Here is a 113,808-nt window from a genome sequence, read left to right as displayed (position 1 = left end):
TGGGCGATCCCGTGAGGTTGGCGTTCGAATAGTCGTCCTCGTCGACCACCAGCGAGTAGTTGCCCAGCACGGCGTCGCTGTCGTTGTAGAACAGATCGTAGCTGCCGTCGACCCCGCGACCGAACTGCAAGTAGGGACACGGCTCGCCGCCGACCCGCCCGCCGGTCACGTCGATCTGGACGTGCTGGCGCGGGCCGACGGTACAGCTACCGACGGTGGTCCCGGACTCTCGAACGGTGACAGTGAAGTCGCCGCTGCTCTCCGTGACCATCATCCGCCAGCGGTCCGTCCCGCTAGTCTCGACGAGCGTGACCGCGAAGCCACTCGCAGTGCTGAGGTTCATCTCGAACGCGCGCGTTCGATCGACGCTCTCGACGACCGCCCAGTCTGGCTGTGGCGTGCCGCCGGTCGAGGCGTTCTCGAACGTCGAGCCGCCACCACTGGCGTTGTCCCTGATCCGCGTCCCGTTGACGAACGCCGTCGGGCTGTCGATCCCGACAATCTTTCCGGTTGCCGCCTGCTGGCCCGCGACCGAGGCATCGATCGTGGCGACACTCTCGGTCACGTTGTGGGCCTGTCTCGCGTCCGAACTCGTGTTGTAGGTGTTGGCGTACCTGATGGTCTCGCCGACCGATTGCTGGACCTCGTGGCGGACGACGAGCGCGTCGTCGCTGCCTGCGGTTTCGCCCCTGCTGGCGAGGTTCTCGGTGAAGATAGCGGAGTTGACCACCAGCGCCAGCGAGACGAAGGTCACCGCCATCACGAACGCGGCGATCAGGATGATCTGGCCGCGCTCCCTCCTCAGATCCGCCACGCGACCACCTCCACGCGGACGACGTTGTAGACGGCCCCACCGGTGTCGCCCATGTAGAACGACGAGGCGTTATCGAGGCGCGATCCCGGAATCGGCTCGGCCGCGGCCGAATACAACGGCTCGTCGTCGGTCAGTGTCACCGTCCGGGCGGCGACGACGGCGTTGTCGCTTGGGACCCCGCGATAGATCATCCGCTTTCGCTTCTGGTCGCCGGCCGGCGTCTCGAAGGCCAGATACACGTTGTACGAGATGCCACGCTGGTCGAAGGTCCGGTCGAGCATCCGACCAAAGGTGGTGTTCGGTGGCTCGTTCGTGTAGTAATCCACGCTCGACAGACCGTGAAACTCCCCGGCCGTGTCGTTCCAGTACAGGGCAGACGACGCGAGCGCGTCCTGCTCTGCCGCCGCCGCCAGCACACCACGGGCGACGGACCGCTGCTGATTCTCGATGTGCTGACTGGAGGTGCTCGCCGACAGCGGCGTCACGGCCGTCATCTGTAACGCGAAGATGACGCTACTGAGGAGTAACAACCCCGCGACGACGGCTTCGAGCGTGTGGGCCTGCCCGCGATCTACCACATCACCACCTCCACGGTCACGTCCCCACCGAACAGCGACGCGACCCGCGTCGCCGTCACCGAGTCGTCGTTTCGCTGCGGTGGCGTCCGACCGTCACGCAAGAGCACGTCCTGACTACTCGCCCCGACGACACAGGCACTATCGGCCTGCTCGACCAGCCGATCGCCGTCCTCGTCCCAGCACAGCACGTCGCGACCGTCGCCACTCGCCGACTGATTGCCGTAGACGCTGACGTTGACGTTCTGGTTCGGGTCGATCCCGATGCGCTCGGGCAGTGTCCCCGTCCCGTAATACCGGCAGCCACTGACCGCCACCCCGTCGAAGAATCCGACCGTACACGTCCGATTCAGCACCTTCGGCCTCTCGGGCGATCCGAGCAAGCCGTGCGTGAGTTCGTCCGCCACCCGGTTCGTCGTCACTGTCTCCTCTTGCACGCCCGCGGTAAACGGTTCGAGGATTCCGGGAACGAACAAGAAGATGAACAACACCACGGCGATGAAGAGACTCATGCCGAACGCGAAATCGAGCGTCGTCTGCCCGCGCCTGTTGTGACCCCGCATGTATCTCCCGTGCCTGACCCAGTGACCGCACACCGAAACTGAGTGTGCCGGAGCGATGCTCTCTCCCCTCTTAGCTATTGTGGCCGATTCGATGCGCTCATCGGGGGACGACACTGTGGCACACAGCCCAACCGCTTCGATGGGTTTAAGAAAACCCACCCGGTACGAAACGATGCGAGGGCTCGTAGATCAGTGGTAGATCATCCCCCTGGCACGGGGAAGGCCCCGGGTTCAAATCCCGGCGAGTCCACTTCCTTCGCTCACTACGTTCACTCAGTCGTGGACTCACCGAACATCGCAAACGCTTCGTGTTTGCTCAATCCCGGCGAGTCCACTACATTTTGCCGCGAGCAAACGCGCGAGCGGCAATTGTCGCCCGACGACGCCCGGATTTGAACCCCTGGAAGTCGCAGCGTCGAGCGAAGCGAGGCGACCGTCTTCCTCTGGTTCAAATCCCGGTGATACCGTTTCTGCCCTCGCTTCGCTCCGGGAGCCAACGGCATCACCGACTTCTCGTTCGCTCCGCTCACGAGAATCCCGGCGAGTCCACTTCCTTCGCTCTCTACGTTCACTCAGTCGTGGACTCACCGAACATCGCAAACGCTTCGCGGTTGCTCAATCCCGGCAAGTCCACAACGTGGATGGCTGTGTTTCGACGTAGGCGGAGTGGGTTCGCGAGCGAACACGAGCGCACGAGCTGATCGAGTTCGACGACGACGAGCAGTCGACTGAATCCACAGCTGGTGCGTACCTCGGCAAGTACCTGAGCGCGACATTCGGCTCGCTGCTCGACGCTACCGAGTCGTTCGAGGAACCGGACGACGACGAGCGTGAGGCCTTTGCTGACAAAGCGGCGACGTGGAAGCTCGCCCTCTACTGGGTGACGAACCGGCGCTTCTGGTCCTGCTCGAAGCCTATCACCGAGGGTATCGATCCGAACGACCACACGCAAGATCCCGACGTTCGGCAGACTGTTCGGTGGTGTTCACTCGACTCCGTGCAGGCTGCCAGTGAGCGAGAGATTCGGGACGATCTCGCCCGCCGGCAGTGGGACGACCTCGACGATCTCGAAGCCGCCGTTGAGCGGGCGATTTCTGATGTCGAACAGCCGCAGGTGCGTTCAACGCTGCCCGAGGAAGTGACATTTCAGTGTGTGGTTGACTATATTGGCGCGTATTCATATTGGGATATACCAGTAAAAGCCGGACATTCTCACAATGAAATTTTTTAATTTATATTTAGTGTATGTCCACTAGAGGCTACCTTGCACTTAGTATGTGTTCCCCATATCCACTGAACTATCTTAGGGGCCACCGCTGGTTTTCCATAGTGGTGTCTTCCAAACTCATTGAGTAGGAGAATTCACAACATCCATATCTTCAATATCATTGATGAATTCCTCAAGATCTGACTGATCATAATCTTGGTGCATGAATACCCCAACATAATATTGATATGTTAGCCTTTGTCTTGCACTATCTGAACTACTGAAGCGGTCTATTACCTCTTCTAACGCAGATCCACAAGTATCGCTATGATCCTGTACTGTTCTTAGTTTTTCTTCTGTTCGAACCACCGATCTTGTACTTTCACTGAATCCGTGTGCCACCAATATCAAAACCTCAATATAATACACCACGAAATCCTCCTGATCATTATCGGATGCTGTTTTAATCAACTCAATTAATCCATCAAGGGCGGTTTCGGCAATCTTTGAGAATCCGACCATAGGTAGCTGGAGTGACCTTTCGGCAGATGTTACATGGAGCATTATTGAAGTAAATGAATCCTCGAAATAATTGTGGTTCTTGTTAAACTCTCCGGGCTCCATATATTTTCCATCCTTGTATAGAATATCATCAACAGTGATGTCCTCCAAGTGATTCTCTGCATGCTCATTCCATACGTCCATGAATTGGGATAGGAATACACGAAGAACTAATGAATACCTAGATTTTTCCACATCTAACTCTTCATGCTCTTCAGCAACAATCCCAACAAGATCGCCGATAGCAATCGTACCTTCTTGAATAGGCTTCTCTTGATTTCTCTCAGCAGCTGGTAGCAGAGGCTTCTTATAGCCATGCCATACGCCGGTTGCAACAGAAGTTGGTCGATCAGCGGGCACTAATTCGTGATGGATATCGGAAACTGCTCGAATAGATTTAGCTCCAATTTCTGGTGCTGGAACTTTGCAAAATCTCTCACCTTCTTTATTTAACCATTTGATCACAGGTACTACCAGTTCAATGTAATCATTTTCAACTGCGACGATCCCAATCTCTTTAAATTCGGTTATAATTTTGTTATACCCCTCCGTAAGATCGTCACTTAGCTCGGTCTGGCTCTCGACATCAGATTCGATGTTGGTTGACAGTTCGGTGGTGACCTTCTGGAATATTTCATATGCTGCCTGTCGGTCATCGTTTCTAATAGCAGATCTTGTAGTCTCAAAAAACTGGTAGAATGGTATACCGACTTCTTTTGTAACCTCTTTTCTCCAGTCTACCTCATTCACACCTTCTTCAACATTTTCAGGAATATCGTCTACATTAATATTGCTTAAAAAGGAATCCCTCATATAATATAATAAGGCGAAGCTAGACAGTCCTAAACCCAATGTCAACGACACTGCAACAACACGCACGATGAGATTTGAATGAATGTCAGCAATCAGTCCGACAGAAATAATATCGATAAATATTGATATAGAAAAAATAGAAACTGTGACTTTGTATTCAGATACATTTTGAAAAGTCGTTAGTGCATGAAGAGTGTATTCTGATGCAGCCAGTTGACGGCTTAAGATGTAGATGGCTGCGATTATACCAAATATCGAACCCTGTACAGTAGCCAACGTGGAAAAGTAAAGGGTCGGCACCTGTGATTGGAGATTTACATATATCCCACACAATATCCCAGTGAAGATGCCCGCGATCGCGGCTTTGAACTTGTTATTATGTAGAATCTCATCTGAGGATAGATCCACTGATGGTAACAGAGTACTAAGACTGCCTATCCGGTTCATGATTTTAGACACTTTGGCAGGTTTATAGTCTTTGACACTCGAAACTTCCTTTGTCGACATCTGTATTTCACCGATGTCTTATCACTTTCACTCTGGCTGACGGACCCTTCTAGTAACACTTCGCGAACTCTCTCCTGTATGGCAACCCAAGAGACGCCATCCTTCGACGATCTCGAACCGGTCGACACGAACACGCAGGACGACGAGTACGACAGTGAATGGATCGAACTCGACGCGGGCGAGGACGTGGTCGGCGAGATTCGCGACCGCACGCCCAACTGCGGCAAGTACGACACCACGGTGATCGAGCTGGCCTGCGGCATCGGCGACGTGGTGGCGATGTGGTCGAACTCCCAGATCGACCGCCAGCTCGACGAGAACGATCTCGGTGAGGGAGACGTGGTCGGCATCCGCCACACCTACGACCGCTGCGAGATGTGCTTCCCGGACGGCAAGATCCCGGAGCACGCCACACACCTACTTTTCACTCGCTAGAGGAAACTGCAATGCTTCGTCGAGCAAGGCAGATCCACCGACGATGTGCAGACCCGTGAGCCTTCGGAGAACAGCGGTGTCACCGAAAACGACGAGCCGACGCGGGATTCCGAACGTCGAGTGAGGTGCACGTGGAACAACACGAGGAATTGGGCAATCCAAGCGCCACCTAGAATATCAATGGAGCAACAAGTATAACAGTGGCGCGCTCCTCTCAATAGAGTGACACACATGAATATCTCCGAGATCCTCTCCCCGAAGTTCACCGAGTTCGACATCGGCACGCCGCTCTCGAAGGTCGGCGGGGCGTTCGAGAATCAAGAACTCGATGCCGTCGTCATCACAGACGGCGACGAGTATCGCGGCGTCGTTAGTCGCCGACAGATAGCGTCCTCGTCCAATCAGCCGTCCGCGAAGGTCGGTTCACAGGTACAGCACGTCCCGACTGTCGACCGCACGGAAGACGTTCGCGAGGTCGCGCGACTTATGATCGGCAGCGACGCCAAGACCCTCCCCGTACTCGACGGGGACGACCGTGTCGTAGGCGTGGTGACTGGCGATGCCGTCCTCGAAGCTGTGCGTCCGTTTCTCGACGCGGCGACCGTCGACGACGCTTACACAGCTGAGTTGATCAGTGCGTCTCCTGAGACCACGATCGGGAAAGCACTCAACATGCTTCGAGAAGCCGGTATCGCCCATCTCCCAGTCGTCGACGGCGACGACCTCGTCGGAATGTTGAGTCTGTACGACGTCATCGAGTTCACTACGCGGGGCGGCACCAAGAGCCAAGGTGGGTCGTCGAGTGGCTTCGGTGGCCGCAGTGGCGGCGGGCAGAATCGTGGTGGGTTCGGTGCGCGCGAGGGCGACATCGACAGAATGCTCGATCTTCCGGTCCAGGATCTGATGTCCGATGCAGTCGTGACGGTCGAGCAGAGCACACCACTAGACGAGGTCGTCGAGACGATGTTCAAGCAGGCAATCTCCTCGCTCGTCGTCACGACCGAAGACACTGACGCCCCAGTCGGAATCATCACGAAAACCGACGTCATCGAGGCGCTCACCTGGGAGCGCGACGAGCAAAATACCGTACAGATATTCGGGGACGACCTGCTGGAGGGGATGAGCTACGACGACGTCTCGGCGTTGATCGAGCGCATGACTTCGAAGTACGGTGAGATGAGCGTGATCAAGGCCAGTGTCGAACTGCAAGAGCACACGGAACAGACCCGGGGTGTGCCGCTGGTGCTGGCCCGGATTCGACTGGTCACCGACCGCGGGTACTTCACTGCTGACGGGGAGGGATACGGTGCGTCCCACGCGCTTCGACTCGCCGCGAACGCTGTCGAACGCCAACTCCTCAAGGGGAAAACCTACGGCCAGTCGAAGAAGCATCCTGACGTTGACGAGCAGGAACAACTCTACGGCTGGTGGCTCGGTGGGTGAATCGAGGAGTGGCTATCAAAACGACCGCGGTGATCTGTACACTAGATGTTTGCCGTTCGGTCCCGAAGGTACACCGATGGTCCATCCCACGTCGACAAACGACCTCTCTGCCACGCTAGCGAACGGAGGCGTTGCGCTCGGACTGCTTGACAACACGTACAGTCCCACACTCGTGGAGTTCTACGGCGAACTCGACTTGGACTTCGTCTGGATCGATCTCGAACATGGGGGACCGGATCCGTGGGACGCGAATCTTATCGAGGACCTCCTACGCGCAGCCGAACGGACGGGCCTCGAACTGCTCGTTCGACTCCCCGACACGGATCCAACGTTGGTCCGGAAAGCTCTCGATCTCGGGGTCAGGAACGTCTTTCTGCCCCGCGTGGAAACGGCGACGGAGGTCCGTGAGGCGGTCAAATCCGCTCGATTCCGCTACGACGGGAGTCCGGGCGATCGGGGACTCGGGTCGCCCCGGGCCCGACGCTGGGGGCTCGCCGATGAGTACATTGCCACCGAGGACCGGGAGACGACCGTCGGCGTGACCATTGAAACCGAAGCGTCCGTCGAGAATCTCGACGCGATCCTGGACGTCCCGGAACTGGGCTTCGTCTTCATCGGCCCGCTCGACCTCTCCGTATCACTGGGCTGTCCCGGCGAGATCGATCATCCAGATGTGCAGGGAGCCGTCGAGACCATTCGTTCGACCGCTGTCGATGCAGGTGTTCCCGTCGGCGGTCTCGGATTCGGGATGGACGATGTCAACGAGAAGGCGACGAACGGGTATCAACTGCTCAACCTCGGGAGCACGACCGGGGCGCTCCAGCAGATCGTCACTGACTGGTTCGACGCCTACGAGGGAGAACGAGCGCTGAGCCAATGATCTGGGCAATCAATCACACTGCGTTTTTCGGACGAACTCGTCGAGTTTTGCTCCGATGAGTGTCGCCACACGCTCACTGTAGTTCCAGAGTGCAGCGTTGAGCCGCTCTTCGGTTTCGTCGTCGAGATCGTCGGCTCCGCGAAGGACGGAGTCTTTGGTGATCTGGGGGTGGTACACGCAGACCACTCCGAGTGAAGTCTCCGAACCAGAGGGCCCCGCCGTGTGGATTCCGTACTGATCGGTCCCCCAGATACCGTCGCCGCCTTCTCGTTCCAGTTCGGAGTCAAGCATATCGAGTAGTTGCTCCTCTTTGGAGGAGAGAATGGGATCGTCTCCTTCGAACAGTTCAGCGTACGCCTCCATTCGGGCAGTTCTCGTCCACTGGTCTAACTGGGAACGCGCCCGAAGTACGGTCTGTCGTTCGTCTGTCAACTCCACCATACCTGTAGTTCGACCCCCAGGTGAATCAAGGTTCGTGCGACACTTCCAGTCGGCGGTGGTGACAGTGGGGCACTGTATCGGGCGGATCGGTCCGTCTCACACGTGAATCGCCCAGAAGAACGCGATCGCGAGGTAGAAAACCCACAGGACGCTAATCGGTGGCTGAAACACCGATGTCGCAGCGACGACACCGCCGGCAGCGCCACAGCACCCGTCTACTGCAGGTCGATACCAAGCGGGATAACGCCGGCAAGAAGGAAGAGTACTGACCACTTTCACTTCCACTCTGGACGTGACGACCGCCTATGTACCATCTTATCTTTGCCTCGAATATGCCAGATAGCAACCGAGAAGCGTATCGTGAGATCCGATCGAAGGCAGTCAGTCGCTACGAGAGCCTCTGTCGATACGGTCTGATTGTACGCGACGGCAGTACGGTCGACATGTGATACCGGGCGCTTTGTTGACCGTCTGGCTTACTTCATTTCTCAGCAGAATAGAAAACTCTCGACTTACCACTTCCGTTCATTCTGAGAAGGTTTCGATCCCACCTCCAACTGTACCCTATCCATCACATTACCGAGGGTTTGACAGTTCCTCACCAAGTTCCTGACGTACGTCTTCTGGCCCCTGTTCCAGTACGTCTTGAGCCTGAATTGCTCGTTCATCAGACGCTGATTCCGCGATGTTCTCCAAGGTATCTTTTCCAGTAGCTGTCCCTAAGCTCCCGAGTGCTTGGATCGCTCTTCTATAAATTCGCGAGGGTTCTTCATCATCCTGTGCAACCTTACTCAAGTCCTCTTCGGCAGCGGGATTGGCAATCCTCCCAAGAGCCCATAAACATGCAATCCGGAGGTCCTGTGCAATTTCTTTATCACAGGCTAGCTCTGATAATTTCTCGGTAGCATCCGAAACCTGAAGTTCACCCAGAGCGATCGCTACGACTCGGCGGACGCGGACAGTGGTATCTTCTTCTAACACCGAAATTAACGTTGCAATGACTCGGGGATGCTCATGATCCATAAGTTGCTGAGCAGCCATTGCACGTACACCGATAGGGTAGTGCTCAGTTGTGACTACTTCTGTTAATTCGTTTATTGCTTTTTCACCCCCTATCTGTGATACTGCCTGAATGGCAGCCCGTTGCACTTCAACTGAAGGATCATCAATTAATTCAGCAACAGCATCTATGGCCTCAACTTGCTCAAGTTCTCCAAGTGACACAGCAGCAGCGTGCCGGATATCAGCTGGCGTATCCTCTGAATTGATAAGTTGTATTAGCCCATCAATTGTCTGTGGTGATTCGATATTGGCTAAGGCACCAGTTGCAGCTCTTCTGACACCAATTGCAGGATCATTTTGTGCTGCATCAATGAGTGCTTCAACTGATCGAGGTTGGCTCATTTCATTGATTGCATCAGCAGATACACCTCTGATCTCTTCAGCATATTTATCCCGTTCAACAAGTTGAGCCTCTAATTCATCCAAAGCTTTGATCCCCTTCATCCCAGTTTCTCCAATGGCTGAAGTCACTCCTACTTTCAATTGAGGAGACTCCGTCGATCGAAGTGCTTCAATAAGAATATCGATAACATCAGGAGAACTAATTTGAGCTAATGCTTTCGCAGAGGTCGATCTGACACTTTCGGATGCTTCCTCATCAAGGAGTATTCGTTCAAGATCTGAAATCGCCTTTAATTCTCCAAGTCCACCCAAAAGTGAAATTACCGCTTCTTGGACCTCCTCATTAGGATCCTTCATAGCGTCACTTAGGGAATCATACACATCGGGGTTTTCTATACCCGAAATCGCCTCAACCGCTGCGACACGGAGTGAGCTTGGATTGTTTTCTGTGTCCAAGAAGATATCTGTGAGGGGATCCACGGCTCTGTCCTCTCCAGACTGTCCTAACGCCCTAATGGCAGCTTCTCTTATACCATCTGTATGTTCATCTCTATTTTTTGCAACAGATTGGAGAATTTCGATAGCTTCGAGAGACAGATTATTAGAGAGTCGTTGTAGGGACACAAGTGAAGTGTGAACAACAAGGTTGTCTGGATCATTTTCTACTGCTTTCAAAAGGGACTCTACCGTCACAATATCTTCGAAATTGTTCAGATTTTTTGCGGCTTCTGCCCTAACACCCGCAATGTGTTCATCTTCGGCCTGCAATGTCTCGGTAAGGGCTTCTAATGCTGCTTGATCTCCACGAGAGCCGAGAATCTGTATTGCATCCCGTTTTAATTTAGGATCGGTACCGTCCAAGAAGGAAATAACCGCTTCCGATTCACTGGGGTCACCTTTCTCTCCAGATTGGCTTATTTTTTCGGTAATTTCTTCAGGCCTGATTTCTCGGTGGTTAGGACGTCTTACATTATACAATTGTTCACTTCCCCACCCCTTTGCTAATTCCTGCTCATGGAGCTGATCAAATGCTATCGTGCCCCCTTCAATGTCAGGGGGAAGACTATCTTTGAAGCGCTGTGTCCCAAATATATGATCTGCTGGAACAATAGGCTCAATCCGAGCTGTCAAGTTAATATCGGTCCCGACTGCCCCTTCTGTTTCTCTAATCGGATTGTAGCCAAGGAACCCGGTCGCACTATGGAGCGCAAGACGTATTGAAAGATTAGGCATTCTCATCTCTGCCCAGTTAGTATTCCTAAATCTATCTTGAATCTCAAAAGCAGCTTCTGCTGCACTAACTGGGCTATCAAAGAATGCAATAATGCCATCACCCCACGAATTCATTTCTCGAGCACTGTTTTGTTCGAGAGCATCTGCTACATCAACCAAGATGTTCGAAAAGAATGATTTCAATTCGTATTCGTCCAGCGTGCTATAATCTTCAACATCACCGATTAAAACACTAAATTGCTCTTGGGTTATTTCATCGACATCTGGCTTTCCATCAGACATACACATGTATATTCACTGTACATTCTTATTCGCTTGGGTGGCTCATCACTCCCGTTTATGGACCGGTTGGCGCCACCACTCGGAGGAGCGAGGGTGTCACACAAGCGGTTATAGGTCCTTCGGATAGCCCCGTATCGATCTTGGTAGTGTACTGGCGACCTAATCATATTGACTCCGTCATGGCTGGTGTATTCGGAATCTACACATTCGATACGGCACCTGAATCGGAGATTCTGTTTGTCCAGCATTCGCGCTGTGCATTCAGCACTGCTTCCGAAGCCAATACCCAACTGAGGAATTTGACAGAGCCAGTTCGTTCACTGTTCGCCCATCTTTTGATTGCTGGTCTCAGACACGCAATCATCTGGTATCGTAACTTTGACCGAAAGTATGATTCATTCAGTCACGCGCCCGCTCCAGTGATCTTACCATTCGTCTAGTCGATCCAGATATGTCGCGCACTCAGAAACCAGACAAGACGGCCCGGAAGCGAATCGGGGAAGTCGTCTCCGACCGGTCGAACGCGACGGTGGATGTCCTCAAACAGCACTACGACGAGCGAAGCGAGGGCGCCGAGCGCCGACGGGACTTTCTCGACGATGCTAGCAGTAGAGCTACTAAAATGACCGATTCCGACACTCACGAAACCATGACCGACTACACACAGACGCGGAGAGCGAAAAGTACAGTCAATCAAATGCGGCTGACGGCGAAATGGAAAAAGCGGTTCTCCCGGCGAGTCCACTACCTTTTGCCAGAACACGTTCACGGGCGGAGGACCTAGATTGGCGAGTCGCTACGGGTACGCCCCAGTGGCTCCCGACTTTGTGTATCATCTTCACCGAAAAGATTTTGCCACTCGATTATCTAGTATAGCTGTGAAATAAAATGGGGGCTGGGGGAGACCACAGAGGGCTGTCCAGCGTGCTCGGGGTCGTCTTGCTGCTCGCCATCGTCATTCTGGTGTCGGGATCGGTCGTCGTCATCGGCAGCAGTGCGATCGAGGACGTGCAGTCGTCGACCGTCGACCAGAGCGCCGTCGCGACGATGGAGGAGCTTCAGTCGTCGGTCGAGAGCGTCGGTGTCGGCGACGGAACGAAGCGAGTGACGTTCGCGCAGGGGAGTGCAACCACAGGCCCGGGGAGCACAGACAACGACATCGTCGCCGTCGACGAGACAGCGGGGATGGTCACGGTCGCGGTAGACGACGCCAGCGCGGGCACCACCGAGTCGAAGACGGAACTCGGTGCCGTCGTCTACGAGGGAGCGAACAGCCAGCTATTGTATCAGGGTGGAGGCATCTTCCGGCTGAGTGGCGACGGCAGTACCGTGGTCTCGCCGCCGGACTTCCAGTACCAGTACCGCGACGGCGCGCCGACGCTCAGGCTCTCGCTGCCCCGTGTCGTCGCAGCGGGGTCGAACAGTCGCGGCTCGTTCGGTGACGACATCGCGGTGCGCCAGACCGGCGCTCGGGCACAGCACTTCCCGACGAATAGTCTCCCGAACCCACTCGAACACGGAGACACGGTCGAGATCACGGTCGAGAGTCGCGCCGCCGATGCCTGGGCGACGCTCTTTCGCGAGCGGACCGAGGGGACGGTGACGACCGGCGACTTCGACGGCGACGGCACGCCGGAGGCGCGGGTCACGCTGTCTGGACCGCCGGACCCGTCGCCGATGGCTCCCGGTGCAGTGGTTACGAGTGATGTCGGGGAATTGTCTTTTTCGAACCATGCGTTCGTGGATAGCTACGACTCGTCGACTGGCGTCGCTGGCCCACCGGGTAGTGGCACGAACGCACCGGTCTACATCGACGGTGAGTACAAGCCGTCGAATCACGTCTACATCGACGGTGATCTGACCGCCACAGAGGGTGCTGATTTCAGTTCTGGCAATAGTGGAAATACGCAAGAACGTGTCGCTGGGAAAACAATAATCGGGGGAACCCCTGGTGCAGGCGATCCGACAGAGCTTTCAGATACGAACATGAGATTCGGCGATATCTTCTCGACGACGGACGATTTGGACGCCTCAGGGGATAACTCAAATAAGCGCGCGCTCTTCGAGGACGACGTGTATGTCGGTGGCGACGTGACGAGGTTCGAGAATGTCAAAGTCGAGGGATCGCTCTACGTGCAGGGCGATGTCGAGCTTGGGATGCACACCACGGTGACGGGTGACGTGGTCGCCGGTGGCTCGATCACCGAGACGGGTTCACCTGTGCAGGTAGATGGTCAGAAGAAAGATTCCGCATCGCCACCTGCCCCGAAATCACCATCGCTGCCGTCAGTGACCGATAGAGATGCCGAAATTAATGCGAAAGAAAGCGCACTGTCGAGCGATAACGACAACCCCGGTGATGGGACGATCGACGATATCGAAGGGTCTGGTTGTTCGCCTGCCTGTGCTCTCAACGGTTCAAGCGATACGAGCGAGTTTTACATCCCTGCTGGGATCTCTCTGCAGTCTGGCGAGAAGCTCATTTTCAACACAACGGAAGGTCCTATCGAACTGTATGCCGGATACAAGCCATATCCACCAACACACGATCACCTCGAACAAAGTATCTACCTAAACAGCGGGCAGATTGAGGTTCACGGAGACAATCCAGTCCGAATTTACGGCGGCGGCCACTTCGTGATGGGGGATGGCGACCAGATCATCACGAAGGACCGAAGCGGGAGTCGAACCTACCGCGCTCCGAACGTCCAGATCTTCATGAAATCATCGAGAACAGTCGATTTCAACAAAGATGTATCATTTACCGGCGTTATTTACGGTTCTGATGGGACCAGCATCTCGATCGCGAACAAAGCAACCATCTATGGTTCCCTCATCGGAGAACCCGGTACAATACCTAACCACGTAGAGATCCACTTCGACGAGGCACTCCTGAACCCACCGGGCGGTCCGGGGGCGGCCGACGGTGGCCCGAACAGCGTCTCGTATCTCGACGTGACGACGAGAGAAGTGACGGTCGCAGACGAGTAGGGCCACCGAGCGAGGAGATATTTCGTTCGCCAGGGGTTCGATAGCTGGACGCGGTCAGCTAGAGAAGGCGTAGCTCACGCGAAACTCGCGGACGAGGACGGTTGCGTCGGCGTTCGTCGTGAGCGAGCAGGAGACCGTCGTCGACGAGACACGGGTACAGGAGCCACTCGGCGGGAGCATCGCCGTGAGCGTCTCCTGCCAGATCGCCGCCCGTCGGGGCTGAGTCTCGATCGTGACGTCGACCGTGTGTGAGCCAGTCAGGAGCGTCGCCTGTGTCTTGTTGCGTCGGATCGTCGTCGTCACGGCGCGTGCGCTGGTACTCCCACGCTGGATCGGCGTGGTCGTGGTCGGCGTCACGAGGACGGTGTCGTCCTCGAACACGAACGGCGGTCGGTCGACCATGACGCCGCTGTCGCCGGTCGTCTGGGCCAGGCCGCCGGCTTCGTAGACGATCTGCTGGTCCTCGTATCGGTAGCGGATCGGGCGGAACGTGGTCTGCAGGGTCTGGGAGCCGTCGATATCGACCGTCAGTGTCGTCTCTGCGCCGCTTTCGAGCGTGCCGGGACCGGTCCGAAGACGGATGTCGCGGGCGGTCGTGTTCGACGCTCTGAGTTCTTCGATCGCCGTCGCCAGCGACTGCATCGACGTGCGGGCGTTCTCCTGTACCGTGCTATCGCGGGCGTGGGTCAGCGCATCCAGACCGAAGGTGAACGTCGCCGTGATCGAGAGTAAGATGACCGCGAAGATAAGCACGTAGCCAAGCACCGAACTGACCGCGCGATCCTCACGCACGTTCGATCACCAGTTGGCCCCCGGATGTCGTGACCACGATGTCGCCGCCGTTGACGGCCGTCGGCGTGACCGCGGTTTCGGTGTCGAACTCGACGCGGGCCGAACGATCCACGGCCCCGGAGGTGATCAGGACGGCCGACGGCGTGACTTCGATCGTGTATCTGGCGTTGACGAGCCGTTTGGGCAGGTCGTGTTCGACGACGAGTGTCGACGTGGTACTTGCAGTCGCGAGCAGCCGATCTGCCGACTCGATGCTGCCGGCGACGTGCTGACCGACGATGTGCATCTGTTCTTCGGTTCCGGCGGCCTGCTGGCGTTCGGCCATGTTCGTCGCGCCGACGATCAGCGCGCCCATCAGAGCGGTCGCAAGCGTCAGCGTGAGGACGAACTCGACCGTCGAGGAGACGCCGCGGTCGTTCATCCGATCTCACCCGGTGCCGTCCTGACGGTGCCGTCGTACTCGACTGTGGCCGTGCGATACGAAACGGAGATCTCGGCCGCGTACACCCGCTGTGTCGTCGTCGACCCGCGTGCGCTGTCCTCGGTCGTCAAGTGATAGGAGCCGGTGATCGCATCGCCGTTTCGAACGTGGACCTCGTAGGGCGCTTCGAGCGCGCTACCAAACGCCAGCGCGCCACAGTGATCCCCACTGACCGAGGCGTTGGAGATGTTGACCCGGACGGGGAGACTCCCGCTGGACTGGCACACGGTCGTCCCGCTGGGCCAGACGACGGCGACGCGGCCGGTATCGTCGAGTTGGATCGTGTACTGGTCGGTGCCGTCGTCGAAGACGAGTTCGGTCGTGCCGCCAGACCCACCGTCGACCGTGACCGAGGCGTTTCTGACCCGCTGTTGGCCGTCCGTGATCGACCAGTCCTCTGTGTCGCGTGCGCCGTCACCGTTGCTATCATAGGCGAACGGGCCACTCGCCTGTGTGACGACGGTGCCGCGTTCGATGTTGTCGAGGTCGAGACCGATCGCCGCGTCCTGATTCGCGTAGTAGCGCCGATAGTAGCCGTCGAGGGCCGAGACGTTCGCATCGATCGCGCTCTCCTGTCTGGCGACGTTCGACGGATGCTGCTCGACTGCCGACCCGAGGACGGTCGCGCCGTCGTCGCGAACGTCGACGAGCACCGAACGGGTCTCGTCGCCGCCAACATCTGTGATAGCCGTCCCCGCGATGGTCGCGTTGTGGAGTCCCCCGCTCAACACGATAGAGAGCGTCACGATAGTCACCGCGATCACGATGGCACCGAGCAGGAGTACCTGCCCGCGGTCGCTCATGGACGCCACACGATCACCTCCACCGAGAGGAGATTGTACGGGTCGTCGTCGGTCGCGTCCCCGTCACTGGGCGGCGCGTAGAGCCTGTCGGGTGCATCGGAGAGTCGCGTGCCGCTCGGATGCCCGCTCGCGTCGTGAAATTCGTCGTCGTTTTCGAGGAGGATGGTCGTTCGCGCTCTGACGGCCCCACTCCCGGGCTGGCCCTGAAAGACCATCCGCTGGCGCTGGACGGTCCCACTAACGTTGTAGCGGACGACCACGTTGAAGCGGTACTGCTCGTCGAAAGCCGACCCGAGTACCGTACCCAGAGCGTTCGGCGGGACGGCACCACTGTGAGGGTCGCCGGCCGAGAGCGAGCACGTGCTCAGGTCCGTTCCACCGGCGTAGAACAGCGTTCCGCTGGGCGAGCAGTGAAAGCCATCTTCTTCCGTCCACGACAGCGCTGCCGTTCGGAGCGCCGCGTCGTCGAGTCCCGAGACGACCTGTCGGACGTAGTTGCTGTCTCGACCGGTGTCGGCGATGGCACCGGATCCCGCCACGCCCCCGCTGGTCTGGAGGACGAACAGGACGCTCAGGACGACGATCAAAGCCGCGAAGATTCCTTCCAGCGTGTACACCTGTGCTCGTTCGGTCACGTTACCACACCCTGACCGTCACTGTCACCGCTTCCTGACCAACAGTCAGCGATCGTCGGGCAGTCGCCCCGGCCTCACCCTGTTCGGCCGACGGACCGGCCGCGAGCCACGTACAGCTTCCCGACTGATCGACGATGCCCGCACGCAGTCCGTCCCAGCACTGGCGCGTGCCGGCGCGTTCGACCGTCACGTTGATCAAGCGGTCGTCGATCGGTACGCGCTCGGCGAGTGTCGAGCCGCTGAATCCACAGCCTGCGTCCGGCACACTCTCGCCGAGGAGCCGTGCCAGACAGCGCTCCGTCGCGATCGTCGTCGTCTCACCGCCACCGAGGGCACCACTGGTCAGCCAGCTTCCGACGCGGTCGGCCGCGACAGCGTTCGATCCCGTGCGGTCGACCGTCTCGGTGCCCAGAACTGCAGGGGTAATGGTCACTGCGAACAGGACCGCGAGCACGAGGATACTCACCCCGATGGTGAAATCGAAGTTGACCTGTCCTCGCTCGTCATACTGGCGGCTGTCAATCTGTAAATTATTTCGCCACCCAGGGGTGGTGAATCGCTGCACGAAGTGACAGCCGACAGTATCAGCCACGGGGCTCGTATCGACCTCGTGTTCACCTGACGACTGTTTAGCCACGTTTCTCACCCATACTGTCCGGTCCCACCCGGACTTCCATTAATTTCTAACGACACACCCAATCAATCTTTCCCTCTCTGTCGATATCTGCCGAGGAGAATATGTTCGCACACCGGATATTCAAAGATCGTAACCATTAAATCGGTGAGTCGTGGGTGTGTTCATGTCGAGGGCACAGACTCCCAAGGTGGCCTCGATATGACCTCGGTTCCGACCCCCGAAGGTGGTCCCATCGGAACCAACCCCTCTCTTTGAGAATGTGTTCCTGCGCAAGTGACATCGCGGAATCGAACCGATACCGTCCGTCGTCGGGACGGCGGAGCGTCGCGTGACCGATCCAGTGTCTGATCGTCATTGCTGTCACCGGCCGTACCACCGGCTCTAGCGGCGGAACACAGTTGCCGAAACAGTCCCAGTATTTTTGTAGGTGCTGGTAGTTTCTACGGAACAGTGTGTCTGGGTAACATGCGGGTGATCGACTAGTGGTGTCTGTATTCGACGATCGCGGGGCGTCACAGGTGCTGGGCGCGGTCCTGTTGATCGGTATCGTGATCACTGGTTCGCTCGTCGTCGTCGTGCTGGGCAGCAACAGCTTAGATCAGGTCCGGGATCAGAGTGACAACAGGCAGGCGAACACGATCCTGCAGGAACTGGACTCCCGGCTCTCCTCGCTGACCTCGTCGAGTGACAATCCCCGGACGACGTTCGACCTCGGGTCGACGAATCCGAAAGATTTCACCGTCAGATCGCAGGGGCAGTTCAACGTCACGGTAAACGGGAATCCACAGTGTTCGGCCAACATCACCATGAGTTCGGTCCGGTTCGAAAACGACAACGGCCGGACGGTCGCCTACGAGGGTGGTGGCGTCTGGGAGCGCGCACCCGCGTCGGAGGGGAGTTCGATGCTCTCCGCGCCGTCGGTCACGTACCGTGCAGGGACCATCGACATCGAGATTATCAACATCACCGGGAACCTCGATCAGGAAGCGAACGTCGCACGTCTGCAGGAAGCACGCTCTGATTCCCGCAGCGCACAGCTATCACGACAGTTGATACAGGGTGCGTGTACCCGGCCCGACAACGTGACCATCTCGGTCCAGAGCACGTTCTACCGGGCCTGGGGAGAGTACATCGAAAGCGAGTTCGGCGTCTCGACGACCGACCACGCGAGCAATCAGACCGTCGTCGCCCACCTCGAACAGGCGGACCTGCCCGAACGCGTCAACGACTCGGCCAACAACGTCGTCAATCTCACCAGCAGCGCGTACAACACGGTCACGGTGACCAACGAGAAGATCACCGTCGACAAGGACGCCGGCAACGTCTACGCTGTCTCGGCGCGCCCACTCCAGCGTGGCAGCCTCCACATCGGCAACATCACCAAGGTCGAAGCCGACGCCGAGATGCCACGGCGCGGGATGGACGTGGTGTTCGTGCTCGACGAATCGGGGTCAATGATCAATCCAGCAACGGGATTCAGTGGTACAAAGTCAGAAGCTGCACAAGACGCTGCACGGCAGTTCGTGGACGGAATGAACAGTTCGAAAGACCGAGGCGGTGTCGTGTCGTATGACACCTCGGCACGGTACAGAGTGACGCCGAATACGATTGAGTATCTCAGTTCGGACTTTTCGATGGAGGGGGTCAACGGGAGTATCGAACTGGTTCCTGACCATCCTGTGGGCGGCACGCATTCAGACGCCGGGATGGTGTACGCAAACAACATCTTCGACCTGCAAAGCGACGAGAGCAAAGAGCGCGTCATGATCCTGCTGACCGACGGTGAAAACGACGATATCAACAACGAAAATCCCGGTGAGAGCCAGTGTGACAACGACAATGATCCGGACGACTGTCAACTGAACAGATGGGCACTGGATAATGCCACTAACGCTGCTGCCAACGGCGTCAAAGTGTACACGATCGGCTACGGGGAAGACGACAAAATCGACGAGGCATTCCTCAAAGAAGTCGCAGAAGTCGGCAACGGCAAGTACTACCAAGCGACGAATGCGAACGAACTCTCGACGATCTTCGACGACATCCGACGAGCCGTCTCGCGGACGCAAGCGATCACGCGCGCCCCCATCTCGACCAGATACGACTCGCCGTCACAGGTGTACGCACCGCAGGCGGCGGGCAACGTCGACCGGATCGCGACAGTGCAGGTCAACGGACAGGACTTCGCGAACATCAACGATCCGACGGCCGAATCACAGTTCAGTCACACCTTCTCCGTCAGCGGGGGCGACACCGTCGAGATGGAGGCGTACGACTACGACTGTGACGAGGTCGTCGACACGGGCCGGCGGCGCTCACACGCCGGGACGGTCTACCGAGTCGCGCGCTGTTCGGAGGTCTCGATGAACACCACGATCTCGCCCTCGGGGATCTACCGGGATGGCGACGACATCAGTCACATCATGACCCAGCAACGGGCGTGGTGGCAAGACGACATCAACGAGACGTTCGCCGAGTACGACGATATCTCGGTCAACAGTACGACCACTCCGAGTGGTGCGCCGGGACCGAAGTTCGGGCACCTCGATCTCAAGAGCAATCAAGCGCTCGTGTGGTACGACCTCCCCGACAGTGCGGAGGGTAACAATCGGTTGCTCATGCTGTACGAGATCGGACTCGCCGAGTCCGATGCCCGGTCGACGGGCGTGATGAACGTCCGTGTCAACACTATCAACGTCACCGGGTGACGGTCGCCTGCTTCTGTAGAACGCGGTCCGTAGACCGGGAGGCGGGGCGGAATCGCAGTGGACGACGGGCGGGGCCGAGCAGAGCGACACTCCCTGTACGGACCGGCGTGCGGTCAGTCGACTATCGCGTGAACGTGACGTTGATCCGCGTGTGGACGAGGTGGTACTCGGAGACGCCGCCGCCGCTCGGTCCGTCACAGACGAACCGATTCGTGCCGTCCCGGTCCCAGTGGTCGTGTTCCGAGAGATGCCGTTGCCAGCCCTCGTCGTACTCCGAGTCGACGGTGACGGCGACGGTCGCACGGCCCTCGGTGCTGTTGACGCCGGTCCGATTGCGCGGGAACTCGATCGAGGTCGTGTTCTTTCGGACAGTCATCGACACGGTTCCGCTGCCCAGCTGACGGTTCTGTTCGCCCTCGATCGTCACGACCGACACCATGGCGGTGTCGTCGGTACAGACCAGTGTCGGCCCGTCCTGAACGGTGATACCGGGCTTGTCGTCCCGGATGACGCTGCCACCCTCGTAGACGACGGTCGTCTCGTCGGTACTGAACCGAAGCCCGCGCATCGCGAAGGTGCGGTCGTAATCGGCCGTCGGACCGCTCTCGTCGCTGATCTGGACCCAAATGGCGGACTGGCTCGCGGGCAGCACGTCGAGGTTCCCGCTCGCGAGATCGAGTTCACCGCGGCGTGCCGGTGACCCACCGCGTTCGATCTCGTCTAAATTCTGCCCGATCAGCAGGAACGCGCGTTCGGCGTTGTTGGCCTGCTCGTTGTCTCGCGCCGCTTCGATCTGGTCGTAGCCGATCACCGACACGAGCCCCACCGAGGCGATGATGATCGAGAACGTCAACACGAAGCCGATCGACTGGCTGACCGCACGGTCGTTCATCACGACGAATCCTCCAGTGCGAGTGAATCGACTCTGGGCGAGCCGGTGATATTCCTCGAATCGAGTTGCACTTTGAGGCGGAACTGATCGGCGTTGCCGAGACTTTCCAGACCGAGCACGCTTTCCGATCCCTGTGCAGGATCGTTTGTGTCGATACGGATCGGCGCACTGACTTCGGTTTTACCGCTGGCAGTCTGTTTGCCCTCGACCCAGACGTAGACGACCTCGCCGGGGTCCACGTCGGCGTCCCAGTTGAGTTCGACGTGTTCCTGATTGATCTTGGGACCGCTCTTCCAGCCCGTCGTGAGGTTCCCCTGATAGGGCGTCCGCGATAGGTTCTCTATCTCGTCCGGCGAGAGCGCGCGGTTGTACACCCTGACTTCGTCCATCTGTCCGCGCAGGTGACGGCCGTTCTTGTCGACGTTCTCCGCGATCCCGGCGTCGACGATGCCGCCGGAGTCGACCGTGCTCGCGGTTCCGTCCGCGACATCGTTGCCGTCCGTGAACAGCGATATCTCACCGCTGCCTTCCTCGTACACGCCAGTGAGGTGCACCCACTGGTGGGTGCTGATGACCGCATTCGCGTCCTTCCAGTTCCCGTCGTAGATGGTAAAGGACGCCTCCTGACTGTCCTCGATCTGGAGATTGTACGACGTATCCGAGTGCTGGAAGAGGGCACGGGTGTTCTGGCTGCCGTCGAGGTACACCCACGCCGAAACTGTGACCGCGCCGTCGTCGCTGACCTCCAGTTCGTCGTAGTCCGGAATCTGGACGTAATCGTCGTCGCCGTCGAATGCGTAGGCGCTGCTGTGTCCGACCCCGAGGTTTGCCTTCGTCGGATCGCCGTGGACGACGCCGTCGTTGCCGACACCGGAGATCTCCCTGGCGACGCTGGGATCGTCGAGGGGCCAGTAGCCGACGAGACCGTTCCCGCCCTCGTCGAAGGGTGAATAGCCCAGTTCGACGTGGTCCGAGTCGTGAGCCCCGAAGTCGGCGTGGACGACGCCACGCGAGTCGGTGATGCCGTCCCAGTCCGCTTTGTCGATCCAGATGTACGGCCCACTCGGGTCGGTGATCGTGATCGAGTCGTTGCGCGGAAGCCCCGCGGCTGTCGCCGCTCCCGTCTCGGCGTCCGTCATCTTCGCCCAGTAGAGACCGGGCGAGTCGGTGTTGGGCAGCGTCGCCTCGTAGGTCGTCCCAGTTCGTGTGAAGTCGCTTTCGTCGAGCGTGCCACTCTCGTCGCCGCCGTAGGTCACGTCGATGGTCGTGAGCGTGTGCGTCGAGTCGAATCGGAGTGCCACGTCACCGCCGGTATCGACGAGGTGGTAGTTCGACAGCGACGGACTCCCGACGACGTCGGTAAATCGCGAGGAGTTCGTCCGGTCACCGATATCGTACTTGAGACCGAATCTGATCTCCTCGCCGTTCATATCGACGGCGTCGCCGTCCTCGTCTCGGAACCCGATGATTTCGACGGTCGCCGTATCGCCGTCGTCCAGCGAGAGTGGGTCCTCGAGTTCCCTGATGCGGCCGTCAGTGTAGAGGTCGAAGCCGTAGTCCACCTCTTCGTATCCGGAATCGTCAGGGCCATCGAGTTCGATCTCGTGTTCGGATGTCCGCTCGTCGACACTGTCGATCGAACTGTCAGCGGGATCGACGAGGACGTGCGTGATCTCGACAGCCTCGTCGAAGTTATTGGTCACCGAAAACGTCACGTCGTTGCTGTCCGCGCCGGTGTCGATGTCGTCGTTGTAGACCAGCCCCGACACGTCGATAAAGCGAGTCAGATTGCTGCTCGTGCCATCGTCGTCGACGACGCGGAGCGTGACGTTGTGTCCACCGGCATCGAGCGAGTGGTCGATCACCGGGTCGCCGGTCTGTTCGTCGTACACGCCGTCGCCGTTCCAGTCCCATTCGTAGCGGACGATGTCGCCGTCCGGATCGAGCGAGGAGTTCGCGTCGAACCGGACCTGTTGACCATCTTGCGGGGACGCAGGTGAGAAATCGAAGTTCGCGATAGGGGGCTGGCTCCCCAGCGTCCCGCCGATGACCGCACCGTTTCTGGTGACATCTTCACCGATGCCGACGCGGGAACTCAGGTCACGCATCACGACATCGGTACGGCTGGACGAACTGCCGGAATCCGGGACAGCCGACAACACGAAGTGGCCGCTCGTACTCGCATCGAGCGCGACGTTCGAGTCGTTCCGCACGGGGACGTACTCGGTCACGTCGTCGTTTTCGACCGACAGACGCAGACACGTCTCGGTGTCGATCCGAGTGCGATCACACGCCGATCCATGGCGCAACGCGACGGCGTACCGACTGCCGGCGACACGCGCGGGGTGATCCGACTGGATCGTCGCGTCCCCGCCACGCTTTGCCAGCTGGTCGACGTGAGCGAGTTCGCTCGCCAGTCGATTCCCGATCGTTCGCAGGTCTTCCCGGGTCGCCGCGTCGCGCTCGCTCTGCAGGAGGCCCGACGCACCCACCGTGAGTCCGACGACGAGGATGGTCGTGATCGCGATGGTCAGGGCGTGGCTCAGCGGGCTGATATTCGCTCGGTCGTCGTCGGTGAAGTGTCCATACATGGCTAGTCACTCGGTTGGTACACCGCAACGTCGTGCTCGTTCGAGTACGTGAATCCGTCGCCGGTGATGGCCGTCGTGACGTTCGCCGTCCAGACGACCGGCACCGAACACGGTCGGCTCAGCGGTGTTGGCGACGATTCACAGTCGTCTACGGTCGCGGGGACGGCACTCGAATCGTTGGCGACGATGGCGTACTTGCCAGCGAGACGGTCGCCGTTCTCGAAGTGGATCCGTGAGACGTTGCCGACCGCTCTGGTGCCCGTAAAGACACAGTCGTCGTCGGTGAACGACCGGCCAGTGTGGACGTTCAACAGGAGCCGCCCACCCTGTGTGTCACAGGCAACCGTCGTCGACGGGCCGAGACTCGTCGTCGTCGTGACGTTGAACGTCGTCGAATCGGTCCTGTTGATCGAGACGTTCAGCGTCTCGCCCGACGGGTTCGAGGCGTTCAGGAAGAACGGTCCGTCGGCCGAACTCGACGCATTAACGTTGAGCACGACCCAGCCGATGGCGTGTTCGCCGTCGGGAACCGGGTCCCAGTCGGGCGCACCACTGGGACTCTCGTAGCTGCCGTTCCCGCTCTGGACGATGCGGGTCCCCCGCTCGCTCGCGGTGTCGTCGTAGTCGACGGTGACCGAGAGCCTGTTGGCGTCGACCTGTGCCTCGCTCATCAGTGCCCCGTACTGGGTGACGTTTCGCTCGACCCACGTATCGACTGTCGAGGCAGTCTGATTTCGTGCGCGATGATTGACGCGGAGGGTCGTCGAACGCACGCCCTCCTGTAGTTCGGCGTCGACCGAACTGGACTCGTCCAGCGTGGTCGTCGTCGCATCCGTCTGCAGATTCTCGGTGAACAGAACCGTGTTGACGACGAGTGCGATCCCGATGATGAGCAACGCGAGGGTGACCGCGCCGATCAAGATGAGCTGCCCTCGCTCCCCGGCCGACTGCGGACGCGCGCTCACCATACGGTGATGCGCACCTCCACGATGTTGTAGACGGGACCGTCGACGGCGTTCGGGACCGGGTAGTAGCCGTCCTGATTGTTGGAAGCGTTGGGGCTGTACTCCCAGAGTTCGGCAGTACTCGCCCGCGGTGCAGTCAGCGTCTGATTGTCGTACAGCGTCACCGTCTGACTCGCGACGACGGCCCCCTCACCCGGACGGCCGCGGTAGACGGCCGGGATGCGACCGTGCCCGTCCGAGACGTTTCGGCCGCGATAGTACAGTTCGACGTTGTACGTGTGGCCCCGCTGGGCGAACGTCTCGTTGAGTATCGTTCCGATGGCACCCGGTGGCGCGTTGTCCCCGTACCCCACGCGTGGGTTGACCGCCTGCCTGCCGGCGAAGGTCCGTCGGCTCTCGTCCCAGTACCGGACGAACCACGACAGATCCGTCGTTGCGTTGTTCGCCGTGATGATCAGCACGTCGTCGGCCTGTTGGGTCAGTTCGTCGCGCACCTCCGGGTCGACCGCGCTCGACGTGGTCGGGGTGATGATGATCGACTGGAGCGCAAAGAGGACGGCCGTCAGGACGATCACAGCACCGGCGATCGATTCGAGCGTGTACGCTTGCCCGCGATCACCACCGCGGCGGGTCACCATACTTTCACCACCAGTCGGCAAGCGGTCGAACAGCTATCGTCGCTGAGCGTGACGATCCGTGCGCTGGCCGCCGTGTCGCTGCCGGCAGGATCGGCGTCGGTCGCGAGGACGGTCCCACTCGCGCTTCGATGCAGCCCGTTCCCGTCGAGTGGTACGACGGTGACGTTGACCCACGACGTTTCCGGGAGTCCGAAGCGCGCCCTGAGTGCCGCGGTGTCCTTCCCGACGATGGTCTCGACGAGCGTGACGTTCAATCGGTTCGTCTCGGCCCCCACGGAGGTGTTCGTGACGATGGTCTCGGCGACCCGGTCGGCCTGTGATATCTTCTCACCGCCGATGTCCTGCTCGAACGGTGCCGTCACTGTCGGCAGGATCGTCCCGACGACGATCAGGACCGTCACCAGAAAGAGACTGACTCCGAGTACGTAGTCCTGCAAGGTCTGACCCCGATCGTCAGCCCAGAGGCTCGTACTGCTGGCGCTGTGCTGTGCCCGTTCAGGGCTGTGTTTCGGTCCCAACATACCCGATCCGAGACAGTGGATCACTGTCGTACACCCAACGACTGTGTTCGGATTGCATTGCACCACCCATGGAGTATCATTAACTTTTTGGCCGATATCGAGCAGTGAGCCAGTCGAGGCCCGTCCAACAGTGAGTCTATCCGAAGAAGAGTCGTCAGGCCCCACCGCCGATGACGATCCACGTGATCAGCGCGATGGTCGGCAAGATCACGGCGAACTTCACGCCCGAGAGGAGGTTCACGTCACGGATGTACCCCGCGATAAACGAGGATAGCAGCGCCTGCAGCGTGACCGCATGGAAGAAGAGCAAGGAGAGCAGTTGCGGGTCGACGTTGCCCCCGAAGCTCTGTCCGCCGGTCGCGGCCGATCCGCCGGCCCCGGACGCCGCACTCGACAGGCCACCCATCACGTCGAGGAACTGCGTCTTCAGCAGTGCCATCACGCCAAGCAGCGTCAGGTACGTCATGAGGATGATGACGACCTGCATCCGCGTCCGGGCGATACGCTCGCGGTCGATGTCGTCCTGATTCTCCGAGGCCTGTGCAGCCGTCGACAGCACGTCCTGAATCTGGCTGGAGGCCTCCTGTGCCTCGCTGATGAGCTTCACGGTGCGGGCCAGCCGCGGGACGTGGTACTTGTTGTTGAACTCCCGCAGCGCGTCTTTGAGGCTGGTCCCGTAGTTCACCTTGGCGTGCATGATCTCGAACTCCTCGGAGAGTTTCCCGGCGGAGGTCGAGGAGACGACCTGGACGGATTCGAGCAGCGTCATCCCGGTGTCGTTCGCACTTGCCAGCTTCCTGAGGTTCTCCGAGAGACTGCCGATGATCGTCTTTCGAGAGCGGACGTTCCACTCGTAGAAGACCGCGAGCGGCAAGAGATTGATGTACAGCGGAACGTACACCCACACGAGCGTCCCCCAGACCGGTCTGGCGATCATCGCATCGAGCGTCGTCGGGACACGGAACAGGACGACCATCAACAGCAGCGCGACGATGGTAAAGGGCATCGTGACCCCGAGCACCAGCAGTGGGTGGTCACGGAAGAACAGGTCCGGCCGTTTGAGCACCTGCATGAACTCGTAGGTCCCCTCGCGGCTCTTGATCCGGTCGAAGACGCTGTACTGGCCGGTGTAGTTCTCGATCAGGCCCAGATTCAGGAAGCCGAGTCCGTCGTCGACGACGAAGTCGTCCTCGGCACTGTCGGGGCGCAAGTAGCCGTCGCCGATGGTGTCCTGGGTCACCGTCGAGACGAGCACGAGGAAGCCGGCACCGGTCAGCGGGATCAGCCCGTACACCGTACCATACAGCAGGCGGTCCTGTGCATTGCCCATCATCGACATGATGACGAGGATAATGATCAACAACAGGGGAAACAGCGACAGCGTCATGTACATCTCCCCGAACAGTTCGAGGGTGTCGAGCATCTTCTGCTGTTCCTGCTTTGCGGTGCGCATGTGCTTTTCCTTCTGGTCTTCGAGGAAGGAGGTCATGTCACCGCCGGAGTTGATGATCGACAGCATGTCGGTGAGGAACTGCGACAGCTCGTCCGACGGCGTCTCCAGTGCCTGATTGCGGATCGCCGTCCGGTAGTCCGTGTCGAAGTACTCCGTTTCGAGGACGATCGACTGGAACTCCTTGGCACACTCGCCGTAGGTGTCGTCCGCCTTCGCCATCGCTTGCAGGATTTCGAGTTGGTTCAGCCCGCCCACGGAGAGCGCGTACATAAACGAGATCGAATCCGACAGCAGGACGTTGACCTCGCGTTCGCGGGCGTTGGCCCGGAAGTACGGGATCGAGACGAGCGATCCAAACCCGATCGCAAAGCCGATCGCACCGAAGACGACACCGGTGACGAGGATCAACAGCGGGATCTTGATCACATCGAGGATGGCCGACACCTGTTCGGAGACGCGAATGCCGATGATCGTCGGCGCCTCGGCACTGGGGCCACCGAACAGGAAGCTCACGCCCAGATAGCCTACGAACGTCCCGACTGCCCACAGCGCGATCCCGGAGATGACGCCGATGGCGAGCGCGCGGGCCAGAAACATCTCGACGTTGTCGGCCATCCGGGCCTGCGCGAGTTTTTTCTCGACGTTCCTGACGAAGTCGCCGTCCTCGTTGAACAGCCACTGGAACAGTGGATAGAAGGTGTCGCCCAGCGTCCCCGCGCCGAGTTGCTGGCCGTCACGGGTGTCCAGACTCATTCGCTCTCAGCCTCCGCACCGGCCTTGGGGACGAACTGTCCGAAGTCCACCTCCTCCTCCTGGTCTTGCTGTGCGCTGTTCCCACTCATCAGCGCCGAGACGATGTCCGGGGTCTCCTGTTCCTGATACTTGTTGAACAGCGGCCCGGCATTGCCCAGAATCTCGTCGGTCTCGTCCAGCATCTCCGGCGGTGCCTCCGGTCGCGGGACCATCTCCTCTTTGGCCTCGTCGATGTCGATCTTGACCGACTCCATCTCCCGGAGGTCCTCCAGTGAGTTCTCCAGTTCGTCGTTCGCGATCAGTGTCAGGATCGTACTGGGATCGTTGATGAAGGCCTGAATCGTCGCGGCGACCTGCGTGTACGTGTTGAGTCCGTTTTCGATGAGGTGGGCCAGCACGACCTTGCGCTTGAACAGTTCCTCGTCGAGTTTCTCCTGGGTCCACCCGCGGTCGAACTTGATCTCCTCTAAGGTGTTGGAGTTGCCCATCTGGATGTACTCGTCGGTCTCTGCGCGCCACTCGTACACGTCACGAACGTTGATCTCGTCGTTCTCGGCGGAGTACTCGTTGATCTCGGTCAGGGTCTTGTTCCGGCGGACCTTGTTGCCGTCGACCCGGGTCTGAGTCTGGATCGAGACCAGATCGAGCGCGGTAAAGAGCGTCTTCGAGACGTTGATCGGGTCGGTCGTGAAGCGCTTGATGACTTCACCGACGGAGTCGGCGTGGAAGGTGGTGTAGGTGGTGTGGCCCGTCGACATGACCTGAAAGAGGACACGCCCCTCCTCACCACGGATCTCACCCATCACGATGTAGTCCGGCCGTTGACGCAGTGCAGCCTCCAGCAGGTCGAACTCGTCGACGTCACCCTTGTCGTCGTCACCGAAGGAGGGGCGCGTGACGCTGGCGACCCAGTTTCGCTGGGGCAGTTCGACCTCGCGAGTGTCCTCGATGGAGACGATCTTGGAGTTCGAGGGAATGAAGAGTGAGACGGCGTTCAGGCTGGTGGTCTTCCCGGATGCGGTACCGCCCGCGAAGATCAGGCTCTTGTTGTTCTCGATACAGAGCCAGAGGAAGGCCATCTCGTCGAGTGAGAAGGTGTTCCAGTTGATGAGGTCGATCGGGGTAAAGGGCACGTCCTTGAACTGCCGGATCGTGTAGTTGGTCCCGTGGTCGGAGACTTCCCGCCCGAGCGTCAGCTGGGCACGCGAGCCGTCGGGCAGGGTGGCGTCGACCTGTGGCTGGCGCTTCGAGATACCTTTGCCCGAGCGCTGGGCGAGTTTGACGACGAAGTCGTCGAGCGTCTCGCGGCCGTGTTCGACGTTCGAGATGATCTGCTCGTAGTCGGTGTGGTAGACGAACACCCGCGAGTCGTAGCCGTCACAGGAGATGTCCTCGACGTTGATGTCGTGTTTGACGGGATCAATCTTCTGGTAACCGATGAAGTCCCGTTTGAGCACGTACAGGAGTTTCTCGACCTGATACTCCGAGAGCTGTTTCGGGTCGTCTTCGATCACGGCCGGTTCGGGCCGGGCCGCGATCCCATCTAGCTGGCCGGTCCCCGGTTCCGGTTGCTCGATCTCCATGCCGAGGAAGTCCTTGAACTGATCGACGACGCCGAGTTCCTCCGTCGTTACCGAGCCATCGTACAGATCGTAGCGGTTGAGCAACTGTTCCGCTTCGCGTTGGATCACGTCGGCGCGGTCGGCTTCGGACCCCTGCACGATCACGTCGTCTTCGGAGTACTTGATCGCCGTCTTCAGTTTGCCAGAGAGGAACTCCTTGAGGTCGTGCTCGATGTCGTTGTGGTACGGTTCGATAACGTAGTACTTCTTCTCGTTTTCCTTGCGCGAGTGGAAGATGATGACACAGGCGTAGGGCTTGTTTACCCAGTAGCGTTCGATCTCGGTGAAGTGCGTCTTCTTCTTCAGTGGGACGGCCTTTTCCAGATCGTACCGATTGACGACCGTCGTGTGCCCGTCCTGCGTCGAGAAAAAAGCGTCTTCGTCGAGTTCGGGATTGACGTCGACGGTTCGCTGGTCGACGAGGCTCTCGACGAGTTCGCCGACGGCATTCGCCTCGGCCAGTTCCGATTCGACCGCTTCCGGTTCGAAATCGAGATACTCCGTCGGATCGAACTGGATCTTCTCGCCGTCGCTGTCGGTCGGTGGCGTGCTGTCGGCCTCGTAGTAGTACTCTTGCTTGAAGTGTTCCCACGTGTAGACACCCTTCGTCACCGGCGTCGCCTCGGGATCGACGTAGGCGTCGAAGGGCTGTTTCAGCGTCTTGGCGTTGCCGGCGGCCTCTGTCAGGACCGACTCGATGTCCGCCGGATTGAAGCCCAGATACTCGCTTCGGTCGAAGCGCCCACCCGTGTGGTGTTCGCGGCGCAGGTCCTCCCACGTGTACTCTCCGACTGTCGCCGGTGGGTCTTCGGTCACTTCCCCCCGAGTGACCGACGACCCACTCCCCCCCGTGTCATCAATTGCCATTGTAGTTCATCTGCCCCTAACGGTGAAAAAGCTTTACGCCATCATCGGCGTCGTCCAGTACGTTCGGCTTACTGGGTCGTCGTCGCGTCCTGTTCGGCGAGGAACGCTTCGATCCGGTCCATCGCCTCTTTCAGTTCGCTCATGCCGGTCGCATACGACACCCGGAGATGGTCGTCGCCACCGACGCCGAAGGCAGAGCCGGGCACGACCGCGACGCCCTTCGCTTCAAGTAGCGCCTCGGCGAACGCGTCTGCGTCGTCCCACGGACACTTCGGGAAGGCGTAGAACGCCCCTTTCGCCGGGAAGCAATCGATGCCCATCTCCTCGAACCGCGAGAGGACGAACTGCCGGCGGCGGTCGTACTGCTCGCACATCTCGGCGACCTCGTCGCCGCAGTTGTCAAGCGCCTCGATGGCGGCGTACTGCGGGGTCGTCGGGGCCGACAGCATCGTGTACTGGTGGACCCGGTTCATCGGCGTGATCGCCTCCGGCGGCGCGAGCGCGTAGCCCAGTCGCAGGCCGGTCATCGCGTAGGCCTTCGAGAAGCCGTTGAACACGACCGTGCGCTCGCGCATCCCCGGCAGCGTCGCGATGGAGGTGTGCTCGTGCTCGTAGGACAGTTCCGAGTAGATTTCGTCTGAGAACACCAGCAGGTCGTGTTCCCGGGCGAACTCGGCGATCGGTTCGAGTTCCTCGCCGGTCATCGTCGCCCCGGTGGGATTGTTCGGGTAACACATGACGAGCGCGTCGGCGTCGGCCGCGCCACTCTCCTCTAGCACCTCGCGAGTCAGTTTGAAGTCGTCTTCGACGCGCGTGGGCACGTCGACGACCTCGCCACCGGCGAAGGTGACGCCCGGCACGTACGAGACGTAACACGGCTGGGCGATCGCGACCCGGTCGCCCGGGTTGAGGAGCGCTCGGAAGGCGAGGTCGACACCCTCGCTCGCGCCTGTCGTCACCAGGATCTCTTCGTCCGGGTCGTAATCGAGGTCGTACCGCTCGCGCACGTCGTCGGCGATCCGCTCTCGGAGTTCGCGCTTGCCACGGTTGGCGGTGTAGGAGGTCTTGCCCTGTTCGAGCGACGTGATCGCGGCCTCACGGGCATGCCACGGCGTCGAGAAGTCCGGTTCCCCGACGCCAAGCGAGATTATGTCGTCCATCTCCTCGGCCAGTTCGAAGAACCGGCGGATGCCCGACGGCGGCACCTGGTCGACGCGGTCTGCCGGCTCGAACGTCATGGTGAGATCGAGAGTCGGTCGTCCTCGGACCCATCACCGAACTCGATGCCCTGTTCCTTGTACGACTCCATGATGTAGTGGGTCACCGTCTGGGTGATCTCCGGAATCGGTGCGACCTTGTCGCTGATGAAGTGCGACACTTCGCTCATCGAGTCGCCTTCGACCAGCATGTCGAAGTCGTAGTCGCCGCTAATCAGGCGTAGCGACCGGACTTCGGGGAACTTGGCGATCCGGTCGGCGATGTCCGAATAGCTGGTCTCGCGATCCAGCGTGACGTTCAGTTCCACCGTCGCCCGGATCGGCTCGTCGCCGCCGTCGACGGCCCCCCAGTCCACGATGGCGGTGTAGCCCATGATCACGCCCTCGCTTTCGAGGTCGTCGATGGTCGTCTCGACTTCGGCCTCGCTCAGCCCGGTCTGGCGAGCGATGTCTTCGGTCGTGTAGCGGGCGTTCTCGCGAAGGACCGCCAGTACGTCGCCACGGTTGCTCATACCTACACCCACTCCGGCGCAGACTAAAGCGTTGCTACCCTCTGGTTCCCCCTCACACACCGCCGCGGTGTACACGCTTAACTCGGTCCGGTACTACCCTGGGGTATGCACGACCGCGACAGTGGGAACTCCGCTTGGCACGTGATCGCCGACCACGACGACGCCGCGGCGGTGGTCGACACGCTCCTCGAACTCGACGCTGACGAGACGTTCACGAAGACCGAACTGAGCGACCGGACGGGTGTGGCGCTGAAGTCGCTCTACCTGAACGGCACCCTCGATGCGATCTGTGATCTCGGCCTCTTGACGAAGCACGAACGCGACGGTCAGGATCCGGTGTACTCGGTCGCGGCCGACAGCGAGGCGTTCGCGGCGGCCGAGGCGTTCGGAACACTGGCGACCCCGACACCGACGGACGGACTCTGAGGCCAGAGAACAGGGCCACGTGACAGTCCCAGCGACGGCGTCGCTCCGAGGATTCATACGCGACCGGACCGAACCCGGCAGGTGATGGTCGCACTCGACTCCGAAGCCGACGTACTCCAGCGTGGCGACGCAGCACCGAACTTCGAACTACCCGGGACGGACGGCGAGACGTACACGCTCGAAGACTTCGCCGACGACGAGGCTCTGCTCGTGGTCTTCACGTGCAACCACTGCCCGTACGCGAAGGCCAAGTTCGACGAACTGAACCGCCTCGCCGACGAGTACGACGAGGTCTCCGTCGTCGGGATCAGCGCCAACGACCCCGCGGAGTACCCCGACGACTCCTTCGAGCGCATGCAGGAGCTGGTCGCCGACGGCGCCATCGACTACGACGCCTACCTCTTCGACGAGTCACAGGACGTGGCGGCGGCCTACGGTGCTCGCTGTACGCCCGATCCGTACCTCTTCGAGAGCGACGACAGCACCTTCCGGCTGGCCTACCACGGCCGGCTGGACGACGCGACCAACCCCGACGACGAACCGACCGAGCGCGAGATGAAAGCCCACATCGAGACGCTACTGGCCGGTGAGGAGATCACGACCGAGGACAAGCCATCGCGTGGTTGCTCGATCAAGTGGAAACCCGGCAACGAACCGGACTACTGGGACGCCTAGCCCGTCGTTCTTTTTTCGGAGCCAGTCGAACCACTGTCTATGACTGACCGCTCGCTCTCCGAGATTCGTCCCCTGATCGGAATGATTCATCTGCCGGCACTCCCCGGCACACCGGGCTTTCAGGACCGCGAGACGATCCGCGAGCACGCGCTGGCTGACGCCCGCTCGCTCGACGACGTGGGTGTCGACGCCGTGCTCGTCGAGAACTTCGGCGATGCGCCGTTCTACCCCGACGACGTGCCCGCCCACGTCGTCGCAGAGATGACCGCCGTCACGGGCGCAGTCACCAACGCCGTCTCCTGCCCGGTCGGGGTCAACGTCCTCCGCAACGATGCCGAGGCAGCGGTCTCGGTCGCTGCGGCCGCTGGTGCCGACTTCGTCCGCGTGAACGTCCACACCGGCGCGCGCCTGACCGATCAGGGCATCGTCGAAGGACAGGCCCACGAGACGGTGCGCCTGCGCGAGCGCATCGACGCCGATGTCGCGATCCTCGCGGACGTGGCGGTCAAACACTCCGCGCCGCTCGCGTCGCGCGGCGTCGCCGAAATCGTCGCCGACACCATCGAGCGGGGTTACGCCGATGGACTCGTGGTCTCGGGGGCTGGAACCGGACGCGAGACAGACGCGCCCGACGTGGCGGCCGTCGCCGCCGCCAGAGATGCCGTCGATCCGTCGGTGCCGGTGTTCGTCGGGAGCGGCGTCACGGCCGAGACGGCCCCGTCGTTGCTCGCTGACGCGGACGGCCTGATCGTCGGCACGGCGCTGAAAGCCGACGGCGAGGTGACGAACCCGGTCGATCCCGACCGTGCCGCCGATCTCGTCGCGAGCGTCCGCTGATAGGGAGCATCGTCGTCGTTCATTGGTTCTCTCTCGGGAGAATCGAAAACCCGGGCCGGTCGAGCGGCTTGCTCTTTCCGACTGCTACGATGATCCCTGTGAGCAGTCTGCCGCTGCGACCACCATTTTAGCATCTGCCGTGCTACGTCCCGCTATGTCAGAAGATCCACTCCCCGACGTGACCGAGGAGTTCGCGCGAACGCTCGCCCCCGAGCGCGACGACGTGATCGAGGCGATGGACGAGCGGGCCGATCGCGAAGGATTCCCGACCGTCGGTCCCGCTGTCGGTGGCTGGCTCCGGCTGCTCGCTCGCGCCGTCGACGCCGAGCGCGTCTTCGAGTTCGGCTCTGGCTACGGCTACTCAGCGTACTGGGTCGCGCCGGCGATCCCAGCCGAGGGCGAGATCGTGCTGACCGAGATCGATCGGGACGAACTCGACGACGCCCGCGAGAACCTCGCTGCCGGTGGTTTTGCTGATCGAGCGCGATTCGAGCACGGCGACGCCATCGACACCGTCGGGGAGTACGGCGGACCGTTCGACCTCGTCCTGATCGACAACGAGAAAGACCGCTACGCCGAGGCGTTCGAGGCGGTCCGGGACAAAGTCACACCCGGTGGGATCGTCGCTGCCGACAACGCCATCGAAGCCGGGCCGCTCGATTTCGAGCACGTGCGCGCGCTGCTCGCGGGTGCGGAGGTCGACGCCAACGCGATGAGTCGCGGCATCGCCGACTACCTCGAAACCGTCCGCGACGATCCCGAGTTCGAGACCAGCCTCTTGCCGCTGGGTGAGGGGATGGCCGTCTCGATCCGGTGTTGACCGTTCTCACCGTCTGCCGAGACGCGCGGTTCGTTTCGTCCCATTCTCGTCTCCGAAAATCGGGGTGTATCACTTATATGGGAGGCCGGGTAACACCTGCGCAACGCTCGACTACTCATGAGTTTGATGATCGATATTCGGAAGCTGGGGTTGTTCAACAAGATGGCAAAGGAAGGCGGCAACACGGTCGCTAATCACCTGAGCCAGATGACGGGGATGCAAACGGAGATGGAGATCACCAAGATCAATTTCATCGACGTACCCGACATCAAGACCCACGTCGGCGACGAACGCCAGATCGGGATCTCGATCCGCATGGTCGAGCCACCACACGGCTACATCCTGTTCCTGTTCAACGCCGAGAACGCAAAGAAGCTCGCGAACGGCATGATCGGCGATATGGGCGAGACAAGCGACGACACGGAGGGCTTTACCGACATGGAGCGGTCGGCGATCCAAGAGATCGGGAACATCATGACCAGTGGCTTCATCGACGGGTGGGCGAACGTCCTCCAGACCACCATCGACATCTCGACACCCAACTTCACGTTCGGTCCCGGCAGCGGCATGGTCGACGAACTCGTCGGGGATCGAGAGAACGATATGGCCCTGATGTTCGACTCCCGCGTTCACGCACTCGAATCAGACATCAACGTCAAGGTGTACACGTTCCCCGAACTGGAGGAACTGGTCGAACTCATGCAAGAGATCGAAGTCTGAGAGCAGCGAGACGCCGAGACGACCTGTCTGGACGCCACCAATGTCATCGGAGTTCTCGGACGTTCCCCGACCGCCCGACGAATCCCAGTCGTGAGATCGCGAGGGGTATATCTTAAACTCTGTTAGTGTTTTGCGTTGTTCCACGACCTATTTGGTAACGGGGCACTTGGTAAGGGTATGGATCTGTTAGAAGAGACGGTCGTGCCCGAGGAGGCACGCGGGGTCAAGCAAGAAGCACGCGAGTTCGCCGAAGAGTACATCGAACCCAACGCCGCCGAGTACTACGAGAGTGGCGAGTATCCCGTCGAAATCCTCGAAGCGGGGATGGAGGCCGGACTGGTCGCACAGGACATCGGCGAGGAGTACGGCGGTCGCGGCCTGTCGCTCGAACAGGTACTAGCCATCGCAGAGGAGTTCTACAAGGCCGACGCCGGCATCGCACTGACCCTGCAGTTGGCGAGCTTCGGGGCCGAGATGCTGGAAGACCACGGCAACGAGGACCAGAAAGAAGAGTATCTCCGTCCGGTCGCCGAGAACGAACAGCTCACCGGTCTCGCCGTCTCGGAACCGGAGACTGGGAGTGACATGGCCGGGATGTCCACGACTGCCGACAAGGACGGTGACGAGTACGTCCTCAACGGTGAGAAGTACTGGATCGGGAACGGCGTCGAGGCCGACTGGGTGACCGTCTACGCCAAGACCGGTGACGATCCGGACAACCGCTACGGGAACTACTCGCTCTTTATCGTCCCGACGGACACCGACGGCTACGACGCAGAGCACATCCCCGAGAAGATGGGCTTCCGGGCCTCGAAACAGGCTCATATCGTCTTCGACGACTGCCGTGTTCCCGAGGAGAACCTCATCGGCGTCGAGGGTGCCGGCTTCTACATGCTCGCCGAGTTCTTCAATCACGGCCGGGTCATCGTCGCCGGGCACGGTCTCGGTCTCGCGGCCGCCGCCATCGAAGAGGCGTGGGAGTTCGTCCACGACCGCGAGGCCTTCGGCAAGTCCGTCGACGAGTTCCAGGCCGTCCAGCACAAGCTCGCCGACATGCGCACCGAGTTCGAGTCCGCCCGCGCGCTTACCTGGCGTGCCGCAGAGAAGGTCGCAACGCAGGATAACGCTGGCTTCTGGGCCGCGATGGCAAAGACGAAGGCGACCGAGGTGTCGACGGACTGTGCCGAGAAAGGGATGCAACTCCACGGTGGCCGTTCGGTGCTGACGGAGAACCGAATCTCTCGCGTGTATCGCGACGTGCGCATCCCCGTCATCTACGAGGGTGCCAACGACATTCAGCGCAACCTCATCTACAGCCAGACGCCGAAGTAGGGACGCCGCGAGGTCGGAGCGGTCCGACTGTGGCGTCCGTTTCTTCTAACTGACCGTGAACGGTCTCGAAGGCCAGCCGATAGCACGCTATGTGCGATAAACCGGCATCAAGAGCTTCTTTTCCCCACTTTCCGCATATATATTATCAAAACTAATTTATATCATTAGTAGTTCTGACAGGATAGAACTGGACAGCTACTCGGTGGTGGCTGATCGGATGGAGCACTCAGCGATTGCTCCAGAAGGTGGTCGACAATGCATCAGATTAACAGCAAATCGTCACAGCAGTCGACGGACGAGAGACAGTCGCATCGATACATCAGAACACGCACACGGTCGCCACGAAACGGATGGCTGCTCTGGAGGACACGATGACGGCAGCCAACACGAGCGGTCAGTCGCTCCGAGCGCTCTGGCTCGCCGTGGCCCTCATGGTCTCCGCGTGCTGTGCGACCGCCCCGCTCGTCGGGACCGCAGCAGCCGCGAACAGTCCGACAGCGCTCGAAGTCAGTGGCAACTCGGCCGTCACGCTCGACGAGGGCGCTACCCAGACCGTCGATATCACAGTCGAACTCACTGGTCTCAACGAGCAAGAGTCCGGTCAGCCGGTCTTCGTCTCGCTCGAATTCGACCAGCACGCAGCAGCTACCGAGGTCGGACAGATCGAGATCGCCGGTACTGGGTCGGTCGCGGGTGGTCCACTGGCTAGCAATGGTGACGTTCGTTTTGTCCTCAACAACACCAGTGGCCCGTACGATCCAGGCGTCGTGACGATCACGAACGTCACGATCGCAGCCGACGAAGTGACGTTCCCCGACGACGGTGCCGACCTCTCTGTGTCCGTCGCCGATACCGGTGGTAACGACACGGAAGCGACCGTCGAGAACGCCGTCACGATCAGCGAGACCTCGGACCCCGATGCGACGCCACAGTTCGTCGGCGCTCCCAACATCAGTGACGCGAGCGGTGATGGTGTCCTCGCTCCCGGTGAGAGCGTGACGGTCTCGACGACAGTCGGCCAACCGGTCCCAGTCAACTCCGCGACTGCGAACGTCTACAACCGCACTGGTGCCGACGAAGCCCTCGACGGCGACAAAACACCCGCCACGACCAATCTGACGATGGGGAAGTCGGGCATCGTATTCGGTGTCAGATTCGGCGAAGCACACGATGTCGACGCTATCGAGTACACGTTCGCCAGCGACCCACCCGAAGAAATGAACATCTTCGGCGACAACGGCCCGATGGTCGAGCCAGACGGCAGGACAGTTCGGGTCAACCGTAGCTTCGACGACACGAGCACGATCCAGTTCCTCGAACTCGCCGACTCGACACAGGGCCCGCTCTCGATCTCCGATGTGACGGTGTACAGCAACGGGACGGCCATCGACGAGGGGAACTGGTCTGCCTACTTTTACGAGAGCACGCGACACGAGATCGGATCGGCACTCGCCGACGAGAGTGCAAACTGGACCAGCCCAATCCCACTCGCCCACAACGACCATCGCGTCCATCTCAGACTCCTCGACGAACACGACCTGGTGGGTATCACACTGGAGCATCCGAACGGATCGTATCCCGAGACGGTCAGAGTTTCACCGACTGGCGAGGATTTCAGCGGGCCTTTCGAGCGGAACGTGACCGAACGCCGGAGTGTCCTGCAGTTCCCGGAGGATAACGCGAGCATCGTCAACGTGTACGATGGCGAGTCCGAGCGGACGACACCGTGGACGATCCACGACATCGCTGTGCTGTCGTCCGATACGCGAAACACCGACTCGGTACGGATAGACGGAAGCGAGTTCGGTGTCGGTACCGTCGAGGCACACCACACCGGCAACGGGACGTACACGGCGACGTTCACGCCGGACTACGAGAACATCTCGGACGGGGAGAAGCAGTTGAACGCCACTGTCACGGATGCGGATGGCGACACGCGGACGAAGCAGGTCTCGCCGATTCGAGTCGACACGTCGGTCCCGCGACTCGCCGAGGCACCCGTCGCCGAGGACGGTGACGGTGACGGGACGCTCACCGCCGACGAACGGCTACGCGTGCGTGGTGAGGTGGCTTCAGTCCCCGTCAAACCGAGCGAGATCCGAGCCGTGGGCGCAAACGTGACGAAAAACCGTGGCTACGTGACAAGCGACGGGGTGTGGGCCAGTGACACACCGGTCGGCCAGTCGAGAGTCCTCTTCCACGGGTTCCTCACGTCGAGCCAGCGCGTCGACACTGTCGAGGTGACCTTCGCGAGTGAGCCGCCCAAGTCACTACGGGTCCAGCACGGAACGACACAAGAGATCGTCACGCCGAAGAGTCGAACTGTCCGGGCGAACGTCTCTGGGGATGAATCGCCGTTCGTACTGCTCGATGACAAAGACGAGTCGAGCACCCACCGTCTACAAGTCTCGAATATCGATCTGTATCGGAACGGCTCGAAGATAGAGGAGTCGTGGGAGTACACAGGGTTCACGACTCGCGTCGAGAACAATGTCACGGACACGCTCTCCGTCTCGGACGGAGAGTGGCAGACACGAATGCCCCTCGCGTCGAACTACGCGTTCGTCGACATCGTTCTCGACGAGCGTCACCCGGTCACAGGCGTCCGTCTCGAGCAGGCACAGGGCAACTACTCGTCGAACAACACGATCAGGCTCCTCGAAACGGTCGACGAGAGTCCCTACATCGCCCACTGGGAGCGCAACGTAACGTCTCCCGAGTCGGAACTCTCCGTGCCGACGACACGTGCCGACAAGGTACAGGTGCAGACCACGCGTTCGGCGGTCGAGCGACCCTGGACAGTCGAACGGATTACGCCCCTGGTCGAGCCGACGGCCAGCACCACCTCGGTCACGGTCGATGCGTCCAGCCTCGGTGCTGGCACCGTCGACGCGACCGTCGACAACGGGTCGTTCGCGGCGACGATCCAGCCCGACCTCTCTGCTGTCGAGGACGGCAGCTACACCCTCCCAGTGACGGTCACTGACGACGCCGGCCGGACCCGGACCGTCGAGACGGCGATGGTCGTCGTTGACACGAGCGGGGAAACCGAGAGTGAGACGAGCGGGTCGAACACGGACAACAGTCCGAGCAGCGAGACCGGCGGCAACGATGACGGGGACGACGATTCCGGGGGATCGGCTGCACCGACTGGCGGTGTCGCCTCCTCGGGGATCACCGGCACGAACGTCGACATCGAAGTCGTCGACGTGGCACTGGCGAATCAGACGGTCGAACCCGACTCGGACGTTCTCGTCAATCTCACCGTCAAGAACGCCGGCAACGCCGACGGGAGCGAGACGGTCTTGATCACCGCCGGTGATCATCGCTGGACCACCGAGGTGTCAGTACCCTCGCGAGAGCGCAAGACGGTCAGCGTTCGACGGTCGCTCTCACAGACCGGATCGTACACGGTCGAGTCGGAGGGCGTCAGTGCCGGGACGCTCACCGTGTCGACATCGACGACGCCGACAGCGACGCCGGCATCGAACACGACTGCGACACCCGTGTCGACGGTCGAGTCGAGCGACACCGAGACCGCAACCGAGACGGTCGGCGACCGGACGGACACGGCGACCCAGTCGCCGACGGCGACCGATCGAACGACGCCCGAGAAGAGCGGGACGGAGACACTCGCCGAGGGTGGTGCGCAGGCACCGGCGACGACGGAGACGACGAGCGGGAGCGGGCCGCTGGGAGTGGTGCCAGCACTCGCGGCGCTGTCGGTGCTGTTCCTGACGCTCCGACGACGGCGAGAGTAGTAGCCACCGCCCGCTGCTTACTGTTCGACGAGTCCGTACGTCGAATCGAGGTGATCTGCGATCCAGTCGACCGTCCCCGGGTCGTACGTCCAGAAGCCGTAGAACTCACGCGGTGCGCGCTCTTCGGCGAGGAGTGCGCACTTCTGGCGGGCGTCGCCACCACCGTCGAAGACGACGAACCACGACTGCTCGATTTCGCTGGCTCGTTCGATGTGGAGTGTGAAGTGTTCGTGGTTGGGCGGTTCCTCGTCCGGAGTGGCATAGGCGTGGACGGCCAGTCCCTCCGCTCCGAGCGATTCGTACACGTCGAGTTCGCCCGTCAGCGTCGAGACGTACTGGAAGCCGGCGTGGAGGGTCCCCTGCCCCACTCGGAAGGCACGGTCTTCGATCTCGCGGGTGGCTGTCATCATTTGCTCGATACTCCAGGACGTAAACAGTGTCTCGTCGAGCTCGTCGAGGATCGGTCTGTACGGACTTGCCTCGACACCGATCGGTTCTGCCCGCCGGTCCAATCTCGCCTCGAAGGAATCGAGACTCGCCGCTGCGATCACGCCGTCGTCGTCGCTGAGGGTGACGAACTCGCCGGGCCGCCCGCTGACTGTCGCCTCGGTCACGACCGTGACGTTCCTGTCGGCGAAGTGGCGTCGAAGATCCGAGACGACCGAATCGTCCGCATTGAACACGGTAAGGCGCTTTTCGTGATCTTCAACCCCAGCGATGAGTTCCGAGAGCGACATCGATTACACTGAATACGGACTGGACAGTCTTAGGCATGTCCCACGCGGGTCGTCGAGACGAGGCAACATTCACCATCGTCTACTCTATGCTAGCTACCCACTTGGCGTCTCGAAATCGGACATTTGAGCGGTATCTACCATTCGTTCATGATTAATGGGGTGCGACGTAGTGGAAAATCTTTAGTCACGGCCCTCCAACGGTGAGTATACGGCTTCCCAACTGGGGCCGATGATTTCCCATGACAGATCAGGAACTAATCTGGCGAGTCGCAGGCGGTTCCGGTGACGGGATCGACTCGACGAGTCAAAACTTCGCAAAGGCCCTGATGCGCACGGGACTTGACGTGTTCACACACCGTCACTATCCCTCGCGCATTCGGGGCGGCCACACGTTCGTAGAGGTACGCGCGGGCGCCGAAGACGTGCGCTCGCGTGGCGACGGCTACAATTTCCTTCTCGCCCTCGGTGACTCCTTCGCACGGAACCCACAGGAAGAAGCGTACTACGGTAACGAAGAAGTCAAACCGCTCTCGGAGAACCTCCACGACCTCCGAGAGGGCGGCGTCATCGTCTACGACGAGGGACTGCTCGACGAGGACGCGATCGCCGAGATGAATCTGGAGGCACGTGCCGAGGAGAACGACTGGCACGTCTATCCGATCAACCTTCGCGAGATCGCTCGTGAGCACGGCCGTGAAGTCATGCGTAACACGGCCGGTGTTGCCGTCACGGCGGCACTGCTCGACACTGGCGTCTCCTTTTTCGAGGAGCTCATGGAAGAGAACATGTCCGGCGACATCCTCGACGCGAACCTCGCCGTCCTCGAAGACGCCTACGAGCGCGCACAGGAACTGGACCACACCCACGACCTGACGATGCCCGAAGCGGCGGACCACGACGACGAGCAGGTCCTGCTCTCCGGGTCCAACGCCATCGCGTACGGTGCCCTCGACGAGGGCTGTCGCTTCATCGCCGGCTACCCCATGACGCCGTGGACCGACGTGTTCACGATCATGTCCCAGAACCTGCCGAAGTTCGGCGGGATCTCGGAGCAGGTCGAAGACGAAATCGCCGCGGCCGCGCTGGCACTCGGTGCCAGCCACGCCGGCGTCAAGTCCATGTCCGGCTCCTCAGGCGGTGGCTTCGCGCTCATGAGCGAGCCGCTCGGTCTCGCCGAGATGACCGAGACGCCGGTCGTCCTCGTCGAAGCGATGCGCGCCGGTCCCTCGACCGGGATGCCGACAAAGCCCGAACAGGCCGACCTCGAACACGTCCTGTACACGAGTCAGGGCGACTCGGCCCGCGTCGTCTTCGCGCCCGCGAACATCCGCGAGTGCTACGACCAGACGCGTGCGGCGTTCCGCATCGCCTACGAGTACCAGATTCCGTCGATCGTCGTCTACGACCAGAAGCTCCAGGGAGAGCTTCGTAACGTCGACGAGAGCTTCTTCGACCGCGAGCCAAACGCCGATCCCGGCTCCGTCCTCACCGAAGAGGAGATCGCCGAGGCCGCACACCACTCCTCCGGGAAGTTCCAGCGCTTCCAGCACGAACCGGAAGACGGCTCGAACGTCAGCCCGCGCTCGGTGCCCGGCCAGAAGGACGGTCGCTACCTCGCGACCGGGAACGAACACTCCCCCGAAGGCCACATCAGCGAGGATCCGGACAACCGGATCGCGCAGATGAACCGTCGCTTGGACAAACTCGACGACATCCGCGCGGACCTCGACGAGAACGCCTCCCACCAGACCTACCACGGTCCCGAGGACGCCGACTACGGCATCCTCGTGTGGGGCAGCCATCAGGACACCGTCTTCGAGGCCGTCGATCGGCTCAACGACGACGGTCACTCCGTCAAGGCACTGGGCGTCTCCGACATGATGCCCTACCCCGTCGAGGAAGTCTCGGAGTGGCTCGAATCCGTCGACGAGGCGCTCGTCGTCGAGATGAACGCCAGCGCACAGTTCCGCGGCCTCACCCAGAAGGAGATCGGCCGCTTCGGTCCGAAACTCTCCAGCCTGCTCAAGTACAACGGGAACCCGTTCGAACCGGCAGAGATCGTCGAGGGCTTCGAGACCAGCATCAACGGCGAAGACCTCGCCGCGACGAACATGAAATACCTCCCAGCGGCAGGTGACTAAGCAATGAGTGCATTCTCAGCAATCGGAGAAGAACGCGAAATCGACCGCGACGAGTTTACACCCGGCATCGAACCACAGGCAACGTGGTGTCCCGGCTGTGGTGACTTCGGTGTCCTGAAGGCGCTCAAACAGGCCATGCCGGAAGTCGGGAAGAACCCCGACGAGGTCGCTCTCTTTACGGGGATCGGCTGTTCCGGAAAGCTCAACAGCTACTTCAACAGCTACGGCTTCCACACGATCCACGGGCGCTCGCTGCCCGTCGCTCGTGCAGCCAAACTCGCGAACCCCGAGGTCGAAGTCATCGCCGCCGGCGGTGACGGTGACGGCTACGGGATCGGTGGCAACCACTTCATGCACACCGCCCGCGAGAACCACGATATGACGTACATCGTGTTCAACAACGAGATCTTCGGCCTCACGAAGGGCCAGACCTCGCCGACCTCCCCGAAGGGCCACAAGTCCAAGACCCAGCCCTCGGGGTCGGCCAAGTCGCCGATTCGCCCACTCAATCTGGCACTGACCTCAGGCGCGACCTACGTGGCCCGGACCGCGGCGGTCAATCCCAACCAGGCCAAGGAGATCATCACCGAAGCGATCGAACACGACGGCTTCGCACACGTCGACTTCCTGACCCAGTGCCCGACCTGGAACAAGGACGCGAAGCACTACGTCCCCTACACGGACATCCAGCAGTCCGACGACTACGACTTCGACACCTCGAACCGCGAAGAGGCAGCCCGGATGATGTTCGAGACAGAGAACAAACTCTACGAGGGCGAAGTCCTCACGGGACGCTACTACGTCGACGACGAGAGTCCGTCCTATCAGGAAGAGAAGATGGCGACCGGCGAGATGCCCGAGGAACCGCTCGCAGAGCGATACTTCGACGAGGAGTACCAGTGGGAGCGATCCGCTGACGAACTCCTCGAACACCACAAGTAACGCCGTTCGACGGCTCACACAGGGGGGTCGTCCCCCGGTTTGTGGATTCGGAAGGTATTTTTTCGTCCGCGGCAAAGAATCGTCCATGAGCGCGGAGTCCACGGAGCGCCGGATTCTCTCTGTCCTCGAGGACGACGCACAGGCTTCGTACGCGGAGATCGCAGAACGAGCCGATGTGTCCAAGCCGACGGTCAGAAAGTACATCAACAAACTCGAAGACGAGGGCGTGATCGTCGGCTACTCGGCCGACGTGAACCCGAAGAAACTATCCAGCCAGTCGATCGCACTGGTCGGGATGGACGTCGAAAGTGACTGCTACGTCGAGGTGACGCGAGAACTCACCGCGATCGACACCGTCGAGTCACTGTACACCTCCAGTGGCGACCACATGTTGATGGCAGAAGTCCGGGCATCCGACGGCGGCGAGGTTGGAACGATCATCGAAGACGAACTACTCTCGATCGAAGGGATCACCGCAGCACACCCATCCTTCCTGCAGGAGCGGCTGAAGTGATACGGGGTATTGTCGCCGTTTTCTCGGTCGACCGCACACAGTCGTGCGGTCGATCCGGTAACGATCTACGATACTCCGTATGAGTGGTTTTTAGGCGCTCCATCGCCCAGTCTCGGGTATGACTGCTCGCCTGGTGCTGGGGGCAGGACCGCTCGCGCGGTCACTGCTCGACGAACTCGCGGACGACCGTGGCGAGCTATGGGTGTTGACGGCGAACGAACACCGGGTCGACACGCTTCGCACCAGCGGAGCGTCGGTCGAACTGGGCGAACCGGGCGACCGGGCCGTCCTGTCGGCGCTCGATTTCACCCCCGAAACGATCTTCGTCGGGACCGACGACGGGGAGCGCAACGCGACGATTGCACAGACCGCCAGATCGGTGTTTCCCGAGGCGATGCTCGTCGTCTACAGCGGAGCCACCCCATCGAAAGCAGTGCTGAAGACGCTCGAAGTCGTCGCCGACCGCGTCGTCGATCCGGGCGCAGCGATCACGGACCACCTCTCCGAGCGTGTCGGCGACGAAGGCGTTCGCATCAGACAACTCCAGCGCGTGCTGCGCGACATCGGTGATCGGCTGGCGATCGTCATGCACGACAACCCAGACCCGGATGCCATCGCGAGTGGCGTGGCGCTTGCGCGTCTCGCAACGGGTGTCGGCTGCGAACCCGAACTGTGTTACTACGGCGAGATCACCCATCAGGAGAATCGAGCGTTCGTGAATCTACTGGACTTCGATCTGCAGAATTTCGATGCCGAGACCGATCTGTCGGTGTACGACGGGTTCGCACTGGTCGATCATTCCCGACCGGGTGTCAACGATCAGTTGCCCACGGACACGCCGATCGACATCGTCGTCGACCATCACCCGCCCCGGGCACCGATCGAAGCGCGGTTCGTCGATCTGCGCTCGGACGTCGGAGCGACCAGCACGCTGCTGGTCGACTACCTCCGACGGTTCGACTCACTGCTCGACGAGGCCGTCGCCACCGGCTTGCTGTTCGGTATCAGCGTCGACACACAGGAGTTCAGGCGCGAGGTCTCACCGGACGACTTCGAGGCGGCGGCGTACCTGTTGCCCTACGCGAACCTCGATCTGCTCCAGCGGATCGAAGACCCGAGTATGAGCGCCGACACCCTCGAAACGATCAGTCGCGCGATCCAGTACCGCCGACAGGAAGGGTCGGTGCTGCTGAGTTGTGTCGGCGAGTTACAGGACCGGGACGCACTCGCACAGGCAGCCGACAGGCTGCTCGATCTGCAGGGAGTCAACTCGACGCTCGTCTACGGCGTCAAGGACGGAACGATCTACGCGTCGGCCCGCGCACGGGGGGCCGGGGTCGATCTGGGTGAGGTCCTTCGGGAGGCGTTCGGACAGATCGGTAGCGCGGGCGGCCACGCCGACATGGCCGGCGCACAGATCACACTCGGCGTACTCGATTCGATCGAGGACCGCGACGAGTCGCTGCACGAGGTGGTGCGGGCCGTCGTCGACGACCGATTCCTCGATGCTCTCCAGTCCCGGCCGAATCGCCTCCTGAGTAACGTCTACACAGCCCCGGGCTACGAGACGGCCGACGAGTACGCCGACACCGAAACCGACGAGTGACGGACCGACGTGCCGTCCCGGAACGACGGTGAACGCGCCGGGGCCTTTTTCTCCCGGCGCCGTCTCCAGTCAGTATGGAAGCGGACGGCGAACCACGTGTTCAGGAGTACATGACCAGTGAGGTGGCGACGGTGTCGCCCGACGACACGGTCGAAGACGTGGCCAGACGGATCGCCGAGAGCGACGAGTACAGTGGCTTTCCGGTGTGTGAGGGCCGGCGCGTCGAAGGGTTCGTCAGCGCCCGAGACCTGTTGCTGGCCGAAGATCACGAACCGATGTTTCGGGTGATGAGCGACGACATCCTCGTCGCCCACCCCGAGATGGCCGTTCAGGACGCGGCCCGCGTCATCCTCCGGTCGGGAATCCAGAAACTGCCGGTCGTGGACGACGCCGGTCACCTCGTAGGGATCATCTCGAACGCGGACGTGATTCGCTCACAGATCGAGCGGGCCACACCGAGTAAAGTCGACAAACTCACGCGGACGCTCGAATCGATCCACGAGATATCCGCCCGCGAGGAGCGCCGCGAGGTCGATATCTCGGATCTGATCCCCACACAGGGGACCGTCTACGCGGACGAACTCGAAGGGCGGACCTACGAACTCAGGCGCGGACTGGCCGAGCCACTGGTCGTCATCGACAACGGCGGCACGAATCCGTCCCAGGCGACCGTCACCGAGTTCGCCGATGCGGACCTTCCGGAGTACCCCCACAAGCTCTTGCTCGCCGACGGCCACCACCGGGTCAAGGCGGCCGAGCGACTCGGTGTCGCATCGATGGACGCCTACGTGATCGTGCTCGACGAACCGGTCGACCTCGGAATGGCGAAGACGGCCGACGCGGAGGACCTGTCCTCGATCACCGACATCGAAGTCGTCGACTACGCACGGCATCCACTGGTCGAGACCACTGAGCGTCTACAGGGCGAAGAGGAGTAGCGCACGGCCGAGAAGCGTCGACCGGCATTGCGAGACCACCGTGCAAGACTTATTGTCACATACTACCAACTAGCACGGTATGTACGACGAGACCGATCTCGCGGCCATTCGCAAGGCAAAATCGACGTGGGAAGACGAGACGCTCGACTCGGTGCTCGATGCCTACGGCGAACGTGCCGAGCGGTTCGCGACGGTCTCGAACCACGAGGTCGACCGGCTGTACACACCACTGGATGTGGCCGATCTGGACTACGAATCGGATCTTGGCTTCCCCGGCGAGGAACCGTACACCCGTGGTGTCTATCCGACGATGTACCGCGGTCGCCAGTGGACGATGCGCCAGTTCGCCGGGTTCGGGTCCGCCCGAGAGACCAACGAACGATTTCACTACCTCATCGACGAGGGACAGACAGGCCTGTCGACGGCCTTCGACATGCCGACGCTGATGGGGATCGACTCCGACGATCGGATGGCAGCAGGCGAGGTCGGGAAAGAGGGTGTCGCCGTCGACACGCTGCGTGACATGGAGATTCTCTTCGACGGCATCGACCTCGCCGAGGTGTCGACGAGCTTCACGATCAACCCCAGCGCGCCAGTGGTCTACGCGATGTACGTCGCACTCGCGGACCAGCGCGGTGTCGACCGCGCGAAGCTCCGGGGCACCCTGCAGAACGACATGTTCAAGGAGTTCATCGCGCAGAAGGAATGGGTCGTCCCACCGGAGCCGTCACTGCGTCTCGTCACTGACGTGATCGAGTTCGCGACCCAGCAAACGCCGAAGTTCAAGCCCGTCTCGGTGTCGGGCTATCACATCCGCGAAGCCGGCTCGACTGCGGCCCAGGAGCTGGCCTTTACGCTCGCCGACGGCTTTGCCTACGTCGAGGACTGTCTCGACCGCGGACTCGACATCGACACGTTCGCGCCTCAGCTATCCTTCTTTTTCAACTCCCACAACGCAATCTTCGAGGAGGTCGCGAAGTTCCGGGCCGCACGGCGGATCTACGCCCGGATCATGGACGAGTGGTACGACGCCGAGGCCGACGCAGCCAAACAGCTGAAGTTCCACACCCAGACCGCCGGCCAGTCTCTCACTGCCCAGCAACCGCTCAACAACGTCGTCCGCGTGACGATTCAGGCGCTGGCCGGGGTGCTGGGCGGGACACAGAGCCTCCATACGAACAGTTTCGACGAGGCACTGGCCCTGCCCAGCGAGGATGCGGTCCGGGTCGCGCTCCGGACCCAGCAGATCATCGCCGAGGAGTCGGGCGCGGCCGACATCGTCGACCCGCTGGGCGGGAGTTTCGCCGTCGAAGCGCTGACCGACGAGATCGAAGCCGAGGCGATGGCGTACATCGAGCACGTTCGAGACGACCTCGGCGATGGGTCGATGCGCGCGGGCGTGCTCGCAGGTATCGAGCAGGGGTATTTCCAGCGCGAGATTCAGGACGCAGCCTACGAGTACCAACAGCGGGTCGAAGACGACGAGGAGACCGTCGTCGGTGTCAACGCATACACCGTCGAAGAAGAGACGGAACCGGAGCTACTGACAGTCGACGATGCAGTGCAGGAGCAACAACGTGACCGTCTCGACGCGGTCCGGGCCGAGCGGAACGACGAGGCGGTCGAGGCGGCGCTGTCGACGGTTCGAGATGCGGCCGTCGGCGGTACCAACGTGATGCCTGCCATCGTCGAGGCGGTGAAAGTCCACGCCACGATGGGTGAGATCATGGGCGTGTTCGAAGACGTGTTCGGGACCTATCGGGAAGAGATCGGCGCCGTGTGAACACGACCTATCACACATTCAGAACGTTTATTTTACATCGTTGATTTCCGCCATATATGAGACCTGTTAGCGCCTTCTCCAGTGGGATCGAGACGCTCAAGCGCAATCCGGTGATCTTCGCGGTCCTGTTCGCGTTCTCTCTGATCAGTACCGGCACCACGGCCGCCCAGATGCTCCATCCGTTGTTGGTCTATCTCTCGACGGGTGTGGTCTATCTTGGACTCCCGTTCCTCGTCGGCGGGCTGATCGCGATGATCGGAGAAGGGTCGACTGGGACGGCATCGGTCGATCAGTTCGTCAGTGGCGGGAAATCGAACTACCTCGGTCTGCTGATCGGGGGGCTGTTGCTTGTTGTCGGCACCGCTATTTTCTCGTTCGTCGCGGGCATGGTCTTCGTCTTCGTCACCACGGTAGTCGTCGGAATCGGGCTAACGGGTGAACCCGGGGCCATTCAGTTCGTGATCGTCACAGCGCTCGGACTCGCCACTACCTTCGTTGTATTGATTCCGCTGTTTGTCTGGCAGTTCTTCCCAGCGGCGATGGTGATCAGCGGTGACGGCGTCAGCGACTCGTTCCACCGAAGCGCCAAACTCGTTCGTTCGGAGTTTCGCTCTATCGTCGGTTTCGACGCCCTCGCGTTCGCGATCAGCGTCGTGGCACAGCTACCGACGCTGTGGCTGTACTACACGGCGTTCTCCGGCGAGACGAGCCTGATGGAGGCCCAGAACGGTGGCGTGACCATCTTCGATCTGCTCTCGACCACTGAGCTGGTGGTGTTCCTCGGGTGGAGTCTGATCGCCGGGACCCTCGTCGGCTCCGTGCTGTACACCTACTACGTGGAGTTCTACGACGAACTCTCGTCGAGCCATCGCCGGCACGCACACGAAGGGAGTGTGGGTGAGGCGTAGGCGACGCCGTTACTATCCCGGTCAGCGGCTATCCCGAATCCGCCCGCTCGGCCGATAGTCTCGAACGGTCCCACCGAAACGGTCGTCTCCCGGAACTGGCGCAACGGTTCGATCCAGTTCGATGCATGAACCAGCAAATATCGCCTTTTATTCCCAGCAGTGTTTCAGTATAGTGACCACATAGCGGCGAGTACGCTCGTCCACACCCCGTTCGGTGCTATGAAACCACGTGCCATTGATCATACAAATCATGTCGATTGGGATAAATTAATACGATTCCGCTGTGAGTCCCCCTATGAGGTATCTTTAATCATGTCAGACGACGGCCCCGAACTCGAGGCCCGGTTGACGGAACAAGAATATTTCCGTCCACCGACCGATTTTGTCGGACAGGCCAACGTCACCGATCCGGAGATTCACGATCGGTTCGACGAGAACTATCCGGAGGCGTTCGAAGAATACGCGGAATTGCTCGACTGGGACGAGCACTGGGATCAGGTACTCGACGCCTCGAACCCGCCGTTCTACGGGTGGTTCACGGGTGGGAAGCTCAACGCCTCCTACAACTGCATCGACCGGCATCTCGACGAGCGCAAGAACCAAGCGGCGCTGATCTGGGAAGGAACAGACGCCGACGAGAGCGAGACGATCACGTATCAGGATCTGTACAACCGCGTCAACGAGATGGCCGCCTCGCTGAAGGACGTGGGCGTCCGCGAGGACGACGTGGTGACCTGCCACCTCCCGATGTTGCCCTCGCTGCCAGTCACGATGCTCGCCTGCGCGCGCATCGGGGCACCTCACTCCGAGGTGTTCGCCGGCTTCTCGGCACAGGCACTCGCCGACCGGATCGACGACGCAGACAGTGACGTCGTCGTCACCTGCGATGGCTACTACCGCCGTGGCGAGTTCCTCAACCACAAAGAAAAGTGCGACGAGGCGCTCGAACTCGCCGAGACCGATGTCGACACGGTCCTGCTGTGGACGCGCGAAGACGAACTCGCCGACGACGTGGAGATCGGTGAGGACGACCCCTACGTGCTCGTCGACGATCTCCTCGCCGAGAACGAGCGCGCCAAGGTCGACCCCGTCTCCCGGGACGCCGAAGACCCTCTTTTCCTGATGTACACCTCCGGGACGACCGGCCAGCCCAAGGGCTGCCAGCACCGGACCGGTGGCTATCTCGCGTACGCGACGGCGACCTCGAAGAACGTGCTGGACATCAAGCCCGAAGACACCTACTGGTGTGCCGCTGACATCGGCTGGATCACGGGCCACAGCTACATCGTCTACGGCCCCCTCGCGCTCGGGACGACGAGCGTGATGTACGAGGACACGCCAGATCACCCCCACAAGGGCCGGATATGGGAGATCGCAGAGCGCTACGACGTGGACATCTTCCACACGTCGCCGACGGCAGTGCGGATGTTCATGAAGTGGGGCGAGGAGTACGTGCAGGACTACGACTTCGACTTCCGCCACATGACGACCGTCGGCGAACCGATCCAGCCCGAAGCGTGGCTGTGGTACTACAAGTATATCGGCGACGAGGACGCCGCCATCGTCGACACCTGGTGGCAGACTGAAACTGGGGGCCACCTCATCACGAACCTCCCGGCACTCGACGACATGAAGCCCGGTTCCGCCGGCAAGGCCGTTCCGGGCGTCCAGCCGGCGATCTACGACGACAACGGCGACCCGATCGAATCCGCATCCGGGCGCGCCGGGAACCTCGTCATCGAGAAGCCGTGGCCCGGCATGCTCCAGACGGTCTATGGCAACGACGAACGGTTCATCGAGGAGTACTGGCAGGACTTCTCCGATACCGACTCCAACGACATGGACGACTGGGTGTACAAGGCCGGCGACGGTGCCGTCCACGCACAGGACGGCTACTACCGCGTGCTGGGCCGCCTCGACGACGTGATGAACGTCGCAGGCCACCGACTGGGCACGATGGAACTCGAATCCGCCGTCGCAGAGGTCGAAGACGTGGCCGAGGCCGCCGTCGCCTCGCGTGAAGACGCAGAGAAAGGCGAAGTGCCAGACGTGTACGTCGTCGTCCGCGAAGGCATCGAGGAGAGCGACGAGGTCCGCGACCGGATCGTCGCGGCCGTCGAAGACGAGATCGGTAAGTTCGCTCGTCCGGCCAACGTGATCTTCTGTGACGACCTGCCCAAGACCCGCTCGGGCAAGATCATGCGCCGTATTCTGGAGAACATCTCCAACGACGAAGAGCTGGGCAACACCACGACGCTGCGCGACCCAAGCGTCCCCGAGCAGATCCGCGATCAGGTCCAGAGCGACTAACCGCTCGCGCTACTCTCTTTTCGCCGCGTCGTCGAAATTGTTCGCCACGTAGACGACGAGCGCCAGTAACACGCCCAGCCCCAGCCCGATCGTCACCATACCGAAGACGGCGACGCCGGCCGGCGTCGGTGGCAACACGAACACGCCAAACAGGACTGGCTCCAGTGGCTGATCGGTCGCCCATCCGAGAACGTAGCCCATCACGCCGGTCAGCGCGACGATGACGAGATAGAGCCTGACGACGAGTCGGTTCCCCTGAAAGGTCTCGCTCACGTGCTTACTCGGGCACGATCCGATTAGCCTTTTTCGTTCGAGTCCGAACTTCAGCCATGGCCGAAAAGGACTTGCTCTTTCTCGTGCTGGCCGGTATCGCCTCGCTGATGTTCATCACCGGGATCGTCCTCGTGGCCGGTGGACTGTAGTCACACCGTTCGAGCGAGCGTCGAAAAGAGCTGTAACCGTCGGGGAATTACTCGTCTGCCTGCGAACCGTCGACGGCTTCGCCACCGTCGGTTGCGACTTCTTCCTCGCCGCCGTCTGCGAGCGCGGTCTCACGCTGCTGCTTGAACCATCGGAACTCGTTGCCCAGCATGCCGTCGCGTTCGAGGTTCCACGGGTCGTGACTCTCGACGCGACGCCCTTCCAGCCAGGACGTGACGATGTTCCAGACGAAGATCAGCTGTCCGACCAGCAGGATGAAGGCGCCGATAGAGGCCAGCTGGTGGAAGGTCGTCACCTGTGTGAGGGGCGCGAACGCGCCGTCGAAATTGTAGGTGGCGTACCGGCGGGGCATGCCCAGATAGCCCAGTGCCAGCATCGCGAAGAAGGTGACGTTGGTGCCGACCATCGACAGCCAGAAGTGTGCCTTCCCGAGCGTGCGCTGGTACATCCGGCCGGTGACGATCGGGAACCAGTAGTAGATCGCCGCGAAGGCGGCGAAGCCGATCGCACCCATCACGATGTAGTGGAAGTGCCCCACGACGTAGTAGGTGTCGTGCAGGATCAGGTCGACGGGAATCGAGGCGAGGAAGACGCCCGTGACACCGCCGATGATGAAGTTCGAGACGAAGCCGATCGAGAACAGCATCGGCGTGGTGAGCCTGATGCGACCGTTCCACATCGTCGTGATCCAGTTGAACGTCTTGACGGCACTGGGTATCGCGATCGCCAGTGACACCGCCATAAAGGAGGCTCGCAGTCGCGGGTCCATCCCGGTCGCGAACATGTGGTGTGCCCAGACACCGAACGAGAGGACACCGATGGCGAGTGTCGAGTAGACGACGAACTTGAATCCGAACAGTTTCCGGCCGGAGAATTTCGGCAGGATGTAGCTCACGATCCCCATCGGCGGCAACACGAGGATGTACACTTCGGGGTGGCCGAAGAACCAGAACAGGTGTTGCCAAAGGAGTGTGCCCCCGCCCTCGACGGCGAAGAAGGTCGTCGCGAGGTTCCGATCCAGTAGGAGCATGATCAGCGCGCTGCCCAGCAGCGGGAACGCGAAGAGGATCAGCGCGGACTGGGTGAGGATCGTCCAGCTAAAGATATCGAGGTTCGCCCAGTTCACGTCGTCGCCGCGCTCGGTGAAGATGGTCGCGATGAAGTTGATCGCACCCATCGTGGCCGCGACCCCCGAGAGGTGGAGTCCGAGCAACATGAGGTCGGTCCCGGCCGAGGCCTGTGGGCCACAGTTGGACGCGACGGCCTGTCCACAGGACGACAGCGGCGTGTACATCGTCCAAGAAGTCTGGGCCGGGACGATGTCGACGCCGCCGATCGGTGCGGTGAAGAAGCCAGCCCAGATCATCAGCGCCGCCGGCGGCAGCAGCCAGAACGCGATGGCGTTGATCCGTGGGAAGGCCATGTCGTCCGCACCGATCAACAGCGGGACGAAGTAGTTCGCAAACGCTGCGATGATCGGCGTCCCGAACAGGAACAACATCGTGATCCCGTGGCTCGTCAGGATCGAGTTGTAGAAGTTCGGACCGATGATCGCACCGCCGGGAACGATAAGCTGGACGCGGATCAGGAACGCCATGATCCCGCCCACGGCGAAGGCGATCACCGCGTAGACGCCGTAGAGGATGCCGATGTCCTTGTGGTCGACAGTGGTGAGCCAGCGCACCACGCCGCCCGGTTTCTCTGCGTGTCCGTGGCCGGTCGCCTCGCCGTAGCCCCCCGCACCACCTGCAAGTGGGGAGTACGATCGCCAGTCCTCGACCCGCGCGAGGGCGCTAACGATCACGACGAGCAGCACGGCCATGAGTGCCGTCAGTACTAACTGCTCTCCTGCCATGGGTATCCCTCAGGATTGGGGCATAATGAAAGGGTCGATTCTCGACTTGAATGGATGACCGAACAGCTTCGGTTACGTGTCGACGCCGGACGGTCACATCGCTGGTGAGTGGTCGGATCTGTGGAAGGAAGACCGGTGTTCGCGCCTACTCGGCGGCGTCGTCGGTGCCGTGTTCCTCAGCGCCCTCGATGGCCTTGCCCGTGTAGTAGGAGAGGATCGCCAGCCCGATGAACATCGTTCCGATGAGAGCGAACTGCATCGTGCTGAACACCGGATCGAACCCGAAGGCTGGGACGACGGCGAAGGCGGCGATGAAAAAGAGCATGATCCCGAGTGGGATCATGTTGACGGTCAGATCGAGCAGTGTCTCCTTCTCGAAGCCGAGCAGTGACATAGTCGCCGCTTAGCGGACGGCGACTAATAGCTCTTTGATTTTCTCGCGTCGTGGATCGCCCCGTCGCCTCACGCGGCAGTCTGTTCGGCGATCGACCCGACGACACCAGAGACGGCGAGAATGATACCGGCAGCCGAGATGGAGAGGCTGCGTGCGAGGATGCCGTTGCGCCCGAAGTCGTTCAGCGTCACCGCTGCCAGATCGAACTGGGTCACGACAATCACGACACCGGCGATCGCGAGGACGGCCCCGAACGCGAGCAGCGTCGGCCACGGCTTGCTCGTGTACTCCGACTCGGCCAGGATCCCGGCGATGCTGCCACCGAACAGGAGCAGGCCGAACACGGCGACGGTGAAGACACCGAGGAAGACGCCGACTTCCGAGATCGCGAGACCGAGCGCGACGAACATCGGCCACGGACTCGCTCGTGCAGACTCGTCGGTCAGTCCAGGATCCTCAGTCATAGACTCCGATAGGACCCGAGCGATAAAAGACCCGTCGGACTCACCCGAGAGTGAGACCCCACCACAGTGTCGGACGCACGTCTGACTACTCGGGACCAGTACCGCCAGACCGGGCGCAAACTATTTGTCTCGCATGGGGCTTGTGGTGCATAATGAGTACGCGCACAGTCGAGCAAATCGACTCGTGGAGTACTGTGCCGTTTTCCGGCGGGTACAGTGGTCTCCACGATCTCGCCGATTCTGAGTTCTCCGGTGCCGTGATCGCCGGTCCGGCACGGTTGTTCATGCTCAACGGCAAGGTCGTCGGAGTGCTCGACGGCTCGATCGAGGATTTCGAGGACGCCAGCGGGACCGCTCGCGAAGCACCCCACCCCGGCCTGCCGCTGCTCGCAGTGATGCAGGAACGATCCGACGAGGTTCGGGCGAAGTACTACACGGAAGACACACCCATCGCCGAGGTCGACCAGACGCTCTCCAGTGGCGGTTTCACGGGCTACGTCGAACTCTCAGAGAACGTTCTCTCCGGCGACTACTACCAGATCTACCATCAGGGACGGTCGATGAGCGTCGCCTGGGTCGGAAACAGCGATCAACTGGTGACCGAAGACGAGGCGTTCGAACAGGCAAACGACGAGGTCGGCATCTACGAGGTGCGACCGGTCGACATCGACATCGTCGAGCTTCCCGAACCGCAGACGGCCGACGACGGGACAGACGAGGTGGTCGACGACGAGACAGTCGACGAATCGGCTTCCCCAGTGGACGCGTCGCCGGACCGTGGCGACGAGACCGAGGGGGAAAGCGACGCTCCCGCCCCGGAGGCTGACGCGGAGTCAGAGCCGGCAACGACGCGAACGGAGACGACCGAATCCCGAGACACGGAAGCGGTGGCGTCTGGCCGTTCCGAGTCGGAACCAGACACCCGACCCACGACCGAGCAAGAACCGACTCCGAGCGAGCAGGACCCGACACCAAGCGAGACGAACGAGCGGGGACGGACGGCCGATCACGATCCACGACCGACCGAAGCAGAATCACCGGGGAGAGAGTCCACTGCCCGGGCAGACTCGTCCGCGTCGGAGCCACACGATACGGGCACCGACCGACCGCGGGCGGCCACGGAGCAGTCCGTCGACGAGACACAGGACCGACCGACCGCCAGTGAGCAGACCCAGCGAGCACCGGAGCACGACGAGGTGCAGCCGGATCGACAGCGAGGGTCGCCAGACCCCGATCCGGCCGAGGCGGGGCGGGGACCCACGTCCGAACCGGCACCCGCCGAGAGCGCCGCCGTCGGGCCAGCACCGCACGACCCGTCCGCTGGCGGGGCGACCGATCTCGAACTCCGGTCGATCCCGTCACTCGATCCAGCCCACTCGGAGACGGCCAGTCAGTCGACGAACGCCGGACGGAGTGACTCGAACGGTGGCACGGGTCGGTCGTCGACACAGCAGTCCACGACGGCGGGACAGTCCACGGCTGATGCGTCGAGCCCGGACGCGCGCAGGCAGGCGGCCAAAGGCGATGTGCGTCGCGACGAGAGTCGCCAGTCACAGACTCGCCAGAACGAGAGCCGGCAGAGACAGGCACAGGACAAGCAGTCCCAGCAGAACCATCCCGCCACGTCGTCTGCCGAACGATCTGGGGAGCGAGACGAACACACAGCAGAGCAACAACGCTCGACGGACCAGCGAGAGCAGACGCCGGCACACACAGAGCGAATCGACGAACTCGAAACCGCACTCGAAGAGTCGGAAGCAGAACGCGAGACACTCCAGTCGGAACTCGACGCACTGGAGGGCGAACGAGACGAGCTGAAAAGCGAACTGGAGGAGGCCCGTGCAGAGATCGACCGCCTCGAAGAACAACTGGCGGAGGCGACGGCAACTGAGACGCCGGACGCGGAGACGCGACTGAGTCAGCGAGAGGCGATCGATCAGACGAACCTGTTCGTCCGCTACGATTCGAAAGGCGACGCGACGCTCGAAGCCGTCCACTCGGGCAACGCAAAACAGTCGGCGGTCGACGACAACCTCAGACTCGAGTACCACACGCAGTTCGACGCCGCGACGGCGGCGGTCGGGGGCCAGCAGTTCGAAACGTTCCTCCTCGAAAGCATCCAGTATCGCTTCGTCGACTGGCTGGTGCGGGACTTGCTCTACGAGATCCGTGACACCGGCAACCCCGACGCGATGCGCGAACTGTTCGACGCGCTCCCGAAGATCGACCGCGCGGAACTCAACGGCCAGATTTCGGTGGAGTACGTCGAAGACGGCGAGCAACACCGAACACAGGAGCAGTTCGACGTCGTGGTGCGAGACCGGATGGGGAACCCACTGATCGTCGCCAACATCAACGACTCACGCGACCCGGCGACCGACAACATGATGACCGACCTCATCACGCGGGCCGAACGCGTCGGGGCGTCGAGTGACTCGCTTGCCGGCGCGTTCCTCGTCACCGAGAGTTTCTTCGAACCGCCGGCGCTGGAAACGGCCGAAGAAGCAACGTCGAGCGGTCTCCTGAGTCGCGACAAGCGAAAGAGTTTCGTCAATCTCTCGCGCAAGGACGGCTACCACCTCTGTCTCGTCGAGGCACGAAATCAGGAGTTCCACCTGGCGGTACCAGAACTGTAGATCGGAGAATCGTCTGTTTCGAGAATGGAGCGTGCCAGCATCGGTCCCCACCCGATGGAGCGCCTCAGCCTTCGATCTCTGCAGCGTCTTCGATCTTCATGCCTTCGAGTTTGTCGATGATTTCGTCGACCTTGTCGTCGAGGTCGTCGACAAACTCGGAGGTCTGTTCGGTCGTGATTGCACCCTGGCTCGATGGCTCGATGAGGTTCTCCTCTTCGAGGACGCGCAGCGAGTATCGAACTTTGTGGTGCGGGTAGCCCGTCTCGTTGGACATCTTGACGATGCCGATCGGTTCGTTCTCGATGACCATCCGCAGAACCTGCAGATGACGCTCCAGCATATCTACTTCCTTCTCAAGCCTGTCTATCATGGCAATTGTTAACTTGTGTTTGCGGGATTTAAAAGTTGCTGTCGTTGGCACCAGTTACCGGTTTTTCTCGCCCGGAATTCGGTTCCAGCAGGCTATCGTCTGTGAATAAACCGAAGGTGTGCATAAAGGTGTCGTGGTACGTGCGAGAGTGAGCGCTCGCGCGCACTTCCGTAATCTGTTTAGCTCGGTGGCAGGAACGTCCGACTGATGACCGTAACCATCGTCGGCTCACAACTCGGCGACGAAGGCAAAGGCGGTATCGTCGACGTCTACGGTGACGCGGCGGATATCGTCGTTCGCTATCAGGGTGGCGACAACGCAGGCCACACCGTCGTCGACGGCAGCGAGGAGTACAAACTCTCGCTGGTACCGAGTGGAGCGATCCGCGGCAAGATCGGTGTCCTCGGGAACGGCTGTGTCGTCAACCCCGAGACACTGTTCGACGAACTGGACACACTCCACGAACGGGGGCTGTCCCCGGACGTACGAGTCGCCGCACGGGCACACGTCATTCTCCCCTATCACCGCATTCTCGACGGCATCGAGGAGGACGCAAAGAGCGAGGAAGGAGACCTCGAAGCAGCGACGACCGGTCGGGGAATCGGTCCGACCTACGAGGACAAGGCCGGCCGACGTGGCGTCCGCGTCGGCGACCTGCTCGACCCCGAGACGCTCAGGGCGCGACTGGAATACGTCGTCCCGCAGAAGCGCGCGCTCGCCGAGGACGTGTTCGGTATCGAGACCGGCGACGCCTTCGACGTGGACGCACTGTTCGAGCAGTATCGAGCCTACGGCGAGCGCCTCGACGATGCGGACATGGTGGTCAACGCCGGGGAGTTCCTCGACGACGCCATCGCCAGCGGGCAGAACGTCATGCTCGAAGGCGCACAGGGAACGTCTATCGACATCGACCACGGCATCTACCCCTACGTCACGTCCTCGAATCCAACCGCAGGCGGTGCCTGCACCGGCACCGGACTCGGCCCAGCGACCATCGGGCAGGGCGAAGTCATCGGTATCGTCAAAGCCTACCTCTCGCGGGTCGGCACCGGCCCGCTCCCGACGGAACTGGCGGGCGTCGAAGGGCATACTCCCGGCTACGAGGCAGGCAGCGCCGACGAGGACAGCGAGGCACTGGCCCACTACATCCGCGAGGAAGGCGGTGAGTACGGGACAGTCACCGGCCGCGCGCGCCGCGTCGGCTGGCTCGACATGCCGATGTTGCGCCACGCCACACGAGCCTCCGGCTTTACCGGCATCGTCGTGAACCACCTCGACACGCTGGCGGGCCTCGACGAGATCAAAGTCGGTCACTCCTACACACTCGACGGCGAGGAACGACTCGCGATGCCCGCCACCACGGAGCAGTGGGGCGAGTGCGAGGTAAACTACCACAGCTTCGAGGGCTGGGACGAGCAGGACTGGGCGGCCGTGGCCGATGATGGCTACGACGCACTGCCCGAACAGGCCCGGACGTACCTCGGCTACATCAGCGACGAACTCGGCGTCGACATCTACGCGGTCGGTGTCGGACCGGGTCGCGAAGAGACAATCGTTCGCGAACGCCCGTTCTGAGGGGCAAGGGTCGGTCGAGCGCCACGACCTGCCTGCACCCGGCACGTTTTTCACAGCCCCGGCCCGAGACGGAGATATGAAGGAGGACCTGATGGACATCATCTGCTGTCCGCTCGACAAACACGAGCTGGAACTCGAAGCCGACGAACGCGAGGACGACGAAGTGGTCGCCGGGTCGCTCGTCTGTACCGAATGTGGCGAGTCGTACCCGATCGAGGACGGCATCCCGAACCTCCTCCCGCCGGACATGCGCGAAGACGCCCCGGCCTGATCGGGCTGTCGCGCACGGCGACGCACCGTCGGACCGTCGCTATCGGTGCCTGAACCTTTTTCTACCGTCGTCGCCCACCTTTGGACGTGCCTGATACGTTGCCCGTGCACGTCAACAGAACGTCGTTACACTCCCTCGAAGTCCCAGACCACTTCGAGACCGACGGGTCCTTCGACGTTCGGTTGCTCAATCACGGCGAGCCGATTCACGTCCATCTCCACCTCGACGACGCGCTCTCGGATGTCGCCACGATCGACGCGCCGAACCATCACGTCGACCGCGAGTCCGAGCGCATCGTCGGTGTTCGGATGACGGACCCCCAGTCGGTCTTCGGGAAGCTCAAAGTAGTCACGAGCTACGGGGCCGAGACCCGCTACGTCGACGTCGAACTCTCGGAACCGACGGGAACCGAGGACTCTGTCCAGGTCGACGAGTCCCTCTCGAAACCACAGCCGAAAGCCGCGGAGGGGAGCGCCGGCAACACCTCGGACGAGGGTGCAACCGAGGAGCGGTCGTTGCCGGTCGCCATCCTCGCGCTCGGTGGCGTCGCCGTCGTGCTCGCACTGGCCGTCGCCGCGCTCGTCGGCGGGACAGTCGCGTGGCTCGTCGCGCTCGTCGTCGTGCTGTCGGTCGCGGCGGCGACGGCGATGGTACTCGTCGGGTAGCCGACTCACTCCTCGGTCTCGACGCCACAGAGGTTGCCGTCGTCGTCGAACAGTTTCGCCCGGAGGAAACGCGTCCGGTAGCGGTTGGCGTCGTCGTACAGGTCCGCCTCACGGATCTCGTCGGTCTCACCGTCGGCGACGCTGTCGATGATCGCTTCGATCTGTGCCTTCTCGCTCGGCGTCAGTTCGAACTCGTAGGTCTGGGTTTGCTCGCCTTCGAGCTTCGTCCAGCGCCGGGCGGCCGAGACCACGAGCGAACACGGTTCTCGACACGGGAAGGTCCCGTCACCGCCGTCGTAATCGAGATCTGTCTCGTCGTCGTACTGCCACTCGCGGCGCTTGAGACACTGTGAGTCGTCACAGCAAGCTTCTGCGACCCACTCGACGTGTTCGTGGCCTTCGCCGCGGTCCCACGTCTGGACGACGCCGTAGATGCCGCTCTGGCGTTCCATCGTCTCGCGCCAGTGGTTCACGTCCAGTTTGCCCTCGCGCTCGCGGTGCCAGTTGGCGATCGTCGCCGGATAGAAGAAATCGGCCGTTTCGACGAGGTCGTCGGGTGAGAGGTCGACGAACGCCCAGCCCCGCTGGAGCGTCGGGGCGGTCTTCAGTGGTCGGTACTTTCCGTCGTCGTCGTGCTTCGCGATCGTTCGGGCGTCCAGCGGGTCGTCGTAGGTCGTGAGGTCGGCTGTGTCGACCGTGGCGTCGTCCTCGTGGACGAGATCGTACTGTCGGTGTCCGTCGTCGTCCCGCCGTGCCGTGATCCGTAGCTCCCCCCACGTGGTTTCGATCCCTTCCGCCAGCGCGTCGTACCGGTCGGGCACGCTCGTCTCGTCTGCCCCCTCCAGCCAGCGGAGGAACGCCCAGCGGTCGGCCTTCTGTGGTGCGACCGCGTGCCAGAAATACCAGTTCGAGACGTACGCGGGAGACGCAGAGACGGCCGTCCCGAGTTCGTCGTCGTCGCCAGCGATGTGGCGCTCGTCGCCGATGTCGACGACGTAACCCTCGCCGTCCGGTTCCACGACGAGGCCATCGAACGCGACCCCATCGGCAGCGGCCGTCACCAGCGCGTCCAAGTGGTCTCCCTGCATAGTCGGACCGAAGGATTCTGTCGAGAAAAGTGGGGCGGTTCGGGCGAGACCGCCCGCGACCCCGGTCGGCGATCAGTCGCCGCTGACAGCCGAGCCACCGGTTTCGGCTCTGACCTGTTCGATGGCGTCGTCCACGTCAGCCCCGGCGTCTGCGGCCCGTTCGAGCAACACGTCGGCCATCAGCGGTTCCGTGCCGACCGCACCGGAGTACCAGATCCGGTGGCCGTCGACGACCGTCGGCACGTCGTAGCCGGTGCGGTAGTCGTCGGTCAGGCCCATGTCCTCGGGGATGTCCTCCTCGGTGTGGTAGCCGTCGGCGACAAAGAGGGGCACGACGACGATGTCGTCGCTCTCGAAATAGTCGGTCACGTCGTCGATCTCGGGGTCCTCGTCCATGAACAGCGCTTGCACCTCGTCGAAACGATCCATCGAATCGATCCGGTCGGCGTGGTACTCGATGGCCTTCGCCGAGTTCTCGTTGCGCTCGGTGCCATGGCCGACGACGGCGAGACCGAAGCCTTCGCCCACGTCAGGATCGCCAGTCACCGACTCGGCGCGCTGGACGATCACGTCGCTCATCGCGTCGTGGGTGCCGGCCGGCCCACAGTAGTGAACGGTCTGGCCGGTGTCTTCGGCCGTCAGTGTTGCCGTGTCTGCGCTCGTTCCGTCGGAATCCCACAGGTCGGGGTCCCAGCCGTCGAGACGGAACTCGCGGGGGATCACCTGCTCGGTGAAGTAGCCCTCGCTGATAAACAGGGGGACGAGGTAGACCTCGTCGGCGTCGACGGTTCGAAGCGCTTCCCGGAAGTGTGGCTCTTCCTTCCAGAAGCTCTCGCGGACCTCGTCGAACGCCCCGACTGCCCGAATCGTATCGGCGTGGTCGAACGTCGGCGTCGAGGACCCGGCGTTGAGATGCGATCCGTGGGCCGCGATGACGAGCGCTTGCATGACCGGTCGTAAGGCAGAGCGCGTCTTAGGAGCTTCGTTGCCGGAACCAGTGGCACTTTCCGGGGCCGGGTGAGTCGTTCTTCCATGTCATCGCTGGCAGCGAGAACACGCGAGGCCGTCCGGGCACGCCCGTTCCTCTACGATGCGCTCGGTGCGGGAATCGTCAACTACACCGCCGCGGCCCGAGCCCTCGACGTCGAGGGCGAGACCGAGGCCATCGCGACCGCGCTACGCCGATACGCAGACGAACTCCCCGATGATGCAGGCATCGAGACCGATGGACGGGTGAGTATGCAGAGCGGGATCGGACGCGTCGAGACCGAGGCTCACGCTGACGATCCGCTGTTGACGGTCGGTGAGACGACGTACGACGTTGGATCGGGATCGAAAACTGGCATCGTCGTCACCGGTAGCGTGGACGCGCTGACGCTCGAACGGGTGCTCGGGGCACTCCGAACCGAGTCCATCGCCGTCGAGACCGCCGGGATGGCAGACGAGACGATTCTGCTCGTCGTCGGTCGACGCGACGGCCCCGATGCGCTCCGTGCCGTCGAACGGGCGATCGAAGAGTAACCTCGTGCTCCCATTCGACGCTTTGAAAGCCAGTCCCAATCTGGTACTCCACAATGACACTCTCAGTGACGAACACGCTCACGGGCGAGCGCGAGACGTTCGAGCCACGTGATCCCGACTCTGTTCTGCTGTACTACTGTGGCCTGACGACCTCCGATCCTGCCCATCTGGGTCACGCTCGCGGGTGGGTCCACGTCGACGTCATGCATCGCTGGCTGGACCACCTGGGCTACGACGTGCGCCACGTCGAGAACTTCACCGACGTGAACGAGAAAATCGTCGCCCGCGTCGGCGAGGACGGCGAGAGCGAGGACGCCGTCGCCCGCCACTACATCCAGACAGTGATCGACGATATGCGCTCGCTCAACCTCAAGCGAGCGGAGGTGTATCCACGCGTCTCCGAGCACGTCCCCGAGATCATCGCGATGGTCGAGACACTGATCGAGAAGGGTTACGCCTACGAAGCCAACGGCTCGGTGTACTTCGACGTGACCACCTTCGAGGAGTACGGGAAACTCTCGAATCAGCGCATCGACGAGATCGAATCACAGGGAGAGCCAGACGAGCGCACAGAGAAGCGAAACCCCGCGGACTTCGCGCTCTGGAAGGCCGACGGCGTCGACCCGGCCGCGATCGCAGACCACCAGCACGAGGGCGCAGCGCCGGCCGAAGAAGCCTGCGAGACCGCCCAGACGTGGGACTCGCCGTGGGGCGAGGGACGACCGGGCTGGCACATCGAGTGCTCGGCGATGAGCACGACCCACCTCGACGACTCGATCGACATCCACGTCGGCGGGCAGGATCTGGTCTTCCCACATCACGAAAACGAGATCGCCCAGAGCGAGGCCGCGACGGGCGAACAGTTCGCGAAGTACTGGCTCCACGTCCGCTTACTGGAGACGAAAGGCGAGAAAATGTCCTCGTCGCTTGGCAACTTCTTCACGGTCGATGCCGCCGTTTCCGAGTACGGTACCGACGTGATCCGCACCTTCCTGCTGTCGACGGCCTACCACAACGCCGCCATCTACAGCGAGGAGACGATCAACGAGGCCATCGAGCGCTGGGAGACGCTGGAACGGGGTTACGAGCGTGCGGTCGAGGCCTGTGACGACGTGGACGCCTACGCGACGGTAGCCGACGACGACCTTCGAACGGCAGTCGCGACGGCACGCGAGACCTTCGAGACGGCGATGAACGACGACTTCAACACTCGAAAGGCACTCACCGCGCTGACGGAACTGGTCGGTGCAGTCAACGTCCACGTCGACGAGCGCACCGCCCGGGATTTCCGGGGACTGCGCGACGCGATCGAGACCATCGAGGAACTGGGCGGTGGCGTTCTCGGTCTCTCCTTCGGTGGGTCCGACGGTGGTGACGTGTCACTGGCCGGCGATCTGGTCGACCTCCTGCTGGAGGTTCGCGAGCGCGAGCGTGACGCAGGCAACTACGAACACGCGGACGAACTGCGCGACGAGATCGAAGCCCTCGGTGTCGAAGTCCAAGACACCGACTCGGGACCGACCTACCGGATCGAATGAGGAGGTTACGCTGACGATCTGTAACGTTTTTGTCGACACCTCGTGACGTAATGGATATGTATCGTCCAGTCGCCGCCGGCACACTCCTGTCGGTGCTCGGGATCGCCGGCTACGTCGCCGGGGTCTTCGAGACGTATCCGGGCCGGGCGTTCTCGCTAACCGTCCTCATGCTCGGTATCACGCTGTTTCTCATCGGGCGCGGGGACGGGAGTGATCGAGTGTGATCTCGGCGCTCGTCTACGGGAGCACGGGCATGCGCTCGTTCGACGACCTCCAGTCTGCACGGAATGCTGCCGGCACCACGTGGGTCCACGCACCCGAGGTCACGGCGGACGAACTCCAGCAGATCGCAGCGACCTTCGATATTCACCCGCTGACCGTCGAGGACCTCCAGAACGACGTTCGCGCCAAGACGGAGGTGTTCCCCGACTACACGTTCGTCCTGTTGAAGACGATCACGCTGGCTCGCGGCGAGACGACCTTCGCCGAGGAACTCGTGACGACGCCGGTCGGCCTGTTCATCGGCCGCGACTGGGTCGTGTCCGTGTCGCCGGGTCCCGCCTCGGAGATCGACCGCGTCCGTCATGCCGTCGAACGCGGGGACGAACGACTCCTCGACCGCGGGGCCGACTTCACCGCCTACCGCGTCGTCGAGGTCGTGATCGACGAGTACTTCGAGGTGCTGGATCGCGTCGAAGATGCGATCGAGGAGATCGAAGAGGAGGTCATCGAATCGCCCGACAGGGAGACGCTCGAACGGATCAACACCGTTCGGCGTGATCTGCTCTCCTTTCGCAAACAGGTCTGGCCCGCCCGCGAGGCCGTGGGCGTCCTCGCCCGCGGCGACACGGCACAGATCGCAGCGGAGACCGAGAAGTACTACCGCGACGTGTACGACCACCTCGTCCAGTTGGCCGACCTCACCGAGACCTACCGTGATCTGGTCTCCGGTGCCCGCGACATCTACCTCAACGCACTCTCCCAATCCACCAACGAGGTGATGAAGGTCCTGACCGTCGTTGCGACCATCTTCATCCCACTAACCTTCGTCGCCGGCATCTACGGGATGAACTTCGATCCGGCCGCAAGTCCGTACAACATGCCGGAACTGGGCTGGGCCTACGGCTACCCAGCCGTCATGCTCGGGATGGCGCTGATCGCTCTCCTGATGCTCGTTCACTTCCGCCGACGCGAGTACCTGTAAGACTACGGCAGCGCCAGCGGGACCAGTAACACCCCCATCAGGTTCGCCCGGCGAGCGCGGAACCGGGCAGGGACGAGTCCGATCACCGTCGCGGCCGCGAACGCTGCGACGCCGACGGCACCGGCGAACAGCCACGACAGCCCGATCAGCAGACAGAGCACGACGACGGCGAGTCGCGTTGGATCGACTCGCCCGACAGCGGCGAGATAGCGGTCACCGAGAACCGGGACGAGGACGAACCCCGCCGTCGCCGCGATCACGACACTGGCGAGCAACAGTCCGAGTGTGAGCGGCGCGTCGGTGCTGTCGAACGCGACGAGCACGCCGGTACGTGGCGTGCCGAGTGCGATCAGGGCGAACAGCGCGAAGACCGCCGTCGCCGTGTTGACGCCACTCGTCGCGACGACGAACTCCCGCGGTCCCGAGCCAGCGATCACCGCGAGCGCGCCGGTCGCCGCGATCGCTGCGGTGACGCCGGGCACGTAACCGACGATCGCACCGGCGACAGTGCCGATCAGTGCGACGACGCCGACGGAGCGCTTCGGGAGTGCGACGGTCGCGTCGTCCTGTGGGGGGACGCCTGCACCGCCGATACTCTCGATCAACACCGGCGCACCGAACAGGCCGGCGAAAAGCGGCATCAGCATCCCGCCGACCGAGACGACGCCGTCGGGCGACAGCGGGAGTGTCACGACTCCGAGCAGCCCGCTCCCGGCCATCGCAACCGCCGCACCGACCCGACCCGGCCAGTCGCGTTCTGTGAGGACGAGTCCAAGCGCGACGGTCGCCAGAACGAGCGAGAGGTGTGCCGAGAGCGTCGGATACAGACGCTTCATCCCGAGCGTGACCGGAATCGCCAGCGGGACGGCCAGCGCGACCGCCAGTCCACTGCCCATCGCCGACAGTCGGAGCGCCTCGCGACCCCGACCGGCGATCACGAGCCGATGACTCGGAAGCGCACCGGCGGCCATCGCCGGATCGGGCACGCCAAGGGCCATCGCCGGCACCACGTCGAGAAAGGTGTGGGCCGTCCCGGCGGCTAACATCGCTGCACCGACGAGTCGCGGCGGCCCCGGCACCGCCGGCGCGACCGCAGCCAACCCCAACGCGAAGGTGTTGGCGTGGATGCCGGGCGTCAGCCCGCTTATCGTCCCCAGTACGACGCCGCCGCCGATCGCCAGCAGCATCGCCACTGTCAGGTCTGGCTGAACGACGACGCCGACGGGACTGCTCACTGCGCCGGAGTGGGACCGTCACCGCTGATAAACAACGGGGACGGCAGACGCTGGACGGGATAGCCGTTGCTCGCTGGCGTGTGCCAAAAGAATCGAAGATTCGGTGTGAACGCCGATTTAACCGAAGAGTTCGCCGAGGCCTTCGCCGCCGTCGCCCTCGTCTTCGTCGTCATCGCCGCCTTCTTCTTCAGCGGCCTCTTCCTCGGCAGCCTCTTCCTCGGCACCGGCGTCTTCCTCGGCACCGTCATCTGCGGCCGGGGCAGCAGCGCCGCCAGCGGCGACGGGTGCAGCAGCGGCCTCGTCGACGGCCTCGTCGATGTCGACGTCCTCGAGTGCGGCGACGAGCGCCTTCACACGGGACTCCTCGACGTCGACGCCAGCGGCGTCAAGCACGTCGGTGAGGTTGTCTTCGTTGATCTCTTCGCCCGATTCGTTCAGGATGAGTGCAGCGTAAACGTATTCCATTGTTGTAATCAGAACATCGCACCGAGTGCGTCACCAGCGTCCTCGTCGTCATCGTCGTCGTCCTCGGCTGCCTCGTCGGCGGCCTCGGCGTCCTCGTCGCTGGTGTCCTCGGTGTCTTGGTCTTGGTCGTCAGCCTGTGCTTCGGTGGCCGCCGGCTGGGCGTCGACGCCCTGGAGTTCCTCCGGCAGCGCTTCCTCGTCGTCGATGTTCGCGGCGATCGCACGGACCTGTGCGTCGGCCTTCCCGATCAGGTCGGGCATGACATCGGGGTCCTCGATTGCCGCGTGGATCGCGAGGCTCTTTGCGTCGCCGCTCGCGCTCTGGAGCAGCGTCGACGCGTTCTGTGCAGTCGGGTACTCGGCGTTGACCGAGAGGTTCCATCCGGCCGATGCGGCGGCCTTGATGTCTGCCTCGTACTGGTCCACGTCGAGTTCGAGCTCCTCGGGTTCGAACAGCACGCCGTCGGCGAAGACGGCACGCAGGTCCAGCCCGACTTCCTTGGGTTCGATCCCGAGTTCGTTGAGCACGTTTTCGAGGTCGGTGGAGACTTCTTCGCCGGCGTCGAGCACCTGCGAGTCTTCCACGACCTTGATCGAGCCGCCGTCGATGCGCGCGTTGGCACCGACACTCTGGAGTTCGCCAACGAACGGACCCGGGTCGACACCCGTGTCACCCTCGGGGATGACGATGTCGTTTGGCGCGACCTCGCCCGCGCTGATCGGCGCGGGAGTCTTCGAGGCTTCGAGTTCCTTGAACAGCCCGAACGGATTGCTGTTGGTCCCGATCAGACCGACCTGACCGGAGACGTACTCGTTGAGCTGTTCGAGACCATCGTCGACTTCGTCGAGGGCACGCTTCAGCAGCGTATTGCGCGAGACACGCAGTTCGGCGGTCCCGTGCAGGCCACGGCGCATGTCCTGTAGCTGGCGCGACGGGATTCCGGTGATGTCGACGACGCCGAGGCTGTCGTAGGATTCGATCATCTCGACGACAGCGTCGACTTCCTCGCGCTTCCACTCGGGAATCGTCTCTGTCTTGCGTTCTGCCTCGGCGCTCATATTAGGCCACCTCCACTGCGGGACCCATCGTGGTCTTGACGTAGACCGAGTCGATGTTCATCGGTCCCTTCTCTAAGTCCGCGTGCAGGCGGCGCAGGATGACGTCGATGTTGTCGCCGATATCCTCGGTGGACATGTCTTCCGCACCGACACGGGTGTGGAAGGTTCGGCGGTCACCACTGCGAATCTGCACGGACTTGCGCATCCGATCGACCATCTCGACGACGTCGTCGTCGGGGCTGATCGGGTCCGGCATCTTCCCGCGTGGACCGAGGACGGTCCCGAGGTAGCGACCGATGTTCTGCATCAGCGCTTCCTCTGCGAGGAAGAAGTCAGTGTCGTCGGCGAGATCTTTCGCGGCGTCGTCGTCGTCACCGAGGTCTGCCAGCTCGTCGCTGGACAGGACCTGATCGGCAACGTCTTCGGCACGCAGAGCGGTCTCCCCCTCTGCGAACACCACGATCGTCGTCTCCTGGCCGGTGCCAGCAGGCAGTACGATACTCTCGTCGACACGATTCGACGGATCGTTCAAATCAAGGTCGCGCAGGTTGATCGCGAGGTCCACTGTCTCGGTAAAATTCCGAGGCGCGGCCTCTTCAAGTGCGCGAGAAACTGCGTTCTCTATATCCTGGTCTGCCATTGTTCACCTCCGTAGTACGCCCGATGGGCTGCTACGGGTCAGTGAAACAGGGCGTACTGTCTCAGACAGTACAGTCGCCTGTCTCACCCGGAACGAAGCCGATGCGACACTTAAAGCCGTCGAACCACACTAGAGAGCCATCCTGGTCGGTTCACGTCGGCCAGAAATCGACGGTCCCACCGCTACGGACTCGTCGAAAGCGTGGAAAATCGGCCGCGAATCCGATTTCGCTTCGGCAGCGTCGAGAACACCGTCAGACGCGCGTTGCTCGTCTGCGGAGTCCGTCGCTACGCCGAGGCTTCGCCTGCGAGAACACCGAAAACTCGCTTCGATCGTTTTCGAGCGCTGGTGGACTACGCTGCTGCTTCGTCTACCAGAACGTCGTCGTACTCGCCAGCGTCGACCTTCTCTTTGAACTCACGCGGGTTCTCACCTTCGATGGTGACGCCCAGCGTGACGCAGGTGCCGACGACTTCCTTCGCGGCGTTTTTGGTGTCGTAGGCCAGCAGGTCGGTCTGTTTCTGTTCGGCGATCTGCTTGATCTGATCGACCGAGAGGTCGGCGACGAACTCCTCGTGGGGTTCGCCCGAGCCGGTGTCGAAGCCGGCTTCGTCCTTGATCAGTTCGGCCGTCGGCGGGACACCGACTTCGATCGAGAACGAACCGTCGTCGTCGTACTCGACGGTGACCGGCACTTCGGTACCGTCGAAGGCTTCGGTCTGATCGTTGATTTCCTGAACGACTGCCTGCACGTCGACGGGGGTCGGGCCGAGCTCGGGACCGAGGGGCGGGCCGGGATTGGCCTGGCCGCCCGGAACGAGCACTTCGATAGTTCCAGCCATGTTTGTCCGAACCTGCCCAGCAGTTTTAAGGATTGCTTTTCAGCGACGCCACGTGAGAGAGACACACCGGTGTCGGTGAGCGCACGAACGGAGAGAAAGTCTCAGTTCAGGCCAGATTGATGCCGTTCATCGCGAGGAAGTCCGAGGCGGCCTTGATCTCGACAGGCGAACCGATGATCCGTACCTGTGCCCCCTCTTCGCGAACCGTCAGCGTAAACTCCTGTTCGAGGTCCTCACGGACGCCGTCGAGGGCAGGGGCTGGCAACAGGATCTGCGTGCTGTCGCGAAACCGGTCGGCACTTGCCATTATCGGATGTGGTGTCGGCCATCGTATTAGTGTATCGAAGTACTCTCGTAACGGAGAATTTCCAGTGAAACGAAGTATCTCGATTGATATTGGGGGCCACAGAGAGAATCACGCCGGTCGGGCCAGATCCCGGTCGCTCACGTCGCTGATACTGGTTCGGCTGGTCGCTGTGGTCGGACGCCCGCACCGAGAGCGTACGCCGCGACGACGTTACCGTAGAAGCTGAGGAACGGGACGGCCAGCAGGCCGACGAGTGTCGACACGGCGATGCCGGTAGCAAAGCCCACGAGCACCGAGAGGACCACCGCGACCAGCCAGCCAGTGGCGAACTGGCCGCTGGCGCCGATGCGTCGAAGTTCAGAGGCAGTAAAGGCCGCCCCCAGTCGGCCCGTCGTGGCGAAGGCGGTAACGGCGACCGGGACGAGATAGACCGCAGCGAGAAGTACCACGACGGCGAGTGCCGCCACGGCGAAGACGACCAGCAGGAGTACCGCCGTGAGTAGACCGCCCCCGCCCGCTCCCCCGGCACCGTTCACAGAGACGCTCGCGAACAGAAACACCGGTGCGACGGCCACCGCCAACACGACCGTCGGCACGATGGTGTACAGCAGCACGATCACGAACGCTTTGAGACCGTCGATCAGCATGTCGTCCCAGCCGTCGAACGGCGGCGGCCGCTCGTCGTCGCCTTGGGCGACCCGCCGGATCACGTGGACGAGATAGCCATAGACGACGAACACTGGCAGGATCAAAAAGCTCAGTAAGCCCAGTATACCGCCGATTGCGAGCTTCTCTACTGCGTCGTCACCGACCGTGGGATAGCGAAGTGCGTCTTCGAACATCGTTGTGCGGGCGTCCCGGCAGGGAAGTGCCTGCGGAAGTACCACGTATGCAGTGACTGGCGTGGGGGCGGATAACTATTGACTGCGTACCCCCCGGTTCGACGTGTGCGTGGTCTTACTCGACCATGCGGCTCCCGCCGGGTGGGAGGAACTCCTGAATCTGGTCGGGGCTGGCGACTTTACGCACGAACGAGTCGTCGGCAAAGCGCTCCTTGAACTCGCGATACAGTCGTTTGGCGATGTCGTTCTGGGCGAACTGGCCCGGTTCGATTCGAACGTTCGTCGCGACCTGTCCCTCGATGGCCGAGCGCGGGCCACCGAGGACGCCCGTCCGTCCCTCACAGGAGATGCCGACGCCGATGTCGACTTCCAGATCCCGGAAGTAGGTACGGTCGCCCCGGATCGCAAAGCCGCCTTTTTCCAGATATTCGCCGCTCTCGGGCGTCTTCGAGACCTGATCCGGGTCGACCATGTACGCGTCGCCGGCGTGCTTGCCGTCCTTCCAGACCGACGAATAGGCGACGGCGAAGGTTGCGGCCTCCCGCTTGTCCTGTTCGGGGATGTCCACGTCGCGACTGGATTCGCTGGGACCGGTCGCCTTCAGGACCGTCACCGGACCGCCGTGAGCCTGCGCGTGGAAGAATTTGTCACCGCGGTCGAGGTACTTCTTGACGAGTTCCTCGTTCTGATCGGCGTTGCGTCCGCCGATGACGAGAAAGTCGTTCGAAGTGCGGAACCACCGGAACCGGTCGTACCAGTTCTCTTGCTTGCGGACGGGGATCGAGGCGCGCGCCAGCCAGTCGATGTCCTCGTCTTCGTCGTCGCCGTCCGCTCCGCCGGTCTCACCGGCATCTTGAGCCTCCCACTCCTCGCGGCGCTGCTTCGCGTCTTCGAGGTCCTCGCGCGTGTTCTCGATGGCCGCCTTCGCACCCTCCTTTTTCTCTTCGATGCGCTTTGCCTCCTGATAGAGGTGGTCGGCGTTCTTCTCGACACCCATCGACGCGTCGACGGTCACGCGCGTGCCGTCGATCGACAGGGACACCGTGCCCTCGCTGCCGTCGACGCCTTCGACGGCTTCAGCGGCGTCGATTCCCTGTTCTTTGCCCTGCTCGAACGTGGCTTCGATCTCGTCCCACGGCGTGTCCTGCTCGCGCGCGCCCTGCACCGTCGAGAGGATCTCGTCGACCAGATCGTAGCGGGCGTACAGCAACTCGGCCTTCTCGCGTTCGGCCTGTGCGTCCGCTTCGAAGTCCTCGATGGCCCCTTGCTGTTGCTCGATGATCCGTTCGTACTTCTCGATTTCCGCCTCGAAGTCCGGGCGGTTCGACCCGGCGTCGACGATCTCTTCGGGCGTGGTCTCACGTTCGACCTCGTAGAAGTACTCGTCGAGCGCGGCGGTGAAGGTCTCGAATGGCTCGCTTTCCAGTTCGACGTACTCCTCCAGCGGGATCGGCGTCACGTCGACGCGGCGTTTCACGTCCTCGCCGTCGATCTCCTCGGTCTCGTAGTACACCCGCGGGTCCAGATCGCCCGTGCGAAGTCGGTCCTTGAGGTCGTCGATGACCTCGTAGAGGCGCTCGAACTCGGCTTCGTCGGTCTCGTCGATCGCCTGATTGTACGGAATGCCGGCACGCGTACAGAGTTCCTCGCCGTACAGCCCACCGAAGTTCAACTGTGTCGCGAGCGTCCGCACCACGTCGGCGTCGGACTGCTCCATGCGTGCGCGAAAGCCTTCGTAGTCGACGGTGAGGGGATTGAACCGCGCCGACGGGAACTCGTACTGCGAGCCCGGTGCGACCGTCCGTGACTTGAGCCGCACCGTCTCCAGACAGTCGACGACCTCGCCGTGTTCGTCCAGTACGGCGACGTTCCCGTCACCGAACAGTTCCGCGACGATGGTCGTCGAGGCGTCCGGCCGGTCGAACTCGAATTCGAGGATGCGGTCGAACTCGAACTGGCTGACGCCGGCCAGTTCGCCGCCCTCGATACGATTGCGCAGCATCATCGCGAAGTTCGGCGGTCGCCCCGGAGCGTCGGGGACGTGTTCGGGCGTGACGACGTGAGCGCGCTTGTTTTCCCCGACCTCGATAAGCAACTCGACCCGGCCCCGATCGAAATCGCGCATCTTGAGCCGCAGGAGGTCGTCCTCGTAGAGGTAGGCCTTGTCGAGTTTGGCCCCCGCGTAGCCGCCCAACTCCCGTTCGAGGGCGGCGAGGTCGACGCTCGTCAGCTCCCGCTTGTGGTCCATGTCGATGCCTGCAGGCCGGGACGCAAAACCGCTTCGCTACAGGTGCTGGCCGATCCGCGCACCGGTCTCCAGTCCGTTCCGTAGGGCTGCGTGGAGCCGTCCCTCGCCGACGACCCAGTCGCCCGCGAAAAAGAGGTCGTGCTCGACCGCCGAATCGAGTGTCCCCTCGGGGACGCCGCTGTCGGGCAGTGCGTACCGCCAGTGCTGGTGGTCGGTCCACGTCGGCTCTTCGAGTCGGTCGTCGTCGAGTAGCGCGGCTGTCTCGGTGGCGATTGCATCGAGGAGCGCCGTCGGCGTGTCGCGATAGTGCTCGACGGACCAGTCCGGTGCCATCTGGACGAGCAGGAGACTCTCGCCGTCGGGGACGTGTCCACGTTTGCACTCCTCGCGGCCGATCCAGCCCACGTCGTGTGCCTTGTCCTCGTTGACGAGCGCGTAGTAAGGGCAGTCGAGTTCGAAATCGTAGTGCAGGAGACCCGAGACGATCGTTCGATACGGAATCGACGCGATGGTCTCCCTGAGCGGCCGACGGTCGGCGTGTTGCCACTCCGACTGTCCCAGTAGATCCGCGGTCTGTGGGGCCGGTGGAGTCAGCAAGATCGCATCGAAGTCACCGTATTCGTGCCCCTCGTCGTCGGTCACGCGCCAGCTATCGCCCGCTCTATCGAGCGTCTCGACGCGCGTCTCGCGCTTGAGCGTTGGGTCGGTCGCGTCGAGGAGGCGGGTCCCAAGCGTCGTGATCCCGTCCGCGTAGGTCCACCGCGTCGCTTGTTCGGCACGTCCCTCGCTGATCGCCCCGTCGCCGTCGAACGTCCAGACCGGTTCGTCGATCTCGATCAGTCCGTCGCTCGGTAACTCTTCGGTGACCAGTTCCGACACTCGCTCGTCGTCGTCCGTCAAGTAGTTTGCGCCGTACTCGTAAACACAGCCCTCCTGTCGCCGGGTCGCGGCGCGCCCGCAGACACCGCCGCTCTTCTCGAAGATCGTCACCTCGGCTTCCGAATCGCGAAGCCCGTACGCCGCCGCCGTACCGGCCGCACCAGCACCGACGACCGCGACTTGCTGTCCCATGTCGAAGTCTCCGACCGGACGGTACAAAAACCCCACTCGTTCGACATAATCACGCTGACAGGGTCGCCGCCAGTGTCCGTAGGGCGTCGTCGCCGTCCCTGATCAGCGGTGTTCCGTGAGCCATCGCTGCCACCTCGAAGCGGGGGGCGCGCTCGGCGAACGACCGGATCGACTCGTGAACTGTCGCCATGTCGTACGAATCGAACCAGATCGGCGGCGTCAGGGCACCGTCTTCCTCCCAGACGAGATCGCCGAGCAGCGCGACGCCGCTGTCGTGGACGTAGACAGTGTGGCCGGGGTTGTGCCCCGGCGTCAGATAGCTCGTGAAGCGGCCCACGCTGTCGCCGTCGTCGACCGCCGCAATCGCGACGCCGTCCGGCAGGGGAAAGAATGCCCGCGCGGCCCGGTGGAAGAGCCCCTTGTGGTTGTTCGACGGTGGGGGGCTGCCAGTGGCGAGATCGTAGTCCGGACGACCGAGATAGGCAGGCCCGTCAAATTCTGGGAGCAAGCGCTTCAACCCACCGACGTGGTCGAGGTCGTAGTGAGTCAGGAGGACTCGGTCGAGGTCGTCGACAGCGTAGCCCGCGTCGACGAGTTCGTCCCGCACCGATGGCTCGTTCCAGAACAGTCCCGTGTCACAGAGCGTGATCTCCGCGCCGTCACAGCCGGCGATCCTGCGCTCGTCGAGGAGGAACGCGTTCGACGCCAGCGGTGGCATCAGTCCCAGATCGAGCTCCCACACCCCGTCGATCAGCTCCCGTGCCATGACGCGCCCTACGTGAGCACGCGGGTAATCGTTGTCGGCTACTCAGAACTCCTCGACGCCGATCTCGTGGGCGTTGCTCTCCTCGTCGATAGTGCGGTCCGTGCCCGAGGCGACCGGGTTCCGGACGATCAGGTAGACAACGGCCGCCCCGCTGCAGGCCGCAAAGAACAGCGAGAAGACCTGTCCACCGACCAGTCCTTCGAACGACTGGAACACCGTATCGACCGAGAGCAACAGTATCGCGAGTAGTCGACCGATCTTTCGCTCCATGGTCAACAGCCCGCCCGAGAGGAACAGCGCAAACGCGATCGAGAGGAAGAGGACGCCGAAGACGGCCCCGCCGAGGCTGGCGAGCGATCCGGTCGCGATCCCGCCGACACCGAACACGAGCGCGCCCGCGCCGCTGAGGAAGTACAGCGCGCCACGAACGAGCGTGTAGAGACCGAGATACCTCGATATTGCCATGGCAGAGACCCTGCGCTGGAGGGGCATTAAATTACTGCCCACAGCGGCCTTTCGGTCCGTGGATGCCCTCGCCGGTGGCCGCTGGCGCTCACAACCGCTTGCTGACGTACGGGCCGTCCTGCTTGTAGTCGAGTTTCTCGCGGTAGTACTGGCGGACGCCGATACCGGAGATGACCGCGAGTTTGTCGTAGCCGGCGTCGGCCGCCAGTTCCTCGGCTTTCGTCAGCAGGCGGCGACCGTAGCCTCGGTGTTGGTGCTGGTCGTCCTCGCTCGCACTCCCGAGGCCGACCTGACTGCCGTAGACGTGGAGTTCGCGGACGAGTGCGGCGTTGTCCAGTTCTCGACGGACCGGATCGTTGGGAAACCTGAGTCGGCAGAAGCCGACGAGCAGGTCCTTGTCCGGGTCCTCGAAACTGATGAAGTGCTCGGTCCCGCCGGCGGCCTCGTACGTCAGCACGTCGAGTTCGATCCGTTCGGGGTCGTCGTCGTTCATCCCGACCTCTCGACAGCGGATGCAATCGCAGGTCCAGCCGTGCTCGTCCATCCGTTTCCAGGCCAGTTGCCGGAGATTGGACTTCCAGACGCCGCCTTCGATGAAGTCCGCGGGAATGTCGCGTTGGACGCGCTGGAGACGCGTGTACTTCGGTATCATCGACTTGATCTCGGCGACCAGTTCGGCTGCCTCGTCGTTGTCGAGCGGTTCGAACTCGTCTTTGCGCCACCAGTCGTAGGTGACCGTGCCCTCGACGACGAGTGTCGGATAGATCTTGAGGTAGTCCGGGCGCCACTTGCTGTCCTCGAAGATACGCCGGAAGTCTTCGAGGCACATCTCCTTGCTCATCCCTGGCTGGCCGGGCATCATGTGGAAGCCGACTTTGAACGCCGAATCGCGCAGGCGGCGGTTGGCGTCGATACTCGCCTGCACGCCGTGGCCCCGATGCATCTCCCGATTGATCCGCTCGAAGGTCGTCTGGACGCCGACCTCGACCTTCGTCCCGCCCAGCCGGAGCATCCGGTCGATCTGTTCGGGATCACACCAGTCGGGTTTGGTCTCGAACGTCGTCGCGACGTTTCGCACGTCAGCGGTCTCGTTCTCGGCGATCACGTCTTCGAGATAGCTGAACTCGTACTCGTCGGGATCCTGCGCAAAGCTGACGCCCTCTGCCGGTGCGGGCTGGGCGTCGACATCGAAGTCGTTCATCGCTTCGAGCGCACGCTTGACGAACCACTCCTGATAGTCGTGACTGCGAGCGGTCATCGTCCCGCCCATCAGGATCAGTTCCGCCTTGTCGACGGGGTGGCCGATCTCGCGGAGTTGATTCAGGCGCAGCGTCACCTGCCCGTAGGGATCGTAGTCGTTCTGGACCCCGCGGGCGGCCGCCGGCTCGTGGCCGGTGTACGACTGAGACGAGGAGAACTCCGAGTCGGGACCGCCGGGGCAGTAGAGGCACTTCCCGTGGGGACACCGGTGGGGCGAGGTCATGATCGCGATCGGCGAGACCCCCGAGGCAGTGCGAACGGGCTTGCGCTGGAGAACTTCCTCCAGTTCCTCGCGCCGTTCCAGCGGCGCGTAGTCGAGAATCTCGGAGTTCTTCGGGACCTTCGGCGAGGAGTACTTCGAGCACACCTTCATCTTGGCGCTCTCGACATCGTCCCGTTCCAGCTCGCCGGCGAGGATGCGGTCGACCAGCTCTTCACAGACCTGCTCGAACGCTTCCGTTTCCGTTGGGTCCGTCGACTCCGTGCTCATCGGGCTGTTGGCCTGAAATGGTGGGTTCGACCGAATAAGGGTGTCGCTCCCCGTCGGCGGTCGGGCAACATATCTGACTCACTCCTCGCCGACAAGCCCGCTCACTGCGTGAGTCACTCCTCGTCCCAGTACGACACTTCGGCATCGAGATCCAGATATTTGCTCAGCCGTCGCTGGCTCTTGTCGCCGCCCGGTGGCGCGCCCGCGAAGACGCCGACGGCGTCGTTGTCGGGGTACACGGTGATGTCTGGATCGTTCATCGTCGACATCGCGAGGTATCGGATGCCGTCGGGGCCGGCTTCGAGTTCGTGTTGCCCGTCCTCGCCACGCGGAAAGACTGCGAAGTCACCCGCGTCGAGGGCGCGTTCCTCGCGGTCGCCGCCGAGCCACAGCGTCCCGCTGCCGTCGAGGACGAACATCGCCTCTTCGTTGCCCTCGTGGTAGTGGGCCGGCCAGCCGCGTTTGCCCGGTTCGATCTCGTAGAGACTACAGCCCAGTTCACTGGCCGCGCTCGCTCGTGTGAAGCGCTTGCCACGAAACGCGCGGTCGCCGTGTTCGTGGTCGTCCCAGTCGACGCTCTCGGAGTCGATGACGCGGTCGTCCATACGGACCGTACAGCGAAGGGCTGCAAGAACGTTCTGGTGGTGCGAGACCATCTGGCTCGCCTACAGACTGACCGTCGCGTCCGAGTCAGACCTGTAGAGCCGCCATGCGTAGTAGTACAGTCCCATCCCCGCGAGCGAGGCGGCGACGCTCACCGCGCTGACGGCGGTCTCGCCGGGTTCAGACAGCACAGTCGTTCGACTCGCGACTGACGCAGCGACGATCAGCCAGCCACCCGCGACCATCGGAAGCTTCCAGCGTCGTATCGCCCCGCGCCAGCGAACGACGACAAACACCAGGACAGGGATGAAAACCACGGCAGAGACCCGTACGAACGGCAGCGAGAGGAGGACCATATACCTCGGTCGATCCAGCAGCGCAAAAGTACTGCGGCTGACGCTGTGCTCGGTCCACTCGGTCCGGGAGAAGCGTGTCGACGCGGTTAGAACTGCTCGCCGACGGCCGCAAGCGCCGCGTCGATGACGGCATCGCGCTCACCGGAGAGGAAGCGGATCGATTGTTCACGGGCGCTGCGCGTTCTGACGCCGGCCTCGGGTGCGTGCTCGGCGACGGCGTCGGCGAGGTCGTGTACGTCGACCGGTTCGCCGGCACGAATGTACAGCGTATCGTCTGCGACACCGAGGAGTGCGTCCGCTTCGTCGCGCTCCTGTCGGTACAGTTCATCGAGCAGGAGCGTCGACGGTGGGAAGTCGAATCGGTGCGTGAAGGCGTCCGTATCGAGGATCGCGACGCGATCACCATCGACAGTTTCGTACCGGAGGTTGGCAGTCGCAGTGTCGACTTCGGTCGCGAGTTTCTCGCGGAACTGCTCGGCGACGTTGCCAGCGAGTCCGGTCACGTCGTCGTCCTCGTCACCGAACAGGAGGTCGGTGATGAGTTCGCGCTTGTCCTCGTAGGACTGGTAGTACGCTTCGAGTGCGACTGCGTCGCGAATCTCGGTGATCGCCTCGGGGCTGTATCCGGCGTCGGCGGCCGCGTCGAGGTAGGCCGACGGCGTGTCGTCCCAGAAGCTGACGGCCGGAAGATGCGCGAGGTCGTCGCCGACGTGTTCGTTGACGTGGACAGCGACGTTGGCGGCCAGCGCGGTCGCCGTCGTCGCCGGTGCGTCCGCGAGCGAGGAGCTGACGATGGTGTCGACGGCGTCGACGACCACGTCGTCGGCCGCTGCGTCGTCGATCACGACGCGCGGTGCGCCGTACACGTCGAGCAGTTCGAAGCCGTCGAGGCTCTCGCGCGTGCCACCGGCGGCGACGAAGACGAACAGCGGAAGCTTCTCGTCGTGGCGCTCGCGGTTCTCCAGCATGTTCGTTACGTCCTTCGTGGCGTCTTGCATGTCGTAGACGCCACCCTCCAGCGGTCGACGGTCGAAGTAGTGATACTGGGCGTCGGCTCGACGATGCTCGTCCTCGACGAGCGGGAGCGTCGCGCGTTCGAGTGCGACACCGGCGACGTAGCCGTCGGCAGTCGCGGAGTGGCGGACGATCACCGGGCGGTCGGTGATGACGGCCCGTCGGATCGCCGTGGCGGCGTCGACGAGGTCGTCTGCGAGTGCCTCGACGGCGGGATCGTCGGCCAGTACGTCGACCGCTGCCGGTCGGGCGCGGTCGTCGAGTGCGTCGGCCATCCGATCCTCGACGGTCTGGCGCTCGTCGCCTTCGAGCGCGACGAGCGCCTCGGTTTCGACCTGGATCTCGCCGCGGCGGCGGCGCACGTCACCGTCGAGTCGGACGATGTCCTCCTCGACGATCTCGGGGTAGGCGCGAACGCCGGCCTCGACGAAGGCGGCACAGTCGACGGTGCCGGTCTCGTCGCGGAGTTCGAACACCGTCGGGCCACTGGTCTGGCGGACGTTGACGATCTCGCCTTCGAGGCGAACGTCGTCGCCCTCGTTGTCCGCGAGCGACTCGACAGCGGTGAGCGGGCGCTCTCGTTCCTCGACGACTGCGCCACCGGACGAGGAGTCGGCCGTGCTGTCGTCGGTCGTGGACGCCTCAGTAGCGGGCTCTTCGGTCGTAGTCCCTTCACTCGTCGACGCCTCGGTCGCGCCGTCCTGTCCGGCCACGGCAGCGGTTCGCTCGCCCGCGTCGTCGTCCTGACTCACTGCCTGTGCCTGCTGGTCAGTTTCGTCGTGCGATGCCCGTTGGCTACGCCCGTTTCCCGACTCGTCCTCCGAGTCGTCGACTTCGTCGGCCAGACGCTCGTGGTCGAACTCGGGGTCGTCGATCAGGACGCCGCAGAACTCCCGTTCGGCCTGCCGGATGGACCAGCCAAGGTCGATGTTGCCGTTGTCGCGAACGTTCTTGACCTTCACGAAGACGGTGTCGCCCGGTTCCCAGTCCAGCGAGTCGAGTCGCCGATCCAGTTCGCTCCGGTGGAGCAGACCGGTGACGCGGTCGCCGATGTCGACGAAGACGCCGAACTCGGCGAAGCCGTCGACGGAACCACGGTAGTAGCGGTTGGTCGTCAGTTGATTCGGGTGGTCGCCTCGGAATTCGAACAGTACGTCCTCCTCGTGGAGGTCACAGATGTGACCGTCGACGGAGGTACCGCAGATGATACACGAACCCATTGACCGGTGAAAGCATTTCGGCACTAAAACGGTTGTCGAAATCCTCGCCGGTGAGCGACTGGGCCAATTGTGGCCGCCGGCCAGCGATTTGCCCGACTATTCGAACACGCGGCTCTCCGATTCGAGCATCTCGATGCCGCGTGCGACCTCCGTGGCTTGCTCGGGCGCGAGCGCGACCTCGACCTCGCTGCCGTCCTCGTCCTCGAACGCCAGTTTGACGCGCTCGTCGCCGAACTCCCGCACGTCGAGTCCGTCGATATCGTACAGTTTCACCGTCGCAGTCCGGTTCGAGGGGCCGACGTGCTTGATCGCGCCGTCTTTCAGTTCGAACATGAAGTCGTCCAGATCGAGCGTGAGCATACCGGAACGGCGACCGGAAGCCACCTAAATGTGTCCGAAACCGGTCTCATACGGAACGTTGTCGTTGCGTACCGGCGAGCGTCGCCACGGGGGAGGCGCTCACCGGTACATCGCCACAACCGTCCGTATCACAGCAGCAGGTCTGCGGCCGGAATCGCGCGGAAGCCGTAGCCAAAGAGGATCGTCGCAGGGAGGGCCGCGGCGAGAACGGCGCGGGGAACCGAGAGGCTGTGTATCCTGTGGAGACCGTAGCAGTACAGCCCCGCTGCCCAGAGGCCACAGACGATCCGCACTTCCGGGACCGGCACGCCGACGAACACGCACGGCGCGGTCGCGTAGGCGATCACCTGCACCGTCTCACTGATCCCGCCACGGTCGGGCGCGAGCGCCGCGAGGATGATCGTCTGGAGCGCCGCAGTGAGATGCAAGACTGCGGGCGCGACGAAGACGACGATAGCGACAAGCGCCAGCAGCGCAAGCATCGGTTCGAGGTCGCCGATCACGGGGTAACTGTACGGCCCGAGCGCGAGTCGCCCGCGCTGGGCGAGTTCGACGACCGCGAACCGCGTCCCCTCCTCGACGAGGACGACGACGGCGATAAAGACCAGTCCCGGTGCCTGATCGCCCGGCGCGATCCCGGTCTCGAAGAATCGCTTCGGTCGCAACAGTATCTCGATCCACGCCCGCACGAGCGCGACGGGACCGCGATCACGCCCGCCCGTCGGATTCTCGACCCACTGTGTCACGAACGCTTCTAGGGCGAGTGTGGCTTAGTCAGTTTCCCTCTGGCTTGACCGCTTGACCGCTCCCAGTCAGTCGTCGGCACCGACGCTCCCGACGACTGCTACCTCCCCCACACGAGGCCACCCAGGAAGTCGTCGGCACCTGCGGTACAGCCGCTTGTTGGGCTGGACACGGCGAGCGGTCCAGCCGGTCAATCGTCTGCACCGACGTTCTCACAGCTCTCGAAACTCTGTGGATCGGGTTCGATGTTCGCATACCGTACGGCTTCTCGGCCCAGCGTCTCGACGCGGTCGCGCACCGTCTCGTCGACGAGTCGGCCGTCCTCGAACGCGCTGCCGGCACGCGGAATCGCGGCCTGGTGGGGGATGACCCAGCAGTCGAGCGACCGACCGACGGAACGGAGATGTTCGAGCGCGGTGACGGGGAAGCTACCGCCGGCGACACAGAGCAGGCCGACAGTCTTGTTCTCGAACTCGTCGAAGCCACAGTAGTCCAGCGCGTTCTTGATCGGTGTCGAGAAGGAGCCGTGATACACCGGCGTGCCCAGCAGGATCGAATCTGCCGCCCGGACGCGCTGTCGGAACGCGTCGGCGTCGCCCGCGTCGTCTTCGTCGGGATCGTACACCGGCAGGTCCCACTCGCGCAGGTCGAGCAGTTCGGTTTCCCCACCGGCCTCGTGGGCCGCGTCGAGTGCGATCTGCAGTCCTTTTCGCGAGTGGCTACCGTCGCGCAAACTCCCGCAGATGGCGATCACGTCGGTGGCTGTCATAGCTTGGGCATCGGTCCCCGCGCTTTTAGCACTGGCTGATCGCGGCGGTCGGTCCGGACTCTCCGGACGATACATTGACTGTCGGCTCACCGGAGGCCAGACTGTGTATCGACGAGACGCACTTCGGACCGTCGCAGCGGTGGGGACACTCTCGCTTGCGGGGTGCTGGGGGTCAGCCATGACCGGATCGGTCGCCGAGAATCAGACCGCACTGACTATCGAACACGAGTACACGATCAGGGCGAGTGGGTACGGAACGACGGTGGTCGTCGAGGTGACAGCGACCAACGAGAGCGACACAGCGGTCAGCGGCCCGAAACCGCTGCTGGACGCGACCTGCCGCTTTCTCGATGCGGGCGGCGAGCGACTCCACGGCTCGACGCGCCGGATCGAGCCACCACTCGAACCCGGCTGGACGCGGGCCATGCAGTTCAAACTCGGCGGGGGCGTCGACGAAGCAGAGCGCTACGAACTCCTCGTTCGGTGGGACGACGCGGAGTAAGGAGTCAGAGCAGATCGTCCGGTTCGTGATCCTCGGCCATGCGCTTGGCCTCGGCCGCGTACCGTGCTTGCAGATCAGGGTCGTCGACCATGCCGAGGTTCCCCGGGTCAGCGTCGACGGCCACCGTCGTGTCCCGCCGGTCGTCGAACGAGGTCAGCGCCCGCTCCTTGCGGTAGTATCGCTCCCCGTCGGTCGTTGCATACGTGAGGATGATGAGATTTTGCTCGTCGTCGGAGTAGGTCCGTTCGACCAGCCAGACGCGGACCGATTCGGTTGTCGGCGTCATGTGTAGACGGAGGCGACCGATACACAAGAAGCGGCAGGTGCGTTCTCACTCGCTGAGACGGACGGCGACACCCTCGTCGCGCTCTCGCGTCGCGACCAGCCCGTCGTCCGCGAGGTCGTTGACCAGCCCGCGTAGCCACTCCCGGCCGTGTTCCCCGTCCGGTGCGTAGTCGACGCGCACGCGCGGCCCGAGTTCGTCGAGTTCGAGTTCGTCGTACTCGCCGAGGACGTTGATCACACGCCCGCGCATCTGCCGGCGCGACCCCTCGAAGTCGGGCTGAGTCGGCACGTCCGGCGCAGTGAAATCACCCGTGTCGTAGGCGTGACACCACTCGCGCCACGGGCACCCGGCGGCGTCACAGGCGGGCGTCTTCTCGCAGGCGACGCCGCCCAGTTCCATGATCGCGTTGTTCCAGACGCGGGACTCGCCCGCTGGCATGAGCGCGCCCGCGACTGCCTCGAAGGCTGCGTCGTCGTCGGGCACGTCGAAGGCCCGATAGAGGACGCGTTTGACGTTCGTGTCGACGACGGCGTCGCCGGTGTTGAACGCGAACGACGCGACGGCGTTGGCGGTGTAGGGACCGACGCCGTGCAGTTCCTGTAGCTCGTCGGGTGTCTGCGGGAACGCCCCGTCCCAGTCGTCGACGACTTGATTGGCCGCGGTGTGGAGGTACTTCGCGCGGTTGTTGTACCCCAGCGAGTGACTGGTCCAGAATCCCACCACGTCGGACCGGTCGGCCGCCGCCAGCGTCTCGGCGTCGGGCCAGCGGTCGAGGAAGGCGTGCCAGGCGTCGACGACCCGACTCAGCTGTGTCTGCTGGCTCATCACCTCGGAGACGAGAATCTCGTAAGCGTCGTCGGTCTCGCGCCACGGGAAGGATCGGTGGTCGTCCTCGTACCACTCGACCAGTGCGCGCTGGACCGCCTCACGGTCATCGGGGACAGCACCCGGCAACTCCGTCATTGCTCGGGGTTACGCTCGGTGGCGCTTGTGTATGACGATCCGAGATGCAGCCGAAAGACGTTTTCCCGCGCTCGCCTTCGGGCCGGATATGTCACTCGACGACCTCTCGGAGGACGTAAAATCCGGCTACTCGGAGCTAGGCGAGGAACTCACCGTCTCGCTCGACCGGGAGACGCGAAACGAACTGGCGATGCTCGACGCGGCACTCGAACCCGACGACCCCGACGAACTGGTCCGGCGCGGGATCCACATGCTCTTTCAGACTGCCGTCGAGACCGGGAATCTCGACTTTCACCTGCGCTCTGGCTACGACTGCACCTACGACGAGTACCTCTCGGGGATGACCTTCGAGGAGATGACCGGCGCGGACCAGTTCCCACAGGCACAGGACAACGACGACCGGCGCTACCAGTTCTAAACCATCTTTTTCCTCTGCGGGTGGCTCGCTTCGCTCGCCACCTCTTGAGCAAAAACATGGGTGAAAAAGGCTCGACCTCGCTACGGTCGGTCGAGTGAACCCGGCGACCTGCCGGGTCCTTCGGACCGCTCGGTCGCCCAGATGCAACCGCAACGAAGTGGTCAGTATAATTCAAACACTGAGCAAATGGCGGTGGCGCGCGCTGTCGCTCGCTCCGTCGAGCGACAAAATTGTGCGAGGGATGAGGGGCACAGCGAAGCGAGCACCGCAATCGGTTGGGGAGGTGTGTGGCTGCGGTGCTGTGCAGTGCGGTCCTGGAGGAATGAACGGGCGAGGCGCGACTGGGCGGTTCTGTGCGGGCACTATTCGAGCGCAGCGAGAATATCCCGCACAGAACCGCCCAGCGAGCCGAGGGCGTTCAGTTGTTAGTCACGCTTGTACTCTCTGTCGCATCTTACTTTCACAAACACATGATATGAACCATCCGCTCTATTGGCACAGAGGAAACACGAACCACGCCCAGAGAACCAAAACCGAGTACTGACGATCGGACGACACCCGCCGTCGCTGACCGTCAGGCATTTGGAGACACTGACAGAGTCATACTGTATGACCGCATCCGAGGACCCGACGATAGGGGTCCTGAGCCTGCACAACAGCAAGGAGACGAAGGCGATCCTCAACGCAGCGGACGCGCTTGGCTACGACACCGAGTGGCTCCGCCAGGAGAACACTGCGATCGATGTCAGCGACGGTGACGTGACGCTCGAACCGGATGTCGACGTGGTCGTCAACCGCCTCCTCCTATCGAGTGACGAACAGCCGGTCGAGGGGATCGGGCTGGCGCTGACGCTGGATCGGCTCGTCCCGATGTGCAACCGTCCGAAGGCGATCACGACCGCGCTGCACAAGTTCGCGACGACGATGGCGCTGTCCGAAGCCGACGTGCCGGTGCCCGACGCGCTGCTGGCGCTGTCGAGTGAACGACTCAACGAGGAGCGCACGCGCTTTGGCGACCGTGCGGTGTACAAGACCGCCATCGGCACCCACGGCGGCGGGACGTGGCTCGTCGACATGGACGACCCGGTCAACCCACAGGTCGGGCTTCGACAGGCGTTCTTGCAGGAGTACCTCGACCGTGACGACACCCGCAATCACGACCTGCGGGTCTACGTCGTCGACGGCGAAATCGTCGGTGCGATGAACCGCTACGCACCGGACGGCGAGTGGCGGACCAACGTCGCACTCGGGGGCGAAGTCGAAGACATGACCGACGATCTCCCGCCGGAAGTGGCCGACATCGCGACCACGGCGACCGAGGTGGTCGGACTGGACTACGCCGGCGTCGACATCATCGAGGGCGACGACGGCTATTTCGTACTGGAAGTGAATCCGACAGCCGGCTTCCGCGGGCTGTTCAAGGCCACCGGCAAAAGCCCGGCACCGTACATCGCCAAGCGCGCAATCGAGAAGGTCGGCGGCAGCGTCGACGACGAGGAAGTGGCCCGACTCGCCGCGGAACTCGACGACTCGCGCCCGCACTGTATGCCAAAGCCCGCCGAGACGGAACCCAAAGAACAGGTCGTCATCGGCTACATCGAGGAGGTGATGGTCGCCGGAACACGCGGCAGTGAGACCATCCTCGCCAAGTCCGACACCGGCGCGACCCGGACCAGCATCGACTCACAGCTGGCAGCACGTCTCGGCACCGGACCGATCAAGGACATCGTGAAGGTCAAGTCGGGCAGTCTCAAGAGCGGGAAGTCACGCCCCGTCGTCGACCTCGTCGTCGGCGTCGGTGGTACCCAGCACACCGTCACCGCGAGTATCGAGGACCGCGGACACATGGACTACCCGATCCTGCTGGGCCGAGACATCCTCCAGCACTACCACGTCGACGTGACCCGACGAGCGGACGACGACGTGGAACTGGAAACCGAGGAAGAAGAGCAGGACTTCGAAGAGTAGCGGGAGATTCGAGCGAGCACCGCGAGCGAGAATCTCCGAACGGCCGAGCGGGAGTGTAACGACACGCGAGGCTGCGGTAGGCGGTCCAAGAGCACCGCGAGCGAGAATCTCCGAACGCCCGAGCGGGAGTGTAACGACACGCGAGGCTGCGGTAGGCGGTCCAAGAGCACCGCGAGCGAGAATCTCCGAACGCCCGAGCGGGAGTGTAACGACACGCGAGGCTGCGGTAGGCGGTCCAAGAGCACCGCGAGCGAGAATCTCCGAACGGCCGAGCGGGAGTGTAACGACACGCGAGGCTGCGGTAGGCGGTCCAAGAGCACCGCGAGCGAGAATCTCCGAACGCCCGAGCGGGAGTGTAACGACACGCGAGGTTGTGGTGGGCCCGAAGAGGAAGACAGAACGACGTTCTTAGGACTGCACTTCTCGCCAGCGCGGTTCGACTTCCGGCGCACAGTCGGGGTGCATCTCGGCAGTGTCGTCGCCAGTGTGCGCCGCGGAGCCGTCCGACGACCCATCGCGGTCCTCGACCGGTTGGGCGGGGTTCCCGACGACCGTCGTCTCCGGCGGCACGTCGTCGACGACGACCGACCCAGCGCCGACCGTTGCATCCTCGCCGATCGTGATGTCGCCGATCAACGTCGCGTCCGCGCCGATCATCGCCCGGTCTTCGACGGTCGGATGGCGCTTGACCCGCTCGCCCGACTTTCCACCCAGTGTGACGCCGTGGTACATCACGACCTCGTCACCGATTTCGGCAGTCTCGCCGACGACGGTGCCCATCCCGTGATCGATGAACAGGCGGTCGCCGATGGTCGCACCGGGGTGGATCTCCACGCCCGTGAGGAAGCGACCGACGTACGAGAGGAGGGCGGCGAGCAGATCGAAGCCCCGGCGGTGACAGGCGTTCGCGAGCCGATACCACCAGACTGCGTGGAGTCCGGGATAGGTCAGTAGGACGGTCAGCGTACTCGTCGCGGCGGGGTCGTTTGCCTTGGCGAAGCGGATGTCGTCTGTGATACGGTCGAACATTGTGTGACTTGTGTGGGGAACAGTCGGCTGTGCGATGCGAGTCGGGACAGAAAAGAGCGAGCGCTCAACAACAGCGCAGGCCGGGCGAAGTCGCACCGCGGAACATGTCGATAACTCACTCGTCCAGCATCTTAAACCCCGTCACTCCCGTAGCTGCGACCACCGGGAGCGAGGCGTGGGGGTCGCCAGAGAGCACTCACAGCGACGCTTCCGGCGTCATCCACGACCATCGTGGGTGAGCGGCGAGAGCGGCGGCGTATCGGCAGTTTCATTTCAATGGTGTGTTCATCTCGGCGTGGGAGATGGCGAGTGGGTCCTGAGACAGCGCGATCCTGATGTGAACACGAGCTGTGAGTCAGGTCGTCGACGTCTCGGCCCTCCACGCCCTCGTTTCGGTTGTATCGGCCGCTCGTGATCGCACTACAGCGACGAGACTGTGCGCCTACTCGGAGCGGACTTCATCGACGCTCTCGGCGATGTCCTCCTCGACACGCCAGAGGTAGAGACTCGCGTAGCTTCGATAGGGAGCCCAGCGTTCGGCGTACGACCGCATCTCTGCGCGAGTCATCTCGGGATCGACGAGCGTCTGCATCCCCTTGCGGATGCCCAGATCGCCCACGGGAAACACGTCTTCACGGCCGAGCGAGAACATGAGTTGCATCTGGGCAGTCCACTCGCCGACGCCGGTGATTGCGGTGAGTTCGTCGACGACTGCGTCGTCGCGCAGCCCTGCGAAGTAGTCGTGCGAATAGTCGTGTTCGTCGAAGGCGGCGGCGATGTTGTTGACGTAGCGAGTCTTCTGTCGGGAGAGACCGGCGTCTCTGAGCGTCTCGTCGGCCGCCGCGAGGATGCCCGACGGTGTCACCTCGACGGCCTCAAAGAGTCGTTCGCGCGTGGCTGCGGCCGACGCCATCGACACCTGCTGGCGCAGGACGGAGGTGACGAATCGCTGAAAGAGGTCCTCTGCCGGTTCGATCGAGAGTTCACCGTGTTCGTCGACGAGCGGTCCGATGTCGGGGTCCGCACGGAGGATGTCGTGGGGGTCGCTCACGAGCGTGGACAGGTGACGCGGCAGGGAGAGCGTTTCGCCTACACCATCCCCTTGCCGAGCAGTTCGCGCGCAATGATGTTTTTCTGAATCTCGGTGGTCCCTTCGTAGATCTGGGTGATCTTCGCGTCGCGGTAGAACCGCTCGACGTCGAAGTCGTTGACGTAGCCCGCACCGCCGTGGATCTGGACGGCCTCGTCCGCGACGTCGACGGCGACCCGGGACGCGTACTCCTTTGCCATCGAGGCGAGCATCGTGAGCTGGTCGTCGGCGTTGTCGACGCTCCAGGCCGACTTGTAGGTCAGCATCCGCGCGGCCTCGGTCTTGGTGTGCATGTCGGCGAGTTTGTGCTGGATCGCCTGAAACTCGCTGATCGGGCGATCGAACTGCTCGCGCTCCTGGGCGTAGTCGAGGGCGCGCTCGGCCGCACCCTTCGCGATGCCGACGGCCTGTGCGGCGACGCCGGTCCGGGTTTCGTCGAAGAACTGCATCAGTTGCAGGAAGCCCGCCCCGCGGGTCCCGACGAGGTTCTCCTCGGGGACGCGCACGCCGTCGAACAGCAGTTCAGCCGTATCAGAGGCCCTGATCCCGAGTTTGCCGGTGATCTTCTCGGCCTCGAAGCCGTCGCGATCCGCTTCGACGATGAACTGTGAGAAGCCGTTGTAGCGGCCCTCGGCGTCGGGGTCCGTTTGGCAGAGGACGACGAAGTAGTCGCCGACGGTACCGTTGGTAATCCACATCTTGTGTCCGTCGATCACCCACTCGTCGCCGTCTTTCGTCGCCGTCGTCGACACCGACGACACGTCCGATCCCACGTCTGGCTCCGAGATGGCCGCACCCATCACCGCCTCGCCGGTCGCGACGGGTTCGAGGTACGCCGCTTTCTGTTCCTCGGTGCCGAAGCCGACGATTGCATCCGCGCCGAAGGCGGCAGACTGGATGCACAGACCGATCCCCGGATCGGCCGCGAACAGTTCCTCGGCGATGATGGCGTTGGTCAGCGTGTCGTAGCCGACACCGCCGTACTCCATGGGGATGTTCGCGCCCGTTAGCCCTAATTCCGCCGCTTGCTCGACGATCTGGCGGGGATACTTCTCTGCCGTGTCGTACTCCGTGGCGTGGGGCCTGATCTCGTTGTCGGCGAACCGCCGGACTTCCTCGCGTACCTGGCGTTGTTCGTCCGATAGCTCGAAGTCCATGTTTCCAATGTTAACACCACTCGCACATAATGATATGGTGCAAAGAATAAACTCTTCCGTGGTTGTTGACCGAGAGAAACGTTGAAACCTCGGGCGAGAGTGGATACTTCTGACATGGATTTTGAGGACATCGAGACGGTCGCGGTACTCGGCGCTGGGAACATGGGTCACGGCATCGCCGAAGTCGCGGCGCTTGCAGGCTACGACGTGCAGATGCGCGACATCAAAGAGGAGTTCGTCCAGAACGGCTACGACCAGATCGAGTGGTCGCTGAACAAGCTCGCCGAAAAAGAGCAGATCAGTCAGGACGACGCGGACGCTGCCCTAGAGCGCGTGACAGCGTTGGTCGACATGGAGGCGGCCGTCGGTGACGCCGACATCGTCATCGAGGCCGTCCCCGAGAAGATGGAGATCAAGAAGGACGTGTACGGAGAGGTCGAGGAGTACGCGCCCGAGGAAGCGATCTTCGCGACGAACACCTCCAGTCTCTCGATCACGGAACTCTCGGAGGTCACCGAACGGCCCGAACAGTTCTGTGGGATGCACTTCTTCAATCCGCCGGTCCGAATGCCACTGGTCGAAGTCATCTCCGGTGCACACTCCAGTGACGAGACGCTGGACGCGGTCGAGCAACTGGCCGACGCCTTCGACAAGACACCCGTTCGCGTTCGCAAGGACTCGCCCGGGTTCATCGTCAACCGTATTCTCGTCCCGCTGATGAACGAAGCCACGTGGCTCGTCCACGACGACGAGGCGACGATTGCCGAAGTCGACTCGACGACGAAGTTCGACATGGGCCTGCCGATGGGGTCGTTCGAACTCTCCGATCAGGTCGGCAACGACGTGGGCCTGCACGTCCTCGATTACATGCACGAGGTGCTGGGTGATGCCTACGCGCCCTGTCCGCTTCTCGAAGAGAAAGTCGAGAACGACGAACTGGGCAAGAAATCCGGCAAGGGGTTCTACGACTACGAGAACGGCGGCGTCGACATCCCCTCCGACGCCGGCCGCGAGGACATCGAACACCGTCTGCTGGCCGTGATGGCGAACGAAGTCGGCAAGCTCGTCGAAAACGACGTGGCCCCGGTGAGCGACATCGACGAAGCGGTGATGCTCGGCGGCGGCTTCCCGAAGGGGCCGGCAAAGCTCGCCGACGAAGCAGGACTGGACGCGCTCGTCGACGCCCTCGAATCTGCTCACGACGAGACCGGCGCGGCCCGCTACGAACTCTCCGAGGGCCTCGAAACGGCGGCCGAGGAAGGTGGCTTCTACGACAGCGACGACGAGGACGCCGCCGCGTACGAGGTCATCGAAGTCACCTATCCCGAGGAGTACGTCGCACGGATCGCGATCGACCGTCCCCACCAGATGAACACCATCAGCCCCGAGGTGATGGACGAACTCGCCGACGCCGTCGACCGTCTGAGCGAGGACGACGATGTCCGAGCCATCCTCCTGACCGGGACCGGTGATCGCGCGTTCTCGGCCGGTGCGGACGTGCAGGCGATGGCGAGCAACGCGACCCCCCTCGAAGCGATCAAGCTCTCACGCAAGGGTCAGGAGACGTTCGGCAAACTCGAAGCCTGTCCGATGCCCGTCGTGGCCGGTATCGACGGCTACGCGCTCGGTGGCGGGATGGAACTGGCGACCTGTGCCGACATGCGTATCGCCAGCGAGCGCTCCGAACTCGGTCAGCCAGAGCACAATCTCGGTCTGCTCCCGGGCTGGGGCGGCACCCAGCGCCTCGCCAACATCGTCGGCGAGGGCCGGGCCAAGGAGATCATCTTCACGGCCGAGCGCTACGACGCCGCGGAGATGGCCGACTACGGCTTCGTCAACGAGGTCGTCCCCAACGACGAACTCGACGAGCGAGCGCTCGAACTCACGAGCGACCTCGCCGCCGGACCGCCGGTCGCTCAGGAACTCACCAAGAAGGCGATGCTCGCGGGCCGTGACGACACCGACGCCGGCCTCGAAGTCGAAGCACAGGCCTTCGGTCACCTGATCGGTACCGACGACGTGATGGAAGGGATCACGGCGTTCATGGGCGATTCGGACCCCGAGTTCGAAGGGAAGTAAGAGCGCGCCGACACTGCTGCCGGACCTTCCCCACGCAGTCGCGTTCTGAGGCGAGACAGGTCGAATACTGACGCTCTCGCGTGGCGGATGTGTCATGCTACCACGGAAGGGGTTTTTATTGCTGGGCTCGCAATCGAACGCTATCAGCGTCTGGTGGCGCTGTAGGAGACAATGACGGGGGACAACAGTCACGACGGACGGCAGGCATCGGGAAGCAGTGCCACAGGTGCGCAGACAGCGGTGGGTGCCAGACGGGCCGCTGAGACGTGTCTCACAGACGGCGGCTTCGAGGCGGGCTTTTTCAATGCCGTCGTCGAGAAGGTGGGAGTCGGTGTCGGCGTCTACGACGAGAGCGGGCGCTTTGCCTACGTCAATCAGGCCTACGCCGACATGCTCGGGATCGATCGCGACGGTCTCCACGGCGTCCCGATCTGGGAGGTAAACCCCACACTGGACGAGTCTCGCTTCGAAGCGTACTGGCATTCCTTCGATATCGGAGAGACGCGCCAGCGGGAGACGCTCCACCGCCGGCCAGACGGCGACGAGATACCGGTCGAGACACACACGACGGCCATCGAGGTCGATGGCACGACGTATCACGTCGGCACCATCGCAGAGATCAGCGAGCGCATCGAAGGCTGGGAGAAACTCGAACGACAGGACGAGCGACTCGAACAGTTCGCGTCGGTCGTGAGCCACGACCTCCGAAACCCACTGAACGTCGCGATGGGACGGCTGGAACTCGCACAGGAGGCCACAGACACGGAGCATCTCGACCACGTCAAAACGTCACTCGAACGGATCGAAGCACTGATCGAGGACGTGTTGACGATGGCCCGAGATGGCAACCGCATCAAAGAGCCAGAGCCGGTGGAGTTAGCGCCCGTCGTCAGACGCGCCTGGCGAACGGTCGGCGCAGACGACGGTACGCTGGCACTCGAAGACGAGTTCGGGACAGTCCAGTCCGACGAAAATCGACTGCTGGAAGTGTTCGAGAACCTCTTCGAGAACGCGGTGGTACACGCCGGCCCGGCCGTGACGGTCCGGGTCGGGCGCACCGAGGACGGCCTCTACATCGCCGACGACGGTCCCGGTATCCCGTCCCGAGAGCGAACGAAGGTACTCGACTACGGCTACACGACCACACCCGACGGCACCGGCTTCGGTCTCACCATCGTCGAACAGATCGTGACCGCCCACGACTGGAGCCTCTCGCTTTTGGAAAGTGCCGACGGTGGTGTCCGAATCGAGTTCTCCGGCATCGATTTCGAGTGAGTGGTTGGCAAACCGCCGGCAGAAAGACGATTTTAAATACCACCAGCCTATCTCACTATATGCAGCGCTCGCTTGGTGTAGTCCGGCCAATCATATTGGCCTTTCGAGCCAATGACCAGGGTTCAAATCCCTGAGCGAGCATTTTCCTGAGGAACAACGTGACGAAGCAGAGCGTAGCGAAGGGATTCGAATCACGCGAGACGAACGCAGTGAGTCTCGCAGTCAGGTTTCAAATCCCAGCGGAGCAGTGCTGTCCTAACGGAGCAGGATCGAGAGCAGTGGGTCGCGGTCACGTCGCCGAGGCACGATAGCAGTCGGCGAGAAAGACCAGTCCGGCCGTGATGATCGCGACGGCAGTGACGCGCGGGTCCGAGGTGACGTAGAGACTCGGCGTCGGCGGTCGCCACCAGACGAAGGGGTAGAGCCAGAAGTTCGCCTGTCCGTCGGCGAACACGCGCATGCCGTCGAGCGTGAGTGCGGTAAGACCGCCGAAGAAAATATAGCCAAAGGCGCGGCGGTGATCGTCGCCGAACCAGACGGCGATGGCGGTGGCGATGACGAGAACGCCACCCAGCGTACTGATCGGCGCGTAGCTGAACGGCAGTCCCACGATCGATTCGATCACCGTGTCCTCGACGACGATACCGACTTTCACGAGGTCGGGAATCGCCGCCCCGGCCATCGCGAGGACGATCCAGCGGTCCGTCAGCCACTCGGCCCGCCAGCTGAGGGGTGTCAGGAGAACGAACGGGACGAGCACGTGAGTCAGCAGATCAGCCATCCCGACGCACCTCGAATGAAAGCGTCGCGAAGTCGATACGCCAGTGTCGCAAGACGAGAGCAGTCACGAAGGCCGCACCGACGAGCGAGACGCCGTACTTGAACAGGATCGACGATCCTGCGGGGTTGACCACGCGGACGTTGCGTGCGTCGACAGTGGCGTCCGGTTCGAGACGACCGACGACCTGTACGACGCCGCCGGGACGGACCGCGGCGTCGAAGTCATCGACCGTGAGCGTCAACTGTCCATCGGAGTGGCTGACGAGTATCGTTGCACTCTGTGTCGTCGTTTCGACCCGTTCGACGGTGCCAAAGACGAACACGTCGTCGCCGACGTGGCCGTCGTAATCGGCTGCAAGCGCATCTGAGGTAGGATACGGCCACTGCTCGGTGTGTTCGGCGTCGTAGTGGACGCCCATTCCGAAGACGAGACCGAGCGCGAGGACGACGACCAGCGCGCGCACGAACAATGTCACAGACCGACCGGTGATCGCCCGGGCGCTAAGATGTTGCGACTCGGCCGTCGGAGCCGACCTGCTCCGGTATCGTTACACGCCGGCTGTCACGGTCGTAGTCACCGCCTGATGACCGTATCTTCAAATGGGTCGGCTACGACCGGCTTCGTATGCAAGTAGTCGTCCTCGCGGCAGGTGAGGGGACCCGAATGCGGCCGTTGACGACATCGACGCCGAAGCCAATGTTGCCGGTCGCGGATCGACCGCTCGTGGCACACACCGCCGACGCGGCTGTGACCGCTGGGGCGAGTGAACTGCTTTTCGTCGTCGGCTACGAGTCCAAGGCGGTGCGGTCGTACTTCGGCGAGGAGTACCGGGGCGTCCCCGTCGAGTTCGCCGTTCAGGAGGAGCAACTGGGGACGGCCGATGCAGTGCGGTGTGCCCGCCAGCATCTCGACGGCCAGTTCGCCGTCCTCAACGGCGACAACCTCTACGATCAGGCGTCGATTACGGCGCTGTTCGAGGCCGGCCCCTCGATCGCCGCCTACCGCGTCGACGATCCGACCGCATACGGCGTCCTCTCGACCGAGCAAGGTCGCGTGACCGACATCGTCGAGAAGCCCGCGGACCCACCGACCGAACTGGCAAACGCCGGTGCCTACGTCTTCCCGGCCGAGGCCCGCGAGTGGCTCGACGTCGAGCAGAGCGAGCGCGGCGAGTACGAGATCACCGACGTGGTCGCGCAGGCGATCGAGTCGGCGACGGTGTCGGCCGTGGAGGTCGACCGGTGGCTCGACGTAGGCCGCCCGTGGGAGCTACTGGCGGCAAACGAGTGGAAACTGGGCGAACTGGAGCGGCGAATCGACGGCGAGGTGAAAGGCGACGCGACCCTCCGCGGGAACGTCGTCGTCGAAGCGGGGGCGACGATCGAACCCGGCGTCGTGGTCGAAGGACCGGCGTTGATCCGTTCCGGTGCCGAAGTCGGCCCGAACGCCTACGTCCGTGGAGCGACGCTGCTGGGGCCGGACACCCACATCGGCCACGGCGTCGAGATCAAAAACAGCGTCATCGGGACCGGTTCGGCGGTGCCACACGTCTCCTACGTCGGCGACAGCGTCCTCGGCGAGGACGTAAACTTCGGGGCGGGCACGCAGGTGGCGAACCTCCGCCACGACGGCGCGTCGGTCTCCCAGACGGTCAAGGGCGAACGCGTCTCGACCGGCCGACGCAAGTACGGTGTCGTCGCTGGCGACGAGGTCAAGACCGGCATCAACACGAGCATCAACCCCGGCGTCACGCTGTCGAGCGGCGCGATGACCGACCCCGGCGAATCAGTGACCCGGGATCGATAGGCAGCCCCGACCAGCGGCTGGATTTCTGTGCCGTTAAATAGCACGACACCCACCAGTCGCCATATGGTAGATCCTACGTCGGACCATCACGAGGACATCGACGAGTCCGAGGCACCGAACTGCGAGACGTGTGGCGAACCCATCGCGAACGAGCCGACCCATCGCGAGGTCACCTGGATCGAAGACGGGAGCGTCCAGGAAGCGCACTTCTGTGACGACGACTGCCGAGACGAGTGGGACGGGAACTGAGACGGCGTCTCGTCGCTGTTTGACCGGTCGACCACAGTCCTGCCGTGGAGCCGATCCATCCGTGCTCGACACTGATCCCGATAGCAACAACTGAACCGATCGACAGACCGGTCGCGCTGCAGTCCTGCGATCGTGTGTGCCGTGATTTCGATGGCTACGATACGACGTGACGCTCAAAATGGCGCTGAGTTATCACAAAACATTACCCAACTGCCATCGACAGGCCATCTGTTCCATCGATGCATATGACAGGACGCAGTGCCCTCCGTATCGTCTTTCTGACGACGATGCTCATCTCGGCCGCGACCGTCGGGCAGTCGTTCGTCCAGACGGCCGTGCAGGCCGACGACGATACGTCGTCGCCAGCAAGCGAGACAGCGGTAACGCAGGGAGAGTGGTCCCAGCACACCGGGACGAACGCGACACGGACGGCGACCGAAGAGTCGAGACCGGCACGGACTGAAACCACGGTTTCGACACAGCGGCCCCCCTCCAGTGGACGGACGGCAATCGACGTAGAGTCACGGTTCCAGCAGGCAAAATCGGAGACCGCCGCGGGCGAGAACTGGTCTGCCCAGCGCGTGCAGCGAGCGAGTGGACAGCGCGGGCTGACCGTCGTGGCGACGCAGGGGTTCTACGTCAGCGGCCAGACGGCCGAGATCGCCGCATTCACGCCCAACGGCACCGTGGTCTACTTCAACGACAGCTACCGGACCTACTTCGACGTGGATCAGGTCCCCGGCGAGCGCTACACCGTCGAGTACGTGGCCGCGCGCCACTTCCGGGGTGACGCGTGCGAGCAGTTCGACAGCAATAGCTGTACGCGCAACGTCCTCGTTCGGGCGAACCTCACGACCGGTGCCGAGCGGGTGCTGTACGCCGAGCGGACGCCGCGGGTCGCCTCGGCACGCTGGCACGACATCGACCGGATCAACGAGACACACCGACTCGTCGCGGACATCGTCGAGGACGACGTGTACGCCGTCGACATCAGGGACGGCTCTGTCGTCTGGGAGTGGGACGCGGCCGACCACTACGCCCGCGATGCCGGCGGGAAAGACGGTGACTGGACGCATCTCAACGACGTGGAGTTGCTCGACGACGGCCGCGTCATGGTCAGCATACGGAACATGGACGAAGTCGTCTTTCTGAACGCGACCAACGGTGACTACGCCGTCGACGAGTCGTGGACACTGGGCGAAGACGACGAGCACGAGATTCTCTTCGAGCAGCACAACCCCGACTACATCCCGCAGTCGTACGGCGGCCCGAGTGTCATCGTGGCCGATTCGGAAAACACGCGCATCATCGAGTACCAGCGCGTCGACGGCGAGTGGGTCGAGACGTGGCACTGGCGCGACGTTCGCCTCCAGTGGCCCCGCGATGCGGATCGACTGCCCAACGGGAACACGCTGGTCGTCGACTCGAACGGGAATCGACTGGTCGAACTGAACGACGAGGACGAGATCGTCTGGGCCGTGCGGGTGGGCATGCCCTACGACGTCGAGCGGATCGGCACCGGCGACGAGAGTCAGGGCGGTCCGGCCGCGCGATACCGGGAGCGCGCCCCGATCGAACCGATGACACCGTCCGCTCCCGCAGAAGCGACGACCGAGACAGTCACCGAGAACCGAACGAACGCGAGCGCCGATCAGCCGGGTGGGACCGCGTCGAGCGCTCCCGACGCCTCGATCGATCCGGAGACGAACGTCGCCAGCGAGCGGACGGTCGCCGATCAGTTCTGGTTCGGTCTCAAGACGCTGCTCCCGACACACGTGACAAACGGCCTCCTGTATGCCTCGCCACCGTGGGTGCTGTTTACCGATCTCGCGTTCGGCGGGCTATTCGTGCTCGTCGGCCTGACGTGGACGACCAGTGAGTACTACTGGTCGGGCTACTCACTGCGGAGTGCTGTGGAGCGCCTCACCGGGCTGGTAGGCCGTCTCCGGTGACTACAGCAGGCCGATGTCCTCGGCGACGCGGTCGGCCAGCAGTTCCATGACCGCCGGGTCGACCTGTGCCATCTCCTCGCCGTCGTGACGCTGTTCGTTGTGTCGTTCGACGGCCGCTTCGACCTCGTCGAACGGGATCTTCGAGCGCGTCCCGCAGGTCTCACAGACGATCGGGATATCGGGGATTTCGTCGTCGGCCATACGATCGATTCGGTCCGGGCCGATCAAATAAGGACTGCTTCGTCCCGCGAGTGTGGCACGCGGTCCAACGTCACTGGACGAGCGAGAAATCGCAGTTGCAGTACTGCAACCGTGATTGTCCGGCTGTCGGGCCAGCACCACACAGACCGGATCGTAGTCGAACGGAGAGCAAACATACTTGCCCGCAGGGTGCAGAGTGGTCGCTATGAGCGACGAGGTCCACGACGAGACCACGGTCCTCCAGAGCAAGCGGACGGCGACCCAGTACCAGATCCTCATCGAGATCGCCGAGCGCCAGCCAGCCGTCAGCCAGCAGGAGATCGCCGACAGTATCGGCATCACCTCACAGGCCGTCTCGAACTATCTGCAGGACCTCGTCGAAGGTGGGTTCGTCACGAAACACGGCCGCGGCCGCTACGAAGTGACCAAAGAGGGCGTCGACTGGCTGATCACACAGACTGCCGACCTCCGGGAGTTCGTCGACCACGTCTCCGAGGACGTGATCGGCGAGGTCGAGATCGAGACGGCGATCGCGACCGGGCCGATCGACGAAGGGCAATCGGTCTCGCTGGCGATGCGCGACGGTGTGTTACACGCGACACCCGGAACGTCGAGCAACGCGACCGCCGTCGCAGTCTCGTCGGCCGACGCCGAGCAGGACGTAGGAATCACGGACTTCGACGGGGTACTGGAGTACGAACTCGGGACCGTCACCGTGGTGTCGATTCCGCCGATCCGCGACGGTGGCAGTCGCGGTGTCGATCCCGAGACAGTGACACAGGTCGCAGCAGAGCACGATCTGCTGGCCGTCTCGGGTACCGAAGCCGTCGCAGCGGCGACTGACGCCGATCTGGTACCGGACATCCGGTTTTCGACGGCGACGGCCGTGACGGAAGCCGCGACGAAGGGACTCGACGTGTGCCTGCTCGCCGTCGCGGACGATCTCGCGGGCCTGACCGATACCTTCCGAAACGACGACGTGGGCTTCGAAGTGCGCGAGATAGAGCGATAAGGCGGCGGTCGCGCCGATCAGGCGTCGTGGCGCTCGGCGTGTGGCGCGTTGCGTTTCACGCTGTCGATGCCGTCGAACGCTTTTGTTCTGTTACTGTAGCCCTGTCCGCTGTCGGCCAGAACGTTCCCGTTTCGGTGTCGGAGTCGCCAGCGGTACTTCCCGCCCTTGTCTTCGAACACCTCGAACGTGGCGAGTCCCACGTCGAGGACCGCAGCGTCCCCGGAGTGGCCCTCGACGCGCTCGATGCTCTCTCTGGCACCGCGCTCCTCGCTGAAGCCCTGTCCGCTGTCGGCGACGATTTCGCCGTTGCCCGCTTCGAGTCGCCAGCGGTACTTCCCGCCCGTGTCTTCGAACACGTCGAACTCGTAGTCGGTCTCACCGTCCAGTGCCGAGCGGACGCGGTCGACCGCGTCGCGGGCGCTGCTTCGGGAGGTGTACCCTTCGCCACCGTCCGCGAGGATGCGCCCGTTCTTGTGGATCAGTCGCCAGCGCCACTCGTCGGCGCTGTCCTGATACACTTCGTAGGCCGTCGGATCGGCTCGAAGGTACTGGGCGGGACCGACGCGTTCTCTGACTCGCTCGATGGCCGCCTCGGCCTCGCGACGCTCGCCGTAACCCTCGCCGCTGTCGGCGATGATGTTGCCGTTCGTGTGTTCGAGTCGCCAGCGGTACTCGCCGCCCTTGTCCTCGTACAGTTCGAAGGTGGCCTTACTCTCGCCCGGTGGATACGCGACGACGCCCGTCTCGGACTCGTCCGTCGCGTCGTCCGGTTCCGTTTCGAGTTCGAGCAGCGCCGCCCCGAGCGCGTTGCGCCGGACACTCTCGATGCCGTTCTGGGCGCTGGTCCGGCGCGTGTACCCCTGCGCGCTGTCGGCGATGATGTTGCTATTGCGGTGGCGCAGTCGCCAGCGGAACTTCCCGCCTTTGTCCTCGTACAGTTCGAACGTGGCCGCGCTCTCACGCAGGCCCGCAAGCTCGGCAGCGAGCGCGCGCTGTTCGTCCTGCAGGTCAGCAGACGCCGCGCGCGCCTGCTCGGACTCTTCACGGGCTTGCGCTGCATCGGCCTGTGCCGCCGCGACGGCCGCGTCGGCATCGGTGTCGTCCTCCGCGGGCCTCACCGAATCGTCCGGGTTTTCACGCAAGAGAGGGACGAAAATCGCACCGAGCGCGATGATCGCCATCCCGATAGCATACGTACCGAAGATCATCGGCCGCTGTGCTCGACCGCCGTCGAACGTGACGACCAGCCAGACGATGGCGACGAGACCGACCGCCGCACCGACGTACGACACCAGTGTCGCCCGCCGTTCGAGCGGAAGCCGAACGACCGAGCCGACCAGAATGAACAACAGCCCCAGTCCGCCCAGCGCGATACCGGCCTGCCGTGAGAACGTGCGAGCGGGCGTTGCCGCCGTCGAGGCAGCAAGTAGCACTCCGAACAGGCCGATGACGACCCCGAAGACGAACAGCCAGTAGCCGTACACCTCGTCGTCGGTCGACGGTTCCGCGATCCGATTGCGATACCATTCGAGCAACACACCATCATCCGAGCTAGCACTTGCCATACCAATCGTGAATAATGATGGACGGGAATATAAAATGGCAGTATACTTTGGCTATCTCTCACGTCCGTTCGACGCGCGCAGCACCGGCTGTCCTTTCCGGGTCCAGCGACGGGAGCACGCGGCCGATGCAGCGAGCAGAACCCGAGAGAAGACCCCCTAGGGGAGAACGCTCAGGTAGCTCCAGCACCCACCCGACGTATGGTATCTCGCACGACCGGATCATCCCTCTCGTCTTCCTGGACGGTCCCCGCCCACAGTTTCCACGACGCGCGTTTCGGCGAGACCGAGCATTCCCGCCGCCAGTCGGCGACTCCAGCGCCGACCCATGACTGAGGACAGCACCGTCGACGGCGAGCGAACGGATCGGTTCGCCTACGACCCGCCAGTCCTCCGCGTGGGAGCGGGCGCGGTCGCGGATCTCGGGGCCGAACTCGCTCGCCAGGGGTTCGAGCGAGCGCTCGTCGTCTGTGGCGAGACCGTCGGGACGACACCAGCGGTGCTGGACCCCGTAAAAGACGGTCTGGGAGACAGACTGGCTGGCGTCTTCGCCGAGACGACGCCCGCGAAGCGTCTCGGCACGGCCTACGATGGAGTCGACGCACTGCAAGCGACGGACGCGGACGTGCTCGTCGCCCTCGGAGGTGGGAGCAGTCTCGACGCGGCGACACTCGTGAGCGTGCTCGCTGCCACGGACCATGGGTCGACCACGGTCGGTCAGGAACTCGTCGAGACCGGGACGATCACGGTCCCTGACGACGGTCTCGTTCCAGTCGTCGCCGTGCCAACGACACTTGCGGGTGCTGACTGCTCGATGGTCGCCGGCGTCACCGCCGCCCCCGAGACGTGTCCGGTCACGGAGCCAGCGAGTGGCGGCGTCTCCGCCCCCGGACTGATGCCCACCGCGGTACACGCCGACGCCGAACTGGTCGCGACGACGCCGCGGCCGGTCCTCGCGGCGTCGGCGATGAACGGCTTCGACAAGGGGATCGAGACGCTGTACGCGAGCACCGCGACCCCGGTGACCGACGCCACGGCGATGCGGGGACTCTCGGTTTTTCAGGAGGGACTGCTGGCCTTTGGCGAGTTGGACGACCCTTCGATCGGGGTGTACGAACGGCTCGTCGAGGGTGCGACGCTCGTCCAGTACGGCATCTCACGCGAGGGGGAGACGACACTCTCACTGATCCACGCCGCCGGTCACGGACTAGCGCGAACGTACGACGTACAACAGGGGGCTGCCCACGCCGTAATCGCACCGTACGCACTGGCGTGGCTCTTCGAGCGGGTGGACGGCCGACGGGACATGCTCGCTCGCGCGCTCGGTGTCGACGACGCCGGCGACCCCGCCGAGGCGGTCGTGACAGCAGTTTCGGATGTCGTCACTGCGCTCGATTTGCCGACGCGACTCCGAGACATCGATGGCCCGACGCCCGCGGAGTTCCCCACAGTCGCCGAGCGGATTCGGACGGATCGATTCATGTCGAATACACCGCCTTCGCTCGATCCGACGACAGAATCGATCGAACGACTCCTCGAAGCGGCGTGGTGAGAATATGGAGCACATCTCGTAACGAGATGGGAACACGTCGAACGGATAGCATACCGAACGTAGCCGCTTCCTGACCGGTAGGGCTCGATTATCGGGGCTGTGCCTATGGTGGGAATACTTAAGTGAGAACATGGGTTCGACATGGATATGGAGCAGATCGCCGTCTTCGGGATCGGCAGCACGAACTTCCGCTCTGCCGTCGCCGTCCCGAGCGGGGATATCGTGACCGATACCACCGTCGAACCGACGCGACCGACCGCCCTCGAATCCCAGCTCGTCGACGCCGTCGAGCGGCTGGCAGAGACCACGACAGAACCGCTCTCCGGCGTTGCGGTCTCCTGTACCGGGCTGGTCGACAAGGAGACCGGGCGGATCACCGAACTGGACACGCCCGCTGGCGACACCGTCGACCAGATCGAAGTCGGTCGCGCCATCCACGAGGCTCACGAACTCCCCGTCGTGATAGAGAACGACTGTAACGCGGCCGTCCTCGGCGAATGGCACTACGGCTCGTCCGATGGTGTGGATAGTCTCGTCCACGTCACCTTCGGCACCGGCATCGGCGGCGGCGTCGTCGAGCGGGGCCAACTCGTCCGGGGCGAGTCGGCACAGGCCGGCGAGTTCGGCCTCCTGCCGGTCGCACCGGAGAGCGAGGTCGAAAGTACCGGCGTCAGGGGTGCCTGGGAAGCGTTCTGTTCGGGTCGCGGGATCGCACAGAGCGTCAGCGACCGGATCGCCGAGGAGGACCCCGAAACGGTCCTCGACGGAGACGTCGACGCACAGGCAGTGTTCCGTGCTGCGAGTGCGGGCGACGCGTTCGCCCGCTCGTGTCTCGACCGTGTCGCCCGCTACAACGCGGCCGGACTCGCGGCGATCTGTAACGCCGTCAACCCGGGGCTCGTCACCGTCGGTGGCGGCGTCGCGATGAACAACCCCGACGTGGTACTCGACGGCATCGACCGGTACCTCGACGACTACCTGTTCGTCGATACCCCAGAGGTCAGGATCAGTCGACTCGGGGACGATATCGGCCTCTACGGTGCACTTGCGGCGTTTATCGAAGAACGAGCACCGGCCTCAGTCTGGAGTGCCCCTGCCAAGGACGCACCGGACGCCGACGACTGACATCGCCGCCGTCTTCGGTACCGTTCGTCGCTGGGATCGCCGAGTCCGTTCAGGCCGGACTCGGCGTCTGGATCGTGGAGACGTACGCCGTCAGATCCGTCGTCGAGATGATCCCAATGACGCCTTCGGTGTCGTCGACGACGGGAACGTGGTGGATCCCCGCTTCCAGCATCAGATCGGCGACCGCCTCGATCGGTTCCTGCGCGGTGGTCGTCATCACGTCCGTGCTCATGTAGCGCTCGACGGTCGTCTGGGCTTTTGGCTTGCTCTCCTTGACGATTTCGACGAAGTCAGTCGACGTGAGAATCCCCTGAATCTCGTTTTCCTCGCCGACGACGATCAGCGAACCGATGGCTTCGTCGAGCATCAGCGTCGCTGCGTCTTCGACAAGCGTCTCTGGCGAGACCGTGACCGGGTCTGCCGTCATCAGTCGTCCGACAAAAATGTCGTCCATGCGCAGACCTAGCATGGGGTAGAGATAAATGCGTTTCCTTGCCGGCAGAACCGTTGCCATGTGGCAGAACATCTCACGTGATTGAATGGTTGCCAAGCAATCATTGTCGCCGGCTGTCAATCAGCGAGTATGTGCCACAGTATCACAACCGTGTCCCACACATCGAGGTACCCACGGGGGACCCAGTCATGAGCGGGACGTTCGCCCACGTCCCCGACGAATCGTTCGTCGAGTCGACCAACGTCGCGCAGTTCATGGACGAGTACGACATCGGAGACTACGACGAACTGATCGCACGGACCACGGAGGCGGTCCCCGGCGAACCGGCGTCCGGCATCGAGTGGTTCTGGGACGAAGTGGTCGACTACCTCGATATCGAGTTCTACGAGGCGTACGACAGCGTCCGGGACGACACCGACGGACCGCAGTTCACCCACTGGTACCCCGGTGGCTCGCTCAACATCGCACACAACACCGTCGACCGGCATGCCGGCGTCGACGAGAGTGATCGCAACCGCGTCGCCTGTCTCTGGGAAGGCGAACCCGGCGGCGTGCGACAGGTGACCTATCACGACCTCCACCGACAGGCCAATCGCGTCGCGAACGCACTCCGCGAGCGTGGCATCGAACGGGGCGACACGGTCGGCCTGTACATGCCGATGGTCCCCGAAGTCGTCTCGATCCTCTATGGCTGTTTCAAGGTCGGCGCGATTGCCGTCCCGATCTTCTCTGGGTTCGGCGTCGACGCGACCGCCACCCGCATCGCCGACAGTGACTGCTCGGTGCTCTTTACCGCAGACGGGTTCTACCGCCGAGGCGACGAGGTGCGACTGAAAGGCACCGCCGACGAGGCGATCGCAGACGCCGGCAGCGTCGCCCACACCATCGTCTTCGACCGTCTCGGCACGGTCGACGGGCAAGGAGGAGCGAGCATCCCGTGGGACGACGACCGTGACGAGTGCTGGGCCGACGCCGTCGGGGCGGCCGACAGCACGTTCGAGACCGAGCGACTCGACGCCAGCGACGAGTCGATGCTGCTGTACTCCTCCGGGACCACAGGGAAACCGAAGGGGATCGTCCACACCCACGCGGGCGTGCAGGTCCAGACGGCCAAAGAACTCCACTTTGGCTTCGATCTCAAGCCCGCGGATCGCTTCTTCTGGGTCTCGGATATCGGCTGGATGATGGGACCGTGGATGCTGATCGGTACCCACACGTTCGGCGGCACGGTGTTCATGTACGAGGGCGCCCCCGACTATCCGGAACCGGACCGCTACTGGGACATGATCGAGCGCCACGGCATCACCCAGTTCGGAATCAGTCCGACGGCGATCCGGGCGCTGCGGAACCACGGCACGGACCCGGTCGAGCGCCACGATCTCTCTAGTCTCCGCCTACTCGGGTCGACCGGGGAGCCATGGGACGACGAATCCTGGCGGTGGTTCTACGAACATGTCGGTGACGGCCAAGCGCCGATCATCAACATCTCCGGTGGCACCGAAATCTGTGGCTGCTTTCTGATGCCCATGCCGATCCAGTCGCTCAAGCCCTGCACGCTAGGAGGTCCGGGACTCGGCATGGCCGTCGACATCGTCGATAGTTCGGGTGAATCCATCACCGACACGCACGAACGGGGTTTCCTCGTCGCCCGGGATTCCTGTCCCAGCATGACGAAGTCACTGTGGGACGGCGACGAACGATATATAGAGGAGTACTGGTCGACGTGGGAGGATCTGTGGGATCACGGCGACTGGGCACAGACGGACGAGGACGGCCTGTGGTACCTCCACGGCCGGGCCGACGACGCGCTCAACGTCGCCGGGCGGAAGGTCGGTCCCGCGGAGGTCGAAGGGGCACTGATCGCCCACGACGCGGTCAATCAGGCCGCCGCCGTCGGCGTCCCCGACGAGACGACCGGGACGGCCGTCGTCGCCTTCGTCGTCCTCGAAGCCGGCGTCGAGGCGAGTGGCGACCTGCGCGCGGAACTGCGCGAGCAGGTCGGGCACGAACTGGGCAAGCCGTTCCGGCCCCGCGACATCGTCTTCGTGGAGACCTTCCCGAAGACACAGAGTGGCAAGATCGTCCGGCGAGCGGTGCAGGCGGCGTACACCGGCGAGGACCTCGGCGATACGAGCAGCATCGAAAATCCCGATGCGATCGAGGCACTGGCCGCGGCTGCCGGTGACCAGCAGGGAGCCTGAGACAGATCGACGACGATCAGACGTGAGATTCTGACCGCCGTGACATCGGCGTAACCAAGAGCTATTAGTGTGGACGGCCGTATACTGGAGTATCGGATGACCGCAACGACACAATCGGACCAGGCAGAGCCGATCCCGCGCCATCGGCTCGAAGACGCGCCCCCCAGCGCGAAGTTCGTCCACTGGGTGCTCGACCGCGAGGGGTCGATGACACAGGCCCAACTCGCAGAGGAGACGCTCCTGCCCAAGCGAACCGTTCGTGCAGCGCTGGAGACACTCAACGAGGAAGGTCTCGTCACCGAAGACGTGTTCCTTCCCGACGCGCGCAAGAAGGTCTATCGAGCGACGACGGTCGCACAGTAATTGGCTGGAGTGGGCGTCTGATCGACCCCGGATAGCGGAGACTACACTTCTACCTGCCGGCCGACCCACAGCAGCGACACGATCAACAACGCGACTGCGAGCGGCAGCGCCCACTGGAACGCGGCGACGAGACCGGCACTCGCCTGCACGCCAACGACGAGCAGGATCGTCGGCCCACAACAGACGAAGCCAGACAGGAGACCGGGGAGACCGGCCACGGCACCCACACCGGGATTGACGCGACAGGCAGTCGGTCCGCGCCAGACCACCCACGACACCGCGAGGTTCACGCCCACGAGCACGGCGACACCACCAGCGACCGCTGCCGTGACCGGCGAGAACAGATACTCGACCGGCCCAAGCGACACCAGCGCGATCGGTTCGAACTGGAACGGTGCGACCCGCTCGAACAGCCTCGCGAGCGGATCGTCGACAACGAGAAGACCGATCGTCCCATCGCCACCCCCGAGATTCGCCGCGACTGTTTCGAGCACGAGGAAGTAGCCAAGCGCGGTACCGGCGAAGATGACACGCCCGGCGCGACGACCGAGCGCACCACGGACGGCGAGGGCGGTCCGTCGGAGCAGACTGACTGTCCGCGCGCGAACCGGCCGGTCGTGCTCCGACGTGCTGGTCTCACTCGACATAGGTCGTCTCCGGGTAGTAGCCCGCCCACGCGAACCACATCGAACCGAACGCCAGCACGCGATCCAGCGGGAGATTCGACGCCGCGACAGTGTCGCCCTCGACAGTGTAGCGGCCGTCACCAGCGGACTCGACGGGTCTTCCCTCGGGGTTCGCGTAGACGTATCCAGTCTGTAGTGTCGGATCGGCGACCGCGACGAACGCGATGTCGCCGATCGATCCCGTCTGCACTGAAGCGTCGAGCAGCGACTGCTTGTCGAACGCGATCGCACCGGCTTCGGTCCGCGCGCCGATCACGACCCTCTTCGGGGACGCCCGATCGTCCCGTTCGAGCGGGGCAAACAGTGTCCGGTCGTTGGCGTAGTACCCGCTTTTCGGGTTGTACTGGCCGTACGGGTCGCTCCCGTACCGGCGAACGTGCCCAGTGTCCTCGGTCAGGATCTCGGTATCGGGATGCGCACGTCGCCAGCGCCCCCACGTGGTCCAGACCAGTCGGAACTCCCGAAGAGTCGCACCCGCCATCGGACCCGAAATCGCCGTCGCCAGCATCTGGGGCCAGCGGCTGTCGCCGTGGCGGTCGTACATGACGAGATTCGAATTCAGGAGTTTGCCGGAGACGCCAAATTCGACGCCGCCGCGCTCGAACCCCTGTGCAGTCCCCGTCAGTGGACAGTAGGTGACGGCGACGGTCTCGCTGCCGACGACGTCGTTGACGATCTCGTGGTGGACGAGGATGTACTGTGGATAGGCCCTGACGACACCGTTTCTGACCAGTCCGAACACCGGTGCGCCGTCGGCCAGATCGGCGTCGTCGGCCGCCTGAAACGTCGGCTCGTCGATCGACGGAATCCCGTCTTTCGGTGGTCCGCCGCTGCGAACGTTCTCCCTGAGCGTCGCCCGTTCGTGGTGGACGTACAGCGATCGATCGGCCGTCGGGATCGGTGCCGCCCCGGCCGTGACCGTCTCGCTGTCGTCGCCGGACGAGGTGAGCGACCCGGACCGACCGTCGTTCGGCCGGGAATCAGCGCCGCCGTCGCCGTCGCCAGACTGTCGCCTTGCGGTACAGCCCGCGAGTCCAGCGGCGAGGGCGGCCGCCGTCGTTCGAAGATACGTTCGCCGTGTCGCCATACCGACACAGAGGGTCCGGAAGGGGAAATAGGCCGCTTGAGATGACGAGGGGCGCGCACGAACGCCGCGCTGGTGGCCGGGAAGGAGGTGTTTCAACACCACCAACTTACCACACGTAACTATAAACGAATCCGGGCCAAAACGGATGGTATGACAGACGCGAACGAACCACTGGAAGTGTGGTGTGTCGGCGAAGAGTGGTGTCCGATCACGACGACGGCGTCGGTCATCGGCAAGAAGTGGCACCCCGTACTGGTCCATCGCCTCCTCGAACACGGGCCCTCGGGGTTCAACGAACTCAAAGAGAACGTCGACGGCATCTCCAGTAAAGTTCTCTCGGACAGCCTCGACGACCTGCAGGACAACGGTCTCGTCGAGCGCGAGGTCATCAGTGAACAACCGTTTCGCGTCCAGTACTCGCTGACCGAGCGCGGTGCCGCACTGGAGACGGTCATCGAAGCGATGAAAGACTGGGGACAGGCCCACCTCACAGAACCGGCCGAAGACTCGGCGGAGGCCTGAGTCCGGATGCACGATCGAACCGACGTGGTCGACCTCCGGTCCGACACCGTCACGACCCCCTCGGATCAGATGCGCGTGGCCGCACGCGACGCCGAGGTCGGCGACGACGTGTACAGCGAAGACCCGACCGTCGAGAAACTCGAAGCGCGCGCCGCCGAGCTGCTCGGGATGGAAGACGCACTGTTCGTCCCCAGCGGGACGATGGGCAACCAGATCGCAGTTCGGGTCCACACCGACCGCGGCCAGGAGCTACTGCTCGACCGGGAGTCCCACATCTACCGCTGGGAACTGGCCGGGACCGCCCAGCACGCGCAGGTCCAGACGCGGCCGCTCGACGCTGGCGACCGCTGCGTGCCGACACCCGAAGCGGTGGCCGACGCCGTCGTCACCGAAGACCTCCACCGGCCGGGGACCGGCCTGCTCACCGTAGAGAACACTCACAACTACCGTGGCGGGATCGCAGTACCCAAGTCTCACCTCGACGCTGCGGCCCGTGCCGCTCACGAGCACGGCGTGCCGGTCCACCTCGACGGCGCACGCCTCTGGAATGGGGCCGTAGCACTCGACAGGCCAGTCGCCGACCTCACCGAACACGTCGACTCGGTGCTGTGCTGTCTCTCGAAGGGACTGGGCGCGCCAGTCGGATCGGTGCTGGCCGGTAGCGAATCGTTTATCGAGGACTCTCGACGGATCCGCAAGCTGTTCGGCGGTGGGATGCGACAGGTCGGTCTCGTCGCTGCGCCGGGTCTGGAAGCCCTCGACAACCTCGACCGCCTCGCCGACGACCACGCGAACGCCGACCGACTGGCCGATGGTCTCGACGCCATCGACGGCCTGCGAGTCCCAGCACCGGAGACCAATATCGTCGTCATCGACAGTGAAACCGCCGGTATCACCAGCGAACGACTGGTCGCAGCCTGCGAAGACCGGGGCGTCCGCGCCGGCAGTTTCGACACGTACACCACCCGCTGCTGTACGCATCTGGACGTCGACAGCGACGACATCGACGCGGCGGTCGACCGCATCGCGCACGTCGTGGCCGACCTGCGCTGAGAGGGCGACCGAGAAGCAAAGGTTCTTGCACCTCGCTGGTCAAGCGACATTCAACGAGACGCGGTTGCCGTCGTTCTCGCAGTTCGCTGACGGCTACTGATCGCTGATTTCAACACATGAGTTCCGCAGACGAGACACTCGAGAAGATACAGAAAACGGTCGAGCAGGAAACACCAGACGACATCGAGATCGCCTCGGTGACGTTCGAAGGTCCCGAACTCGTCATCTACACACCGGACGCACAGAAGGTGGCGAACAGGGACCGGCTCGTCCCGAAGCTCGCACAGACCCTCCAGAAGCGAATCAACGTCCGCCCGACACAGGGCGCCCTCGTCGACGAGGCCACCGCACGACAGGAGATCGAAGCGACGATCCCCGAGGAAGCCGGCGTCCAGAATCTCGACTTCGATCACGACACTGGCGAAGTGTTCATCGAAGCCGAGAAACCCGGTCTCGTCATCGGCCGCCACGGCGAGACCCTCGACAAGATTTCGGGCTCCGTCGGCTGGACCCCCGAGGTCGTCCGCACACCGCCCATGGAATCCTCGACGGTCTCGAACGTCCGAAACTTCCTCAAACAGGAACGGACCGAGCGCCGTGAGATTCTCGAACGCGTCGGCCGCCAGATCAACCGCCCCCGCACCAGTGACGACGACTGGGTCCGCCTGACGACGCTTGGCTGCTGTCGCGAAGTCGGCCGTGCAGCCTTCATCCTCTCGACGCCCGACTCGCGCATCCTCATCGACTGCGGCGACAAACCCGGTGCCAAAGGCGAAGTCCCGTACCTCCAGGCACCCGAAGCCCTCGCCGCTGGCCCGCAGTCCATCGATGCCGTCGTCCTGACCCACGCCCACCTCGACCACTCGGCGCTCATCCCGATCCTGTTCAAGTACGGCTACGACGGCCCCATCTACACCACCGCACCGACCCGCGACCTGATGGGCCTGCTCCAACTGGACTACCTCGACGTGGCCGCCAAAGAAGGGCGTTCGCCACCCTACGAGAGCCAGCAGGTCCGTGACGCGCTGAAACACACCATCCCTGTCGAGTTCGGCAACGTCACAGACATCGCGCCCGACATCAAGCTCACGATGCACAACGCCGGCCACATCCTCGGCTCGGCGGTCTGTCACTTCCACATCGGCGACGGCCACTACAACGTCGCCTTCTCCGGTGACATCCACTACCGCGACACGCGCCTGCTTGACGGGGCCGTCAACGACTTCCCCCGCGTCGAGACGCTCGTCCTCGAATCGACCTACGGCGGGAAAAACGACTACCAGACCGACCAGCAAGACTCCGAGCGCGTCCTCAGGAAAGCAATCAACGACGCTCACGACCGCGGCGGCAAGATTCTGATTCCCGCTTTCGCCGTCGGCCGTTCGCAAGAACTCATGCTCGTCCTCGAAGAAGCGATGCGAAACGACGAGATTCCGACGATGCCGGTCTACCTCGACGGGATGATCCGCGAGGCGACGGCGATCCACACCGCCTACCCCGAGTATCTCCGTAGCGACCTCCGACAGCGTATTCTCTACGAAGACGAAAATCCGTTCCTCGCCGAGCAGTTCCAGCAGGTCGACGGCGGTCAGGAAATGCGCCAAGAGATCGCCGACGACGAACCGTGCATCGTGCTCACCACGTCGGGGATGGTCACCGGCGGCCCCGTCATGTCGTGGCTCCGCCTGCTCGGGAGCGACCCGGACAACACCATGATGTTCGTCGGGTATCAGGCCGAAGGGACGCTCGGCCGTCAGATCCAGCGCGGCCAAGACGAGATCACACTCTCCGATGGCAGCGGCCCACGCGCCGAACGCGTCTCACTCAAGATGGAAGTCGAGACTGTCGACGGGTTCTCCGGCCACGCCGACCGACAGGGTCTCGAAACGTTCGTCGAAACGATGCACCCCCGCCCCGAGAAAGTCATCTGCGTCCACGGCGACGAACAGTCGACGAATCAACTGTCGTCGGCGCTGTACCAGCAGTTCAACATGCGCACCTACAATCCGAAGAACCTCGAAACGTTCCGCTTCGTCTAACTCAGGCCTGTAGTGTCGTACCGAGTTCCTCGCGTTCGTGATACTGTTCTAAGATATCGCTCCCACCGACGAACTCACCGTCGACGAACGTCTGTGGAATCGTCTCACGACCGCTGTGTTCACTGAGCGCTGCCCGGTACTCGTCGAGTGACTCCAGAACATCGACGGTCTCGAACTCATCTCGATGGTGATTGATCAACGTGAGCGCCTTATCGGAGTACCCACACTGGGGCATCATCTCCGTTCCCTTCATGAAGAGAACCACCTCGTTGTTCGCGATAGTCTCGTCTACCTTCGCTGTGACCTCTTCCTGTGGGAGTCCCTCATTGGGATCGAACGTCATACCACGAGAGTGGCGCGCCGCGCGCAAATGGCTTGCGCTACCGACCCCCGCAGACCACTGGCCGGTAACGCCGGCGGGTCCAGCAGCATACTCCTTCAAAAAGAGATTGCCCATACAGCGTCTCGATCCGTTGTATACCGCCCCGGTCGACAGGTCTGAGTCCGGGCTGCCTACGCCTCTTCCGGGGTCTCGGTTTCGATTTCGATCGCATGAATGTCTGTGGTCATGTGCTCACCGAGTGCGTCGTACACCCGCTGGTGCCGATCGACCAGACTTTCGCCCTCGAAAACGGGCGAGATCACTCGTGCCGCGAGATGGTCGTCCTCCTCCGCCCCTCGCGATGGACGGACCGTCGCCTCGGCATCTTCGATCCCTGCTTCGATCAACTGCTCGACCCCGTCGGTGTCCATACCGACCGCAGGGCGGCGAGCGGAAAAACGCTTGCTACAGCGGGCGCTCGCGAACGACATGAAAAAAGCCCGCAGCCACCGTGGCTGCGGGCTTTAAAGTATGAATGGGCAGGCGGCGAATCGAGTTTCCCAGGGGTTCGCACACCCCAGTACTCACCGAAACGCAGGCAGGCTTATCTT

105 protein-coding genes, 2 tRNA genes and 1 pseudogene (1 of these 108 only partly in view) are annotated in these 113,808 nt (G+C 62.7%); 48 read left to right on the top strand and 60 right to left on the bottom strand.

From position 1 onward, the window contains the following. The 3 genes in view from AC5FRW_RS11825 to AC5FRW_RS11815 are tightly spaced (each overlapping or abutting the next) and all read right to left on the bottom strand, a layout consistent with a single transcriptional unit that may run on beyond the window. Positions 1-814: the 5' portion of a DUF7261 family protein gene (locus AC5FRW_RS11825; RefSeq protein ID WP_493568663.1), read on the bottom strand. It extends 119 nt beyond the left edge of the window; only the first 814 of its 933 coding nucleotides appear in the window; the start codon lies at positions 812-814; its stop codon lies beyond the left edge, outside the window. Further along, a complete protein-coding gene (locus AC5FRW_RS11820; protein ID WP_493568662.1) occupies positions 802-1,392 on the bottom strand; it encodes a DUF7288 family protein in 591 nt (196 codons plus the stop codon). Before AC5FRW_RS11820 ends, AC5FRW_RS11825 begins: the two co-directional genes overlap by 13 nt. Beyond that, positions 1,386-1,952, bottom strand: coding sequence for a DUF7287 family protein (locus tag AC5FRW_RS11815; protein ID WP_493568661.1), 567 nt, complete (start codon positions 1,950-1,952; stop codon positions 1,386-1,388). Before AC5FRW_RS11815 ends, AC5FRW_RS11820 begins: the two co-directional genes overlap by 7 nt. A 178-nt stretch (positions 1,953-2,130) precedes the next feature. On the opposite strand from AC5FRW_RS11815, the gene AC5FRW_RS11810 reads away from it, so the two are divergent. The 3 genes and pseudogenes from AC5FRW_RS11810 (at position 2,131) to AC5FRW_RS11800 (ending at position 3,183) form a co-directional block, all read left to right on the top strand. Next, positions 2,131-2,202, top strand: a tRNA-Ala gene (locus tag AC5FRW_RS11810). A 426-nt stretch (positions 2,203-2,628) separates the two neighbouring features. Then, positions 2,629-2,817: pseudogene (locus AC5FRW_RS11805) on the top strand (DUF8148 domain-containing protein); the annotation flags it as partial. Positions 2,818-2,949: 132 nt separating this feature from the next. Continuing rightward, complete coding sequence (locus AC5FRW_RS11800) at positions 2,950-3,183, top strand: hypothetical protein (protein WP_493568660.1); 234 nt, start codon at positions 2,950-2,952, stop codon at positions 3,181-3,183. 114 nt (positions 3,184-3,297) lie between these two features. Here the strand turns inward: AC5FRW_RS11800 and AC5FRW_RS11795 are convergent, their stop codons facing one another. Further along, positions 3,298-5,040 carry a hypothetical protein gene (locus tag AC5FRW_RS11795; protein ID WP_493568659.1) on the bottom strand — a complete coding sequence of 581 codons (1,743 nt, stop codon included), beginning with the start codon at positions 5,038-5,040 and terminating at the stop codon, positions 3,298-3,300. A gap of 78 nt (positions 5,041-5,118) precedes the next feature. Here AC5FRW_RS11795 and AC5FRW_RS11790 point away from each other — a divergent pair, with 78 nt between their 5' ends. The 3 genes from AC5FRW_RS11790 to AC5FRW_RS11780 all read left to right on the top strand — a co-directional run bounded on the left by AC5FRW_RS11790 (position 5,119) and on the right by AC5FRW_RS11780 (position 7,798). After that, a complete protein-coding gene (locus AC5FRW_RS11790; RefSeq protein ID WP_493568658.1) occupies positions 5,119-5,475 on the top strand; it encodes a hypothetical protein in 357 nt (118 codons plus the stop codon). A 231-nt stretch (positions 5,476-5,706) separates the two neighbouring features. Next, positions 5,707-6,918, top strand: a complete 1,212-nt coding sequence (locus AC5FRW_RS11785) for a CBS domain-containing protein (protein ID WP_493568657.1) — start codon at positions 5,707-5,709, stop codon at positions 6,916-6,918. Positions 6,919-6,994: 76 nt separating this feature from the next. Continuing rightward, the gene (locus tag AC5FRW_RS11780) at positions 6,995-7,798 is read left to right on the top strand and encodes an HpcH/HpaI aldolase family protein (RefSeq protein WP_493568656.1); all 804 of its coding nucleotides are present in this window, start codon (positions 6,995-6,997) and stop codon (positions 7,796-7,798) included. 9 nt (positions 7,799-7,807) lie between these two features. On the opposite strand, the gene AC5FRW_RS11775 is transcribed toward AC5FRW_RS11780, so the two are convergent. Both AC5FRW_RS11775 and AC5FRW_RS11770 read right to left on the bottom strand, forming a co-directional pair. Further along, positions 7,808-8,239 carry a DUF7539 family protein gene (locus AC5FRW_RS11775; RefSeq protein WP_493568655.1) on the bottom strand — a complete coding sequence of 144 codons (432 nt, stop codon included), beginning with the start codon at positions 8,237-8,239 and terminating at the stop codon, positions 7,808-7,810. Between the two features lie 576 nt (positions 8,240-8,815). Further along, entirely contained in the window at positions 8,816-11,158 is a 2,343-nt protein-coding gene (locus tag AC5FRW_RS11770) for a HEAT repeat domain-containing protein (protein WP_493568654.1), read from the bottom strand. 888 nt (positions 11,159-12,046) lie between these two features. Here AC5FRW_RS11770 and AC5FRW_RS11765 point away from each other — a divergent pair. Continuing rightward, the gene (locus AC5FRW_RS11765; RefSeq protein WP_493568653.1) at positions 12,047-14,149 is read left to right on the top strand and encodes a DUF7289 family protein; all 2,103 of its coding nucleotides are present in this window, start codon (positions 12,047-12,049) and stop codon (positions 14,147-14,149) included. A gap of 54 nt (positions 14,150-14,203) precedes the next feature. Here AC5FRW_RS11765 and AC5FRW_RS11760 read toward each other — a convergent pair whose 3' ends face one another. Genes AC5FRW_RS11760 through AC5FRW_RS11740 form a run of 5 tightly spaced genes read right to left on the bottom strand, consistent with a single transcriptional unit; the run spans position 14,204 to position 17,425 of the window. After that, positions 14,204-14,941 (bottom strand): DUF7289 family protein, encoded by a 738-nt coding sequence (locus AC5FRW_RS11760; protein WP_493568652.1) that lies wholly within the window; start codon positions 14,939-14,941, stop codon positions 14,204-14,206. Continuing rightward, positions 14,934-15,362, bottom strand: a complete 429-nt coding sequence (locus AC5FRW_RS11755) for a DUF7266 family protein (protein ID WP_493568651.1) — start codon at positions 15,360-15,362, stop codon at positions 14,934-14,936. The genes AC5FRW_RS11760 and AC5FRW_RS11755 overlap by 8 nt, the downstream gene beginning before the upstream one ends. Further along, positions 15,359-16,225 (bottom strand): hypothetical protein, encoded by an 867-nt coding sequence (locus tag AC5FRW_RS11750; RefSeq protein WP_493568650.1) that lies wholly within the window; start codon positions 16,223-16,225, stop codon positions 15,359-15,361. The genes AC5FRW_RS11755 and AC5FRW_RS11750 overlap by 4 nt, the downstream gene beginning before the upstream one ends. Further along, the gene (locus AC5FRW_RS11745; protein ID WP_493568649.1) at positions 16,222-16,860 is read right to left on the bottom strand and encodes a DUF7288 family protein; all 639 of its coding nucleotides are present in this window, start codon (positions 16,858-16,860) and stop codon (positions 16,222-16,224) included. The genes AC5FRW_RS11750 and AC5FRW_RS11745 overlap by 4 nt, the downstream gene beginning before the upstream one ends. Position 16,861: 1 nt before the next feature. Then, on the bottom strand, positions 16,862-17,425 hold the full coding sequence (locus AC5FRW_RS11740) for a DUF7287 family protein (protein WP_493568831.1): 564 nt from the start codon (positions 17,423-17,425) through the stop codon (positions 16,862-16,864). A 557-nt stretch (positions 17,426-17,982) separates the two neighbouring features. On the opposite strand from AC5FRW_RS11740, the gene AC5FRW_RS11735 reads away from it, so the two are divergent. Further along, on the top strand, positions 17,983-20,205 hold the full coding sequence (locus AC5FRW_RS11735; RefSeq protein ID WP_493568648.1) for a vWA domain-containing protein: 2,223 nt from the start codon (positions 17,983-17,985) through the stop codon (positions 20,203-20,205). Between the two features lie 121 nt (positions 20,206-20,326). Here the strand turns inward: AC5FRW_RS11735 and AC5FRW_RS11730 are convergent, their stop codons facing one another. From AC5FRW_RS11730 to AC5FRW_RS11690, 9 genes are all read right to left on the bottom strand, one after another. Next, the gene (locus AC5FRW_RS11730) at positions 20,327-21,097 is read right to left on the bottom strand and encodes a DUF7289 family protein (protein WP_493568647.1); all 771 of its coding nucleotides are present in this window, start codon (positions 21,095-21,097) and stop codon (positions 20,327-20,329) included. Further along, a complete protein-coding gene (locus tag AC5FRW_RS11725) occupies positions 21,097-23,688 on the bottom strand; it encodes a DUF7266 family protein (RefSeq protein ID WP_493568646.1) in 2,592 nt (863 codons plus the stop codon). Before AC5FRW_RS11725 ends, AC5FRW_RS11730 begins: the two co-directional genes overlap by 1 nt. Before the next feature lie 2 nt (positions 23,689-23,690). Continuing rightward, positions 23,691-24,656, bottom strand: a complete 966-nt coding sequence (locus AC5FRW_RS11720) for a DUF7261 family protein (RefSeq protein ID WP_493568645.1) — start codon at positions 24,654-24,656, stop codon at positions 23,691-23,693. Continuing rightward, entirely contained in the window at positions 24,650-25,291 is a 642-nt protein-coding gene (locus AC5FRW_RS11715; RefSeq protein ID WP_493568644.1) for a DUF7288 family protein, read from the bottom strand. The genes AC5FRW_RS11720 and AC5FRW_RS11715 overlap by 7 nt, the downstream gene beginning before the upstream one ends. Continuing rightward, complete coding sequence (locus AC5FRW_RS11710; protein ID WP_493568643.1) at positions 25,285-25,812, bottom strand: DUF7287 family protein; 528 nt, start codon at positions 25,810-25,812, stop codon at positions 25,285-25,287. Before AC5FRW_RS11710 ends, AC5FRW_RS11715 begins: the two co-directional genes overlap by 7 nt. A 154-nt stretch (positions 25,813-25,966) precedes the next feature. Then, on the bottom strand, positions 25,967-28,018 hold the full coding sequence (locus AC5FRW_RS11705) for a type II secretion system F family protein (protein ID WP_493568642.1): 2,052 nt from the start codon (positions 28,016-28,018) through the stop codon (positions 25,967-25,969). After that, a complete protein-coding gene (locus AC5FRW_RS11700) occupies positions 28,015-30,507 on the bottom strand; it encodes a type II/IV secretion system ATPase subunit (protein ID WP_493568641.1) in 2,493 nt (830 codons plus the stop codon). The genes AC5FRW_RS11705 and AC5FRW_RS11700 overlap by 4 nt, the downstream gene beginning before the upstream one ends. 68 nt (positions 30,508-30,575) lie before the next feature. Beyond that, positions 30,576-31,745 (bottom strand): pyridoxal phosphate-dependent aminotransferase, encoded by a 1,170-nt coding sequence (locus AC5FRW_RS11695; RefSeq protein ID WP_493568640.1) that lies wholly within the window; start codon positions 31,743-31,745, stop codon positions 30,576-30,578. Next, a complete protein-coding gene (locus AC5FRW_RS11690; protein ID WP_493568639.1) occupies positions 31,742-32,236 on the bottom strand; it encodes an Lrp/AsnC family transcriptional regulator in 495 nt (164 codons plus the stop codon). The genes AC5FRW_RS11695 and AC5FRW_RS11690 overlap by 4 nt, the downstream gene beginning before the upstream one ends. A 105-nt stretch (positions 32,237-32,341) precedes the next feature. Here AC5FRW_RS11690 and AC5FRW_RS11685 point away from each other — a divergent pair, with 105 nt between their 5' ends. The 7 genes from AC5FRW_RS11685 (at position 32,342) to AC5FRW_RS11655 (ending at position 40,807) form a co-directional block, all read left to right on the top strand. Continuing rightward, positions 32,342-32,662: a hypothetical protein gene (locus AC5FRW_RS11685; RefSeq protein WP_493568638.1), complete on the top strand. Its 321-nt coding sequence runs from the start codon at positions 32,342-32,344 to the stop codon at positions 32,660-32,662. Between the two features lie 84 nt (positions 32,663-32,746). Continuing rightward, on the top strand, positions 32,747-33,337 hold the full coding sequence (locus AC5FRW_RS11680) for a thioredoxin family protein (RefSeq protein WP_493568637.1): 591 nt from the start codon (positions 32,747-32,749) through the stop codon (positions 33,335-33,337). 39 nt (positions 33,338-33,376) lie between these two features. Continuing rightward, positions 33,377-34,174 carry a BtpA/SgcQ family protein gene (locus AC5FRW_RS11675; protein ID WP_493568636.1) on the top strand — a complete coding sequence of 266 codons (798 nt, stop codon included), beginning with the start codon at positions 33,377-33,379 and terminating at the stop codon, positions 34,172-34,174. 154 nt (positions 34,175-34,328) lie between these two features. Continuing rightward, positions 34,329-34,994, top strand: coding sequence for an O-methyltransferase (locus AC5FRW_RS11670; protein ID WP_493568635.1), 666 nt, complete (start codon positions 34,329-34,331; stop codon positions 34,992-34,994). Between the two features lie 117 nt (positions 34,995-35,111). After that, positions 35,112-35,714 carry a chemotaxis protein CheC gene (locus tag AC5FRW_RS11665; protein WP_493568634.1) on the top strand — a complete coding sequence of 201 codons (603 nt, stop codon included), beginning with the start codon at positions 35,112-35,114 and terminating at the stop codon, positions 35,712-35,714. A 177-nt stretch (positions 35,715-35,891) separates the two neighbouring features. After that, the gene (locus tag AC5FRW_RS11660) at positions 35,892-37,046 is read left to right on the top strand and encodes an acyl-CoA dehydrogenase family protein (protein WP_493568633.1); all 1,155 of its coding nucleotides are present in this window, start codon (positions 35,892-35,894) and stop codon (positions 37,044-37,046) included. 371 nt (positions 37,047-37,417) lie between these two features. Further along, positions 37,418-40,807 carry an Ig-like domain-containing protein gene (locus AC5FRW_RS11655; protein WP_493568632.1) on the top strand — a complete coding sequence of 1,130 codons (3,390 nt, stop codon included), beginning with the start codon at positions 37,418-37,420 and terminating at the stop codon, positions 40,805-40,807. A 17-nt stretch (positions 40,808-40,824) separates the two neighbouring features. Here the strand turns inward: AC5FRW_RS11655 and AC5FRW_RS11650 are convergent, their stop codons facing one another. Next, positions 40,825-41,544, bottom strand: a complete 720-nt coding sequence (locus AC5FRW_RS11650; RefSeq protein ID WP_493568631.1) for a DICT sensory domain-containing protein — start codon at positions 41,542-41,544, stop codon at positions 40,825-40,827. 239 nt (positions 41,545-41,783) lie between these two features. Between AC5FRW_RS11650 and AC5FRW_RS11645 the strand changes: the two genes are divergently transcribed. The 8 genes from AC5FRW_RS11645 to acs all read left to right on the top strand — a co-directional run bounded on the left by AC5FRW_RS11645 (position 41,784) and on the right by acs (position 52,686). Then, positions 41,784-43,685 carry a 2-oxoacid:acceptor oxidoreductase subunit alpha gene (locus AC5FRW_RS11645; protein ID WP_493568630.1) on the top strand — a complete coding sequence of 634 codons (1,902 nt, stop codon included), beginning with the start codon at positions 41,784-41,786 and terminating at the stop codon, positions 43,683-43,685. 3 nt (positions 43,686-43,688) lie between these two features. Then, complete coding sequence (locus tag AC5FRW_RS11640) at positions 43,689-44,627, top strand: thiamine pyrophosphate-dependent enzyme (protein ID WP_493568629.1); 939 nt, start codon at positions 43,689-43,691, stop codon at positions 44,625-44,627. Between the two features lie 85 nt (positions 44,628-44,712). Next, positions 44,713-45,141, top strand: a complete 429-nt coding sequence (lrpA1, locus tag AC5FRW_RS11635; protein ID WP_493568628.1) for an HTH-type transcriptional regulator LrpA1 — start codon at positions 44,713-44,715, stop codon at positions 45,139-45,141. A gap of 118 nt (positions 45,142-45,259) precedes the next feature. After that, positions 45,260-46,747, top strand: a complete 1,488-nt coding sequence (locus AC5FRW_RS11630) for a DHH family phosphoesterase (protein WP_493568627.1) — start codon at positions 45,260-45,262, stop codon at positions 46,745-46,747. 74 nt (positions 46,748-46,821) lie between these two features. Beyond that, positions 46,822-47,685, top strand: coding sequence for a CBS domain-containing protein (locus AC5FRW_RS11625; RefSeq protein ID WP_493568626.1), 864 nt, complete (start codon positions 46,822-46,824; stop codon positions 47,683-47,685). 79 nt (positions 47,686-47,764) lie between these two features. Further along, entirely contained in the window at positions 47,765-49,468 is a 1,704-nt protein-coding gene (locus tag AC5FRW_RS11620; RefSeq protein WP_493568625.1) for a methylmalonyl-CoA mutase family protein, read from the top strand. 56 nt (positions 49,469-49,524) lie between these two features. Next, on the top strand, positions 49,525-50,376 hold the full coding sequence (locus tag AC5FRW_RS11615) for a DUF7847 domain-containing protein (RefSeq protein WP_493568624.1): 852 nt from the start codon (positions 49,525-49,527) through the stop codon (positions 50,374-50,376). Positions 50,377-50,688: 312 nt separating this feature from the next. After that, complete coding sequence (acs, locus tag AC5FRW_RS11610) at positions 50,689-52,686, top strand: acetate--CoA ligase (RefSeq protein ID WP_493568623.1); 1,998 nt, start codon at positions 50,689-50,691, stop codon at positions 52,684-52,686. Positions 52,687-52,695: 9 nt separating this feature from the next. Here the strand turns inward: acs and AC5FRW_RS11605 are convergent, their stop codons facing one another. The 4 genes from AC5FRW_RS11605 to AC5FRW_RS11590 form a co-directional block, all read right to left on the bottom strand. Continuing rightward, positions 52,696-52,959 carry a DUF7520 family protein gene (locus AC5FRW_RS11605; RefSeq protein ID WP_493568622.1) on the bottom strand — a complete coding sequence of 88 codons (264 nt, stop codon included), beginning with the start codon at positions 52,957-52,959 and terminating at the stop codon, positions 52,696-52,698. 196 nt (positions 52,960-53,155) lie between these two features. Continuing rightward, a complete protein-coding gene (locus tag AC5FRW_RS11600) occupies positions 53,156-54,982 on the bottom strand; it encodes a cbb3-type cytochrome c oxidase subunit I (RefSeq protein WP_493568621.1) in 1,827 nt (608 codons plus the stop codon). A gap of 145 nt (positions 54,983-55,127) precedes the next feature. Then, the gene (locus AC5FRW_RS11595; protein WP_493568620.1) at positions 55,128-55,376 is read right to left on the bottom strand and encodes a DUF6684 family protein; all 249 of its coding nucleotides are present in this window, start codon (positions 55,374-55,376) and stop codon (positions 55,128-55,130) included. A 68-nt stretch (positions 55,377-55,444) separates the two neighbouring features. Further along, positions 55,445-55,840 carry a DUF7541 family protein gene (locus tag AC5FRW_RS11590; protein ID WP_493568619.1) on the bottom strand — a complete coding sequence of 132 codons (396 nt, stop codon included), beginning with the start codon at positions 55,838-55,840 and terminating at the stop codon, positions 55,445-55,447. 152 nt (positions 55,841-55,992) lie between these two features. Here AC5FRW_RS11590 and AC5FRW_RS11585 point away from each other — a divergent pair, with 152 nt between their 5' ends. After that, positions 55,993-58,476, top strand: a complete 2,484-nt coding sequence (locus AC5FRW_RS11585) for a DUF7527 domain-containing protein (protein ID WP_493568618.1) — start codon at positions 55,993-55,995, stop codon at positions 58,474-58,476. Positions 58,477-58,540: 64 nt separating this feature from the next. Here AC5FRW_RS11585 and AC5FRW_RS11580 read toward each other — a convergent pair whose 3' ends face one another. Next, on the bottom strand, positions 58,541-58,846 hold the full coding sequence (locus AC5FRW_RS11580) for a hypothetical protein (RefSeq protein ID WP_493568617.1): 306 nt from the start codon (positions 58,844-58,846) through the stop codon (positions 58,541-58,543). A gap of 207 nt (positions 58,847-59,053) precedes the next feature. Here AC5FRW_RS11580 and AC5FRW_RS11575 point away from each other — a divergent pair, with 207 nt between their 5' ends. The 3 genes from AC5FRW_RS11575 to AC5FRW_RS11565 all read left to right on the top strand — a co-directional run bounded on the left by AC5FRW_RS11575 (position 59,054) and on the right by AC5FRW_RS11565 (position 61,357). After that, on the top strand, positions 59,054-60,421 hold the full coding sequence (locus AC5FRW_RS11575; RefSeq protein ID WP_493568616.1) for an adenylosuccinate synthase: 1,368 nt from the start codon (positions 59,054-59,056) through the stop codon (positions 60,419-60,421). A 76-nt stretch (positions 60,422-60,497) separates the two neighbouring features. Then, positions 60,498-60,692: a methytransferase partner Trm112 gene (locus AC5FRW_RS11570; RefSeq protein ID WP_493568615.1), complete on the top strand. Its 195-nt coding sequence runs from the start codon at positions 60,498-60,500 to the stop codon at positions 60,690-60,692. A gap of 86 nt (positions 60,693-60,778) precedes the next feature. After that, on the top strand, positions 60,779-61,357 hold the full coding sequence (locus tag AC5FRW_RS11565) for a DUF7524 family protein (RefSeq protein WP_493568614.1): 579 nt from the start codon (positions 60,779-60,781) through the stop codon (positions 61,355-61,357). A 5-nt stretch (positions 61,358-61,362) separates the two neighbouring features. On the opposite strand, the gene AC5FRW_RS11560 is transcribed toward AC5FRW_RS11565, so the two are convergent. Together AC5FRW_RS11560 and AC5FRW_RS11555 are read right to left on the bottom strand one after the other, a co-directional pair. Continuing rightward, positions 61,363-62,445: a DR2241 family protein gene (locus AC5FRW_RS11560; RefSeq protein WP_493568613.1), complete on the bottom strand. Its 1,083-nt coding sequence runs from the start codon at positions 62,443-62,445 to the stop codon at positions 61,363-61,365. Between the two features lie 72 nt (positions 62,446-62,517). Further along, positions 62,518-63,393, bottom strand: coding sequence for a CbiX/SirB N-terminal domain-containing protein (locus AC5FRW_RS11555; protein WP_493568612.1), 876 nt, complete (start codon positions 63,391-63,393; stop codon positions 62,518-62,520). Between the two features lie 84 nt (positions 63,394-63,477). Here AC5FRW_RS11555 and AC5FRW_RS11550 point away from each other — a divergent pair, with 84 nt between their 5' ends. Genes AC5FRW_RS11550 through corA form a run of 4 tightly spaced genes read left to right on the top strand, consistent with a single transcriptional unit; the run spans position 63,478 to position 66,708 of the window. Next, positions 63,478-63,966 carry a DUF7523 family protein gene (locus AC5FRW_RS11550; protein WP_493568611.1) on the top strand — a complete coding sequence of 163 codons (489 nt, stop codon included), beginning with the start codon at positions 63,478-63,480 and terminating at the stop codon, positions 63,964-63,966. Positions 63,967-64,019: 53 nt separating this feature from the next. Beyond that, positions 64,020-65,504, top strand: coding sequence for a cysteine--tRNA ligase (gene cysS, locus AC5FRW_RS11545; protein ID WP_493568610.1), 1,485 nt, complete (start codon positions 64,020-64,022; stop codon positions 65,502-65,504). A gap of 56 nt (positions 65,505-65,560) precedes the next feature. Beyond that, on the top strand, positions 65,561-65,728 hold the full coding sequence (locus tag AC5FRW_RS11540; protein WP_493568609.1) for a hypothetical protein: 168 nt from the start codon (positions 65,561-65,563) through the stop codon (positions 65,726-65,728). Next, positions 65,725-66,708 (top strand): magnesium/cobalt transporter CorA, encoded by a 984-nt coding sequence (gene corA, locus AC5FRW_RS11535; RefSeq protein WP_493568608.1) that lies wholly within the window; start codon positions 65,725-65,727, stop codon positions 66,706-66,708. The genes AC5FRW_RS11540 and corA overlap by 4 nt, the downstream gene beginning before the upstream one ends. Before the next feature lie 2 nt (positions 66,709-66,710). On the opposite strand, the gene AC5FRW_RS11530 is transcribed toward corA, so the two are convergent. The 18 genes from AC5FRW_RS11530 to AC5FRW_RS11445 form a co-directional block, all read right to left on the bottom strand. Continuing rightward, on the bottom strand, positions 66,711-67,895 hold the full coding sequence (locus AC5FRW_RS11530; protein ID WP_493568830.1) for a tripartite tricarboxylate transporter permease: 1,185 nt from the start codon (positions 67,893-67,895) through the stop codon (positions 66,711-66,713). A gap of 165 nt (positions 67,896-68,060) precedes the next feature. Beyond that, entirely contained in the window at positions 68,061-68,408 is a 348-nt protein-coding gene (gene rpl12p, locus AC5FRW_RS11525) for a 50S ribosomal protein P1 (RefSeq protein ID WP_493568607.1), read from the bottom strand. A gap of 8 nt (positions 68,409-68,416) precedes the next feature. Then, on the bottom strand, positions 68,417-69,466 hold the full coding sequence (locus tag AC5FRW_RS11520; RefSeq protein WP_493568606.1) for a 50S ribosomal protein L10: 1,050 nt from the start codon (positions 69,464-69,466) through the stop codon (positions 68,417-68,419). 1 nt (position 69,467) lies between these two features. Next, complete coding sequence (locus AC5FRW_RS11515; protein WP_493568605.1) at positions 69,468-70,106, bottom strand: 50S ribosomal protein L1; 639 nt, start codon at positions 70,104-70,106, stop codon at positions 69,468-69,470. Between the two features lie 353 nt (positions 70,107-70,459). After that, the gene (locus tag AC5FRW_RS11510; protein WP_493568604.1) at positions 70,460-70,948 is read right to left on the bottom strand and encodes a 50S ribosomal protein L11; all 489 of its coding nucleotides are present in this window, start codon (positions 70,946-70,948) and stop codon (positions 70,460-70,462) included. Between the two features lie 106 nt (positions 70,949-71,054). Then, on the bottom strand, positions 71,055-71,255 hold the full coding sequence (locus AC5FRW_RS11505) for a VNG_1110C family protein (protein ID WP_493568603.1): 201 nt from the start codon (positions 71,253-71,255) through the stop codon (positions 71,055-71,057). 137 nt (positions 71,256-71,392) lie between these two features. Next, on the bottom strand, positions 71,393-72,097 hold the full coding sequence (locus AC5FRW_RS11500; RefSeq protein ID WP_493568602.1) for a DUF4013 domain-containing protein: 705 nt from the start codon (positions 72,095-72,097) through the stop codon (positions 71,393-71,395). A gap of 115 nt (positions 72,098-72,212) precedes the next feature. After that, positions 72,213-74,345, bottom strand: coding sequence for a ribosome rescue protein RqcH (rqcH, locus tag AC5FRW_RS11495; RefSeq protein WP_493568601.1), 2,133 nt, complete (start codon positions 74,343-74,345; stop codon positions 72,213-72,215). A gap of 36 nt (positions 74,346-74,381) precedes the next feature. Continuing rightward, positions 74,382-75,416, bottom strand: coding sequence for an NAD(P)/FAD-dependent oxidoreductase (locus AC5FRW_RS11490; RefSeq protein WP_493568600.1), 1,035 nt, complete (start codon positions 75,414-75,416; stop codon positions 74,382-74,384). Positions 75,417-75,465: 49 nt separating this feature from the next. Then, positions 75,466-76,182 (bottom strand): MBL fold metallo-hydrolase, encoded by a 717-nt coding sequence (locus AC5FRW_RS11485; protein WP_493568599.1) that lies wholly within the window; start codon positions 76,180-76,182, stop codon positions 75,466-75,468. Positions 76,183-76,224: 42 nt separating this feature from the next. Then, positions 76,225-76,647 carry a hypothetical protein gene (locus AC5FRW_RS11480; RefSeq protein WP_493568598.1) on the bottom strand — a complete coding sequence of 141 codons (423 nt, stop codon included), beginning with the start codon at positions 76,645-76,647 and terminating at the stop codon, positions 76,225-76,227. 88 nt (positions 76,648-76,735) lie between these two features. Next, entirely contained in the window at positions 76,736-78,397 is a 1,662-nt protein-coding gene (locus AC5FRW_RS11475; RefSeq protein ID WP_493568597.1) for a tRNA uridine(34) 5-carboxymethylaminomethyl modification radical SAM/GNAT enzyme Elp3, read from the bottom strand. A 113-nt stretch (positions 78,398-78,510) separates the two neighbouring features. Beyond that, entirely contained in the window at positions 78,511-79,002 is a 492-nt protein-coding gene (locus tag AC5FRW_RS11470; RefSeq protein ID WP_493568596.1) for a cupin domain-containing protein, read from the bottom strand. A gap of 60 nt (positions 79,003-79,062) precedes the next feature. Continuing rightward, a complete protein-coding gene (locus AC5FRW_RS11465) occupies positions 79,063-79,356 on the bottom strand; it encodes a hypothetical protein (protein WP_493568595.1) in 294 nt (97 codons plus the stop codon). 86 nt (positions 79,357-79,442) lie between these two features. Continuing rightward, on the bottom strand, positions 79,443-81,590 hold the full coding sequence (locus AC5FRW_RS11460; RefSeq protein WP_493568594.1) for a DHH family phosphoesterase: 2,148 nt from the start codon (positions 81,588-81,590) through the stop codon (positions 79,443-79,445). A 96-nt stretch (positions 81,591-81,686) separates the two neighbouring features. Further along, a complete protein-coding gene (locus tag AC5FRW_RS11455) occupies positions 81,687-81,950 on the bottom strand; it encodes a hypothetical protein (protein WP_493568593.1) in 264 nt (87 codons plus the stop codon). A gap of 128 nt (positions 81,951-82,078) precedes the next feature. Further along, positions 82,079-82,696: a YIP1 family protein gene (locus tag AC5FRW_RS11450; RefSeq protein ID WP_493568592.1), complete on the bottom strand. Its 618-nt coding sequence runs from the start codon at positions 82,694-82,696 to the stop codon at positions 82,079-82,081. Positions 82,697-82,884: 188 nt separating this feature from the next. Further along, positions 82,885-83,463, bottom strand: coding sequence for an NADPH-dependent FMN reductase (locus AC5FRW_RS11445; protein ID WP_493568591.1), 579 nt, complete (start codon positions 83,461-83,463; stop codon positions 82,885-82,887). A gap of 103 nt (positions 83,464-83,566) precedes the next feature. Between AC5FRW_RS11445 and AC5FRW_RS11440 the strand changes: the two genes are divergently transcribed. Then, positions 83,567-83,965, top strand: coding sequence for a hypothetical protein (locus AC5FRW_RS11440; RefSeq protein ID WP_493568590.1), 399 nt, complete (start codon positions 83,567-83,569; stop codon positions 83,963-83,965). A gap of 4 nt (positions 83,966-83,969) precedes the next feature. On the opposite strand, the gene AC5FRW_RS11435 is transcribed toward AC5FRW_RS11440, so the two are convergent. Together AC5FRW_RS11435 and AC5FRW_RS11430 are read right to left on the bottom strand one after the other, a co-directional pair. After that, positions 83,970-84,251, bottom strand: coding sequence for a DUF7967 family protein (locus AC5FRW_RS11435; protein ID WP_493568589.1), 282 nt, complete (start codon positions 84,249-84,251; stop codon positions 83,970-83,972). A gap of 45 nt (positions 84,252-84,296) precedes the next feature. Beyond that, positions 84,297-85,214 (bottom strand): HhH-GPD family protein, encoded by a 918-nt coding sequence (locus AC5FRW_RS11430; protein ID WP_493568588.1) that lies wholly within the window; start codon positions 85,212-85,214, stop codon positions 84,297-84,299. A gap of 88 nt (positions 85,215-85,302) precedes the next feature. Between AC5FRW_RS11430 and AC5FRW_RS11425 the strand changes: the two genes are divergently transcribed. Further along, complete coding sequence (locus AC5FRW_RS11425; RefSeq protein WP_493568587.1) at positions 85,303-85,632, top strand: ribbon-helix-helix protein; 330 nt, start codon at positions 85,303-85,305, stop codon at positions 85,630-85,632. Between the two features lie 609 nt (positions 85,633-86,241). Continuing rightward, positions 86,242-87,600 carry a RimK family alpha-L-glutamate ligase gene (locus AC5FRW_RS11420; RefSeq protein WP_493568586.1) on the top strand — a complete coding sequence of 453 codons (1,359 nt, stop codon included), beginning with the start codon at positions 86,242-86,244 and terminating at the stop codon, positions 87,598-87,600. 408 nt (positions 87,601-88,008) lie between these two features. Here the strand turns inward: AC5FRW_RS11420 and cysE are convergent, their stop codons facing one another. From cysE to AC5FRW_RS11405, 3 genes are all read right to left on the bottom strand, one after another. Beyond that, on the bottom strand, positions 88,009-88,629 hold the full coding sequence (gene cysE, locus AC5FRW_RS11415; protein ID WP_493568585.1) for a serine O-acetyltransferase: 621 nt from the start codon (positions 88,627-88,629) through the stop codon (positions 88,009-88,011). Between the two features lie 442 nt (positions 88,630-89,071). Beyond that, the gene (locus AC5FRW_RS11410) at positions 89,072-89,680 is read right to left on the bottom strand and encodes a DNA-3-methyladenine glycosylase family protein (protein ID WP_493568584.1); all 609 of its coding nucleotides are present in this window, start codon (positions 89,678-89,680) and stop codon (positions 89,072-89,074) included. 38 nt (positions 89,681-89,718) lie between these two features. Then, positions 89,719-90,876 carry an acyl-CoA dehydrogenase family protein gene (locus tag AC5FRW_RS11405; RefSeq protein ID WP_493568583.1) on the bottom strand — a complete coding sequence of 386 codons (1,158 nt, stop codon included), beginning with the start codon at positions 90,874-90,876 and terminating at the stop codon, positions 89,719-89,721. Positions 90,877-90,990: 114 nt separating this feature from the next. Here AC5FRW_RS11405 and AC5FRW_RS11400 point away from each other — a divergent pair, with 114 nt between their 5' ends. The 3 genes from AC5FRW_RS11400 to AC5FRW_RS11390 all read left to right on the top strand — a co-directional run bounded on the left by AC5FRW_RS11400 (position 90,991) and on the right by AC5FRW_RS11390 (position 94,371). Continuing rightward, the gene (locus tag AC5FRW_RS11400) at positions 90,991-92,955 is read left to right on the top strand and encodes a 3-hydroxyacyl-CoA dehydrogenase/enoyl-CoA hydratase family protein (protein WP_493568582.1); all 1,965 of its coding nucleotides are present in this window, start codon (positions 90,991-90,993) and stop codon (positions 92,953-92,955) included. A gap of 171 nt (positions 92,956-93,126) precedes the next feature. After that, entirely contained in the window at positions 93,127-94,230 is a 1,104-nt protein-coding gene (locus tag AC5FRW_RS11395) for a PAS domain-containing sensor histidine kinase (protein WP_493568581.1), read from the top strand. A gap of 66 nt (positions 94,231-94,296) precedes the next feature. Further along, positions 94,297-94,371 (top strand) — tRNA-Glu (locus AC5FRW_RS11390). A 148-nt stretch (positions 94,372-94,519) separates the two neighbouring features. Here AC5FRW_RS11390 and AC5FRW_RS11385 read toward each other — a convergent pair. Continuing rightward, the gene (locus AC5FRW_RS11385) at positions 94,520-95,011 is read right to left on the bottom strand and encodes a hypothetical protein (RefSeq protein ID WP_493568580.1); all 492 of its coding nucleotides are present in this window, start codon (positions 95,009-95,011) and stop codon (positions 94,520-94,522) included. Then, positions 95,004-95,486, bottom strand: coding sequence for an OB-like fold-containing membrane protein (locus AC5FRW_RS11380; protein WP_493568579.1), 483 nt, complete (start codon positions 95,484-95,486; stop codon positions 95,004-95,006). The genes AC5FRW_RS11385 and AC5FRW_RS11380 overlap by 8 nt, the downstream gene beginning before the upstream one ends. 149 nt (positions 95,487-95,635) lie before the next feature. On the opposite strand from AC5FRW_RS11380, the gene glmU reads away from it, so the two are divergent. The 3 genes from glmU (at position 95,636) to AC5FRW_RS11365 (ending at position 99,018) form a co-directional block, all read left to right on the top strand. After that, positions 95,636-96,817 carry a bifunctional sugar-1-phosphate nucleotidylyltransferase/acetyltransferase gene (gene glmU / locus AC5FRW_RS11375; protein WP_493568578.1) on the top strand — a complete coding sequence of 394 codons (1,182 nt, stop codon included), beginning with the start codon at positions 95,636-95,638 and terminating at the stop codon, positions 96,815-96,817. A 63-nt stretch (positions 96,818-96,880) separates the two neighbouring features. After that, complete coding sequence (locus tag AC5FRW_RS11370) at positions 96,881-97,066, top strand: DUF7576 family protein (RefSeq protein WP_493568577.1); 186 nt, start codon at positions 96,881-96,883, stop codon at positions 97,064-97,066. A 245-nt stretch (positions 97,067-97,311) separates the two neighbouring features. Next, positions 97,312-99,018: an arylsulfotransferase family protein gene (locus AC5FRW_RS11365; RefSeq protein ID WP_493568576.1), complete on the top strand. Its 1,707-nt coding sequence runs from the start codon at positions 97,312-97,314 to the stop codon at positions 99,016-99,018. Here the strand turns inward: AC5FRW_RS11365 and AC5FRW_RS11360 are convergent, their stop codons facing one another. Next, positions 99,019-99,219: a DUF8149 family protein gene (locus AC5FRW_RS11360; protein ID WP_493568575.1), complete on the bottom strand. Its 201-nt coding sequence runs from the start codon at positions 99,217-99,219 to the stop codon at positions 99,019-99,021. Between the two features lie 205 nt (positions 99,220-99,424). Here AC5FRW_RS11360 and AC5FRW_RS11355 point away from each other — a divergent pair, with 205 nt between their 5' ends. Further along, positions 99,425-100,231: a DUF7839 domain-containing protein gene (locus tag AC5FRW_RS11355; protein ID WP_493568574.1), complete on the top strand. Its 807-nt coding sequence runs from the start codon at positions 99,425-99,427 to the stop codon at positions 100,229-100,231. Between the two features lie 17 nt (positions 100,232-100,248). On the opposite strand, the gene AC5FRW_RS11350 is transcribed toward AC5FRW_RS11355, so the two are convergent. Further along, the gene (locus AC5FRW_RS11350; RefSeq protein WP_493568573.1) at positions 100,249-101,796 is read right to left on the bottom strand and encodes a YegP family protein; all 1,548 of its coding nucleotides are present in this window, start codon (positions 101,794-101,796) and stop codon (positions 100,249-100,251) included. Positions 101,797-102,121: 325 nt separating this feature from the next. On the opposite strand from AC5FRW_RS11350, the gene AC5FRW_RS11345 reads away from it, so the two are divergent. Next, positions 102,122-103,345 carry an iron-containing alcohol dehydrogenase family protein gene (locus tag AC5FRW_RS11345; RefSeq protein ID WP_493568572.1) on the top strand — a complete coding sequence of 408 codons (1,224 nt, stop codon included), beginning with the start codon at positions 102,122-102,124 and terminating at the stop codon, positions 103,343-103,345. A gap of 147 nt (positions 103,346-103,492) precedes the next feature. Then, on the top strand, positions 103,493-104,470 hold the full coding sequence (locus AC5FRW_RS11340; protein ID WP_493568571.1) for an ROK family protein: 978 nt from the start codon (positions 103,493-103,495) through the stop codon (positions 104,468-104,470). Positions 104,471-104,519: 49 nt separating this feature from the next. Here AC5FRW_RS11340 and AC5FRW_RS11335 read toward each other — a convergent pair whose 3' ends face one another. Further along, positions 104,520-104,924 (bottom strand): CBS domain-containing protein, encoded by a 405-nt coding sequence (locus AC5FRW_RS11335; RefSeq protein WP_493568570.1) that lies wholly within the window; start codon positions 104,922-104,924, stop codon positions 104,520-104,522. 188 nt (positions 104,925-105,112) lie between these two features. Between AC5FRW_RS11335 and AC5FRW_RS11330 the strand changes: the two genes are divergently transcribed. Together AC5FRW_RS11330 and AC5FRW_RS11325 are read left to right on the top strand one after the other, a co-directional pair. Beyond that, a complete protein-coding gene (locus AC5FRW_RS11330) occupies positions 105,113-107,125 on the top strand; it encodes an AMP-binding protein (protein ID WP_493568569.1) in 2,013 nt (670 codons plus the stop codon). A gap of 96 nt (positions 107,126-107,221) precedes the next feature. Next, entirely contained in the window at positions 107,222-107,488 is a 267-nt protein-coding gene (locus tag AC5FRW_RS11325; RefSeq protein WP_493568568.1) for a winged helix-turn-helix transcriptional regulator, read from the top strand. 41 nt (positions 107,489-107,529) lie between these two features. Here the strand turns inward: AC5FRW_RS11325 and AC5FRW_RS11320 are convergent, their stop codons facing one another. Next, on the bottom strand, positions 107,530-108,135 hold the full coding sequence (locus AC5FRW_RS11320) for a hypothetical protein (protein WP_493568567.1): 606 nt from the start codon (positions 108,133-108,135) through the stop codon (positions 107,530-107,532). Further along, on the bottom strand, positions 108,125-109,261 hold the full coding sequence (locus tag AC5FRW_RS11315) for a DUF3179 domain-containing protein (RefSeq protein ID WP_493568566.1): 1,137 nt from the start codon (positions 109,259-109,261) through the stop codon (positions 108,125-108,127). Before AC5FRW_RS11315 ends, AC5FRW_RS11320 begins: the two co-directional genes overlap by 11 nt. Before the next feature lie 150 nt (positions 109,262-109,411). Here AC5FRW_RS11315 and AC5FRW_RS11310 point away from each other — a divergent pair, with 150 nt between their 5' ends. The 3 genes from AC5FRW_RS11310 (at position 109,412) to AC5FRW_RS11300 (ending at position 112,875) form a co-directional block, all read left to right on the top strand. Beyond that, complete coding sequence (locus AC5FRW_RS11310; RefSeq protein ID WP_493568565.1) at positions 109,412-109,783, top strand: winged helix-turn-helix transcriptional regulator; 372 nt, start codon at positions 109,412-109,414, stop codon at positions 109,781-109,783. A gap of 6 nt (positions 109,784-109,789) precedes the next feature. Further along, positions 109,790-110,836, top strand: coding sequence for a threonine aldolase family protein (locus AC5FRW_RS11305; RefSeq protein ID WP_493568564.1), 1,047 nt, complete (start codon positions 109,790-109,792; stop codon positions 110,834-110,836). A 116-nt stretch (positions 110,837-110,952) separates the two neighbouring features. Further along, entirely contained in the window at positions 110,953-112,875 is a 1,923-nt protein-coding gene (locus tag AC5FRW_RS11300; protein WP_493568563.1) for a beta-CASP ribonuclease aCPSF1, read from the top strand. Position 112,876: 1 nt separating this feature from the next. Here AC5FRW_RS11300 and AC5FRW_RS11295 read toward each other — a convergent pair whose 3' ends face one another. Both AC5FRW_RS11295 and AC5FRW_RS11290 read right to left on the bottom strand, forming a co-directional pair. Beyond that, complete coding sequence (locus tag AC5FRW_RS11295; protein ID WP_493568562.1) at positions 112,877-113,218, bottom strand: glutaredoxin family protein; 342 nt, start codon at positions 113,216-113,218, stop codon at positions 112,877-112,879. A gap of 170 nt (positions 113,219-113,388) precedes the next feature. Then, positions 113,389-113,628, bottom strand: coding sequence for a BolA/IbaG family iron-sulfur metabolism protein (locus AC5FRW_RS11290; RefSeq protein ID WP_493568561.1), 240 nt, complete (start codon positions 113,626-113,628; stop codon positions 113,389-113,391). Positions 113,629-113,808 lie beyond the last annotated feature (180 nt).

The sequence above is a fragment of the Halomicrobium sp. HArcht3-1 genome (assembly GCF_058933345.1).
This window is presented reverse-complemented; position numbering and strand designations above follow the sequence as displayed.

Bases quoted from the DNA above. Each gene is read 5' to 3' on its own strand.
- AC5FRW_RS11670 (WP_493568635.1), top strand. From the start codon at position 34,329: ATGTCAGAAGATCCACTCCCCGACGTGACCGAGGAGTTCGCGCGAACG.
- lrpA1 (WP_493568628.1), top strand. From the start codon at position 44,713: ATGAGCGCGGAGTCCACGGAGCGCCGGATTCTCTCTGTCCTCGAGGAC.
- AC5FRW_RS11620 (WP_493568625.1), top strand. From the start codon at position 47,765: ATGTACGACGAGACCGATCTCGCGGCCATTCGCAAGGCAAAATCGACG.
- AC5FRW_RS11315 (WP_493568566.1), bottom strand. From the start codon at position 109,261: ATGGCGACACGGCGAACGTATCTTCGAACGACGGCGGCCGCCCTCGCC.
- AC5FRW_RS11585 (WP_493568618.1), top strand. From the start codon at position 55,993: ATGAGTACGCGCACAGTCGAGCAAATCGACTCGTGGAGTACTGTGCCG.
- AC5FRW_RS11790 (WP_493568658.1), top strand. From the start codon at position 5,119: ATGGCAACCCAAGAGACGCCATCCTTCGACGATCTCGAACCGGTCGAC.
- AC5FRW_RS11295 (WP_493568562.1), bottom strand. From the start codon at position 113,218: ATGACGTTCGATCCCAATGAGGGACTCCCACAGGAAGAGGTCACAGCG.
- AC5FRW_RS11290 (WP_493568561.1), bottom strand. From the start codon at position 113,628: ATGGACACCGACGGGGTCGAGCAGTTGATCGAAGCAGGGATCGAAGAT.
- AC5FRW_RS11590 (WP_493568619.1), bottom strand. From the start codon at position 55,840: ATGACTGAGGATCCTGGACTGACCGACGAGTCTGCACGAGCGAGTCCG.
- AC5FRW_RS11750 (WP_493568650.1), bottom strand. From the start codon at position 16,225: ATGAGCGACCGCGGGCAGGTACTCCTGCTCGGTGCCATCGTGATCGCG.
- AC5FRW_RS11715 (WP_493568644.1), bottom strand. From the start codon at position 25,291: ATGGTGACCCGCCGCGGTGGTGATCGCGGGCAAGCGTACACGCTCGAA.
- AC5FRW_RS11530 (WP_493568830.1), bottom strand. From the start codon at position 67,895: ATGCTGCTGGCGATCGGCGGCGGCGTCGTACTGGGGACGATAAGCGGG.
- AC5FRW_RS11595 (WP_493568620.1), bottom strand. From the start codon at position 55,376: ATGTCACTGCTCGGCTTCGAGAAGGAGACACTGCTCGATCTGACCGTC.
- AC5FRW_RS11690 (WP_493568639.1), bottom strand. From the start codon at position 32,236: ATGAGCAACCGTGGCGACGTACTGGCGGTCCTTCGCGAGAACGCCCGC.
- AC5FRW_RS11515 (WP_493568605.1), bottom strand. From the start codon at position 70,106: ATGGCAGACCAGGATATAGAGAACGCAGTTTCTCGCGCACTTGAAGAG.
- AC5FRW_RS11405 (WP_493568583.1), bottom strand. From the start codon at position 90,876: ATGGACTTCGAGCTATCGGACGAACAACGCCAGGTACGCGAGGAAGTC.
- AC5FRW_RS11345 (WP_493568572.1), top strand. From the start codon at position 102,122: ATGACTGAGGACAGCACCGTCGACGGCGAGCGAACGGATCGGTTCGCC.
- AC5FRW_RS11730 (WP_493568647.1), bottom strand. From the start codon at position 21,097: ATGAACGACCGTGCGGTCAGCCAGTCGATCGGCTTCGTGTTGACGTTC.
- AC5FRW_RS11520 (WP_493568606.1), bottom strand. From the start codon at position 69,466: ATGAGCGCCGAGGCAGAACGCAAGACAGAGACGATTCCCGAGTGGAAG.
- AC5FRW_RS11700 (WP_493568641.1), bottom strand. From the start codon at position 30,507: ATGGCAATTGATGACACGGGGGGGAGTGGGTCGTCGGTCACTCGGGGG.
- AC5FRW_RS11425 (WP_493568587.1), top strand. From the start codon at position 85,303: ATGTCACTCGACGACCTCTCGGAGGACGTAAAATCCGGCTACTCGGAG.
- AC5FRW_RS11615 (WP_493568624.1), top strand. From the start codon at position 49,525: ATGAGACCTGTTAGCGCCTTCTCCAGTGGGATCGAGACGCTCAAGCGC.
- AC5FRW_RS11370 (WP_493568577.1), top strand. From the start codon at position 96,881: ATGGTAGATCCTACGTCGGACCATCACGAGGACATCGACGAGTCCGAG.
- AC5FRW_RS11475 (WP_493568597.1), bottom strand. From the start codon at position 78,397: ATGAGCACGGAGTCGACGGACCCAACGGAAACGGAAGCGTTCGAGCAG.
- AC5FRW_RS11460 (WP_493568594.1), bottom strand. From the start codon at position 81,590: ATGGGTTCGTGTATCATCTGCGGTACCTCCGTCGACGGTCACATCTGT.
- AC5FRW_RS11630 (WP_493568627.1), top strand. From the start codon at position 45,260: ATGACTGCTCGCCTGGTGCTGGGGGCAGGACCGCTCGCGCGGTCACTG.
- AC5FRW_RS11560 (WP_493568613.1), bottom strand. From the start codon at position 62,445: ATGCAGGGAGACCACTTGGACGCGCTGGTGACGGCCGCTGCCGATGGG.
- AC5FRW_RS11300 (WP_493568563.1), top strand. From the start codon at position 110,953: ATGAGTTCCGCAGACGAGACACTCGAGAAGATACAGAAAACGGTCGAG.
- AC5FRW_RS11340 (WP_493568571.1), top strand. From the start codon at position 103,493: ATGGAGCAGATCGCCGTCTTCGGGATCGGCAGCACGAACTTCCGCTCT.
- AC5FRW_RS11795 (WP_493568659.1), bottom strand. From the start codon at position 5,040: ATGTCGACAAAGGAAGTTTCGAGTGTCAAAGACTATAAACCTGCCAAA.
- AC5FRW_RS11465 (WP_493568595.1), bottom strand. From the start codon at position 79,356: ATGGTCCTCCTCTCGCTGCCGTTCGTACGGGTCTCTGCCGTGGTTTTC.
- AC5FRW_RS11430 (WP_493568588.1), bottom strand. From the start codon at position 85,214: ATGACGGAGTTGCCGGGTGCTGTCCCCGATGACCGTGAGGCGGTCCAG.
- cysS (WP_493568610.1), top strand. From the start codon at position 64,020: ATGACACTCTCAGTGACGAACACGCTCACGGGCGAGCGCGAGACGTTC.
- AC5FRW_RS11680 (WP_493568637.1), top strand. From the start codon at position 32,747: ATGGTCGCACTCGACTCCGAAGCCGACGTACTCCAGCGTGGCGACGCA.
- AC5FRW_RS11310 (WP_493568565.1), top strand. From the start codon at position 109,412: ATGACAGACGCGAACGAACCACTGGAAGTGTGGTGTGTCGGCGAAGAG.
- AC5FRW_RS11765 (WP_493568653.1), top strand. From the start codon at position 12,047: ATGGGGGCTGGGGGAGACCACAGAGGGCTGTCCAGCGTGCTCGGGGTC.
- AC5FRW_RS11400 (WP_493568582.1), top strand. From the start codon at position 90,991: ATGGATTTTGAGGACATCGAGACGGTCGCGGTACTCGGCGCTGGGAAC.
- AC5FRW_RS11505 (WP_493568603.1), bottom strand. From the start codon at position 71,255: ATGGCAAGTGCCGACCGGTTTCGCGACAGCACGCAGATCCTGTTGCCA.
- AC5FRW_RS11785 (WP_493568657.1), top strand. From the start codon at position 5,707: ATGAATATCTCCGAGATCCTCTCCCCGAAGTTCACCGAGTTCGACATC.
- AC5FRW_RS11570 (WP_493568615.1), top strand. From the start codon at position 60,498: ATGAAGGAGGACCTGATGGACATCATCTGCTGTCCGCTCGACAAACAC.
- AC5FRW_RS11575 (WP_493568616.1), top strand. From the start codon at position 59,054: ATGACCGTAACCATCGTCGGCTCACAACTCGGCGACGAAGGCAAAGGC.
- AC5FRW_RS11395 (WP_493568581.1), top strand. From the start codon at position 93,127: ATGACGGGGGACAACAGTCACGACGGACGGCAGGCATCGGGAAGCAGT.
- AC5FRW_RS11480 (WP_493568598.1), bottom strand. From the start codon at position 76,647: ATGGCAATATCGAGGTATCTCGGTCTCTACACGCTCGTTCGTGGCGCG.
- AC5FRW_RS11320 (WP_493568567.1), bottom strand. From the start codon at position 108,135: ATGTCGAGTGAGACCAGCACGTCGGAGCACGACCGGCCGGTTCGCGCG.
- AC5FRW_RS11455 (WP_493568593.1), bottom strand. From the start codon at position 81,950: ATGCTCACGCTCGATCTGGACGACTTCATGTTCGAACTGAAAGACGGC.
- AC5FRW_RS11780 (WP_493568656.1), top strand. From the start codon at position 6,995: ATGGTCCATCCCACGTCGACAAACGACCTCTCTGCCACGCTAGCGAAC.
- AC5FRW_RS11490 (WP_493568600.1), bottom strand. From the start codon at position 75,416: ATGGGACAGCAAGTCGCGGTCGTCGGTGCTGGTGCGGCCGGTACGGCG.
- AC5FRW_RS11385 (WP_493568580.1), bottom strand. From the start codon at position 95,011: ATGGCTGATCTGCTGACTCACGTGCTCGTCCCGTTCGTTCTCCTGACA.
- AC5FRW_RS11705 (WP_493568642.1), bottom strand. From the start codon at position 28,018: ATGAGTCTGGACACCCGTGACGGCCAGCAACTCGGCGCGGGGACGCTG.
- AC5FRW_RS11625 (WP_493568626.1), top strand. From the start codon at position 46,822: ATGGAAGCGGACGGCGAACCACGTGTTCAGGAGTACATGACCAGTGAG.
- AC5FRW_RS11550 (WP_493568611.1), top strand. From the start codon at position 63,478: ATGTCATCGCTGGCAGCGAGAACACGCGAGGCCGTCCGGGCACGCCCG.
- cysE (WP_493568585.1), bottom strand. From the start codon at position 88,629: ATGTTCGACCGTATCACAGACGACATCCGCTTCGCCAAGGCAAACGAC.
- AC5FRW_RS11645 (WP_493568630.1), top strand. From the start codon at position 41,784: ATGACAGATCAGGAACTAATCTGGCGAGTCGCAGGCGGTTCCGGTGAC.
- AC5FRW_RS11500 (WP_493568602.1), bottom strand. From the start codon at position 72,097: ATGTTCGAAGACGCACTTCGCTATCCCACGGTCGGTGACGACGCAGTA.
- AC5FRW_RS11485 (WP_493568599.1), bottom strand. From the start codon at position 76,182: ATGGCACGGGAGCTGATCGACGGGGTGTGGGAGCTCGATCTGGGACTG.
- AC5FRW_RS11510 (WP_493568604.1), bottom strand. From the start codon at position 70,948: ATGGCTGGAACTATCGAAGTGCTCGTTCCGGGCGGCCAGGCCAATCCC.
- AC5FRW_RS11755 (WP_493568651.1), bottom strand. From the start codon at position 15,362: ATGAACGACCGCGGCGTCTCCTCGACGGTCGAGTTCGTCCTCACGCTG.
- AC5FRW_RS11640 (WP_493568629.1), top strand. From the start codon at position 43,689: ATGAGTGCATTCTCAGCAATCGGAGAAGAACGCGAAATCGACCGCGAC.
- AC5FRW_RS11355 (WP_493568574.1), top strand. From the start codon at position 99,425: ATGAGCGACGAGGTCCACGACGAGACCACGGTCCTCCAGAGCAAGCGG.
- AC5FRW_RS11725 (WP_493568646.1), bottom strand. From the start codon at position 23,688: ATGTATGGACACTTCACCGACGACGACCGAGCGAATATCAGCCCGCTG.
- AC5FRW_RS11815 (WP_493568661.1), bottom strand. From the start codon at position 1,952: ATGCGGGGTCACAACAGGCGCGGGCAGACGACGCTCGATTTCGCGTTC.
- AC5FRW_RS11580 (WP_493568617.1), bottom strand. From the start codon at position 58,846: ATGATAGACAGGCTTGAGAAGGAAGTAGATATGCTGGAGCGTCATCTG.
- AC5FRW_RS11775 (WP_493568655.1), bottom strand. From the start codon at position 8,239: ATGGTGGAGTTGACAGACGAACGACAGACCGTACTTCGGGCGCGTTCC.
- AC5FRW_RS11365 (WP_493568576.1), top strand. From the start codon at position 97,312: ATGACAGGACGCAGTGCCCTCCGTATCGTCTTTCTGACGACGATGCTC.
- AC5FRW_RS11600 (WP_493568621.1), bottom strand. From the start codon at position 54,982: ATGGCAGGAGAGCAGTTAGTACTGACGGCACTCATGGCCGTGCTGCTC.
- AC5FRW_RS11325 (WP_493568568.1), top strand. From the start codon at position 107,222: ATGACCGCAACGACACAATCGGACCAGGCAGAGCCGATCCCGCGCCAT.
- AC5FRW_RS11650 (WP_493568631.1), bottom strand. From the start codon at position 41,544: ATGTCGCTCTCGGAACTCATCGCTGGGGTTGAAGATCACGAAAAGCGC.
- AC5FRW_RS11470 (WP_493568596.1), bottom strand. From the start codon at position 79,002: ATGGACGACCGCGTCATCGACTCCGAGAGCGTCGACTGGGACGACCAC.
- AC5FRW_RS11350 (WP_493568573.1), bottom strand. From the start codon at position 101,796: ATGGCAAGTGCTAGCTCGGATGATGGTGTGTTGCTCGAATGGTATCGC.
- AC5FRW_RS11435 (WP_493568589.1), bottom strand. From the start codon at position 84,251: ATGACGCCGACAACCGAATCGGTCCGCGTCTGGCTGGTCGAACGGACC.
- AC5FRW_RS11420 (WP_493568586.1), top strand. From the start codon at position 86,242: ATGACCGCATCCGAGGACCCGACGATAGGGGTCCTGAGCCTGCACAAC.
- AC5FRW_RS11665 (WP_493568634.1), top strand. From the start codon at position 35,112: ATGAGTTTGATGATCGATATTCGGAAGCTGGGGTTGTTCAACAAGATG.
- AC5FRW_RS11540 (WP_493568609.1), top strand. From the start codon at position 65,561: ATGTATCGTCCAGTCGCCGCCGGCACACTCCTGTCGGTGCTCGGGATC.
- AC5FRW_RS11555 (WP_493568612.1), bottom strand. From the start codon at position 63,393: ATGCAAGCGCTCGTCATCGCGGCCCACGGATCGCATCTCAACGCCGGG.
- acs (WP_493568623.1), top strand. From the start codon at position 50,689: ATGTCAGACGACGGCCCCGAACTCGAGGCCCGGTTGACGGAACAAGAA.
- AC5FRW_RS11720 (WP_493568645.1), bottom strand. From the start codon at position 24,656: ATGGTGAGCGCGCGTCCGCAGTCGGCCGGGGAGCGAGGGCAGCTCATC.
- AC5FRW_RS11685 (WP_493568638.1), top strand. From the start codon at position 32,342: ATGCACGACCGCGACAGTGGGAACTCCGCTTGGCACGTGATCGCCGAC.
- AC5FRW_RS11710 (WP_493568643.1), bottom strand. From the start codon at position 25,812: ATGTTGGGACCGAAACACAGCCCTGAACGGGCACAGCACAGCGCCAGC.
- AC5FRW_RS11305 (WP_493568564.1), top strand. From the start codon at position 109,790: ATGCACGATCGAACCGACGTGGTCGACCTCCGGTCCGACACCGTCACG.
- AC5FRW_RS11675 (WP_493568636.1), top strand. From the start codon at position 33,377: ATGACTGACCGCTCGCTCTCCGAGATTCGTCCCCTGATCGGAATGATT.
- AC5FRW_RS11660 (WP_493568633.1), top strand. From the start codon at position 35,892: ATGGATCTGTTAGAAGAGACGGTCGTGCCCGAGGAGGCACGCGGGGTC.
- AC5FRW_RS11445 (WP_493568591.1), bottom strand. From the start codon at position 83,463: ATGACAGCCACCGACGTGATCGCCATCTGCGGGAGTTTGCGCGACGGT.
- AC5FRW_RS11695 (WP_493568640.1), bottom strand. From the start codon at position 31,745: ATGACGTTCGAGCCGGCAGACCGCGTCGACCAGGTGCCGCCGTCGGGC.
- rqcH (WP_493568601.1), bottom strand. From the start codon at position 74,345: ATGGACCACAAGCGGGAGCTGACGAGCGTCGACCTCGCCGCCCTCGAA.
- AC5FRW_RS11655 (WP_493568632.1), top strand. From the start codon at position 37,418: ATGACGGCAGCCAACACGAGCGGTCAGTCGCTCCGAGCGCTCTGGCTC.
- AC5FRW_RS11360 (WP_493568575.1), bottom strand. From the start codon at position 99,219: ATGGCCGACGACGAAATCCCCGATATCCCGATCGTCTGTGAGACCTGC.
- AC5FRW_RS11335 (WP_493568570.1), bottom strand. From the start codon at position 104,924: ATGGACGACATTTTTGTCGGACGACTGATGACGGCAGACCCGGTCACG.
- AC5FRW_RS11330 (WP_493568569.1), top strand. From the start codon at position 105,113: ATGAGCGGGACGTTCGCCCACGTCCCCGACGAATCGTTCGTCGAGTCG.
- glmU (WP_493568578.1), top strand. From the start codon at position 95,636: ATGCAAGTAGTCGTCCTCGCGGCAGGTGAGGGGACCCGAATGCGGCCG.
- AC5FRW_RS11770 (WP_493568654.1), bottom strand. From the start codon at position 11,158: ATGTCTGATGGAAAGCCAGATGTCGATGAAATAACCCAAGAGCAATTT.
- rpl12p (WP_493568607.1), bottom strand. From the start codon at position 68,408: ATGGAATACGTTTACGCTGCACTCATCCTGAACGAATCGGGCGAAGAG.